The following is an 88,729-nucleotide window of genomic DNA, read 5'->3' as shown; positions in this document are numbered from 1 at the left end:
CACGGCGGCCACCTGACGCACGGCTCGCCCGTCAACATGTCGGGCAAGTGGTTCAACGTGGTCAGCTACGGCCTGAACGAAGCGGAAGACATCGACTACGACGCAGCTGAAAAGCTCGCGCAGCAGCACAAGCCGAAGCTCATCGTCGCAGGCGCATCGGCGTTCGCGCTGCGCATCGATTTCGAGCGTCTGTCGAAGATCGCGAAGTCGGTCGGCGCGTATCTGATGGTCGACATGGCGCACTACGCCGGCCTGATCGCTGCGGGCGTGTATCCGAACCCCGTGCCGTTCGCCGACTTCGTCACGACGACCACGCACAAGAGCCTGCGCGGTCCGCGCGGCGGCGTGATCCTGATGAAGGCCGAGTACGAGAAGCAGATCAACTCGGCGATCTTCCCCGGCATTCAGGGCGGTCCGCTGATGCACGTGATCGCCGGCAAGGCGGTCGCGTTCAAGGAAGCGCTGTCGCCGGAATTCAAGGAATACCAGCAGCGCGTGGTCGAGAACGCACGTGTGCTCGCTGAAACGCTCGTCAAGCGTGGTCTGCGCATCGTGTCGGGCCGCACGGAAAGCCATGTGATGCTCGTCGATCTGCGCGCAAAGAAGATCACGGGCAAGGCAGCGGAAGCGGCGCTCGGCGCGGCGCACATCACGGTCAACAAGAACGCGATTCCGAACGATCCGGAAAAGCCGTTCGTGACGAGCGGCATCCGTCTGGGCTCGCCCGCGATGACGACGCGCGGCTTCGGCACGAAGGAAGCCGAGCAGGTCGGCAACCTGATCGCCGACGTACTGGACAATCCGGAAGACACGGCCACGATCGAGCGCGTGCGCGCGCAGGTCGCCGAGCTGACGCAACGTTTCCCGGTCTACCGTTAAGCTGCCATGCGCTGCCCCTTCTGCCGGCATGACGATACGCAGGTCGTCGACTCGCGCGTATCGGAGGACGGCGCCGCGATCCGGCGCCGTCGTCGCTGTCCGGCCTGCGACAAGCGTTTCACGACATACGAGCGGGTCGAGCTGGCGTTGCCCGCCGTCGTGAAGAAGGATGGCAGCCGCACGGAATTCGATCGTCGCAAGTTGATTGCGAGCATGCAACTGGCGCTGCGCAAGCGCCCCGTTGCGGCCGACGCGGTGGACGCCGCCGCGTCGCGCATCGAGTATCAGCTGCTCGGCAGCGGCGAGCGCGAAGTGCGCAGCGAACGTCTGGGCGAGCTCGTAATGAACGAGTTGCGCGCGCTTGACACTATCGCGTACGTGCGCTTCGCTTCCGTCTACCGGCGCTTCGAAGACGTTTCCGAATTTGAAGACGTCATCGAGGAATTTCGCCGGATGAACGCACCGGCCACGCCCGCGAAGCCTCCTCGCAAGCGCTGATTGTTCGCGCATCTGCATTCTTCTTCCTCCCTGAAGTCCATCCGCGAATCCATCTGATGCACGTGCATTGTCGTGCAGGGATTCGCGCGTCCGCCACCTGGCCATCCGGCTAATTGTGGGCGTCGCTGCACGCCGTTAGAGTCGTCACGTTCCTGGCAAAAACTGAGGATTGCTGATGAAGCATGCTGCTCATACATGGCGTGTCCGTCGCGGGTTTACGCTGTTCGAGACGCTTGTCGTAATCGCGCTGTTCGCGATCGTCGCGACGATGAGCGTGCCTTCGTTCGTGGCCTGGCGCATGCGCGATCAGGTCGACGCACGTGCCCGCGCGCTGCTGTCCACGCTCAGTTACGCGCGCGGCGAAGCACTGCGGCGCGGTGTGCGCGTGACGGTGTGCCGGGTCGATTCGGCGCGTCATTGCCTTGCCATCGGACAGGCATGCAAGACGGGCGTCGTCGACTGGTCGTGCGGATGGGCCGTGATGATCGAGCGTGCGGGCGGCTTCTATCCATTGCGCGTGCAGCCCGATCTGGCGGATGTCAGCATTGCCGGCGCGCTTACGAACCTCACGTTTACGCCGCCTGCGGGACAGGCCAACGGCAGCTTCCGCAGCTTCGACGTCGGCCCGCGCGCGGCTTCGAAGGCGACACAGGGCAAGGACTGGCGGCGCTGCATTCGTATCGCCGCGGGCGGACGTGCGCGAATCGTCGATGGCGCATGCGGGGCCACCACATGAGGCGCACACGAGTGTTCTTTTCGCGCGCACAGTCGCTGATCGAAGTGCTGATCGCCGTTGCCGTTACGGCTGTTACCGTGCTCGGCCTGATCGCGGTGCAACTATCGATTGCGCGCGACGGCCGTGCGACGTCGTACCAGGCCGCGCTCATCGCCGATGCAATTGCCGAAGCGGCGCGTGCGCCTTTCGCGAGTGAGAGCGCTCCTGCGCTCGGTCAATGGAAGACGCGTGCGGCGAGCATATTGCCCAAGGGCGATGCGGCCGTCTCGGGCGCCGAACTGTCGTTCGCCCGCGCGACCTGGGCGGCGCAACTTTCTCCGGCGCGTAACGGCACAGGTTCGGGAGACGTGATCGATATGCCGGCGTCGTGCGGCGATGTCGATGTGCCTCAAGGGCGTGAATGCATCGTAGTGGCGTTTTCACGATGATGCCGCTCGTTTCTCGCGACCCGATTCGGACTCCGCCTCATACGCGCTTTGCACGCGCATGCGGCCACACGTTGCTCGAGATGACAATCGCGATGGCTTTAGGGGTGATCGTGACAGCGGGCGCCGTGTCGCTCTACCGCTCGCAACGAATTGCGTTCGCGCGGGCAGCCGATGCAGCGCAGATCCACGATGCGGGCATGACAGCGTTGTCGCTGATCGGCGAGCAGTTGCAGATGGCCGGGTTCGTTCCGGCCGACATGTCGCGCGCTTTCGTCGCGCGTCCTGGTCTGTTCGGCTGCTCAGGCGGGCGGCCTGTCGGCGCCGACGACAGCCTGTCCTGCGAATCGCTCGCAACGCATTCCGACGGCATCGCGATGCGCTACGTCGCGGACAACGTATCGACATGGCCATCTGCCGCGAACCTCACGACGGATTGTCTTGGCCAGGGCGTCACGAAAACTGACGCCGATGCGCCAGGCGTATCCATCGTCAATCGTTTTTACGCGAAGACGAGTGGCTCGACGGGCGAGCCCGAGCTGTACTGCGAGGGCACGGGGGCGAATTCGTCCCAACCGCTTGTCGAAGGCGTCGAGCGTCTGCGCTTACGGTACTGGTTGATAGGCGCATCGTCGGCGCTCGATGCTGCGTCGCTTGCGCCCGCGCAATGGAGCAGCGTCGTTGCCGTCGATGTGTGCGTGCTCGTTCGCGGAGCGCCGCAAATGGGGCAGACGCGCTATGTCGATTGCGACGGCGTCTCGGCAGTCGGTCCCGATACGCGCACGCGGCGCGCGTTCTGGCGGCGCGTCGCGCTTCGAAACAACGAAGGGAGCGCTGCGTGATGGACGGTCAGATGAAGCAATGGGGAACGGTGCGTCGTCGCGCGTATGGACGGGGGATCGCACTGCCCGTCGTGCTTCTGCTTGCATCGATGATGCTGGCGACATCGGCGGCGTGGTTCGAGCAATCGGTCGCGACTGCGCGCAACGCGACGGGCATGTATGACCATCTGCTCGCGTTCCATGCCGCGGATGCAGCGCTGAGGGCCTGCGCCCGAAACGTCATCAGCGGTTCCGTGCCGGCGATGCCGGGCGTCGCCGGTGAGCCGGCCGGCTGGAAATCGCAGACGATCTTCGAGTCCAACGCGCTCGCTCCATTCGCGTCGTGGCCAGCAACGTTGTCATTTCGAGTGCCGCGATGTCTCGTCGAAGGATGGCGGCTGACGAATCGCGCCGACGCGCATGCGTACCTCGTGACGGCGAGAGGCTACGGCCGCAACGTCGATTCGCAGATGTGGCTGCAATTGCAGATCGTCATCGACGGCAGCACGGTCGAGAAACATTGGCGCCGCGTCGCGGCACGTCCGTTTTGAGTTTTGAGTCTTGCGAGTCTTATGAGTCACCTGAGCGTACAACCAGCCATGGCCCTTGCGATGAAGCACAAGTCGCATGCCTTCTCGTTACTCGAACTCGTGGTCGCGATGGCGATCGCTGCGACGCTCGCCGTCTTCGCGGTCCCGTCCTATCGCGCGCATATCGCGAAGGCGCACAGGATGGATGCCGCGTCGGCGCTGTATCGTGCGGCCCAGTTCGTGGAGTCGTCCGCTTACGTGGATGGCGCGCCGTTGCCCTCGGGTCTCGCCCAGGCGCCGCAAGCTGGGAAGGCGGTCTATCACTTGCGTATTCTATCCGCCGACGATCTGAACGGCGGCTATGCGCTCGAAGCGCAGCCGATCGCGAACGGACCGATGGCCGACGACGCCTGCGGCACGTTCATTCTCGACGCGACGGGCACGAAGTCCAATCGGGGCTCGGCGGACGCAGTCGCCGACCAATGCTGGAGCACGCGATAGATGATGAAGCGATCGAAACGAGCCGCCTCACGGCGGGTTCATATCGGCGTCTCTCGCGCCGGCGGATGTTGCCGCTGGCTTCGCGGCCTCGCGCTTGACCTGCCTGTAGATGCGATACGCTTCCCACGCCGCCAACGCGAGGCTGCCCCACTTCAGCGCGGGCTTCGCGGTCGCCGTCACCTTGTTGCGAATCGGCTTCGCGAGCACGAGCGACACGATCGAACTGATCAGCGGGTACTCCCTGAGCAGAACGCCGATTCCACTAGCCGCGCCGCGACGGCGGCCCCACGGCATCGCGCCGAAGCCGGGCACGATGAACTTGAGCCAGCTGAAATGCGTGACGGCACTGCGCAGATCGAGCGTTGCCTGCGCGAGTTCCATGCGCTCGACGTCCGCGCGCACGATCAGCAGTTCCTTGCGCAGCGTGCGCAGATGCGGCGCGCTCAGGTTTTTGCCGGCATGGTGGTGGCTTCGAAATGCGTTATCGGAGTGGACCTGGCTCATGGTGGATTGCGGGTTGATCGAACGGTTGATCAAAGGCGTTGTCGACGGACAGCGAAGTACGGCGCACGGCATTCAGCGTTTGCGGAAGATCTCGCGGTCCTTCTGGAATTCATGGAGCGTGGCTTCGAAGATCATCGGCGCATTGCGCAAGCCGCTGCGAGCCTTCAGCGCAAAAGCGATCGCCGCGATTGCGTAGACGACCGTGATGCCGGCAAGCGCCTGCCATCGGTAGGTGTCCCAGAAGGCAATCGCGATGAGCGCGGTCAGCGCGATCAACGCCATCGTCGCGAGCATCATGGCGGCGAGTCCCATGAAGAGCACCAGCAGCAATCGGTCTTTTTCCTCGGCCAGTTCGATGCCGACCAGTTCGAGCCGCGTTTGCAGGATCGAGAAGAACGAACTGAGGATGCGCCGCAATGGCCCGCGGTCCCCGCTGTGCGAATGTGTGTCGATCATGGCTTGAGCGTGTTGCGCGCGAGGATGCGCGTAGATAGAGCCGGCCGGCTGCTCGCGCACCGGTCTGCAAGTCAGCAAAGCGCGCCGGCCGCTCGACCGCGTTGCCGGCGCGCGTCGTACGCGTTACTTGCGATTGATCAGCAGGCCCACCAGCACGCCAACGCCGGCTGCGATGCCAATCGATGCCCATGGATGTTCATGGACATAGTCGTCGGTGGCGCGCGCGGCCTTCTTGCCTTTCTCGACAACCACGACCTGCACGTCGGCAGCCTTTTCCTTCGCCTGCTTGAGACGCGAGAGCGCCGTCTCGCGAAGTTCAGAAGCGCGTTCGCCCGTGGCGCTCGCGGCCTGCTTCAGCAGATCTTCCGCGTCTGCGAGTACGGTTTTGATATCCGACATCAATCTCTCCTTGTTGACTTCCGACATTGACTGCTCCCCTTCGTGCACGCTACGCGTGAATCGTAACCAAAGAAACGGCCGCTGGCGAGCCAACGGGCCGCGCGCCATCCGGTTACGCGCATCGTCGCGCGCAAGTGCCGAACGCGCTTGCATGAAGCGTTCCTGGCCGCCGCGGACGTGTCACATTGCCGCTTCGAACCGTGACGCTCATGTGTCCGCAGAACAAGCCATCGTATGGATGGAGTTGATCTGTCCCGCTAAGTTTCGTACATCGGCGAGAAAATTACAAAAACAGATAAGCGTCGCAGTCGATGTTCGTTCGCGGTGCACGCCCTCGTCCCGTATGCTCTAATTCGTAACCCTCGGCCGGCCAGACCGAGCGGATCATTCGAACAACTTCAAGGAGCTGCACTATGAGTCTACGTCTTGGCGATGTCGCACCCGACTTCGAGCAGGAGTCGAGCATCGGCCGCATCAGGTTCCACGAATGGCTGGGTGACAGCTGGGGCGTCCTGTTTTCGCACCCGGCGGACTTCACGCCTGTCTGTACGACGGAACTCGGGCTGACCGCGAAGCTTGCAAGCGAGTTCGAGAAGCGCAACGTAAAGACGATCGCGTTGTCCGTCGACAGCAAGGAGTCGCACAACGAGTGGATCAAGGACATCAACGAGACGCAGGCGGCCAGCGTCGCGTTCCCGATTCTCGCCGACGGCGACCGCAAGGTCTCGCAGCTGTACGACATGATCCATCCGAACGCGAACGAAACGCTGACCGTGCGCTCGCTCTTCATCATCGACCCGAAGAAGAAGGTGCGGCTGATCATCACGTACCCGGCCAGCACGGGTCGCAATTTCGACGAAGTGCTGCGCGTGATCGACTCGCTGCAACTGACGGACAACTATCAGGTCGCGACGCCGGGCAACTGGAAGCATGGCGACGATGTCGTGATCGTGCCGTCGCTCAAGGATGAGGAAGAAATCAGACGCAAGTTTCCGAAGGGCTACAAGGCGCTGCGTCCTTATCTGCGGATGACGCCGCAGCCGAACAAGTAAGCGTCGGTTCTTACTTGGAGCAAGACAGAAAAGCCCGCGTTCGCAATGAACGCGGGCTTTTCGCTTACAGACTTCCTATGGATTCTTTGTGGATCGACGAGCGTCAGAAGAACGCCTGAATGCCCGTCTGCGCGCGTCCGAGAATCAGCGCGTGAATATCGTGCGTGCCTTCGTACGTGTTCACGACTTCGAGATTCACCAGGTGCCGCGCGACACCGAACTCATCCGAAATGCCGTTGCCGCCCAGCATGTCGCGCGCCATACGCGCGATATCGAGCGACTTGCCGCATGAATTGCGCTTCATGATCGACGTGATCTCGACGGCTGCCGTGCCTTCGTCCTTCATCCGGCCAAGACGCAGCACGCCTTGAAGGCCGAGAGTGATTTCGGTTTGCATGTCGGCGAGCTTCTTCTGGATCAGCTGGTTGGCGGCGAGTGGCCGGCCGAACTGCTTGCGATCGAGCGTGTACTGACGGGCCGTATGCCAGCACGCTTCGGCCGCGCCGAGCGCGCCCCACGCGATGCCATAACGCGCCGAGTTCAGACAGGTGAACGGTCCACGTAGACCCTTCACGCCCGGCATCAGATTTTCCTCAGGCACGAACACGTCGTCGAGCACGATCTCGCCGGTGATCGACGCGCGCAAGCCGACCTTGCCGTGAATCGCGGGCGCGCTCAAACCCTTCCAGCCTTTCTCAAGGATGAAGCCGCGAATCTCATCCTTGCCATCCGTTTGGAGTTGCGCCCAGACGACGAACACGTCCGCGATAGGCGAATTCGTGATCCACATCTTCGAACCCGACAGCGAGTAGCCGCCATCGACTTTCTTTGCGCGCGTCACCATGCTGCCCGGATCGGAACCATGATTCGGCTCCGTCAGGCCGAAGCAGCCGATCCATTCGCCCGTCGCGAGCTTCGGCAGATATTTGTCCTTCTGCGCGTCTGAGCCGAATTCGAAGATCGGCACCATCACCAGCGACGACTGCACCGACATCATCGACCGGTAGCCGGAATCGACGCGTTCCACCTCGCGCGCGATCAGCCCGTAGCTCACGTAGTTGAGGCCGGGGCCGCCGTACTGCTCGGGAATGGTCGGGCCCAAAAGGCCCAGTTCGCCCATCTCGCGGAAGATCGCGACGTCCGTTTTTTCGTGGCGGAACGCTTCGAGCACGCGCGGCGCGAGCTTGTCCTGCGCGTACGCCTGCGCGGCGTCACGCACCATGCGTTCTTCTTCCGTGAGCTGCTGGTTGAGGAGCAGCGGGTCTTCCCAGTGAAACTGCGCGGCGGCTGCCATGACGTATCTCCTTTTCGACGGGAGCTGGCGTTTTTGGCGCCTGCTACCGTCCCATGCTTGACTTGAGTTCCGCTGTGCGAAACAATGTTTTGCAAACGACGATTGAGTTTAGCATCCGATGTCGAAACCTGCATCCACCCCATCACTATCGGCGCGCGTTTCCGATTCGGTCGACGAACGCAAGTTCGTGGTCGCGCTGGCGCGCGGGCTCGATCTGCTGCGCGCGTTCCGCCCCGGCGAGACGCTGCTCGGCAACCGCGACTTCGTCGAGCGCACGGGCTTGCCGAAGGCGACCGTCAACCGGCTCGCGTACACGCTTACAGTGCTCGGCTATCTTCGCTTCGACGAGGCGCTCGGCAAATACGCGCTCGATGCAGGCGTGCTGTCGCTCGGCTTCGCGCTGCTGTCGGGCACCGACACGCTTGAACTCGCCCGCCCGCACATGCGCGACTTCGCGCGCGAGGTCGGCGCGGCGGTATCGCTCGGCTGCCGCGACGGGCTGGACATGATCTATCTGGAGACGATCCGCAGCGAAACGGCGTTGACGCTCGGCCTTGCATCAGGTTCGAAACTGTCGATGCTGACGAGTTCGATGGGCCGCGCGTATCTCGCCGTGCAGCCCGCCGACGCTCGTGCCGCGCTGTTCGCCGAATTGCAGCGAGCAGCCGGCGACGAAGGCGCGGAACAGGTCGCACAGGCGCAAAAGGAAATCGATGCGTTCGCGGACGAGGGCTGCTGCTATTCGTTTCGCGACTGGCACGACGACGTGAACGCCGTCGCCGTGCCGTTCAGAGACCCGCGCGACGGCCGGCTGCTGGTGCTGAGTTGCAGCGGACCGGCGTCGTCGATGGGGGAGAGCGTGTTTCGGGAAAGGGTTGCGCCGCGTCTGAAATCGCTTGCACGGCGACTGGGCGACAGTGCCTGAATACTGCAGACAACGTGCGAATCCGACAACTGCGAATCTGACAACCCTGAGCGACAGACAACCTCAAGCCGGCCGATTCTCATGCACGACGAATAGCGGTCCCTGCACGAACCGCACGTCGTATTGCTGCAAGAGATCGAACTGCGCTTCCGTCGTCACGCGATTGAAAATCAACGGAATTCTCAGCCGATTCGCATAGCCGACCAATGGCTTCACCATCGAATCGCGCAATGCCGAAGCCGCATCCATCTTGATGAAGTCCAGTCTCGCCATGTCCGACACGGACAGGATCTGCCCTGCGTTCGGCAGATTGCCGGCGACCTTGAATCCATAGTGCTGGTAGCTCTTGGTCAGATAGCCAAGAAATGTCCGATGCGCGACGGCCGCCGGCGGCAACTCAATCACGATGCGCGACGGATTCAACCCGAACGACATCAGCACGGTCGAGAAATGTCGGCCGTGATCGTAGCGCACGCTCTTTAGCAGCCGCTCGTGCACGCGCAGAAATAGCAGACCATGCCGCTGCGGCCCGAAGAAATTGATCGCGTGCATCGCGCGCGACATCCGGTCGAGCGCGACGAGTTGCTGATCGTCGACGACGTGCTCGAACGGATCGAACGTGTCGGACTCCGTGCCGTCCAGCTGCTGCGTGATTGCCTGAACGCCGAGCTCGTCGCCGAAACGGTCCGCGCTCTCGGGCGCCGACGCCAGCGACTGCGCGAGCGCATGCACCGAGATGTCGAAGATCGGTTCATAGCTGCTGCCGATTTCCACATTGCCGAATCTCGCGACCGCCTCGCCGGCGCGAATCCCTGTGCCCATTCTCAGATGCTCGCCGAGAAACGGGTGAGTGGAAGCGCGGTCGACGAGTTGGGGGATGGTCAGCGGGATCATGAATGCGTTCGGGGAGTGAATCTCGGGGCGGACGGTGCCGCATGATTCGATGGTAGCAGCGGCCGCCGCTCTTTCATGCACCAAATACTGATATGGATTTCGCCATCCGTGTAGTGATCGCGGCCGAAACTGAGGGTTTACGTTAATTTCACTAATCATAATCTGTTTTACTATTCGTAAAATGTAGGCGGCGTTGCAAGCGAGCGCGCGGCTGGGGCATTTACGGAGATCAATGCATGGAATCGACTACACGACGCGAAATCCAGCCGGGCTACCAGTCTGGCTTCGCTAACGAGTTCGCCACCGAGGCCTTGCCCGGCGCGCTGCCGCAAGGCCGCAACTCGCCGCAGCGCGCACCGTACGGCTTGTACGCGGAGCAGCTGTCGGGCACGGCCTTCACGGCGCCGCGCGGCCACAACCGCCGTTCGTGGCTGTACCGCATCCGGCCGGCGGCTGTGCATCAGCCGTTCACGGCGCTGCCGTCGCATCGGCTGGTGGCGAATTTCGCCGACGTCCCGCCCACGCCGCCCAACCAGCTGCGCTGGGACCCGCTGCCGATGCCGACGGAGCCGACCGACTTCATCGACGGTTGGGTGACGATGGCAGGCAACGGCTCGGCGGAAGCGATGAGCGGCTGTGCGATTCACGTGTACGCGGCGAACCAGTCGATGCAAGACCGCTTCTTCTACAACGCGGACGGCGAGCTGCTGATCGTGCCGCAAGCTGGGCGTCTGTCGATCTTCACAGAACTTGGCAAGCTCGACGTCGAGCCGTTCGAGATCGCGGTAATTCCGCGCGGCGTGCGTTTTTCGGTGGCGCTGCCGGACGGAAAGGCGAGCGGCTATATCTGCGAGAACTTCGGCGCGCAGCTGCGTCTGCCGGACCTCGGGCCGATCGGCTCGAACGGTCTCGCGAATCCGCGCGACTTCCTCACGCCGCACGCGGCCTACGAAGACCGCGAAGGCGACTTCGAACTCGTCGCAAAGATGAACGGTCATCTGTGGCGCGCGGACATCGGCCATTCGCCGCTCGACGTCGTCGCGTGGCATGGCAACTACGCGCCGTACAAATACGATCTGCGCCACTTCAACACGATCGGCTCGATCAGCTACGACCATCCGGACCCGTCGATCTTCCTTGTGCTGCAGTCGCAGAGCGACACGCCGGGCGTCGATAGCATCGACTTCGTGATCTTCCCGCCGCGCTGGCTCGCCGCCGAAGATACGTTCCGTCCGCCGTGGTTCCACCGCAATGTCGCGAGCGAGTTCATGGGCCTCGTGCACGGCGCGTATGACGCGAAGGCGGAAGGCTTCGTGCCGGGCGGCGCGAGCCTGCACAACTGCATGTCGGGCCACGGCCCGGACGCCGGAACGTTCGAGAAGGCATCGAATATCGATACGTCGAAGCCGAACAAGGTCGACAACACGATGGCCTTCATGTTCGAAACCCGCACGCTGATCAAGCCGACGCGATTCGCGCTCGAAACCGCGCAGCTTCAGGCGCATTACTTCGAGTGCTGGCAAGGTCTCAAGAAACACTTCAATCCGGAGCAACGATGAACGCATTGAGCGATCTTCAGGCGACGCTCGATGCGTCGCGCGAGAGTTGGGTCGAATCGGCGAACGAGCCGGCCTGCGACTTCCCGATTCAGAACCTGCCGTTCGGCATCTTCAGCGATGGGCTTAACTCGACACGCCGCGCGGGCGTGGCGATCGGCGATTGCATCGTCGATCTGGCCGCGCTCGAAAGCGCGGGCCTGCTGACGGCGCCTTCGTCGAGTGCCGGCGACAGCGTATTCGTGCGCGACGCGTTGAACGACTTCATCGCGCTTGGCCGCGATGCATGGCGCAGCGTGCGCATCCAGCTGAGCAAGCTGCTCTCGCACGATAACCCGGCGCTGCGCGACGACGCCGAACTGAAAAGACGCGCGCTGATTAGCCAGGCCCACGCGACGCTGCATCTGCCCGTGCAGATTCCGGGCTATACGGACTTCTATTCGTCGAAGGAGCACGCGACGAACGTCGGCTCGATGTTCCGCGATCCGAAGAACGCGCTGCTGCCGAACTGGTCGGAGATTCCGATCGGGTACAACGGACGCGCGTCGTCCGTGGTGGTGAGCGGCACGCCCGTGCGCCGTCCGAATGGCCAGCTGAAGCTGCCCGATCAGGAGCGACCCGTCTTCGGCGCGTGCCGCAAGCTCGATATCGAACTGGAGACGGGCTTCATCGTCGGACGCGGCAACGCACTGGGCGAGCCGATTCCATGCGCGCAAGCGGAAGAGCACATCTTCGGCATGGTGCTGCTCAACGACTGGAGCGCGCGCGACATCCAGCAATGGGAATACGTGCCGCTCGGCCCGTTCAACGCGAAGACGTTCGCCACCACGATCTCGCCGTGGATCGTCACGCTCGATGCGCTCGAACCGTTCCGCGTCGCGCAGCCTGTGCAAGACCCGCAGCCGCTCGACTATCTGCGCCACGGCGGCGAGCACGCGTTCGACATTTCGCTCGAAGTGCTGCTGAAGCCGCAAGGCGCAAACGAAGCGACGACGATCGCGCGCACGAACTTCCGTCATATGTACTGGACGATGGCGCAGCAGCTCGCGCATCACACGGTGTCGGGCTGCAATACGCGCGTCGGCGATCTGATGGGATCGGGCACGATCAGCGGTCCGACCGACGATTCGTTCGGCAGCCTGCTCGAACTCACGTGGAACGGCAAGAAGCCGCTGCAGCTGAAAGAAGGCGGCACGCGCGCATTCATCGAAGACGGCGACACGCTGACGCTCGCGGGATGGTGTCAGGGCGATGGGTATCGCGTGGGCTTCGGCACGTGTATCGGCGAGATTTTGCCGGCGCGTCAGTGAGGTCTGTCACATCTATCACACGCCTCAGGTCGGCGACTCGTTTGCTGATCTGAGCCTTGTCCAAAGAAGCCGCGCGCAGCATCGAATGCGCGCGGCTTCATCGTTTTCACGACGCCGCGCCCACCACGCCGCGCCGCTTCTCCCACACGGCCGCCGCCAGAAACGCCAACGCGCTCGCGAGCACCACGCCGATCAGCGCGTCGTTGCCGACGCTCTTCATCAACGCGCCCGCGATCAGCGGTCCGCCGAAACTCGCGATACTCCACGAAGCGCCGACGAGCGAACTCGCCGACACCAGCGCCACGCCGCGAAAGCGTTCGCCGCACGCGACGAGCGACAGCGTATAGATCGCGCCCGCCGCCGCGCCGAGCACATAGAGCAGCGGCCAGCACAGCCACGGCGACTGGACGGCCAACGGCAAGAGAGGCACCAGCACGACGACGAGCACCGCGCAGCCGATATGCACGCGCTCGCGTCCGAGATGATCGGCGAGCCAGCCGATCGGAAACTGCATCGTCGTGTCGCCGAGCAGCAGCGCCGACGCGAACAGCACGGCCACGTCGGTTGAGACGCCATGCACCATCGCGAAGAGCGGCATCAGCGAAAGCGCGATCGTGTCGAACAGCGCGAAGAAGCCCGTGCCCATCACGAGCGCGGGCATCTGCGGCAGCACGCGGCGCCAGCTGCCGTGCGGCTCATGTTCGTCGGACGCATGGGGCGTCGAGCGGATCATCGTCAGCACGGGCAGCGCGATCAGAAAGATCAGCCCGCAGATCGCAAAGCGCCAATGATCGAACTGCGCGATCTGGCTCACGAGCACCGGGCCCGCCATCTGGAACAGCGTGAAGTTCGTTGCATAGATCGCGACGACGCGCCCGCGCGATGCATCGTCGGCGAGCTGGTTCACCCATGCCTCGCCGATCGTGAAGAGCAACATCAGCGCAGCGCCGCACAGCACGCGCAGCAGACCCCAGACGAACGGATTCGGCGTTGCCTGCATCAGCGCCGTCGCGACGGCGACGATCAGCACCGAGCCGACGATCACCTCGCGGCCGCCGCAACGCGCGGCAATCCGGCCGGCGATCGGCACGACCAACAGGCCGCCGCCCGCCTGAGCGGCCGTCAGCAGGCCGACGACGTCGGTGCCGTAGCCGGCCTGCGTCAGCGCGAGAGCGGTGAGGGGAAGCGTCGCGCCGCTGCCGAGGCCGACCACGGCCACGCTCAGGATCAGCGCGAGGAAATCGCGGGAGAGGACGACTTTCATCCGGCGAGATGCTACTACGCCGTCATGCCACGCGCAGCGTCGGATGGCCGGATGGCAGGGTGAAGGCGTTCGAGATGTGTGGCCGCTCAGCTCGCCACAGGCAGCCGCCGGTCGAGCGACACCGACCACCACGTCAGCGCAACAGCCGCGGCCGCCGTCGCGACGCCGACCCACGGCAGCGACGTCAGCGGCGCGCCCGCGCCGATCGCCATGCCGCCGAGCCACGCGCCCGTCGCGTTGCCGAGGTTGAAGGCGCCTTGATTGAGCGTCGACGCGAGATTCGGCGCGCTGCTCGCGCGGTCGACGATCAGCATTTGCAGCGGCGGCACGATTGCGAAGGCGAGCACGCCCCACAGGAAGACCGTGATCATCGCCGGGATTTCGCTGTGCATCGTGATCGCGAAGATCGACAGGATCGCGACGATCGCGAGCAGGAACGACAGCAGCGACTGCACGGGGCGCCAGTCCGCGAGCTTGCCGCCCAGCGTGCTGCCGACCGTCAGCCCGAGACCGAACAGCAGCAGCACCATCGTCACGGCATGCGGTGTGAAGCCCGTCACGTCTTCGAGGATCGGCGTGATGTAGGTGAAGGTCGAGAAGAGGCTCGCCGATGCAAGCACGCTCGTGCCCAGCACCATCAGCACCTGCGGATTCTTCAGCACCGTGAACTCATGGACGAGGCTTGCCTTCTGCATCTCGATCTTCGAAGGCAGGCACAGCGCGAGCGCGATGGCCGCGATCACGCCGATGCCCGTCACGGCCCAGAACGTCGCGCGCCAGCCGACAGCCTGGCCGAGCGCCGTGCCGAGCGGCACGCCCAGCACGTTCGCGAGCGTGAGGCCCGTGAACATCAGCGCGATGGCTTGCGCGCGGCGGGTCGGCGCGACGAGCCCGGCAGCTACGACCGAGCCGATGCCGAAGAACGCGCCATGACAGAACGCCGTCACGATGCGCGCGGCCATCAGCACCGCATAACCCGGTGCGATCGCGCACAGCAGATTGCCGACGATGAAGATGCCGATCAGGCTCATCAGCGCTTTCTTGCGCGGCATGTTGGCCACCGCAATCGCGACGATCGGCGCACCGATCGTCACGCCCAGCGCATACGCGGACACCAGCATGCCCGCGGCCGGAATCGACACGCTCAGATCGCGCGCGACATCGGGCAGCAGCCCCATGATGACGAACTCGGTGGTACCGATACCAAACGCGGCGACGGCAAGTGCAAGCAGGGGCAAGGGCATGTCGGGGCTTTCACGGGAGGGTCGCGCCGGCGGGCGGGAACGCCGTTCGCGTTGCCGTCGCGCGCTTTCGGGACGAGTGCGCAGGCGTCGGCAAGGGAAAATCAGTAGGGGATTGTACCTAAGCCAATTCGACCGTGCTGACGGCCTGACGCGCTGTTGTATTTCGTCGATTGCGATGTGATTGCGCCGAGAAAATCCCTTATTTCAGGGGACTTTCTTGTCGGGCGCGGTGTCGGGTACATCGCGGGGCACATCGCCGGATACATCACCGGCCACATCACGGATCGCGCTTCCGTGACGACCCGCTCCCGCAGCGAACGCCGCCGCGCCCGCGACGCCCTCGGCGAACACAGCCTGATAGCCGCCCGCGCCTTCGCGGCGCAGCGCTTCGGGCAGATCTTCGAGCGGCGCGTTTTCGTAGACGGACCGGCGGTCGGCAAGCAGCGCTGCCGGCGGGAACGCGGCGAGCTCGGCGGCCAGCTGCTCGGCGGCGGCGCGCGCGGCGCCCTTCGGCACGACGCGATTCGCAAGACCGAACGCAAGCGCTTCATCGGCACCGATCGCGCGGCCCGTCAGGATCAGATCGAGCGCGCGCGACTGGCCGATCAGACGCGGCAGGCGAATTGTTCCGCCATCGATCAGCGGAATGCCGACGCGTCGGCAGAACACACCGAGCACGGCATCCGCTTCGACGACGCGCAGATCGCACATCGCCGCCAGTTCCAGACCGCCCGCCACCGCATGACCCGCGATCGCCGCGATGACAGGCTTCGTGAACATCATGCGCGTCGGTCCCATCGGACCGGGGCCGCTGCCGTCGGCGTGCAATTCGTTGCGTCGTGCATCGTCTTGTAGTGCAGTGAGGTCCGCTCCCGCGCAAAAAGTGCCGCCTGCCCCCGTCAACACGGCGACGCGCCATGCGTCGTTGGCTTCGAAGTGGCGCAACGCCGCGCAAAGCGCATCGGCCGTCGGACGGTCGACGGCATTGCGGCGGGCAGGGCGGTCGATGACGATCGTCGCGACGGCGTCTGGCGGGCCCGCGGATTGCTGATTCTGTGCAGTTGGGGTTTTTTGTGCAGTTTCAATTCGCACGTGCTCGCCGAACTGTTGGATAGCCATCATTCTCTCCGCTTCAGTGTTCGTTGAGGATCTACAGTGGAATGAAAAAGCGCGCGAATGCGCGGCGACACCCTAAAGAACCGCGCAAAACATCCGCTAAACCAGAAGCTCGAGCCTGCGCGACGAAGCGTGGCGAAGCAGCGGCGATACAGCGCGAATCGCTCGCAAGCCAGTCACGTGCTTTTAACAATCGACTCGTAGCTTAGGCGCTTTTTGAACTGCCAGGGCGCGCGCACGCACCGGCGCATGGAGTACGCCCTATGTCCTCACTGATGGAATCACCGACGACATCTTCGGCAGCATCATCGCCATCCGGCAGCGAGCCGGTATGGATCGTTCCGCTGCTCGATCATCCCCCGTACAACCATGTGCGGATGAAGCGCGTCTTCACGGCGGACGGCACGCGTCATCAGGTCGTGCTCGTCGATGCGCGCAAGCTGCTTGCATGCGCCGATCGCGACGACACCGATTACGTGCTGCGTCCCGTGAACGAATGGCATCAAGGCAAGGTGCGCGGCATCCGCGAGTTTCTCGATCCGTCCAATGCGCGCATTCCGCAGATGCCCTATGTGACGATCACGACACGCTGCGCGCCGGGGCTGCTCGGCTGGCTCAGGCTGGAACATGAAGGCGTGGTCGCGTTTCGCAACGGGCAGCATCGCGCGCGCTACATGCTGGCGGCGGGCGCGGTGTGGTTTCCCGTCGAAGTGCACGAGCGCGAAGCGGCGCTGCTTCGCCAGTACTGCGGCGCGCCCGACGACGCGCGCACCGCGCTGCGTCCCGGTTCTGCCGGCGCAGACGTGTTGCCGCGAACCTGAACGATGCACGTCCGGTACGTGCGATCGGACTCCGCGTAAGTGAGTAAAAAGGCCAGCGCGCCGATGCATCGTCGCGCTGGCCTTTATCGCTTCGTTGGCCGCTTCGGCGTATCGGGCCGGCCGTGCGCCGGTCATCCCTTCGCCGGCGCGTCGACGACATTGCGCGGCATCCCTTCGCGCCACGCTTTCACATTGCCGAGCGTCGTCTGCGCGATCTCGGTCAGCGCCTCGCGCGTGAAAAAGGCCTGATGCGCGGTCACGATCACGTTGGGGAACATCAGCAGACGCGCGAGCACATCGTCTTGCAGCGGCAGATTCGAGTGGTCCTCGAAGAAGATGCCGCCTTCCTCCTCATACACGTCGAGCCCGAGATGTCCGAGCTGGCCGCTCTTCAACGCGCCGACCAGCGCATTGCTTTCGACCAGCCCGCCGCGCCCCGTGTTGATCAGCATGGCGCCGCGCTTCATCTTCGCGAGCGCGCGGCTGTCGATCAGATGGTGCGTCGAGGGCAGCAGCGGGCAGTGCAGGCTCACGACGTCGGACTCCGCGAGCAGCGTATCGAGCGGCACGTAGCGCCCGCCGAGCGCGAGGACTTCGGCCGACTCAGGACCGGGATCGTTCGCGAGCACCTGCATGCCGAAGCCCGCCATCACGCGCGCAAAGCACCGGCCGATGATGCCCGTGCCGATCACGCCGACCGTCTTGCCGTGAAGGTCGAAACCGAGCAGCCCGTTCAGCGAGAAATCGCCTTCGCGTGTGCGGGCGAAGGCGCGCGGCAGCTTCCGGTTCAGCGCGAGCACCAGTCCCGCCGCATGCTCGGCGACCGCGTGCGGCGAATACGCGGGCACTCTGACGACGGGCATGCCCAGCCGCAGAGCCGCTGCCAGATCGACGTGATTGAAGCCCGCCGAGCGCAGCGCGATCAGCCGCGTGCCGCCCGTATGCAGGCGCTCGAGCGTCGCCGCATCGACGGTGTCGTTGACGAACGGGCACACGACGTCGTAACCGTCGGCGAGCACGGCTGTGTCCGCATCGAGATGCGACTCCTGAAAGTGCAGCTCGTAGTGAAATGCGGTGTTCGCCTCGGTGAACGTGTCGATGTCGTATTGCCGGCTGCTGAACAGGATCATGCGCATGGGTTCCGTACTCCTGTGGGCACGGCCGGCGTATTGGCGACGCCGCGCGGCCTATGACGCGTGCCGCACGACGTGCAGCTCGTGCGCCACTATCGCATGCGCGCTCGCGGGAACTTCCGGTTCCGCGCATCCCGCGTGCTCGACCGTGTAATCGACGAATGTACGCGTCTTCGTCGGCAAGTGGCGGCGGCGCGGATAGACGAGCGACACCTTCGCCTGCGACTCGTCGACCGAATGGTCCGGCATGATGCGCTTCAATGCACCCGTCGCGAAGTCGTCGGCGACGAGTGTTTCGGGCAGCACCGCGACGCCCATGCCGGCGATCGCCGCGAGCCGCACGAGCAGCGGGCTGTTCACCGTGTACGACGGCTCGAACGCGACGGGTTGCGGATCGCCTTCGCCATCGACGAAATGCCATGCCATCGGACCGCGCTGCTCCGCAGGCGTCGCGATGCACGAGTGCAGCACGAGTTGCCCGGGATCGCGCGGCTCGCCGCGCAGCGCGAGGTAGGAGGGCGCGGCGCACGGCACGAGCCGCTGCGTCGCGAACGACAGCTCGATGCTGTCGACCTCTGCGCTTTGCCCCGTCGATCCATGCCCCGCGATGAAGAGGCCGACGTCGTAGCCGTCTTCGAGCAGATGCGGTGTGCGTTCGGCGAGCGTAAGACGGATGCGTACTTTTGGATAATGCCGCCGGTAGCCGTCGAGCAACTGTGTGAGGGCCTGAGGCGACAGCGCGCCCGTCGCGACGACGCGCAACGTGCCGCTGGGCTCTCGCTCGGTGCCCGCCACCGAGCCTTCCAGAAGATCGAGTTCTTCGAGCAGGCCCCGGCAGCCCTCCAGATAATGCGTGCCCGCTTCCGTCAGCGAGAGATTGCGTGTCGTGCGATTGATAAGGCGCGCATGCAGATGCGCCTCCAGTGTTGCGATCGAACGTGTGACCAGTGCGTTCGACACTTTCAGCTGCTGGGCCGCGCGTCTAAAGCTTTGTGTCTCCGCAACCCGGACGAAGACCCGCATAGCGTAGATCTGATTCATGGTAGCGCCCTCGCAAAGCGCGGTTTAACCGCGCGTCGTTGATCCGGCGTGGCGTGCGGCAGCGTGCTGTCCGCATCGGCCTCGCTGGCGGTGTACCGGCCGATTACAAACGATTGCCGGTTCTGGAATTTTTACCAGGTCATCCAAAAAAATAGTATTGACAGCGACTGGGAATTTCAATATTTATCGAATGGACGATGTTATTTCGCAAATGTAAAAACCAGCGTGCTTTAATCTGGCGGAATCTGTCAAGGCGATTTCGCAAGCCTCAAATGCCGAAATATAAGGCAATCGGCTGAAAAAAATGGTCTTCGCCCCGTCCGACAACCTTGCGAGGGAACGACGTCTGTCAATGGATACGGCGCGGGACGATTTTTGATATCGGTCAAAAGCGCCAAAACCGTTGGCTGACACGAATACGTCGCGTTACCTTCCGTTTCGAATGACGCGGGTTAATCCCTATCGTTATTCGTACGCGCATGCAATTAATTCCGTTAAATCGATAGATGAATTAATTTGCGCATAATTTTAAAAAGATTCATACGAAAATCCGTAATGATGGGATTCGCAGCCGCAAATGCGCGCTGTACAAGGATCGGCATCGCGTCTCGACGACAAGACGCATTGGCGAGAAGAGAGGTCAAGCGAACAGATCGAGCGAAGACGGCTCTTCCGGATTCGTCATCGAATCTCTCCGAACGCTTGCGCAAGCGCGCATATCGGTGAATGATCGAAAGATGGCCCGCCGCGCGCAGGTGTTGTTGCGCGCGGCGGGCCATCTTTCCTGCAACGTTCATCTTTCGCGCGTCTCCGTCATGACCCCTACAACGTCCAACGTCGTTCCCTGTCCCGAAGTCGAATCGCTCGATGCAATTCTTCCCGAAGAACCACTCCTGATGATGGGCGCCGGCCCCGTGCCGATTCCCGCCGCCGTCGCGAAGGCGAATGCGATCGTCATCAACCATCTGGGCGGCACGATGGCCAAGGTGGTCGGACAGGTGAAGACGATGGCCCGCTACGTGTTCCAGACGAACTCGAAGTGGGTGCTGGGCGTCGCGGGTCCGGGCTCGGCGGCGATGGAAATGGCGATCTCCAATCTCGCGTGGTCCGGCACGCGCGTGCTCAGCATCAAGAACGGCTTCTTCAGCGCGCGGATGGCTGAAATGGGGCGGCGCGTCGGCGCGGATGTGTCGCTGCTCGAAGTCGCGGACCGCACGGTCGCGACGCTCGAACAGGTCGAGGAGGCGATTCGCCGCGTGCGTCCCGAGATCGTGACGATCGTGCAGGGCGAGACTTCGAACACCGTCTGGAACTATCACCTGAAGGACATTGCGGCGCTCGCGAAGAAGTCGGGTGCGCTCGTCGTCGTCGATGCCGTGTGCACGCTGTCGACGATGCCGCTCGAAATGGACGCGTGGGGCATCGATGCCGTCATCACGGGCGGGCAGAAGGGACTGTCGTCGATTCCGGGCGTATCGCTGATCGCGTTTTCGGATGCGGCCTGGGAGCGCGTGAAAGGACGCTCGCATGCAAGCGCGCACTGGTGCCTCGACGCATCGCTAGCCGAGAATTTCTGGCACAACGCGGGCTACCACTACACGGCGCCCGTGTCGGGCGTGCTCGCGCTGCACGAGGCGCTGCGGCTCGTGTGCGCGGAGACGCTGGAGAAGCGCTTCGCGCGGCATCTGAAGTGCTCCCTCGCGCTACAGGCGGGGATCAGCGCAATGGGCCTGCAACTGTACGCACCCGCCGAGTGCCGGCTGAACTCCGTGGTCGGCATCGAAGTGCCGACGAAAGACCGGCCCGATCTCACGCCCGGCGATATTTGCGGGCATATCTCGCGTCATCATCAGGTCGAGATATCCGGATCGTTCGGCTTGCCGATCGTGCGGATCGGCCAGATGGGCGAGCAGGCGCGCGAACACAATCTGTTTCGTACGCTGCACGCGTTCGGACGGACGATGATCGATCTCGGCGTAAACGTCGATCTGCCTGCGGGCGTCGCGGCGCTGGAGCGTTCGCTCGCGAGCAGCAGCGCGAAGGGCGAAGCGCTGAACGCCTGATCGGCGAAAGCCGGGCCGCCAATGAGCGGGCCGCCAATGAAAAAAGCGACGCACGCGGCGTCGCATTTTTTTTTCGATCCGGATTCAGGCGGCCGTCACGCCGCTGCCGGCGCGTTCGGCGTGCGCGCGTTGCGCAGGTAGAGCATCGTCGACAGCGCGACGGCGGCTGCGGCAGCCACGGCCGCGAACAGAAACACCGAGCCGTAGCCGAACTCACCGGCGATATAGCCCGCCAGCGGCCCCGTCACGCCGAGCGACAGATCGAGGAATACCGAATACGCGGACAGCGCCGCGCCACGGCTCGCGGGCGGCACGAGTCCCACCGCTTCGACGCCGAGCGCGGGGAACACGAGCGCGAAGCCGAAGCCCGTCAGCGCGGCGCCCGCCAGCGCGACGTGCGGCACGGGCGCGAGCCACAGCAGCAGCAAGCCGGCGCATTCGAACGAGAACGACGCAATCGCGACGCGAAAGCCGCCGTACGTCTTGATCGTGTTGGCGAACAAAAGCCGCGCGCCGATGAACAGCGTGCCGAACACCGTCAGCGACAGCGCCGCGTTCGGCCAGTGATTCGCCGCGTAAAAGAGCGTGATGAACGTCGCGATTGAGCCGAAGCCCGCCGAGCCGAGCGCGAGCCCGATGCCATGCGGCAGCACCCGCGTGAACACGCTGCGATACGACATGCGTTCGCCGTGCACGACGGGCACGGGCGCGATCAGACGCGCGAGATAGTAGCCGAGCGCCGCGAGCGCGACGACGACGACGCCGAGCGCAAAGAATCCGACGGCATGCGCAATCGCGACGCCGAGCGGCGCGCCGATCGCGAGCGCGCCGTAAGTGGCGATGCCGTTCCACGAAATCACGCGCGCATTGTTGGTCGTGCCGACGCGCCCGATGCCCCACAGGATCGCGCCCGTGCCGCACAGGCTTTCACCGAAGCCGAGCACGAGGCGGCTCAGCACCAGCAGACCGAGGCTCAGCGCGGGCCATTGGCCGAGCAGCACGGCCACGAGCAGCAGCACGCCGCTCGCGCCGCAACCGATCAGGCCGATCGTCACTGTCTTCTTCGGCCCGAGCGTGTCGGCGGAACGGCCAGCGAGCGGCCGCGATGCGAGCGTCGCGAAGTACTGGACGCTGATCGCGAGACCCGCGAGCACGGCGCTGTAACCGAGATCGCCGTGGACATAGCCCGGCAGCACCGCGAGCGGAATGCCGATCGTCAGGTAGCAAAGGAACGTGAAAAACACGACGGGAATGATCTGCAACGTGGTCGCAAATTCGCTGCGCGGCGTAGCGGAGTCGACGGACATGGGGGAAAACGAGACTTGAAATCGGCGGGAAGGCGTGATTTTCCCATGGAACCGATTCCCTTGCAGACCCTGCTCAATATTTTTCGCGTGGATGAAACGGGGCTGGATGGCGGCGCTGACGGATTCCCGTCAATTTTCCCGGCTTGTGAAGGACTTTGACCGCTAGCCGTCAGCGCATGCGTTGTCCTAGATAAGGGAATAACAACGAAAACAACTCGAACCGGACTCGGCAACATAAGCGCAGCGGCCCGCCGCCGTCCCAATTTATCTCTCCAGCTGTATGTCCCCCATGCGATCGAGCCTATGGGTTGTAATTATTGATGATGCTACTTTTCGAACCGTCAGCCGCACCGTCCGCATTCCCCATGCGGATGCGGATAACCGAAACGAGCACAAGACATGAGCCAGCCGATCCGCTTCTACCATCGCAACGCGATCCGTGAGATCACGGGCGCGCCCGTCACCCGCACCGTTCTCCAATACCTGCGCGAGGACGCGCGCTGCACGGGCACCAAGGAAGGCTGCGCGGAAGGCGATTGCGGCGCGTGCACGGTGGTGATCGGCGAGCGCGACAACGCGGGCGGCGTCAGCTTCAAGGCCGTCAACGCGTGCATCCAGTTTCTGCCGACGCTCGACGGCAAAGCGCTCTTTACCGTCGAAGACCTGCGCCAGCCGGACGGCGGCCTGCATCCGGTACAAGAGGCGATGGTCGAGTGCCACGGCTCGCAATGCGGCTTCTGCACGCCCGGCTTTGTGATGTCGATGTGGTCGATGTACGAGAAGCATGGCCATGAGCACGCGTGCGCGAACCGCACCGTGCCCGATCGCGCCGAGATCGCCAACGCGCTGACGGGCAACCTGTGCCGCTGCACGGGCTATCGTCCGATCGTCGATGCGGCCGAGCGCATGTTCCAGTTGCCCGCGCCGAAAGCGCCCGTCGACGTGAAGGCCTTGGCTGAAAAGCTCGCGACGCTCGAGCGCGGCGAAACCTTCCGCTACGAATTCAACGGCCAGACGTTCGATGCGCCGCGCACGATCGACGCGCTCGCGAAGATCAAGGCCGACGCGCCCGCGACGCGCATTCTCGCGGGCAGCACCGACATCGGCTTGTGGGTCACGAAGATGATGCGCGACCTGGGTCGCATCGTGTATGTCGGCCAGATCGCCGAACTGCAGAAAGTCGAGACAAACGACGACTGGATCGAAATCGGCGCGGGCGTGACGGTCGAGCGCGCGTATGCCGAGCTGGCGAAGCAGTATCCCGAACTCATTGAGATGTGGCTGCGATTTGCATCGCTGCCGATTCGCAACGCGGGCACGCTCGGCGGCAACGTGGCGAACGGTTCGCCCATCGGCGATTCGATGCCGGGCTTGATCGCGCTCGGGGCGCGTGTCGTGCTGCGCGGCGGCGACGTCGAACGCGAACTGCCGCTCGAAGACCTGTATCTCGCGTATCAGAAGAAGGACATGGCCGAGCATGAGTTCGTCGTGGGCCTGAAGGTACCCGCGCGCAACGAAGCGCGCAGGCACTTCACGTTCCGCACGTACAAGATTTCGAAGCGCTTCGACTCCGATATTTCCGCCGTGTGCGCCGCGTTCTCGTTCATCGCGGACGGCGACACGATCCGCGAGCCGCGCATCGCGTTCGGCGGCATGGCGGCAACGCCGAAGCGCGCGACGCATGCCGAAGCCGCGCTCGCCGATGCCAACTGGCACGAAGCCACCGCGCAGGCCGCGATGATCGCGCTCACGAAGGACTACGAGCCGCTCACCGATATGCGCGCGACGGGCGGCTATCGCCTCGAAACCGCAAAGAACACGCTGTACCGGTTCTGGCTCGAAACGCGCCCGAACGATCCGCTGCAAAAGAGCGCGCTCGATGTGCGTGCAGTCGTTGCGGCCGGTGTGGCCGTCTAAAAACAGGATCACGGAGAACCAGCAGAATGAACCAGCAAGCCGAACCGTTCCTGAAGGACGCCACGGAACTCGCCGACTTCACGCAAGTACACGTGTCGCGTCCGCATGAGTCCGCGCATCTGCACGTGAGCGGCCGCGCGACCTACACCGACGACATCCCCGAGCTTGCGGGCACGCTGCACGCGGCGCTCGGACTGTCGCCGAAAGCGCATGCGAAGATCCTGTCCATGAAGTTCGACAAGGTGCGCGCGACGCCCGGCGTCGTCGCCGTCTTCACTGCCGACGATATTCCCGGCCACAACGACTGCGCGCCGATCGTCAAAGGCGACGATCCGATTCTCGCGGACGGTGTCGTCCAATACGTCGGTCAGCCGATGTTCATCGTCGTCGCGACGTCGCACGATGCGGCGCGCCTGGGCGCGCGTCGCGCGGAATTCGAATTCGAGGAACTGCCCGCCGTGCTGACGGCACAGCAGGCGCGCGCCGCGAACCAGAGCGTGATTCCGCCGATGAAGCTCGCGCGCGGCGACGCCGTCTCGAAGCTCGCACGTGCGACGCATCGCGAAGCGGGCGAGATGCTGCTCGGCGGGCAGGAGCAGTTCTATCTGGAAGGCCAGATTTCATACGCGGTGCCGAAGGACGACGACGGCATGCACGTGTGGTGCTCGACGCAGCATCCGAGCGAAATGCAGTACCTCGTCTCGCACGTGCTGGGTGTCCACTCGCACAACGTGCTGGTCGAATGCCGCCGGATGGGCGGCGGCTTCGGCGGCAAGGAATCGCAGTCGGGGCTGTTCGCGTGCTGCGCGGCGCTCGCTGCGTGGAAGCTGCTGTGCCCCGTCAAGCTGCGCCCCGATCGCGACGACGACATGATGGTCACGGGCAAGCGCCACGATTTCCACTATACGTATGACGTCGGCTATGACGACGAAGGCGTGATCGAAGGCGTGTCCGTCGACATGACGTCGCGCTGCGGCTTTTCCGCCGACCTGTCCGGCCCCGTGATGACGCGCGCCGTCTGTCATTTCGACAACGCGTACTACCTGTCGGATGTCGCGATCGATGGCTTCTGCGGCAAGACGAACACGCAGTCGAATACGGCGTTTCGCGGCTTCGGCGGCCCGCAGGGCGCGTTCGCGATCGAATACATCATCGACGATATCGCGCGTTCGCTCGGCAAGGACTCGCTCGACGTGCGCCGCCGCAATCTGTATGGCAAGACCGAGCGCAACCAGACGCCGTATGGCCAGATCGTCGAAGACAACGTGATTCACGAACTGATCGACGAACTGGAAGCGACGAGCGACTATCGCAGGCGCCGCGCCGAAGTGCTCGAATTCAACCGCAACAACGAAGTGCTGAAAAAGGGCCTCGCGCTGACGCCCGTGAAGTTCGGCATCGCGTTCAACGTCACGCACTTCAATCAGGCGGGCGCGCTCGTTCACATCTACACCGACGGCTCCGTGCTCGTGAACCACGGCGGCACGGAAATGGGCCAGGGTCTCAACACGAAGGTCGCGCAGGTCGTCGCGCATGAACTGGGCGTGAGCTTCGATCGCGTGCGCGTGACGGCGACCGATACGTCGAAGGTCGCGAACACGTCGGCGACGGCGGCATCGACGGGTTCGGACCTGAACGGCAAGGCCGCGCAGGATGCCGCGCGCCAGTTGCGCGAACGTCTCGCCGCATTTGCCGCCGATAAGTTCGGCGCAGGTGAGGTGACGGCATCGCAGGTGCGATTCGCGGGCGATTGCGTGCTGATCGGCGATGCCGTCGTGCCGTTCGAAGAAGTGATCGCGAAAGCGTACGTCGCGCGCGTGCAGTTGTGGTCCGATGGCTTTTACGCGACGCCGAAGCTCTACTGGGATCAGGCGAAGCTGCAAGGGCGGCCGTTCTTCTACTACTCGTATGGCGCGGCCGTGTCTGAAGTCGTGATCGACACGCTGACGGGCGAAATGCGCGTGTTGCGCGCCGATGCGCTGCACGATGTGGGCGCGTCGCTGAACCCGGCCATCGATGTCGGCCAGGTCGAAGGCGGCTTCATCCAGGGCATGGGCTGGCTGACGACGGAAGAGTTGTGGTGGAACGCGGGCGGCAAGCTGATGACGCACGCGCCATCCACCTACAAGATTCCGACCGTCAACGATACGCCGCCCGACTTCCGCGTGCGTCTCTTCAAGAACCGCAACGCGGAGGACAGCATTCACCGCTCGAAGGCGACGGGCGAGCCGCCGCTGTTGCTGCCGTTCTCCGTGTTCTTCGCGATCCGCGATGCGGTGGCCGCAGTCGGCGATTACAAGGTGAATCCGCCGCTGAACGCGCCCGCGACGGGCGAAGAAATCCTGAAGGCGATCGGCGCGGTGCGTGCCGCCCGCCTGGACGGGCGCTCAACCCGAGTTGCGGAGTGTTCGCCATGATGCGCGTCCCGTCTTTCTCCAACATGCCTGTTCAGATCGGCCGACGCAGCGGCCACGCGACGAAGCTGCCGCCGCCGATGCATATCGTGTCGTTCGGCGCGGGCCACGTCGGTCATGCGCTGATCGCGCTGCTTGGCCGTTTGCCGTGCGTCGTGCAATGGGTCGACGAACGCGACGAACTGTTCCCCGACGAAGTGCCCGCGAACGTGCAGGTCGAAGCGACCGACACGCCCGCTGCCATCGTCGACGAAGCGCCGCCGGGCGCGTACTTCCTCGTGATGACGCACAATCACGCGCTCGATTTTTCGCTGACCGAGCGCATCATGCGGCGGCGCGACTTCGCGTACTTCGGACTGATCGGATCGAAGACGAAGCGCGTGAAGTTCGAGCGTCGTTTGATGGATCGAGGCGTCGATGCTGAGCGCCTCTTTGAAATGACCTGTCCGATCGGTGTGCCGGGAATCGTCGACAAGGCGCCGCCGTCGATTGCAGTGGCCGTGTGCGCTGAGCTGCTGCAAGTGCGCACGCAGCAGGTTTCGCTTGCGGACTTTGGCTCCGCTCTGAACGCGCCGTGTATCGGCGTTTGACGCGACCTTCGGTTCCTCCAGCGGGCGCGGCGGCAAAGGCTGCTGCGCCTGTTTTTTTGCGTGCGCTGCTTTCGTTTGCTTCGCTTTTGCCTCGCTTTGCGCGGGCGTCCGCGAATGAACGCACGGCGCTTTACTTCGTCCCCCGCCGCCCCTTCGTTGCCACCAGCATCTCCGACACTTGCGCCATCAGCCCGCGCAGCCACGCGATATCGCTTGGCCGGTCCGGCTGCGGATGCCACATCTGATAGCACTTGATGCGCGGAAACGGAATCGGCACGTCGACGACCGCGAGCGGCAGCATCTCCGCGTAATGCCGCGCGAAGCGGCGCGTCGTCGTGAAGATCAGGTCGGACTGCAGCAGCACCTGCGGCACGAGCCCGAAGTAGGGCAGCGTGGCGACGATGCGCCGCGACGCGTTCGCTCGCTTGAAGCCCGTGTCGATCGCGCCGCCGCGCGCGCCGCTGTAGTGGGCGGGCGCGAGATGCGGCGCGGCGAGATACGCGTCGCGCGTCAGCGGCGCTTTCGCGAGGGGATGGTCGGCGCGCATCATGCACACGACGGTATCGGAGAACAGGTCGCTGCGCTCGAAGCGCGTATCGGGCTTCGGCCAGTTGCCGATCACGAGGTCGAGCTCGCCTGCATCGAGCGCGGACGCATGATCGAGCAGCGGCCCGAGCGATTCGATTTCGAGCCGCGCATGCGGCGCCGCCTCGCGAAACTGCGCGATCACCGTCGGCATGAAGAAGTCGTTCAGATAATCGGGCGCGGCGACGCGGAACGTGCGGCGCGAGCGCGCCGGATCGAAGTCGCCATGAGGCGTTGCGACGAAATCGACGTCGCGCAGCACTTTCTGTGCGGAAGCAAGCAGCGATTCGCCGTATTCCGTCGGCACCATGCCCGACTTGCCGCGCACGAGGATGGGATCGTTCAGCGTTTCGCGCAGCTTGCGCAGCGCGGTGCTGATGGCGGGCTGCGTCTGGTTCAGCCGCAACGCGGTCTGCGTGACGCTGCGCTCGACGAGCAGCGTGCGCAGCACGCGCACGAGCCAGATATCGAGTGAAGCGGCGTTGTCGTCCATGAATCGGCGGGGCGGGGAAGGCCCGTTGAAGGCATTCGAATGCGGGTATCGAGCCGTGCATCGCGAGCGGGCAATGATCCCGTTGCCAGCATCGCGCCGCACGCGCGAAGCTATAACCTTAGGCCCGTTTGCCGCGCGTCGGCCATAGCGCAAGCGGTATGACGGGCATCACGGATCGTGAGCAGCGCGCTTTGTGGGCGTCGTGCAATGGCGCCGTGCAGCGGGCGCTGTGCAACGGATGTCGCGCTACGGGCGCCATGCGATGCACGACATGTGTTGCCAGCGTCGCGCGATGGCCCGTCGTGCAGCAGTCGCCCGACGACGGACGCCTCGCCGCCAGACGCCGCCCGCTCAGGCCTTCGTGAGCCCCGACGGCAGCGACGTGATGCGCTTCACTTCCTTCGATTCGAGCCAGTTCGGCGTGCGCGCGCAGTAGAGCACCATCTGCAGCGCGTCTTCGCCCCAGAACAACTGCTTGTTGAGCCAGAACGTCGGCACGCCGAATACGCCGATGGCGATCGCGTCGGTGCCGTTGCGAGTCAGTTGGGCGCGCGTCGCTTCGCGCGCGATCAGCGCCTCGCCGTCGGGCACGTTCAGGCGCTCGCACAACGCGGCGAAGCCATCCGCCGTCGACGGATCGCGGCCGTCGCGCCAGATGAAGCGGAAGATCTCGCGCACCGTATTCAAATCGGCGCCGAGCGCCGTTGCGAGCAGCATCGGCTTGGCCGAGTCGAACGGATGCGCGGGCGGCATCCTGAATGGGATGCCCAGTTGCTCGGCGCGAAAGAGCGCGTAGCGGTACGTGAAAATGCGTTTCGCGGGCACATCGTAGGCGATCCGCTGTCGCCAGTGGCGATACAGATCGTTCAGCTGAACGGGGGTGAACACGAACGGCAGCCCCGGCCATTTGTCATGCTGTTCAAGCAGCAGATACGAGAACGGTGAGACAAAGTCGTAAAACCACAGTGGCTGCGTGGCGTCGATGCCATCGGTCATGATGTCTCCCGGTTTCCTGAGTCGGCGGGCTGGCGCGGATGCCGTGCGTCAGCCCGTTCTGGTTGATTCGATCTTACGCAAAGCACGCCCCGTTCGCATCATTTGATGAAACGGCGCTGCTGCGTCCGGCTCTTCAGCGGGCGTTCACGGGAACGATTACTCTTCGCGGCCCGATCTTTCGCGGTCTGCGTGAGCTTCGTGACTGGCGGCGCGTGCTTCGGCGCGGCTGATCGCGCCACCGGAATGCACGTGTGCTTCGACCTGCGAGCCGGTCGAGCCAGTTGAGTCGGTCGAGCCAGTCGAATCGGTCGCGCCGGTCGAACTCGCCGATTGCGCTTCGCCCGCCACGTCGCGCGCGGCGGCCGCCGCGGCCGCTTCAGAATCGCGCATGAGACGCGCCCGCACGAAGCCGATATGCTCGCGCAGCACGTAGAACTGGTCCGCATAGGCAAGCGGCATTTTCAGTCCGTTGACCGACTCTTCGATCTTGTCGAGCCGCTCGACGAGCCCCTCGCGCTCGGCCGCCGACGTATCGTTGAGCGCCTCGCGCTCGATCGCGATCAGCGCGCCGTACCAGCGGTAGATACGCGACTTCACGCGCCACGCATACAGCGACGGCACGAGCCTGAGCCCCGGAATCAGCACGACGATGACGGGCACCAGCACGACCAGCAGCCGGTCCGCGAGGCTCGCGAGCCAGAATGGCAGGATGCGGTAGAGGAAGCTCTTGCCCGACTTGTAGTAGCGGGCAGCATCGTCGCTGATCGGGAAGTCGTGCGCGAGCGGCGCGGGGAACTCGCCCGCCTTCTGCATCACGCTCGCCTTGCTGTGCACCTCGCGCGCCGCTTCGATCAGCAGATCGGAAAGCGCCGGATGCAGCGAATCGCGCGCGACGAGTTCTTCCGTCGGCGCGATCATGTGCAGCGTCGTCGACGGCAGGTTCTTGCCGAGGTCGAACGAGCCCATCGGCATTTCGAGCTGCGTCAGATACGGAAAGCGCCGCGCATACGCGCCCGCCTGCGTGAAATCGTAGAACTGCACGCCCGCCGTCCGATACAGCTTGCCCATCACGGGAGGCTGCGCGTTGTCGCCCGTGAGGAAGGCCGCGTCGATCTTGCCCGCGATCAGCGCCTGGGCGGCGTCGTCGCCGGAGAGGGGCAGCAGCTTCGTCGGGCCGTCGGGCGTGATGCCGTTGGCCTTCAGCAGTTGCAGCGCCAGCTCGCGCGTGCCGCTGCCTTCGGCGCCGATCGCCATGCGCTTGCCCTTGAACTCGGACAGCAGCGTGACCATCGCGCCGCGATAGAAGATCGCGACGGGCACATACGCGACGCTGCCGAGCGACATCAGCCCATCCGTCATCTCCTTCGACGGCGCGATGCCGTCCTGCACGAAGCCGACGTCGACATTCGCATGCGGATCGGTCAGATGTGTGAGGTTGTCGGCGGAGCCTTCCGTCTCCAGCACGTTGAGCGTGATGCGGTTGCGCGCGAGGATCGCCTTGTACTTCTGCGCGGCCACCCAGAAGGTGCTGCCTTTCGGGCCCGCCGCCATCGTCAGCGTGTCGGGCGGCGCGGGCTGGATCAGGCGCACGGCGATGTAGATTGCGATTGCGCTGATCAGCAGGATCGGGCCGAACGACACGGCGAGATCGCGCCATGAGATCGCCACGAAGCGGGCGACGAGGTGAGGCGGCTTGCGGCGAGGCGTGCGTTCCGGTGGACGTCCGTCGGAAGGCTTCATGGGAATGCGTAGTGTCAGGAAGTGATCAGGTTGGTCCAATGATGTCGGTCGGGCTCTCCGCGCGCAACGGCTCGTGCCCGTCTGCTGCATCCGCTGCAGATGCTGCCCGCCCGTTTCGGCGTTCGCGCCGATGGTACATGAGATTGAAGGCGCGGCGGCGCGCGGCCGCGACGCGGTGCCATAAACGCGTAACAAAGCGTGAGCCGGCATTCGTTCGACATCGTCGGCGTGCAGGGGCAACGAAGCCCGAAGTTCCAACGCGAAGCGCGACGAAAGCGCGATATCCTTTGCAGAACTGTCGCGGCTAGATTACATTGGCATCGCTGCCGCGAAACAACGTTTGCATTGCGCGACCCGGCCGGACTTACGAGACCAGGGCGCGCTGCCGGCGCGCGGCGGACGGCCAGCGTAAATGAACCGCTGCGCATCGGTAGCGCCGGCCGTCGCACACCTTCCAATGCCTCTCTCGCAGACCGTGACAACGCTCCAGGCTCGCCATTGCCTCGTTGCGCCTTTGTGCGCCGCGTGCAATCGGGTCGCCCGCAGTCGTAACCAAGCCGCTAGCCAAACGCGGTCCAAACCAAAGCAAAAAGGAGAAGTCATGAAATCGGTCGATTTTCTGAAGGCACTGGGTGGTGTTGTCGCAATGGTCGTCGCATGCCACACGTATGCCCAGGCAAGCGACTCCACGTCCACCGGCACGACGGCGGCAGCGCCCGCCGCCAACTCGAAGGCTGCCAAGAAGGAGAACCGCGCGCTCGGCAAGAAGGTGCGCGCGGCGCTCGCGAAGACGCAAGGCCTCGACGTATCGGCGATCAACGTCCGCGCCAGTGGCGGCGCAGTCACGCTGACGGGCACGGCGCCCGACAACGACCAGATCCAGAAGGCTGGCGAGGTGGCGAAGGGCGTGGCGGGCGTGACTTCCGTGTCGAACAAGATCAACGTCCAGCAGCAGTAAGCGATGCCGCAGCGCTCGGGCCGGAGGGATCGCGGTCCGGATGGCGCGGGCCGCGGACGACGGGCAGCACGACGAGCGGCGCCGTGCATCTTGCGACATCCTTACCGGTCAGAATGACAAGCGGGCTTCCGTGCCGAACGGAAGCCCGTTTTTGTTTCGGTTCGGTTTTGTACGGGTTTGCGCGGCGTTGTGCTGCGCGCGGGTTCGCCAAGCCGGGGAGGTGTGCGGCAACCGACTGCGCCAGGACGCGCGTTTTCTCCACGAAACGGGACGGCGTGGCCGCCGTCTCTGCGCGTAGACAGAGAGCAGCTTGCCTCGAAAGCCGCATCCAGTCGACATTTCAGGCCAGGCGGATATGGCGCGGCGGTGTTGCCGCCACTGGACTGTCTCCGGAGCAAGACGGTCTGCGCGGTCCCTGCTCGCGGTGATGCCTCGCGCGAACCCGCCGTGAACCCGCTGTGAACCTGCACGTCAGCGCGCCCGGCGCGACATCCGTGCATTCGGCGCGAAACTTGCATTGAAGCAGCCGCCGTCGGCTCGCCCGCTGCGTGATTCGACTGACGGCAGCGGATGAGCCCCGGCGCCGACACAACAAGACAATGGAGACGACAATGACAGGGAAACTGCCGTTCAGACGTGCCGCCACTGCTCTTTGCACGACGATGTCCGCGATACTGCTCGCCGCGTGTGGCCACGGCGACGATCACCATAACAACCCGACCACCAACACGCTGCCTTCGTTCGTGGTGTCCAGCAGCGTCACGACGACCGCCTATGACGGCAACAGCGACGACCTGCTGACGGGCGGCCTCGGCAAGACGGGCCTTGGCTCGGCGACGCCGCCTTCGTTCTCGAATTCCGCCGTGCCGACGCCCGCCGAGTTGCGCCGCCTTGCGATCTGGTCGAACTACCGGGCGCTCGTCGACATGTCGGCGAACGGCGGCTATGGACGCTTCTGGGGGCCCAACATCGACCTGAACGGCAACGACACGCTCGGCGAGGGCAAGATCGCCGGCACCGAGTATCTCGCCTACGCGGACAACGGCACCGGCCAGCAGAACGTGACCTTGATGGTGCAGGTGCCGTCCACGTTCGACCCGAATAGTCCGTGCATCGTCACGGCGACGTCGTCGGGTTCGCGCGGCGTCTATGGCGCGATTTCGGCGGCGGGCGAGTGGGGCCTCAAGCGCGGCTGCGCGGTCGCCTACACCGACAAGGGCGGCGGCAACGGCGCGCACGAGCTGGCAACGAGCCTCGTCACGCTGATGAACGGCACGGTCGCGGCGGCAACGGCGGCGGGCACGAAGAGCCTCTTCACGGCGAACGTGTCGTCGGGCGCGCTGTCGTCGTTCAACACCGGCTTCCCGAACCGCTACGCGTTCAAGCACGCGCACTCGCAGCAGAACCCCGAGCAGGACTGGGGCAAGAACACGCTCGAAGCCGTGCAGTTCGCCTACTGGGCGCTCAACCAGCAGTTCGCGCCGACCGTCGATAGCAACGGCCAGCAGCACGGCGTGCGCTACAGCCCCGGGAGCATCACGACGATCGCGGCTTCCGTCAGCAACGGCGGCGGCGCGTCCCTCGCAGCGGCCGAGCAGGACACGCAAGGATGGATTACAGCTGTCGTCGTCGGCGAGCCGCAGATCAATCTGCGCATGGTGTCGTCGGCGAAGGTGCTGGAGGGCGCCGTCCCGATTCCCGCAGCGGGCGCGCCACTGGCCGACTACATGACCTACGCGAACATGTTGCAGCCTTGCGCGGCAGTCGCGACGGCGGCGGCAGGCTCGCCGTATCTGACGGCGTTGCCACTCGCGACGACCCAGGCGATCCGCGCGGCGCGCTGCGCGTCGCTGGCAGCGGGCGGCTTCGTGAGCGGCGCCGACGAAACGAGCCAGGCCAACGATGCGCTCAACCGTCTGCACGCGGCCGGCTACGAAACCGACTCCGATGTGCTGCACGCGCCGATGTGGGACTCGCAGGCCGTGCCCGCTGTCGCCGTCACGTATGCGAACGCGTACACGAAGTCCAGCGTGATCGACAATCTGTGCGGCTTCAGCTTCGGCACGACGAATGCGGCTGGCGCGGCGGGCGTTGCGCCGACGCTGTCGCCGATGCTCTCCATCTTCGGGCTGGGCAACGGCGTGCCGCCGACCAGCGGCATCAACCTCGTCTACAACAACGCGTCGGCGCCGGGCGGGGCGGACCACCGGCTCGCGACGGCCGACGCCAGCTTCACGGGCGCCGCGTGTCTGCGCGCGTTGTGGACGACGGGCGACCAGCGCATGCAGGACAACGTCAATGCGATCCGCGTGACCGCGAATCTGCACGGCAAGCCTGCAATCATCGTGCAGGGCCGCAGCGATGCGCTCGTGCCCGTGAATCACGCATCGCGCGCGTATCTGGCGATGAACAACATCACGGAGGGATCGAAGAGTCAGCTGTCGTTCTATGAAGTGATGAACGGCCAGCACTTCGACGCGTTCCTGAGCGTGGCCGGCTTCGATACGCGCTTCATCCCGGTTCACTACTACGACATCCAGGCGCTGAACCTGATGTGGAATCACCTGAAGAGCGGCGCGCCGCTGCCGCCGTCGCAGGTGATTCGCGCGGTGCCGCGCGGTGGCACGCCGGGTGCTGCACCTGCATTGACGACGGCGAACCTGCCGGCGATCTCGATGAGCCCGGGTGCAAATGCAATTCAGGTCGGAGCGGGCGCGGTGAACGTGCCGAAGTGAAGGGCCTGAAGGGCATGAAGGGACCGATTGTCGTACCAACGATCGCGCCGCTCGCGTCAGTGCAGGAATAACGCGAGCGGTGCGACGCGCGCATGAAATGCCGTCGCAACGATGCACACGAACGGAGCCGAACATACGGCGCCTTGCGGGCACCCTGTCGGACGCATCGCGCACGCATCGTTCAAACGCGACGGACCATCGTGCTTGTACGCCGTGACACACTGTTTACCCGTCGCGTGAAGTACTGTGAAGTATCGACGCTTCCGGAGCGACGGCCATGGACAGACACCGCTTCAATTACATCGATCTCCCGATCGGCGAACGCGCCGCGTTCGAACTCGTGTGCGCGCGGCATGGTTTTGCGCCCGTGCATTTCGACATCACCGCCACCGACGATCCCGACGACGCTTCACATCATGCGCGCCTGTTGACCATACGGCGCGGCGGCTGGGCGCAGTCGTATCACGAGGACCAGGCAGGCCACTGGATCCGGCAGTTCGAAACCGACCTCAACTGCCGCTTCTTCAAATGATCGCCGCGTCGCTGCGCGCGATGTCTCTAACGCACATCGCGCGCGCCGACGCGACGCGTCACGGCATCACGCCATCACGAGCTTCACGCCGACGAGCGTCAGCGTTGCCGCGAGCAGGTTGCGCAGCAGCTTGTCGGGCGCCTTCGACGCCAGATAGCTGCCGATCATGATGCCCGGAATCGAGCCGACCAGCAGAGACGCGAGCAGCGACCAGTTGACCGATCCGAGCAGCCAGTGGCCCGCGCCCGCGAGCAGGGTGAGCGGCACGGCATGCGCGATGTCCGAGCCGACGATGCGCGTGATCGGCAGCATCGGGTAGAGCAGTAGCAGCACCGTGACGCCGATCGCGCCCGCACCCACCGACGTCAGCGATACCAGCACGCCGAGAACCGCCCCCGTCAGCATCGTCAGCGCGAGCGTGCTGCCTTGGCCCGTCGCGCGCTTGCGCGAGGCCGCGAACGCGGTGAGCTGCGGCCGGAACACCAGCGCGATAGCGGTAATCAGCAGCGCGACGCCGAGCACGACGGAAATCAGGTGCCCGCCGCGCTGCGACTCCATCCCGTAGCGATGCAGCAGGATCAGCGTGACGGTCGCGGCGGGTACGCTGCCCGCCGCCAGCCGCAGCGTCACCTGCCAGTCGATCGTGCCCTTCACTCCGTGCACGAGCGTGCCCGTCGCCTTGGTCGCGGCCGCGTACAGCAGGTCCGTGCCGACGGCCGTGGCCGGATGAATGTTGAAAAGCAGCACGAGGATCGGCGTCATCAGCGAGCCGCCGCCGACGCCCGTCAGCCCGACCAGAAAGCCGACGAAAAGACCCGACGCGGAATACAGGAGATCGATGTGGGGAAGTGCCATTGCTCGGACCGCGGACGGTCTCTTAAAGAATTCGGTTGCGGGCAGGCTTGCCGGTACTGTCGCCAGAAGCCGCGCGCGGGCTGTGCCTGAAGGCGGTTCCTCAGGCGGAGGCCCGGGCAGTCCGTCAGGCGGTTCCATCGGGCTGCGGCGCGGCGAAAGACCGCTATTGTCGCAAAACCGGCGGCGCGGCGTCCTGATGTTCGCCGATGCCCCGCCGATGTCCGCAATGATGCCGGCTCCGGCGGCCCGCTTACAATAGCGCTTCGGGCGCCGCGGGCGCGTCGGACGGCGCTTGCAGGGAGCGTCGACGATGCGTGCCGTGTGCGATGCGTTGCCCGTGCCTCTCCATCCGCAGACCGATAAAAATGAACTACGGCGTCGCCTACGCAGTCCTCGCATTCACCCTCTGGGGACTCTTTCCCGTCTACTTCAAGACGCTGCACCAGATATCCCCCATCGAGATGCTCGCGCACCGGATGGTGTGGTCGATGCTGTTCCTCTTCATCGTGCTGGCCGTGCGGCAGCAATGGCGCTGGCTCGGGCCCGTGCTGCGCGACCGGAAGCTGCTCGGACGCTTCGCCGCGAGCGCGCTGTTGCTGTCGACGAACTGGGGCATCTATATCTGGGCCGTCAACGCGGGACATATCGTCGAGGCGAGCCTTGGGTACTTCATCAATCCGCTGATCAACGTGCTGTTCGGCTTCGTGTTTCTCGGCGAGCGGCTGCGGCGCGTGCAGTGGCTCTCGGTGGCCGTTGCCGCGTGCGGCGTGCTGTGGCTCACGTGGGAAAACGGCCATCCGCCGTGGATCAGCCTCGCGCTCGCGTTCAGCTTCGCGGGCTATGGGCTGCTGCGCAAGACGGCGCAGCTCGGCGCGCTCGAAGGGCTGACGCTCGAAACGGTGCTGCTCTTTCCCGTTGCCGCGCTGTACCTGTTCGTCTCGTCGTCACATGGGGCGAGCGGTTTCGGTGCCGCGTCGCTCGGCGTGAAGGTGCTGCTCGCGCTCGCCGGACCGATCACGGCTGTGCCGCTGCTGCTGTTCGCAGCGGGCGCGCGGCGCATTCCGCTGTCGATGCTAGGGCTCATCCAGTACGTGACGCCGTCGCTGCAATTGCTGATCGGCGTGCTGATCTATCAGGAGCCGTTCGGACACGTGCAACTGATCGGCTATGGCGCGATCTGGATCGCGCTCGCCCTTTATTCGCTCGACGGCTTGTGGCGCGCGCGCTTCGCGCGGGCGTGACGGCGATGCGATAAAGAAGGCCGCCCGCAGGCGGCCTGGGTTGCAGCAAAGGACTGTGCTGCAAGGATACGGAAGGAAGCGTTCGCGTCAGATCGCGCGGCGCACTTCGGCGACGCCGAACGCGGCCAGTGCAAACCCCGCAATGCGGTCGATGACGACGCGCAGCTTGTGCCCGATCGCATGACGCGCGAGCGACACGGCCGTCACGAGGAAGCACCACCAGGCAATCGATCCGCAAAACACGCCCAATACCGTCGTGAGCGCGACGCTCGACGAAAACGGTCCGCGCGGCGCGAGCGTCGTGAAGAGGGCGGCGAACATGATGATCGTCTGCGGGTTGGTCAGCGTGAGGAGCAGCGCGCTCGCGAAGGCTTTCACCGCGCCGGCATGCCCGATGCCCGCGAGTTTCCCTTCGCCGTTGCTGCCGTTGTTGCCATTGCCGCCGTTGTTCCCGTTATCGGCGGGCACTTTCTGCAACATCGTGCGAATGCCGAGATACAGCAGAAAAAGTCCCGCGACGATATGCAGCGGCTTGTCATACGCCAGCATGAACTGCGACACGCTCACGAGACCAAGCGCGGCGATCAGGCCGTAGAACGCATCGCCGCCCGCGATGCCGAAGCCGATCGCAAGACCGGCGCGCGGGCCGTCGGTGAGCGTGCGGCGAATGCACAGCATGCCCATCGGACCGACAGGCGCCGCGACCGCGAGACCCACGCCCGCTGCCGTGAAGAAAAGACCGGGACTGAACATCGATGCTCCTGTGTATTTGACGTGATATGAGGGCCACGGCGGATGACCATCCGCAAGCATAGCCGTGCGGCGTACACGCCGGCAATGCGGACAAAAACGCCGCGCGCTTTTAGCGAAATCGTTCAGGCCTCCACCGGATGCTCCCTGTCCCGATGATGGTCGGCGGCGAGGAACATATACATCGCGGGCACGACGAAGAGCGTAAACAGCGTGCCGATCGACAGCCCCGTGAAGATCACGAGCCCCATCGCATTGCGGCCCGCCGCACCCGCGCCTGACGCGATCACGAGCGGCAGCACGCCCAGCACCATTGCCGCCGTCGTCATCAGGATCGGCCGCAAGCGCACGCCGGCCGCTTCTTCGAGCGCTTCGCGCTTGCCGCGTCCCGCGCGTTGCAGTTCGTTTGCGAACTGCACGATCAGAATGCCGTGCTTGCTGACGAGGCCCATCAGCGTGACAAGGCCGACCTGCGTGTAGATATTGAGCGTCGAGAGTCCCACGTTGATGAAGATGAGCGCGCCGAACAGCGCCATCGGCACCGACACGAGAATCACGACAGGATCGCGGAAGCTCTCGAACTGCGCAGCAAGCGCGAGAAACACGATGATCGTCGCGAACAGCAGCGTGATCACGAAGCCGCCGGACTCCTGCACGAACTGCCGCGACAGGCCCGAGTAGTCGGCCGTATAGCCCGTCGGCGCGACGTCGATGGTCGCCTTGCGCAGGAAGTCGAGCACTTCGCCCTGCGAGATGCCCGGTGCGAGCACGCCGGAAATCGTCGCCGAATTGAGCTGCTGGAAGTGATTGATCGACTCGGGCACGATGGTCTGTTTCAGATGCGTGACCGTCGATGCGGGAATCACGCTGCCATCGGGCGTGCGCAAATAGTAGTCGAGCACTTGCGACGGGTTCAGCCGGTCCGTTTGCAGCACTTGCGGAATCACCTTGTACGAGCGGCCCGCGATCGAAAAGTAATTGACGTAGTTGCCGCCGAGCGCCGCGCCCAGCGTCTGCCCGACATCGCTTTGCGACAGGCCGAGCGAAGCGACCTTGTCGCGGTCCACGAGCAGCACGCTTTCGGGCTTGTCGATTTTCAGGTCGCTGTCGACGAAGAAGAACATGCCGCTTTCGCGCGCTTTTTGCAGCACGGCTTGCGACACTTCGTTGAGGTTCTCGAACGGCTCCGTCGTGCTGATCACGAACTGCACGGGCAACCCCTGCGCGCCCGGCAGCGGCGGAAACTGGAACGCAGCGACGCGCGCGCCCGCAATGCCGTTCCACTGCTGCTGCAATTCCTGCTGCAATTGCGTCGCGCCTTTCTTGCGCTTGTCCCACGTCTTGAAGAGCACGCCGCCGATGCCCTGGTTCAGCGTCGGCGCGCCCGTCAGCTGGAACATCTGCGAGTACTCGGGCAACTGCTTCGAGATGTCGAACACCTGGTCCGCGTAAGTCTGCATCTGCTGGATCGTCGCGTTCGGCGGCCCCTGGATCTGCGACAGCACGATGCCCTGGTCCTCCTGCGGCGCAAGCTCCGATTGCGACGTCATGAAGAGATACACGGTGCCGCACAACAGCAGCGCGCCCATCACGATGAACACGGGCCACGTGTCGAGCATCGCATGCAGAAGACGCCCATAGCCGCGATGCACGCGCTCGAACTGCCGGTCGACGAAGCGCGCGAAGCGGCCCGACTCCTGGTCCGTGCGGAAAAAACGCGAGCACATCATCGGCGATAGAGACAGCGCAATCACGCCTGATACCGTCACGGCGCCCGCCAGCGAGAACGCGAACTCGGTGAAGAGCGCGCCCGTCAGCCCACCCTGAAAACCGATCGGCAAGTACACGGCAACGAGCACGACCGTCATCGCGAGAATCGGTCCGCCGAGTTCGCGCGCGGCGATCAGCGCCGCTTCGAAAGGCTGCTTGCCTTCCTCCTTCATATGCCGGTCGACGTTCTCCACCACGATGATCGCATCGTCGACGACGAGCCCGATCGCGAGCACGAGAGCAAGCAGTGTCAGCAGATTGATCGAATAGCCGAGCAGTTGCATCACGAAGAACGTGCCGATCAGCGACAGCGGCATCGCGATCACGGGCACGATCACCGCGCGGAAACTGCCGAGGAACAGGAAGATCACGACTGTCACGATCAGCAGCGCTTCGACGAGCGTCTTCACCACTTCATCGATGGCCGTGTTGATGAAGTCGGTTGCGTCGTAGACGATGTCGCCCGTCATGCCTGTCGGGAACTGCTTTTGTAGATCGGGGAAGATCGTCTTCACGCGCTTCGCGACGTCGAGCACGTTTGCATCGGGCGCCACCTTGATGCCGATGAACACCGAACGCTTGCCGCTAAACGCGACGTTGAAGTCGTAGTTGTCCGCGCCGAGCACGACGTTCGCGACATCTTCGAGGCGCACGATCGCGCCGTTCTTCTGCTTGACGACGAGCTTCTTGAAGTCGTCGACGGAATGCAGGTCCGTGCCCGCATTCAGGTCGACGCTGATCATCTGGCCTTTGGTCGTGCCGAGCGTCGCCAGATAGTTGTTGTTGCCAAGCGCCGTGACGACATCGGCGGCCGTGACGTTGTGCGCGGCGAGCCGGTTCGAATCGAGCCAGGCGCGCAGTGCGAACTGACGGCCGCCGAGAATCTCCGCTGTCTGCACGCCCTGGATCGAATCGAGCTTCGGCTTCACGACACGCAGCAGATAGTCGGTGACGTTATTGCTCGGCAGCACGTCGCTGTAGAAGCCCATGTACATGGCGTCGGTGGTCTGGCCCACCTGCACGGTCAGGACCGGCTGCTGCGCCTGCGGCGGCAACTGGTTGCGCACTGACGCGATCTGCGTGTTGATCTCCGTCAGCGCGCGATTCGAGTCGTAGTTCAGGCGCAGCGTCGCGGTGATCGTCGAGACGCCCGTGCTGCTCGTCGACGACATGTAGTCGATACCCTGGGCCTGCGCGATCGCGGATTCGAGCGGCTGCGTGATGAAGCCGGCCATCGTGTCGGCGCTCGCGCCGTAGTACGACGTCGTGATCGTCACCACGCCGTTTTCGGTCTGCGGATATTCGCTGACCTTCAGCACGGATAGCGAACGCAAGCCGAGCACGAGGATCAGCAGACTCACCACCGATGCGAGCACCGGGCGTTCAATGAAGATGTCGGTGAATTTCATCGCGCGGCCTCTTATTGTTCCTGAGGCGTCGGATTCGGGTTGTCCGCGGGCAGCACGCGGTTGTCGATCACGAGCGGCGTGCCGTTCTTCAGTTTCAACTGGCCGCTCGTCACGACTTGCGCGCCTTCGCCGATGCCCTTGAGAATCGCGACCTGATCGCCGCGCGTCGGCCCCGGCGTGACGAACACCTGCTGCGCGACGGGCATGATCTTGTTTTGCGCATTCTTTTGCGCGCCGGGCTTCACGACGAACACGGTCGCGCCGTACGGGTTATAGGTGATCGCCGTTTGTGGCAAGGTCAGATAGCGCTGCACGGTGCCCGCGTCGATCTTCACGTTCGCGTACATGCCGGGCAGCAGCTTGCGCTCGCGGTTGTCGACGGTCGCTTCGATCTGCACGTTGCGCGTTGTGCTGTCCACGCGCGGATTGATCGAGCGGATCTTGCCGTCGAACGTGCGGTTGCTGAACGCATTCGTATCGACGACGATCGCCTGGCCGACCTGCAATTGTCCGAGTTGCTGTTGCGGCAGATAGAAGTCGGCGTAGATCGGATCGATGGCTTGCAGCGTGACGATCGCATCGCCCGGATTGATGTACTGGCCCGGGTTGACCGTCGTGATGCCGACGCGTCCCGCGAAGGGCGCGCGTATCGTTTTCTTTTCGACGAGCGCGGCCTGCTGGTCGACCTGGGCTTTCTTGCTCTTCAGGTCGGCGGCATCGGCGTCGAGCTGGGCCTTTGCAATCGCCTGAATGTCGAATTGCGCCTTGTCGCGCTTGTAGACGGTCTGCGCGAGTTCCGCAGCGGCCTGCAGCGACGCAAGCTGCGCGCGGTCCGAATCGTCGTTCAGGCGTACGAGCACCTGGCCTGCCTTCACTTCCTGGCCCGAACTGAACGCGATTTCGCGCACGAGGCCGGCCACTTCCGTCGTCACGTCGACGCCGCGCACCGCGCGCAGGCTGCCCACGGCGGCAAGCTGCGGCTGCCACGTCTGATAGCCCGCGACAGCGGCCGTGACGGTTGCGGGCGGCACGGCATTGCTCGCCATGAACTTCTTGAGCATGTGCGCCCTGAACAGATTGAAGCCGACCAGCGCGCCGAGCAATACGCCCACGCAGATCAGCATGATGATCATCCGCCTGGTCATCGGTCTTTTCGTTGTCATCGTCTCGTCCTTGCACGGCAAACTGATGAGGCACTGATGAGGCACAAGCAAACTCGTCCGGCGGCGCTGCCGTCTGATCGCATGCGACGCGCGGCTACTGCGAAAGGATTCACTGCGGCCTGGCAGATGCCGGAGCGGCCGCCGGCGTGGCCTGCGCTGCCTGGCTCGTCGCCGCGTCGTTCCACCAGCCGCCGCCGAGCGCCTGGAACAGCGCGGCCGTGTCCGCATAGCGCGCGGCCTGCGCCTGCGCGAGGTTCACGACGGTCTGCTGGTACTGACGCTGTGTATCCAGCAACGCCAGATAGCTGACGCCGCCGATGCGAAACTGGCCGCGCGTCAGATCGAGCGAATCGCGGGCCGCGCGCCATGCTTCCGTCTGCGCGCGCAGGCCGGTGGCATCGTGTTCGAGCGCGCGCAACGTATCGGCGACGTTCTGGAACGCGAGCAGCACCGTCTGCCGGTATTGCGCATTGGCCTGGTCGAAGGCGGCTTCGGCGGCGCGCTTTTGCGCACTCAACTGACCGCCGTGAAAGATCGGCTGCGTGACGCCCGCGCCGATGCTCCAGATCATGTCGGCGTACTTGAGCAGACCTGCGGGCGTGAGCGCCTGCGGGCCGTAGCTCGCCGACAGCGTGAGCTGCGGATACATGTTCGCCGTCGCGACGCCGACCTGCGCGCTCGCCTGATGCAGCGTGGCGTCGGCGGCGAGGATGTCGGGCCGCTGCCGCACGAGCGACGACGGCACGCTGACGGGCAAGCTCTGCGGCAGCGTGAACATCGACAGCTTGAACTCGGGCACGCCCGTGTCGCTTGGCGGCTTGCCCGCGAGCACGGCGAGCTGATGACGCGTCTGATCGAGCGACTGACGCAACGGCGGCAACGTCGCGCGCGTCTGCGCGACGAGCGTTTCCTGCGAGAGCACGGCGGTGCGGTTCACGCCGCCAAGCTCGAACTGCTTGCGCAACACGCCGAGCTGCGCGTCCTCGTCGGTGGCGATGCGCTCGGTCGCTTCGATCTGCTCGCGCAGCGACGCTTCCTTGACGGCCGCCGTCACGATGTTCGCCGACAACGCGAGATACGCAGCCTGCAACTGAAAGCCCTCGTAATCGACCTGCGAGCGCAGCGATTCGAGCTCGCGCCTTGCGCCGCCGAACACATCGAGGTTGTACGACACGCTCACCGATGCGTTATAGAGGTTCAGCACTTCCGTGAGTCCCGGCTGGCCGAACGTGACGCCGTTGAATTTTTCGCGCGTCGCATTGGCCTTCGCATCGACGGACGGATACAGCGTGGTGCTCATTTGCGCGCGCAGATTCTCGCCGGCTTGCCTGAGCGCCGCTTGCGCCGCAGCGACATTGGGACTGTTGGCGAGCGCTTCGCGGATCAGCGCATCGACCGGCTCGCAGTGAAAGAGCGTCCACCATTGCGCGGGAATGTCCTGGCCGGCGACGAACTGTTGCGGGACGCCCGATGCGCCCGGCGACGACGCCGTTCGGTCGGGCAACGGCGTGGGCGTGTAGGTATCGGTGGCGGGCGGGGCGGGCGTGCGGTAATCGGGGCCGACCATGCAACCGGGCAACGCGATCAGGACAGCGATCGATGCAGCGCGCGCCAAGGTCTCATATGTTGGGCGGTGACAAATCACACCGCGCGAATGCCGGTGCCATCGATTGCGACTGCGACTGAAACTGCGGTTGACGTCTTCGATCATCTATCCACCTGGTTTCACTGCGCGGACTACGAACGAAATAGCGAATGCAGAATTCAACAGCCTGATGCCGCGCATAGCCTAGCATGGGTCGTTGCAAACTCCGCCATGCATGCAGAAGATTTAGGGGATTAGACGCGCGTTAATGTCGGCAAACGTTAAATGCATCGCGCGCGCATGCAATAAGAGAAAGGGCACGGCATGCATCGTGTGTCGATGCATGCCGTGCCCTTGATGTGCAGGTAGAAGAATTATTCGGTGAGCGATCGAGAGTCGGCGTGTGCAGCGAATTGAAAGTCCGGCAACGCATGCGCGAATGCCAGCGTCGAAGCTAATGCGTATCGGCGCCGCGCTCGCCCGATGTCGCGACCGTGCCCGGCCTGCGCAGCATCTTGTCGACTTCGCCCGCATGCATCTCTTCGACCGAGATCATTTGCCGCGCATATTCTTCGAGCGCAACGGAGCGGTCTTTCACGAGCGCAAGCAGATCGCGATACAGGCCAAGCGCGACGTCTTCGGCTGCAAGCGACTCGCGCAGAATGGACGCGATATCGGTCGTATGCGAATCGAGCAATTGACCGATGCCAAGCGACGGATACTCGCCGAGCGTCGTGATCCATTCGCCCGCCAGATGCGCATGCGCGAGCGATTCGTCGGCCTGCTGACGCAGCCACGACACGATCGGGATGCGGCCAAAGCCGAACACCAGAAAAGAGTAGTGCGTGTAACGGACCACGCCAGCCAGCTCGGATTCGAGAATCTGGTTGAGCACGGCAATGACCTTGTCCTTTTCGATCTCTGACATAGCGCCCTCCACGAAGCTCGCCGAATGCCGGTTAATGGCGGTTAGTACCGGTTAGACAAAGGCTTTCATTGTTGGCCTCGGCTTTCCAAAGATCAAGTGAATCGGCGCAGCGATGCAATCAGCGTGTGACGACGACGCCGGGCACAACGGCGACCGGCTGCGCATAGACGATGCTTCTTGCGGGCGCAACCGCGTAAGCAGGCGGTGCGACGATGGGCACGGCCACCGTCGCATAGGGCAAGGGCTTCGCGGGCGCGGGTGGCGGCACGACGGCGACATAGGGCACGACAGGTACCACGGGGGCCACGGGCACGCGAGTGACGACGGGCACGACGGGCACGACATAAGGCGGTTGCGGCGGCACGTAATAGAGCGTGCGCGGCGGCGCATAGACGACAGCGGGCACATAGGCCGCATGGACGAACACGGTGCCGGCGAAGGCGCTGGTCGAGCAGGCGATACCCATCGCGGCAATCGCGGACGTATAAGCAGAGCGAATGTTCACATCAAACTCCTCGGCGGACGAGCGGACAGTCGGCGGACGCGATGCGAAGTCCTCACATCGCCGCCGACGTGCAGACGATACGCAACACATCCCCGAATGGGCAGCGATTACTTGTTTCATTCGATGTCGCCGGAAAAGCACGCTCATGCTTGAAGTGTTCGCTACGTAATCACGTAGCGCGCGATGCAGCGGCGAATCTGAAACAAGCGTGAATGCATGGCCCAGACGATGAATCGCATGAAATGCGGCGACATAACTTTGAAATTGCCTTCCGCTTTCCAGACAGCAAGAATTCGCTTCGCCAACGACGAATCGCAACACCACGTGAGCGAAGAAGTTGAATGAACCGATTGGAGAGTGAAATGAAGAAGTGGATCGCCATGCTGGCTTTGTGCATTGCATCGACGGGCGTGATGGCGCAGACGGCGCCGCAACCGATGGCCGCATCGCCGCGCATGGAGCGGATGATGCAGGAGTTGCAGCAGCGCTTTGCCGCCGCCAACACGACGCATGACGGCAAGCTGACGCTTGCCCAGGCCCAGACGGGCATGCCGCGCGTCGCGCAGCATTTCAACGAGATCGATACGCAGAGACAGGGCTATGTGACGCTCGGACAGATCGAGCAATTCATGGCGCAGCGCGCGGGATCGCACTGACGGAAAAACGGGTCGGCCCGAAGCTAAACTGTTGCAAGTAGCGAAAGGAGCCATCGCATGGACCGACCCGCCCGCATCATCGTGCTCGACGACGAAGCGGAACTGCGCAACATGCTGCAGCGCTTCCTGAGCGGACATGGCTTCGAAGTCCGCGCCGTCGAGAACAGCAAGCGGCTCGAACGCTATCTGCAGCGCGAGCCCTACGACCTGCTGGTGCTCGACCTGATGATCGGCGAAGAGGACGGCCTGCAGATCTGCGCGCGCCTGCGCGCGGAGGGCCATACGATGCCGATCCTGATGCTCACTGCAAAGGGCGATCCGCTCGACCGCGTGATCGGTCTCGAAACGGGCGCCGACGATTACCTCGCGAAACCCTTCCTGCCGCGCGAGCTGGTGGCGCGCATCAACGCGCTGTTGCGCCGCCAGAAGATCGCAGCGGGCGACCCGACCGTTACCACGCAAACGCTGCGCTTCGGCGACTTCCGGCTCGATGTCGGCAAGCAGTGTCTCTACCGGCTCGATGCACCCGTCGAACTGCATTCCGCGCAGATGCTGCTGTTGACGGCGCTCGCGGCGTCGCCGAACCGCGCAGTGAGCCGCGACAATCTGATCGCGCGCGCGAGAGGGCGCGACCACGATGCACTCGACCGCAGTATCGACGTGCAGATTCTGCGCTTGCGGCAGACGATCGAAAGCGATCCGTCGAAGCCGCGTTTCATCAAGACCGTATGGGGCGTCGGCTATATGCTCGTCGCCGACGTCGAAGCATGAACGCGCGCATCCTGTCGCGCGTGCTGCCGCGCAGCGTTCTCGCGCGCAACATCATGCTGCTGATCGTGCTGATGGCGGTCAGCCAGGTCTGCGCGCTGAGCGTGCTGATCCACTATGTGCAAAGCCCGCGCACCGAGCGCGCCGCTGCCGTGTTCGGCACGTACATCAAGACATTGGATAACGCGCTCACCGCGTCGCCCGAGATTGCGCGCGACACGCTCGTCGCGCGGCTCGACGCACGCGACGAACCGCCCGCCGATGCGGTGACGGAGCCGCGCGTCAGACTGCTCGCGTTCTACCGGCTTCATCAGTTGCAGTTGTTTCTGGAAAGTCTGGGCCGCTATCTGCCGTCGGGCACGGAAGTGCGTTGGCAACAGGCCGGCCCGCGCATGTGGATACGCATGCACGTCGCGGGCAAGCCGTACTGGGTTGGCCTGCAAGTGCCGGAAGAAGCGCAGGGCGGCGGCATGCTGACGGCCGTGTTGCTGTCGCTGGGGCTCGGCATGCTGGCCGCTTTGACGGGCTTCGCGCTGCAACGCTATCTGAACCGTCCGTTGCAGGAACTCGCGCATGCGGCGCGCCGCGTGAGCGCGGGCGAAACGCCGCCGCCTTTGCCCGTCGACGGGCCGACCGAGATCGCGCAGGTGAGCGGCGCGTTCAATCAGATGATGCAGGCGTTGCAGCAGGCGGAGGCGACGCGCGCGCTGATGCTCGCGGGCGTTTCGCACGATATCCGCACGCCGCTCACGAAGCTGCGTCTCGCAATGGCGATGGCGAACGAGACGGGCGGCGACGAAGCATTCTCCGGCGCGGCGGAATCGTATCTGGACCAGATCGACACGATCCTTCAGCAGTTCATGGACTACGCGGGAAGCGGCGAGCGCGAGACGCCGCAGCCCGGCGATCTGAACGCGCTGATCAGCCAGCTAGCCGCGGACTTCGCGGGACTCGGGCACGAATTCGAGCTGTCGCTCGGCAAGCTTCCCGAACATGCATTCCGGCCCATCACGATGATGCGGCTCGTGATGAACCTGATGCAGAACGCCGTCGTCTACGGGCAGACGGGCCTTGCCGTCAGGACATGGGCCGATGCCGATGCGATCCGTGTGGCTGTCGGGGACCGTGGCAAGGGATTGAGCGCCGAAGAACTCGAACGCCTGAAGGCGCCGTTCCAGCGCGGCAAGAATGCGCACGGCAAGACGGGCGGCACGGGGCTGGGGCTTGCGATCGTCGAGCGCATCGCGCGCTTGCATGGCGGCGCGCTGGAGTTTCATCCGCGCGAAGGCGGCGGGCTCGAAGTGTGGGCCGTGCTGCCGATTCTGCATCGCGTGGCGGCGCAAACGGCTATGTGATCTTCACGCGGTTGGCATCATAGGTGAGACGGCACTGCGCAAGACTTTTCCCGCGTGAGCCGCTAATCTGTCGGCAGTCTTGACCGGCCACGCCAGCGAAAAGCGGATCTGCGATGACACGCGTCGAACGCCCCTTCGATATCGGACGTCTGGAAGACGAATGGCTCGAGGCCGATGGCTTCGGCGGCTTCGCGTCGGGCACGGTGGGCACGTTGCGCACGCGCCGCTACCACGCGCTGCTGCTGACGGCGACGCGCGCGCCTGCGGGGCGCGTGGTGCTCGCCAATGGCATCGAAGCGTGGATCGAAGCGAACGGAGCGCGCTATCCGCTCACGATGCAGCGCTACGCGCCCGACATCCTGTATCCCGACATCGCGGCGAGTCTGATCGCGTTCGATACGATGCCCTGGCCGACATGGCGCTTCCGGATCGACGCGTGGACTTCTGTGGTCGCTGAAGCATTCGTTGCGAAAGCGACGTGCGAGACGGTGCTGCGCTGGCGGGCGGAGTTCGAACACGATGTGCCGCGCGATCGCACGATTACGCTGCATGTGCGTCCGTTGCTGTCGGGCCGCGACTATCACGCGCTGCATCACGAGAACGGCGCGTTCGATTTCACCGCTTGCGTCGATGGCGAGCGCGTGCAGTGGCAGCCCTATCGCGATCTGCCCGCGATTCGCGCCTTGACGAACGGCGCCTATGGACATGCGCCCGACTGGTATCGCAACTTCTGTTATGTGCGCGAACGCGAGCGCGGCCTCGACTTCACGGAAGATCTCGCGACGCCCGGCGTCTTCAGCTTCGAACTTCTGAGCGATGCAGCCGTCATGGTGCTGAGCGCGGCCACGGGTCACGCGCCGCCCGACATGCAAGCGGCGAGCGCACACGCCGATGCGCTTGCGAATACGGAAGCATCGCGTCGCGCGGCATTCTCATCGCGCCTGCAGCGTTCCGCCGATGCCTATGTCGTCGCGCGTTCGACGGGCCACACGATCGTCGCGGGCTTTCCGTGGTTCACCGATTGGGGCCGCGATACGTTCATCGCAATGCGCGGGCTGCTCATCGCCACGGGGCGCCATGCGGAAGCCGAGTCGATCCTGCTTGCGTGGGCGGGCACGATTTCCGAAGGCATGTGTCCGAACCGCTTTCCCGACTATGGCGACGAGCCGGAGTACAACTCGGTGGATGCGTCGCTCTGGTTCGCGATTGCCGTGCACGACTATCTGTCGACGGGGCATGCGTCGAACGACACGCGAGACCGCTTGCACGAGGCCGTTGATACGATTCTGTCCGGCTACACGCAAGGCACCCGCTACGGCATACGTGCCGACGACGACGGCCTGTTGCGCGCCGGCGTGCCCGGCGTGCAGCTTACGTGGATGGACGCGAAGGTCGGCGACTGGGTCGTGACGCCGCGCATCGGCAAGCCCGTCGAAGTGCAGGCGCTATGGTTCAACGCGTTGCAGATTGCTTCGCGGTGGAATGCGCACTGGCGCGAGCCGGCAATGCGTGCGGCGCAGTCGTTTGCCGGGCGCTTCGTCGATCCGCAAACGGGTGCGCTGTTCGACAACGTCGATGTCGATCACGTGCGCGGCGCTGTCGATCGTTCCGTGCGGCCCAATCAGATCTTCGCCGCCGGCGGGCTGCCGTTCGCGCTCGTCGAAGGCGAGACGGCGCGTGCCGTTGTCGCGCAGGTGGAAGCGCATCTGCTGACGCCGCTCGGATTGCGCACGCTCTCGCCCGAAGATCCCGCATATCGCGGGCGCTACGTGGGGACGCCGTTCGATCGCGACGGCGCCTATCATCAAGGGACCGTGTGGCCCTGGCTGCTCGGTCCGTTCGTCGAGGCATGGCTGCGCGTGCAACGTCTCGATGCCGCCGCACGCGACGCGGCGCGCACACGCTTTCTCGTGCCGCTCGATGCGCATCTGGACCGCGCGGGCCTCGATCACATTTCGGAAGTCGCGGACGGCGACGCGCCGCATGCGCCGGGCGGCACGCCGTTTCAGGCGTGGTCGCTTGGGGAACGGTTGCGTGTGGGGGTGTTGCTTGGGGAACGCATCAGCGCCGATCCGTCTGCTGCGCAACGCGAACACCCCAACCGCGCTACGATGTAACTCCTGCCGTCACCACGAGAGGAAGGACGCTGCCATGCCTGCGCTGCGCGCTGCGAATCTGCTTTCCACGGTCGAGGGGATACGTCTGCATTCCGCCGAGTGCGCGCGGTGGCAGCGCTGGGGTCCGTACCTCAGCGAGCGTCAATGGGGCACGGTGCGCGAAGACTACAGCCCGAACGGCACGGCATGGGACTACTTCCCGCACGATCATGCGCGCAGCCGCGCGTATCGATGGGGCGAAGACGGCATCGCAGGATTCGGCGACGAAACGTTGAACTGGTGCGTGTCGATTGCAATGTGGAATCGCGCCGATCCCATTCTGAAGGAGCGTCTGTTCGGCCTCACGAATCAGGAAGGCAATCACGGCGAGGACGTGAAGGAGCTGTACTTCTATCTCGACGGCACGCCGACGCATTCCTATATGCGCATGCTGTACAAGTACCCGCATGCCGCGTTTCCGTATCAGGATCTCGTCGAGGAAAACGCGCGGCGCGGCGGCGATATGCCCGAGTATGAAGTGCTCGATACAGGCGTGTTCGACGATCTGCGCTATTTCGATGTGACCGTCGAATACGCAAAGAACACGCCTGAAGACATCGTGATGCGTGTCACCGTCGAGAATCGTGCGGACGAGTCGGCAGCGCTCGATCTTCTGCCGCAGTTCTGGGCGCGCAACAAGTGGTCGTGGAAGGACATCGACGAGCGGCCGAAGCTCGTCAAGGAAACGGTGCACGGCGTTACGCGTTTGCTCGGCACGCATCCGGGCCACGAGCCGATCGTCGTGACGGCATGGTCGCCCGACACGACCGTGCTCGAATGGATGTTCTGCGAGAACGATACGAACGTCCGGCGTCATTTCGACATGGAAGCGACAGGTCCGTTCAAGGACGGCTTCAACGAATACCTCGTACATGGCGACGCCGACGCGATTCGCCGCGACGCGGGCACAAAGGCGGCCGCGCATGTGCCGTTGAATTTGCCGCCGCACGGCACGGCCATCGTTTATCTGCGCTGGCGGCCCGAGTTCGCCGTCGACGACGAGCCGCTCGACGTCGACGAGCTGTTCTCGCAGCGCATCGCGGAAGCCGACGCGTTCTACGCAGCGTTGCAGCATGACATCGACGGCGCGGACGAGCGGCTCGTTCAGCGTCAGGCATTGGCGGGCATGCTGTGGTCGAAGCAGTACTACCAGTTCGACGTGCAGCGCTGGATGGACGGCGATCCCGCACAGCCGGCGCCGCCTGCGTCGCGCAAGCAGGGCCGCAATCGCGACTGGCGCCATCTGTGCAACGCCGACATCGTGTCGATGCCGGACAAGTGGGAGTACCCGTGGTACGCATCATGGGACCTCGCGTTTCATGCGGCGGCGTTCGCATTGATCGATCCCGCGTTCGCGAAGCGTCAATTGCTGCTGCTCGTGAAGGACCGCTACATGCATCCGAACGGGCAAATCCCAGCGTATGAATGGGCATTCAGCGATGCGAATCCGCCCGTGCATGCGTGGGCCGCGTGGCGTGTCTATGAAATCGATCGCGCGCTGACGGGCAAGGGCGATCGCGATTTTCTGGAGCTGGTCTTTCACAAGCTGCTGCTCAACTTCTCGTGGTGGGTGAACCGCAAGGACGCCGATGGCCGCAATATTTTCCAGGGCGGCTTTCTCGGGCTCGATAACGTGGGCATCTTCGATCGCTCGTCGCCGCTGCCGACGGGCGGCCGTATCGATCAGGCGGACGGCACGGCATGGATGGCCGCGTACGCACTGGACCTGATGCGCATCGCGCTCGAGCTCGCGTTTGCAAACCATGTGTTCGTCGATATCGGCGTGAAGTTCTTCGAGCACTTTCTGTATATCGCGCAGGCCGTCAGTTGCGAAGACAATTGCGAAACGGGCCTGTGGGACAGCGAGGACGAGTTCTTCTATGACAAGCTGCGCTTGCCCGATGGCTCCAGCACGCCGATGCGCGTGCGCTCGATCGTCGGCCTGATTCCGCTGATCGCGGTGCATGTGCTCGAAGAACGCCTGCATGGCTCGCTGCCGGGCTTGCGCGATCGCCTCGTATGGTTCTTGCGCTTTCGCCCCGATCTCGCGCGGCTGGTATCGCGCTGGAACGAGCCGGGACGCGGCAACAGCCTGCTGCTCTCGCTGTTGCGCGGGCACCGGATGAAAGCGCTGCTCAGGCGCGCGCTCGATGAAACGGAGTTCCTGTCCGATCACGGCGTACGCGCGCTGTCGCGTGTGCATCGCGACAATCCGTTCGTCTACCGGCACAACGGCCAGAGCTTTTGTGTGAAGTACCTGCCCGCCGAATCGGATTCGCGCGTGTTCGGCGGCAATTCGAACTGGCGCGGACCGGTATGGATGCCCGTCAACTATCTGCTGATCGAATCGCTCTACGAATTCCACCGCTATTACGGCGACGATTTTCGCGTCGAGTATCCGACGGGCTCGGGCAACAAGCTGTCGCTCGCCGAAATCGGCGATGCGCTCGCGCGTCGCACGACCACGCTCTTTCTGAAGGACAAGAACGGCGAGCGTCCCGTGATGGCCGCGTATCCGCTGTTGCAGGCCGACCCGCGCTCGCAGGACCTCGTGCTCTTTCACGAGTACTTCCACGGCGACAACGGACGCGGCGTGGGCGCATCGCATCAGACGGGCTGGACAGGGCTCGTCGCGTTGCTGTTGCAGCCGCGCGAACTCGTCAGCTCGGGGAACGTCCCTGTGACGAAAGGCGTCGCGGAACCGGCGGCCGTTGCATCAGCGGTGAAGTAGCGTAATGGCAAGCACCTCGCACTGACTCGACAAGAACAGACCAAAGGACAACGACCTCGCCATGAGCAAAGCAAAGACAGCAAGCGGTGACGAACGGATACTCGCGATCGACGTCGGCGGCTCGGGACTGAAGGCCGCCGTGCTCGATTCGTCCGGCAGCATGAAAAGCGAGCGCGTGCGCGTGCCCACGCCGCATCCGTGCACGCCGGAGCACCTCGTCGATACGCTCGCAAAACTCGTGCAGCCGCTCGCCGACGAACATCGTCCCGCCTCGATGTCGATCGGCTTTCCCGGCGTCGTGCGCGACAACCGCATTCTGACCGCGCCGAATATCGGCGACGAGAGCTGGCGCGGCTTTCCGCTCGCGGGCGAGCTTGCTGCGCGTGTCGGCGGCATGCCCGTGCGGATGATCAACGATGCCGAAATGCAGGGCTTGGCTGCGATCGAAGGGCGCGGCATCGAGTTCGTGCTGACGCTCGGCACGGGCGCGGGCACCGCGCTCTTTCGCGACGGCGAGCTGATGCCGCATCTCGAACTCGCGCATCATCCCGTCAGCAAGGGCCGCACCTATGACCAGTACATCGGCAATGCCGCGCGCGAGCAGGCGGGCAACAAGCGCTGGAACCGGCGCGTCGAGAAAGTGCTCGGCATCCTGGCTTCGCTCGTCAATTACGACAAGCTGTGGATTGGTGGCGGCAACGCGTCGAGGCTCACGTTCGAGTTGCCGCCGAATGTCGCGATCGTGTCGAATGATGCAGGCATCGAAGGCGGTGCGAGGCTCTGGCATGCGAAGTCCGTGCGTGAGTCGCGCCAGTTGCCCGAAGCGAACCGGAAGACAGGCGCGTTCAAATAGCGAGCCGCATGGATGGCCTGAAGCGCCCTGAAATCCCATGAACGTCACGCCGCGGAATAATGGGGCAGGGTAACCCGTTTGTGCTTTGGCGGCCGCAAATGCGTGGCCACAGCATGTTCGTCCGAAGTCAGCGGAGCCTTTCGATGAAAACATTCCCTTATGCCCGGCCGGCGCGCGCGGCGCTATGTGTCGCGTTGTCGGCGGGCGCGATGCAGGTCTTCGCGGCGGACGCTTTCGAAGTCACGTCGCCGGGCACGCCTGACGGCGGCACAGTCGATTCGAGCCATGCGGCAAGCGCGAACAATTGCGGCGGCGGCAACCAGTCGCCCGCCGTGCAGTGGCACCACGTCCCTGCCGGCACGCGCAGTTTCGCGGTGACGCTGTTCGATCCCGACGGCGCGAAAGGCCTGGGCGTGATCCATTGGGTGCTGTACGGGATACCCGCATCGATGACGTCGATGGCACATGGCGCGTCTGCGCCGGAGGGCAGCGTGAGCGGCATCAATCGCACGGGGAAGCCCGGCTATTACGGGCCGTGTCCGCCCGTCGGCGATGTGCCGCATCACTACGTGCTACAGGTCTATGCGCTCGATCTCTCGCAGGACGCGCTACAGCCTGGTCTCAATCACGATCAGTTCCTCGCGGCCATCAACAATCATGTGCTGGCCGCGAGCAGCACCGTGCTGCGCTACGGGCGCTGACGCACGACGTACACCTCTTGCTGCCTAGCGCGGCGCATCGCCCCAACGGTATTCGACCGTCGCCTGATCGAGTTGCGTCTTGAGTTCAGGGTCGAGCGTGTAGTCGGCAGCGGCGAGCGAATCGTTCAATTGATCGACGCGGCTCGCGCCGATGATCGCCGATGTGATGACGGGGTTCGCGAGCACCCACGCGATCGCTGTCTTCGTCATCGGCTCGCCCGTTTTCGCGTTGATCTCGCGCAGCGCGTCGATCGTCTTGAACTCGCGCTCGTGCCAGTAGCGCTCCGAGTACATCGCGCCCGCTTTGCCGACCGTTTCGGTGAAACGTCCGTCGGCTGGCTTCGCGTCGTGACGATGCTTGCCCGTCAGCAGTCCGCCTGCGAGCGGGTTATACGGCATCACGGCGAGACCTTCTTCGTCGGCAAGCGGCAACAGTTCGCGCTCGATCTGCCGGAACAGCAGGTTGTAGCGCGGCTGCACCGACACGAAGCGCGCTGTGCGCAGCACGTCCGCGCGGCCGAGCATGCGTGCGAGCCGGTACGCGAGGTAGTTCGATACGCCGATATAGCGCGCCTTGCCCGAACGCACGATCGCGTCGAGCGCTTCGAGCGTTTCGTCGAGTGGCGTGTCGCGGTCATCGGAGTGCAGTTGATACAGATCGACGTAATCGGTGCCGAGACGGCGCAGCGATGCATCGATGGCATCGAGCAGATGCTTGCGCGACGCACCCTGGTCCCACGGCGACGGGCCAACCTTGCCGACGGCTTTCGTCGCGAGAATGAAGCGCTCGCGCTTGCCCTTCAGCCAGCGCCCGATGATCTCCTCGGTGCGGCCTACGACACTCTCGGTGCCTCCGAGCGGATAGACGTCAGCCGTATCGATGAAATTTACGCCGGCGTCCGTTGCCTTGTCGAGAATGCCGCGCGATACATCTTCTTCGGTTTGCAAGCCGAAGGTCATCGTACCGAGACACAAACGCGAGACAGTAAGGCCAGTGTTGCCGAATTTGCGGTATTGCATGATCGACTCCGCGAGAAGGGAACTATGACTGATGTGAAGGAGTGGTGTGCAGCAGCACGGGAACAAAGCGCAATAAAGGAGCAAGCATAGCGGCTATTGCGGATTCGCGTCGCTGGCCTGTCATGGGGATTCGTGCGCGGTCGTATCGCCGATACCGCTTTGTCCTTTCTTCGTCCCGTAATGGCGAAAACTTTTCATTCAAGTAAGGTCTAAACGGCTTTGACATCGTGTCGAGGTTCATGTCCGATGAGTGTCGAACGAAGCGTCAACGACAATATCGAGCAAAGCAATTTCCCTAAGCGCAGTGCAATCGTTGCCGCTGCAGTCGTGGCAGTCGTGACGTTAGGGATTGCCGTCACGTACGCCATCCGGTTGAAAAGCAGGAAGGGCAATGCGCGCGTGCCCGAGCCTGTGAAGAGCGTCGATCTGGACCGCTACACGGGGCACTGGTACGAGTTTGCGCGCTACGACAATCACTTCGAACGAGGCCGCGATTTCGTCACGGCCAACTATGCGAAGCGCGATGACGGCTCGCTCAGCGTCATCAACACGGGCCGCGATGGCGCAAACGGCGTGCGGCGCATTGCGAGAGGCAAGGCGCGTGTGATGCCCGGCTCGGACAACGCCAAACTGAAAGTGTCTTTCTTCGGACCGTTCTACGTCGGCGATTACTGGGTGCTCGATCACGCCGACGACTATCGATGGTCGATCGTCGGCGAGCCGAGCGGCGCGTATCTATGGATACTCACGCGTGACGAGAAGCCAGCGGGGGAACTGCAACACGCGCTGCTCGAACGCGTGCGCGCCCTCGGCTATGACCTTTCGATGCTGCGCCGTACGCAGCACTGAAAGCACGGCTGAAACTTTTTCTGCTTTTGCGAAGCGGTTGCCAGCTTATTGCTTGCGTGGCGATATCGAATGCCGCTTTGAACGCAGCTTCGCGGTAGGTTTTGCGCTTGCCTCGCGCGTCATGCGCGGTCGAAATCAACGCTTTTGCGTCGATCCGCGCACGATGAGTCGCGGCCCCGATGTCACGCACATGCGCGGCACTTTCTGCTGCGCACCGTGCTTGCGCGTCGGCCGCTCGATCAGATCGCGCAGCAGCGTCACGGCGAGTTCAGCGGCCTCGACGGTCGGCACGGCGACGGTCGTCAGCGGCGGGCGCGATTGCTGCGCAAGCTGGATGTCGGTGATGCCGACTACGGAAAGATCGCGCGGCACGTTGCGCCCGAGATCGGCGGCGGCATGAATGGTGCCGAGCGCGGGCAGGTCGTTCGTCGCGAAGATCGCTGTCACGTTCGCGTCGCGTTCCAGCAGATCGCGCGCGGCCGTGTAGCCGCCTTGAATCGTGTCGGGCGCGTAACGCACGTTTTTGGCGGGCACCTTCAGGCCCGCTTCGCGCATCGCATCGACGAAGCCTTCGTAACGCGACGCGTGAATGCCAGAAGGTTTGCTGCCGACAATCGCGCCGATGCACCGATGGCCCAGTTCGATCAGATGCTTCGCGGCCAGCCGGCCCGCAAGACGAAAGTCCACGGCGATGCACGGCAAACCCGGCGAATCTTCGGGACGTTCCCACATGCATAGCACGACGGGCGTGCCGCGCGCTTGCGTCTTGTGCAGATCGTCGAAGTCGAGATTGGCGTTCATCACGAGCACACCTTCGGAGAGTGTGCCTGCAATCTGGTCGAGGTACGCGCGGCCCGCATGCGGGTCCTCATTCGTGTTGCAGATGATGACGAAGTGGCCGCTCTTGCGCGCCTCGCGTTCGACGGCGAGCGCGAACTCGGGATAGAACGGATTCGCGATGCTCGACACCATCAGCGCGATCGTGGGCGCGCGGCCTTCGGCGAGCGCGCGTGCGGCAAGATGCGGACGATAGTTGAGCGCTTCAACGGCTTCGAGCACGCGCTGACGTGTCTGCTCGCCGACGCGTCCGCGATTGCGCAGCACGTTAGAGACCGTGGCGGATGTAACGCCGGCGCGCCGCGCGACTTCGCTGAGTGTGGACATGGTTTGCGTCTTCAATATATGGGACAGGCGTTCATCATTTGCATTGGCTACGAAGGCGGGGCACCATGCGCAAAACACCAGAACGATGATCGGAGACAGCGTTGACCGGCCCCCGGCAGGGTCAACAGAAAAGCCAGAGAGCCCGCGATCGTAATGCGATCGCGTTTTTTCGGCCATTCAGATTAAGCGCTTAATCTCCGCTCGCGCTGATTAAATCACGGAGTCGAAGCGATGGCGAGCATTTCCTTGAAGGGTGTGCAGAAGGCGTATGGAGACAACGCGCCCGTGGTCCGCAACGTCGATCTGGAGATCGGCGAGAACGAGTTTTGCGTGTTCCTTGGTCCGTCGGGCTGCGGCAAGTCCACGCTGCTGCGCATGATCGCAGGGCTCGAAGATGTGACGGACGGCGACCTGTCGATAGGCGGGCGCATCGTCAACGACGTGCCCGCTGCCGAGCGCGGCGTCGCGATGGTGTTTCAGAGCTATGCGCTGTTTCCGCACATGAGCGTGTACGAGAACATGGCCTTCGGTCTGAAGCTCGCGAAAAAGCCGAAAGACGAAATCGACCGCAAGGTTCGCGAAGCCGCGCGCATCCTGCAACTGGAAGCGCTGCTCGATCGCAAGCCGCGTGCGTTGTCAGGCGGACAGCGGCAACGCGTTGCGATTGGCCGCGCGATCGTGCGCGAGCCCGGCGTGTTTCTGTTCGACGAGCCGCTTTCGAATCTCGACGCGACACTGCGCGGCCAGACGCGCATCGAAATCGCGCGGCTGCACAAGCAGTTCGCATCGGCGAGCGTGGTCTACGTGACGCACGATCAGACGGAAGCGATGACGCTCGCCGACAAGATCGTATTGCTGCATACGGGCAAGGACACGGAGCGCTACGGCAGCATCGCGCAGATCGGCGCGCCGCTCGAGCTGTATCACCGGCCCAGCAGCCGTTTCGTCGCGGGCTTCATCGGCTCGCCGCGCATGAACTTTCTGCCTGCACGCGTCACGGCGATCGACGCGCAAGGCGTCGACGTCGCGCTGGATCATACGAATGAAGCCGTGCGCGTTCTCGTCGACGGCAGCACGCTGCAAGGCGCTCAGCCGGTGACGCTCGGCGTGCGCCCCGAACATCTCCGGCTCATCGCAGCCGATGTATCACGACGTGAGGCAACGCTCACGCGCACCGTTTCGCTCGTCGAGCATCTGGGCGAGCACAGCTACGCGCATCTTGAACAAGCGGGCGGCGATGTGCTGATCGCGAAAGTACCCGGCAATGCCCGCATCGAGCAGGGCGAGCGCGCAGTGTTCGAGGCGCCCGCCAACGCCTGCCATCTTTTCACCGACGACGGATTCGCCGTGAAGGCGCTCAACACCGTCGAACACTACGCATAAGGGACATGCGCATGCGCCTTGGAGTCTGCTACTACCCGGAGCACTGGCCGGAATCGATGTGGGAAGACGACGCGCGCCGTATGAAGGCGCTCGGCATCGAACAGGTGCGAATCGCGGAGTTCGCGTGGAGCCGTATCGAGCCCACGCCCGGCGAATACGATTGGGGCTGGCTCGACCGTGCCGTCGACGTGCTCGGCAATGCGGGCTTGCAGGTGGTCATGTGCACGCCGACGGCCACGCCGCCGAAGTGGCTGATCGACCGTCATCCCGACATTCTTCCTGTTGGCGCCGATGGCCGTCCGCGTGCATTCGGCTCACGACGTCATTACGATTTTTCGTCGCCGTCGTATTACGAGGCGTCGCGCAAAATCTGCACGGCCGTCGCGGAGCGTTATGGCAAGCATCCTGCCGTCGTTTACTGGCAGACGGATAACGAGTTCGGCTGCCACAACACGGTGGTGAGCTACTCGCCTGCTGCCGTCGCGCGTTTTCGCGAGTGGCTCACGGAGCGCTATCAAACCATCGACGTGTTGAATCGTGCGTGGGGCACCGTGTTCTGGAGCATGGAGTACCGCAGTTTCGACGAAATCGACGCGCCTGTTGCGACGGTGACGGAAGCGCATCCGTCGCATCGTCTCGACTATCGGCGTTTCGCTTCCGACGAAGTGGCGCGTTACAACCGCATGCAGGTCGAGATCATTCGCGCACATTCGCCTGGACGGCCCGTCGCGCACAACTTCATGCAGCTCTTCACCGAGTTCGATCACTACAAGGTCGCGCGCGATCTCGACGTGGCGACGTGGGACAGCTATCCGCTCGGCGCGCTCGAAGAGCAGTGGTACGCGCCTGAGATCAAGGCGAAGTTTCTGCGCACCGGGCATCCCGACTTCGCTTCGTTCAATCACGATGTGTATCGCGGCATGTCGAAGCTGCCGTTCTGGGTGATGGAGCAGCAGCCCGGTCCCGTCAACTGGGCACACTGGAATCCCGCGCCGCTGCCGGGCATGGTGCGTCTGTGGAGCTGGGAAGCGTTCGCGCACGGCGCGGGCTGCGTGTCGTACTTCAGATGGCGTCAGGCGCCGTTCGCGCAGGAGCAGATGCACGCGGGCCTGAACACGCCCGACAACCGCCTCGATATCGGCGGCAGCGAAGCGGCGACGGTCGCGCAAGAGATCGCACATGTGCTGTCGGCCGATGCGGATGCGAACGCCGAGGTGCGCAGCAAGATCGCACTGATCTACGACTACGAAGCGAAGTGGCTCTTCGAGATTCATCCGCAGGGCGCGGATTTCCACTATCCGCGTTTTGCGTTCGAGTACTACTCGGCGCTGCGCTCGTTGGGTTTCGATGTCGACGTGATTCCCGCCGATGCGCCGCTCGATGGCTACGCGATGATCGTCGTGCCGCCGCTGCCCGTCGTGCCCGCCGATTTTGCGGCGCGGCTCGCGGCATCGGGCGCGCAGATCGTGCTTGGTCCGCGCACGGGCTCGAAGACATCCGATCTGCAGATTCCCGCCAACCTGCCGCCGGGCACGCTGGCATCGTTGCTGCCGATCCGCGTGTGGCGCGTCGAATCGATGCGGCCCAACGTGACGGAACCCGTGCGGCTCGACGGCGTGGGCGATGCGCAGCGCGAAGGCTACGCGCGTCACTGGCGCGATCTGATCGATGCCGTCGACGAGCACACGTTCGGCGTGCATGCACGTTTCGCCGACGGCCATCCCGCGTATGTGCAGCATGGTCGCGATCATTACTTCGCGAGCCTGTTCGACGACTGTCTCACCGAGTCGCTGTTCGCGCGCATCGCAACGCAAGCCGGTCTCACGCCGATGCCATGTGGAGACAATGTGCGTATCAGCCGGCGCGGCAAGCTCACGTATGTCTTCAACTATGCAAACGAGAGACACGTGATCGAAGGCGTCGATGCATCGCGCTTCGTGATCGGCACGCGTGAAGTCGGGCCGCAAGGTGTAGCGGTTTATCGGACCGAGTAGGCCAGTGATCCAGCACGTAAAAACCAGACGCAAATGACAGGAGACGAAAGGATGACAGCAAGCCAGTTCAACCCACGCAGGGCGTTCGCGACGATGGCCATCGCCGTCGCGGCAGCCGTATCGTCGTTCGCCGCGACGACCACGGTCGCACAGGCGGGCACGATGACGATGAACATCGCGTTCAAGGGCGCGAGCCAGCGCGCGGTGTGGCAATCGGTGATCGACGACTTCAAGAAGGCGCACCCGGACATCGACGTGAAGGTGTCGTTCGTCGATGAAGAGGCGTACAAGGTGCAATTGCCGGGCTGGCTGTCGACGGTCGCGCCCGATGTCGTCAACTGGCACAACGGCGAGCGCATGGCCTATTACGCGCGGCGCGGCCTGTTCGAAGACCTGAGCGGCGACTGGAAGAAGAACGGCTGGGACAGCATGTATGCATCGACGAAGGAATCGTCGACGTACAACGGCAAGCAGTACGCGGCGCCGACCGTGTATTACTCGTGGGGCCTGTTCTATCGCAAGGACCTGTTCGAGAAGGCCGGCATCGCGTCCGAGCCGAAGACGTGGGACCAGTTGATGGACGCGTGCAAGAAGCTTAAAGCCGCAGGCATCACGCCGTTCGCAGTGGCTGGCCGCGATGCATGGACGCTCGCGGGCTGGTTCGATTATCTGGACCTGCGCCTGAACGGCAACGCGTTCCACCAGAAGCTGATGGCGGGCGAAGTGCCTTATACCGATCCGCGTGTGAAGAAGGTCTACACGACGTGGAAGCAGATGCTCGACGATCACGATTTCATCGACAACTCGCTGTCGTACGATCTGGATGCGGCGCAGCCGTTCCTGTTCCAGGGCAAGGCCGCGATGATGCTGATGGGCACGTTCATCACGGGCGGCTTCCCGGCGAGCGTGAAGCCGAACATGAGCTACTTCCAGTTCCCGATCATCGATTCGAACGTGCCGACTGCCGAAGACGGCCCCGTCGAGTCGCTGCACATTCCGGCGAAGGCCAAGAACAAGGCCGATGCGCACACGTTCCTTGCGTTCGTCGAATCGCCCGAGCAGGGCGCGAAGCTCGCGGCGGGTCTCGGCTCGCTGTCGGCGAACAGCAAGTCGCCGGAACCCGAAGATCCCATTTCGAAGATCGGCTTCCAGATTCTGTCGAACACGAAGGGCGGCATCGCGCAGTTCTACGATCGCGACATGACGAAGGAAATGGCCGACGAAGGGATGAAGGGCATGCAGCAGTTCGTCTCCGATCCGTCGAAGCTCGACGCGATTCTCGCGCAACTCGAACAGACGCGTAAGCGCATCTACAAGAAGTAACGGCGGGAGCGCCGGGCGACGTTCGCATGCGCATGTCGCCCGGCGCGCGCAACAAGTCAGCAGCCCGCTTGCATGAAGAGGAGCATTGTCGTGTCGCACTCCGTCACACGTCAGGACATCAACGCCACGCCGCCTTCGCCGCAGGCCGCGCCTGCGCCCAGAGCGGCGGGCACGCGGCGCGGTCCGTCGCCCTCCGCGCGTCGGCAGCGCAAGGCCGCGTTTCTGTTTCTCGCGCCCGCCTGCCTGATGGTCGCGGTGTACGTCGTCTGGCCGATCCTGTCGTCGATCTGGCTCAGCTTCTACAACTGGGACGGCATGACCGACAAGGTCTTCGTCGGTCTCGCGAACTACATCGAGCTGTTTCAGGCGCCGACGTTCTACACCGCGTTGAAGAACAACCTGATCTGGCTCGTGCTGTTCCTGCTCGCGCCGCCGATGGGACTCGCCGTCGCGCTCTATCTGAACCAGGCGGTGGCGGGCATACGCGTCGTGAAGTCGCTGTTCTTTGCGCCGTTCGTGCTGTCGGGCGTGGTCGTCGGGCTGATCTTTTCGTGGTTCTACGATCCGACATTCGGTCTGCTCGCGATGATCCTCGGACACGGCGTGCCCGTGCTCGGCGATGCGCACTATGCGACCTTCGGCATCATCTTCGCCGCGCTGTGGCCGCAGACGGCGTACTGCATGATTCTCTATCTGACGGGTCTCACCACACTCAACAGCGAGCAACTCGAAGCGGCGCGCATGGAAGGCGCGAAGGGCTGGTCGATGCTATGGCACGTGGTGCTGCCGCAATTGCGGCCCGTCACGTTCATGGCGATCGTCGTGACGGTGATCGGCGCGTTGCGCAGTTTCGATCTGATCTCGGTGATGACGGGCGGCGGCCCATTCGAAAGCTCGACGGTCCTCGCGTATTACATGTACGACCAGGCGATCAAGTACTACCGCATTGGTTATTCGGCGTCGATTGCCGTCGTACTGTTCGCGATCATGCTTGTGTACATCGTCTATCACCTGCGCCGCATGCTGCGCCACGAACAGTAAGGAGCGGACCATGTATCCGATGCCCGTTGCGAAATGGAAGCCGTTCAACCGGCGCCTGTACAAACTTTCGTTGCCCATTGCGCTTTTGATCTGGCTGTTGCCGATGATCGCGGTGCTCATCACGTCGGTGCGCTCGACGGAGGAACTGAGCGAAGGCAATTACTGGGGCTGGCCGAAGCACATCGCCTTCATCGACAACTACCGCGAAGCGCTCACCACATCGCCGATGCTGCATTACTTCTGGAATAGCGTGCTGATCACGGTGCCCTCCGTGATCGGTTCGATTGCGCTCGCGGCGATGGCGGGCTTCGCGTTGGCCGTCTACCGGTTTCGCGGCAACACCACGCTCTTCGCGACGTTCGTCGCGGGCAACTTCGTGCCGATCCAGATTCTGATGATTCCCGTGCGCGACCTGTCGCTGAGCTTAGGGCTCTTCAACACGCTGTATGCGCTCATTCTCTTTCACGTGTCGTTTCAGACGGGCTTTTGCGCGCTTTTTCTGCGTAACTTCATCAAGCAGTTGCCATATGAACTGGTCGAGGCGGCGCGCATCGAAGGCGCGGGCGAATGGACGGTGTTCTTTCGCATCGTGTTGCCGTTGATTCGTCCCGCACTCGCCGCGCTCTCGATTCTCGTCTTCACGTTCGTCTGGAACGACTACTTCTGGGCGCTGTGCCTGACGCAAGGCGACGAGGCCGCGCCGATCACAGTGGGCGTCGCTGCGCTCAAAGGGCAATGGACGACGGCGTGGAATCTCGTGTCGGCGGGTTCGATTCTCGCTGCGCTGCCTTCCGTCGCGATGTTCTTCGCGATGCAGAAGCACTTCGTTGCGGGCCTCACGTTCGGCGCGACCAAGGGATAATGCTGCGATTGCGATACGTCACTGCCCCGGTTGTGCAACCGTATGCACTCCGGCAAGCGGCGATCCATAACCGCCCGAGTTCGCATTGTTCGGCAGACCGTTCACCAGTTGCGCGCGCGGGTCGATCGGATTCAGATTGAGTTCGCCCGCCTGCTGGTTGCCATGCGTCGGGTATTCGCTGCCGAGCGGCGCTGTGGGCATCAGGCGCGTGTTGTTCATCGGCGCGTTCATGTCGTCATAAACAGAGAGTCCCTGCGCCTGTGATAGACCCGCGCTTAGCGCTAGCGCGAGAGCTGTGGTGACATGAAGAGAAACGGTGATTTTATGCACGATGCACTCCTTGCTCGATGATGCCGCGCTCATGCAAAGAGAAGTGCCTCGCAAACTTCACACGACGCGGTTCGCTTTAAACTATTGACCATCGCATGCAGGAGTTCAAGGCCGCGAGCACGCGGTAGTGCAGGGCGCGTCGCTGTTTTGTTTCAGTTCGTCGCAAACACTGCTTTCAGACCTTTTCTCCCACAATCTCGCCGACCGTGCGCCGCACCGCGCGCAGAATCTCATTCGCCAGTTCCGGTCGCGCCTTCAGCACCGCACGCGAAGCCGCGATGCCGCCGATCAGCGCCGTCGCGATCGCAATCGCCTTCTCTCGCGCGTTGCCCTTTGCCTTGCGCGCGTGCAGATGTTTCTCGAACACGTCGACCATGTTCTCGAATCCTTCGCTATAGCGCGCGCTAATCGTCTCGTCCTGCCGTCCGATCTCGCTCGCTGACGCCGCCATCGCGCAGCCATTGGCGATGTCGTCGCGTCTTTCCTCCGACAAATAACTGTCGAGCAGCTCGCCGAGGCTTGGCATATGGCCATCGCGCGGCGTCGTCATCCGCTCGTGGCTGACTTGCAGCCCGTACGCAAGCGCTTCTGCCGCGAGCGCCTCCTTCGATTTGAAGTGCGCGTACAGCGCGCCGTGCGTGAGCCCCGCCGCCTTGCCGATCTCGGCCACGCCGACGCCGTCGATGCCCCGCTCGCGGATCAGCCGCGCGGCCGTCTCGACAAGGGCCGCGCGGTTCTGCGCCGCCTTTTCCTTGCTTACTTTCATCACTCTTCCGTCCCACCGAACAATAGCGACGCGAACGCCGATGCAAAAAGCGCTTGACACGCATTCATTGCGGTCACTATCATTAAATTAAGATTGCAGTTGCAATTATAAAGCAGCTGCGGGCGGATGTCCGCCTCATCTATCAACTCTGGAGAAGTGCAATGTCATTCGAAAACAGGACGGCGCTCGTCACGGGCGGCAACAGCGGCATCGGTTTTGCGACGGCGCGGTTGCTGATCGCGCAGGGCGCGCGCGTCGCGATCACGGGCCGCGACCAGGCCAAGCTCGACGAAGCCGTCGCCGAACTCGGCCCGAACGCGCTGCCGATCCGCGCGGACGTGAACGATCCGAAGGCCATCGATGAAGTCATGAAGGTGATCGGCGACAAGTTCGGCAAGCTGGACATCGTGTTCGCGAATGCGGGCGTGAGCGGCGCGACGCCCGTCGGCGATACGACGGCGGAAAAGTTCGAATCGATCATGCGCACCAACGTCACGGCCGTATTCCTGACGGTGCAGGCCGCCGTGCCGCTGATGGGCGAGGGCGGCGCGATCGTGCTGAACGGCTCGGTGATGCGCGAGCTGGGGCGTCCCGGCTCGGCGGCTTATTCGGCGTCGAAGGCCGCAATCTCCGGCATGGCCCGCGTGCTCGCGGCGGAACTGGTAACACGCGGGATTCGCGTGAACACGGTCATTCCGGGCGCGACGCGCACGCCGATCTGGACGCGCGGCGACCGTGAAGGCGTGACGCTCGACGCCACCGAAGCGGCAATGAAACCGATGATCCCGATGAACCGGCTCGCCGATGCCGAAGAAGTCGCGCAGGCGGCCGTGTTCCTCGCGTCGAATGCGTCGTCAGGGATCACGGCAGCGGAGATCGTCGTCGACGGCGGCAACACGGGCGCGCCGATGGGTGCGCCGATGTTCCGCGGATAAGCGTGCGAAGTACTGACCCTGTACTTCGAAACGCGAAGTCCCGATGAGAAAAAGGGCGATGCGCAGTCATGTGGCTGCGCATTGCCCTCGTCTGTTCGAACGTGCGTCGTCGTGCGAATGGAGCGCGAATGCAGCGTGAACGCAGTGTGAACGCAGCGTTAAGCGAGCCCCGTCACGACTGCCGCGACGATCGATCCGAGCACCAGCACGGCGCCGATCGTTCTTCGTTTGTTCAACTGCGTCCATAGCAGCACGCCAGTCAGCGACAGCAGGATCACGCCGCCCGCGAAGGTGTCGATCAGCAGCACCCAGCCGACGCTCAGGCCGACGCCCTTGTGCAGATTCGTGAGCGTCGCGAGGAACGTATTGGCGCTGCGCTTGACACTCACGTAGTCGTTACCGACCCAGTACTCCGCTGACGTGTTCTCGTTCGGCGTCGCGAACGAGAGCTGCCAGCGCTCGGGCTGAATGGTCTCGCGATCGCCCCACGCGACGGGATGCGCCGGCTCCTTCTGCATGCGCCCGGGCTTGCCTTGCACCTTCAGTTCCTGCTTGAGCCATTTGGCGAGATCGCGCGGCGATTCGGGCGCGGGCTGCGGCACTCGAACCTGTAGCGACTCGACTTGCGGCTCGCCCGTCGATACACGCAGCGGCCCCGCACGATGGTTCAGCAGAAAGCCGCTCGTGCCCATCAGCAGGCCGAGCGCGGCGCCCCACAAACCGACCCAGCTGTGCACCTTGCGCAACCATTTGATGAACGTGATGCGGCGCGAGCTGGCGGGCGGCATGCCGTTGCTCTGGCGCTTGTTCTGGCCGTTGCCGCGTGTGGCGGGATCGATGACGACGGTTTCGGGTGTATTCACAGGTTGCTCCAAGGGGCAAGACAGCGTGCGGCCGCAACGGATCTCAACCGCTGCGCAAGCGAAGCCGCGCCGCAGTCTGAGACGATGCGGCGGGCTTGGCGCTTCGACACGGATGGGCCATCGGCGCAAGGACGCGATGGCATGGCTGGCTGGCCGCGTTGCCCATGAATGGGGCGCTGCAGTGGGCTGGCTCGGCGATCAGATTCGACGGATTCGACGATCAGATATGCGATCGGATTTTCAATCGAATCAGCGACCGTCTAAGGGTGCTTATGATTTCACGGCGTAGTGAATGCCGCAATCGCCGAGCGCGATTTACAACACCGTCAATGTTTCGACGGATTACGGCAAGCCGCGTGCGATGGCTTCAGCTCTCAACGGACGCCGAGCCGGTAGACGGTGGTGTGCTGGTAGTGTGCGCCGGGCCGCAGCACGACGGCTTGCGCGTCCGGCATGTTGATCTGGTTCGGAAACGCGCCCGTTTCGAGGCACAACGCGGCGTGCTTGCAATACGTCCTGCCGTTGCGGCCCTTCACGCCGGCGAGAAAGTTGCCCGTGTAGAACTGCATGCCCTGTGCGTTCGTCGATACGGTGAGATCGCGGCCGCTCACGGGATCGTAGAGCACGGCGGCCGTGCGCAATGCGTTGGGAGCATCGCGCAGCACGTAGCAGTGATCGAAGCCGCTCGCGCGCGCAAGTTGCGCATCGGGCCAGTCGAGCCGCGCGCCGATGGGTGCGCCCGTGCGAAAGTCGAACACGCTGCCCGCGACGTCCTTCCGTTCGATCGGGATCATCGCGTCGTCGATGGCGAAGAATGCGTCCGCATCGATCGAGATGACGTGGCCGCGAATGTCGGAAGCATCGGCAAGCGCGTCGCCGGACAGATTGAAGTACGCGTGATTCGTGAGGCTGATGGGCGTGGGCGCATCGGCTGTCGCATCGTAGTCGATCGTCAGCGCGCCGTCGTCGTCGAGCGCGTAGCGCACGGTGGCCGTCACGGCGCCCGGAAAGCCCGCATCGCCTTCCGGCGATTCATGCGAGAACACGAGCGCGCCATCCACTTCGCGCGCCGTCCATAGCGCCTTGTGAAAGCCGCTTGCGCCGCCGTGCAGCAGATTGTCCCCTTCGTTGCGATCGAGCTGGTACGTGACGCCGTCGAGCGTAAAGCGCGCATGCGCGATGCGGTTCGCCCAGCGGCCGATCGTCGAGCCGAAGAACCAGCGGCTCGCCAGATAGTCGGCGGGCGTGTCGTGACCGAGCAGCACATCGGCGACGCGGCCCGCGCGGTCGGGCGCATGCCAGGAGACGAGCGTCGCGCCGAAATCGCTGATCGTCGCGCGCATCCCGTGCGCGTTGCGCAGCGTGAACAGACGAATGTCGCCGAGACCGGGCAACGTGCCCCAGCGCTCGATCTGCACGCTGGAAGAAGTGGAGGTGTCGGTGCTTTGCATGTCGGCGAAATTCATGTCGGTCGTTTGTTGAGACCCGAGTGTGAGGCGAAGGTAGAACCAGAATGTGAGACCAGATTAAGGCATTTGCGACGATGACGCTGAGCGCGACTGCTGCGCGGCCTCCATGCGCTCCTGATACTCGCGCGGCGTGCAGTCGAGTTCGCGGCGAAACACGGCGTACATGTACTGCAACGAAGTGAAGCCACAGCGTATCGCGACTTCGGCGCTCGACATGTCCTGCTGCGCAAGCAACTGTTTCGCCACATCGAGCTTGTGCTTGAGGATCTCCTGATGCACGGTGCAACCGAGTTCGCGCCGGAAGTAATCTTCGAGCGACGAGCGCGACACACCCACATAGTCGGCCACCTGTTCCGTCTTGATGCCCTGGCACGCGTACTGGCGGATATAGTGGCGCGCGCGCATCACGTAGGGGCTTGCGAGCGGCTCATGCTTCGTCGATTCGCACACGTTGATGCCGACGGGCGGCACGAGAATGCGGCGTCCCGCGAAACGCGCGCCGCCGAGCATCTGATGCAGCAGATGCGCGGCCGTGCGGCCCATTTCCTCCGTGCCCTGGATCACCGACGACAACGGAATGCGCGTGAGCGAGCGCGTCAGCGGATCGTTGTCGATGCCGATGATCGCCACCTGCTCGGGCACGGGTATGCCGCTGATCAGACAAGCCTGCAACACCTGACGCGCGCGCGCATCCGTCACCGCTATGATGCCGACGGGCTTCGGCAGGCTTTGCAGCCACTCCGTCAGTTGCACGCTGGCCTGGTGCCAGACGGGCGCGCTCGTCGGCAGTCCGCGATGCACGTCGCCTTCGAGTCCATCCGCTTTCAACAGCGCATCGAAAGCGAGTTCGCGCTCCTGGGCCCAGCGGTTCGTCGGCGATTCGGGCAGGCTGTAGAGCGCGAAGCGTTGCAGCCCCGCGCCGATCAGATGCTTGTACGCGAGCGACATCAGTTGCATGTTGTCGGTCGCGATATACGGCAGATTCGGCGGATACTTCGACGCGTCCTCATACGATCCGCCGACGGCAACGACAGGCAAATGCGAATTCGACAATGCCTCACAGACGGCGGGATCGTCGAAGTCCGCGATAAAGCCATCGCCTTCGAAGCACTCGATGCCATTCAGCCGCGCGCGGAAATCTTCTTCGAGGAACAGGTCCCACGCGACGCGCGTCGACAGCAGGTAATTGCCGATCCCCGTGATGATCTCGCGGTCGTACACCTTGTTCGCATTGAAGAGCAATGCGATCCGGTGCGTGCGTTGTGCGGCGTGCTGTCGTGTCATCGAAGTTCCTGACGCATGGTGCAATGCGGCGCGCTCATTACGTTGAATGTCACGTTGATCGTCACGTCGTCTCCGGATTTGCGTTTTTATGTTTGCGGCCGCTTCAGCGGGGGGGTGCTCGCCAAAGACATTTAAGTGTTCTGCTTATTCTAGGCGTCACTTCCCCTTGCCTGCTAATGGATTTTAAGCGCCAGCAAGAATCACCAAGCGCGCTGGCGAATTTCGCAATTGCCGCGCAAAGCGGCAAGGGTCAGCATGGCGTCACATCATGCATGGCCCGATGCAACGTCGGGCCGATACCCAAGGAGACGCGCATGTCTTACTTCGAACATTTGCCCGCTGTGCGCTACGAAGGCCCGCAGACGGACAACCCGTTCGCATACCGCCATTACGACAAGAACAAGCTGGTGCTGGGCAAGCGCATCGAAGATCATCTGCGCCTTGCCGTCTGTTACTGGCATACGTTCGTGTGGCCGGGCACGGATATCTTCGGAGCGGGGACGTTCCAGCGTCCGTGGCATCGTTCGGGTGACGCGCTCGAAAAGGCGCATATGAAAGCCGATCACGCGTTCGAGCTGTTTGCGAAGCTGGGGACGCCCTTCTATACGTTTCATGACACGGACGTCGCGCCCGAAGGCGACAGCATCGCCACGTATGTGAACAACTTCAAGGCGATGACGGACGTGCTCGCGCGCAAGCAGCAGGAGACGGGCGTCAGGCTGTTGTGGGGCACGGCGAATCTCTTTTCGAATCCGCGCTATGCAGCCGGCGCGGCGACGAATCCGAATCCCGATGTGTTCGCGTTTGCCGCCACGCAGGTCTTTCACGCGCTCGAAGCGACGCATCGGCTCGGCGGCGCGAATTATGTGCTGTGGGGCGGCCGCGAAGGCTACGACACGCTGCTCAATACCGACCTCAAGCGCGAGCGCGAGCAGTTGGGCCGCTTCATGAGCATGGTCGTCGAGCACAAGCACAAGCTCGGCTTCAAGGGCGCGCTGCTGATCGAGCCGAAACCGCAAGAGCCGACCAAGCATCAATACGACTATGACGTCGCCACCGTTCACGGCTTTCTGAGGCAATTCGGTTTGCAGAATGAAATCCGCGTGAACATCGAAGCGAATCATGCGACGCTTGCGGGCCATTCGTTCCACCATGAAATCGCCAATGCATTTGCGCTGGGCATCTTCGGTAGTGTCGATGCGAATCGCGGCGATCCGCAAAACGGTTGGGATACGGACCAGTTCCCAAATAGTGTCGAAGAACTCACGCTCGCGTTCTACGAGATCCTGCGTAACGGCGGCTTTACCACGGGCGGCATGAACTTCGACGCGAAAGTGCGCCGTCAGAGCATCGATCCCGAAGATCTGCTGCATGGCCATATCGGCGCAATCGATGTGATCGCCATCGCGCTGGAGCGCGCCGCGCATCTCGTCGAAAACGACCGCCTCGACGCATTCAGGAAGCAGCGCTACGCGGGCTGGGACAGCGAGTTCGGACGCAAGGTGCTCACAGGCGGCTATACGCTCGAGTCGCTTGCAAGCGATGCCGTGCAGCGGAACATCGCGCCGCACCATGTCAGCGGACAGCAGGAGCATCTGGAGAACATCGTCAATCAGGCGATCTACTCGCACGCCAAATAAGCACTTCGAACAGGCCTTCAAGCCAGGCTTTCAATCTCGCACGAAAAATCGTTAGCAGCGCCGGCAGATTTCGCAATTGCTCCGCCGGCGCGCACGGCACACGCTGTCGTGCGAATAAAAATGGGGCACGGCTTTCGACAACAACAGACGCTCGTGAACAGGTATTCGCGGCGCGCCCTTGAGGTTAAGACGGCGTTTTCGAGTTCTCGCATTCGATACCGCACGCAACCCTAAATGGAGTGAGACATGAAATCTGCAATGCGTCGTTCCGTATTGAGTTCTCTCGTTTGCGCGGCGATGGCCGCGGGCCTGACGATGGTGGCGCCGCTCGCGCACGCGAGCAAGGACAAGCCCGAGATCGGCTTCTGCATCGACGATCTGCGTGTCGAGCGCTGGTCGCGCGATCGCGACTATTTCGTCGCCGCTGCAACGAAGCTCGGCGCGAAAGTATCCGTGCAATCCGCCGACGCGAGCGAAGCGCGACAGATTTCGCAGATCGAGAACCTGATTTCGCGCGGCGTCGACGTGATCGTGATCGTGCCGTTCAACTCGAAGACGCTCGGCAATGTCGTTGCGGAAGCGCACAAGGCAGGCATCAAGGTCGTCTCGTATGACCGCCTGATTCTCGATGCCGACGTCGACGCCTATATCTCGTTCGACAACGAGAAGGTGGGCGAACTGCAGGCGCAGGGCGTCTTTAGCGCGCAGCCGAAGGGGAACTACTTCCTGCTCGGCGGCGCGCCGACCGACAATAACGCGAAGATGCTGCGCGAAGGGCAAATGAAGGTGCTCAAGCCCGCGATCGATCGCGGCGACGTGAAGATCGTCGGCCAGCAGTGGGTGCCTGAATGGAGCGCGGCAACGGCACTGCGCATCACGGAAGATGCGCTGACCGCGAACAACAACAAGATCGATGCGATCGTCGCGTCGAACGACGGCACGGCAGGCGGCGCGATCCAGGCGCTCGCCGCGCAGAAGATGGCGGGTAAGGTGCCCGTGTCCGGCCAGGATGCCGACCTTGCAGCCGTCAAGCGCATGATCGCCGGCACGCAGACGATGACCGTCTACAAGCCGCTGAAACTGATCGCAGGCGAAGCCGCCAAGCTCGCCGTCGATCTCGCGAAGGGCGAGAAGCCCGCGTACAACGCGAAGTACGACAACGGCAAGAAGCAGGTCGACACCGTTTTGCTGCAACCGACGCTGCTCACGAAGAGCAATGTCGATGTCGTGATCAAGGACGGCTTCTATACGCAAGCGCAACTGGCTGGCAACTGATCGCGGGCGCGGCGCTTTCCTGTTTTCAAAAACGGGAAGGCGCTCGCGCATCTTTCATCCATCCAGGACATTACGCATGGCACAAGCGCTACTGGAAATGCGCGGCATCGCCAAGTCGTTTGCCGGAGTGAAGGCGCTCGACGGCATCGATCTCGTCGTCGCGCCGGGCGAATGCGTCGGACTGTGCGGCGAAAACGGCGCAGGCAAGTCGACGCTGATGAAGATTCTGTCCGGCGTCTATCCGCACGGCGAATGGTCGGGCGAAATCGTCTGGGACGGCAAGCCGCTCGTCGCGCAGAACATCCGCGATACCGAACGCGCGGGCATCGTCATCATTCACCAGGAACTGATGCTGGTGCCGCAGTTGTCGGTGGCCGAGAACATTTTTCTCGGCAACGAAATCACGCTGCCCGGCGGCCGCATGAATTACGCGGCGATGTATCAGCGTGCCGATTCGCTGTTGCGCGAACTGGACATCACGGGCATCAACGTCGCGCAGCCGGTGATGAACTACGGCGGCGGACATCAGCAACTGATCGAAATCGCCAAGGCGCTCAACAAGCAGGCGAGGCTGCTGATTCTCGACGAACCCTCTTCTTCGCTGACGGCAGCCGAAACGAAGATTCTGCTCGACATCGTGCGCGACCTGAAGAAGCGCGGCGTCGCATGCGTGTACATCTCGCACAAGCTCGACGAGGTGGAAGCCGTGTGCGACACGATCACCGTGATACGCGACGGCAAGCACGTCGGCACGCAGCCGATGAAGCAGCTCGACACCGACCGCATCATCGCGATGATGGTGGGGCGCGAGATCACGAATCTGTTTCCACGCGAGCCGCACGATATCGGCGACGTGATATTCGAAGCGCGCAACGTCACGTGCTACGACGTGACGAACACGAACCGCAAGCGCGTCGACAACGTGTCGTTTGCGTTGCGCAAAGGGGAAATACTCGGCGTCGCGGGACTGGTCGGTGCGGGCCGCACGGAATTGATGCAGGCGATTTTCGGCGCGTATGCGGGCATCAGCGAAGCCGAAGTGTGGATGAACGGCAGGCACCTCAAGATTCGCACGCCCGCCGATGCGATCGCCGCAGGCATTGCGATGGTGCCCGAGGACCGCAAGCGTCATGGCATCGTGCCGCAACTGGGCGTGGGCCACAACATTACGCTCGCGGTGCTGCAACGCTTCGCGAAGGGCGGACGCATCGACACGGCATCGGAGCTCGACACGATCAACACGGAAATGAAGCGGCTTTCCGTGCGCGCCGCGCATCCGATGCTGTCGATCGCAAGTCTTTCGGGCGGCAACCAGCAGAAAGCGGTGCTCACGCGCATGCTGCTCACCGATCCGTCCGTGCTGATTCTCGACGAGCCGACACGCGGCGTCGATGTCGGCGCGAAGTACGAAATCTACAAGCTGATGTTCGCGCTGGCGAAGCGCGGCGTGTCGATCATCATGGTGTCGTCGGAGTTGCCGGAAGTACTCGGTGTCAGCGATCGTGTGCTCGTGATCGGTGAGGGCGAGTTGCGCGGCGATTTCGCCAACGACGGCCTCACGCAGGAACACATACTCACGGCCGCGATCGGCGCCGGAAACAACGACACTCAACGCAATGCCCCCCAACGCAACGACCCCACTCAACTGGCGAGCGTCGCATGACTCCTGATCTCACTTCCATCGATAGCCACGCAAAACACGGCGCGTCGCTCGCGTCGGGGCAGCGCATCAAGCTGCTGTTCGCGCGTTACAAGCTGCTCGCGCTGCTGCTGGCCGTCGCCGTCATCTGGATTTTCTTTTCGTTTCTCACCGACGGCGCATTCGTCACGCCGCGCAATCTGTCGAATCTGCTCCGGCAGATGTCGATTACGGGGATGCTCGCGTGCGGAATGGTGTTCGTCATCATCTCGGGCGAGATCGATCTGTCCGTCGGCTCGCTGCTCGGCCTGCTGGGCGGCGTCGCGGCGATTCTCGACGTCACGTATCACTGGCCGCTCGCGGCGACGCTGCCCGTCGTGATGGTGCTCGGCATCGCCGTCGGATTGTTCAACGGATGGTGGTCGACGTATCTGCGCGTGCCATCGTTCATCGTCGGACTGGGCGGCATGCTCGCGTATCGCGGCGTGCTGCTCGGCATCACGGGCGGCTCGACGATCGCGCCCGTCTCCGACAACTTCGTGTTCATCGGACAAGGCTATTTGCCGCGTATCGCCGGCGACACGCTTGCCGTCGTGCTGTTCGTGCTGCTCGCGGCATTGACGGTGCGGCAGCGGCAGAAACGCCAGCACTACAACCTGAGCGTTGCGCCGCTGTGGCAGGACGGCGTGAAGATCGTCGCGGCGGGGCTCATCCTGGCCGCGTTCGTCGCGACGCTCAACCGTTACGGCGGTATTCCCGTGCCCGTGCTGCTGCTGCTCGCGCTGCTTGGCATCTTCACGTACATCGCGACGCAAACGGTGTTCGGCCGGCGCATCTATGCCGTCGGCTCGAATCTCGAAGCGACGCGCCTGTCGGGCGTCAAGACGAACCGCGTGAAGCTCGCGATCTTCGCGCTGATGGGCCTGATGTGCGCGTTCGGCGGGCTCATCAACACCGCGCGTCTTGCGGCGGGGTCGCCTTCTGCGGGATCGATGGGCGAACTCGATGCGATCGCCGCATGCTTCATCGGCGGCACGTCGATGCGCGGCGGCTCCGGCACCGTGTATGGCGCGCTGATCGGCGCGCTCGTGATGGCGAGCCTCGACAACGGCATGTCGATGCTCGACGTCGACTCGTACTGGCAGATGATCGTGAAGGGCGGCATTCTCGTGCTGGCCGTATGGATCGACGTGATCTCGGGGTCCGAACGGCGATAGCGCATCGCGCACGGCTGTGGTGCGCTGCACCACAGCACAGCATTCGCGCGCTTCGTCGAGGCGCGTGCAGGCGCCCTGCATAGGGCGCTTTTCTTTTGTCGTACATGGATGGAAGCGGGCCGGACATGCGGCGCGTCAAAAAAATAAAAGAAGGCGCGCAAGCCTTGCCCTGCAAGCGATTGGGCGATGCTCCCACGCTTCGCCAGCGCTTTTTGAAGCCCGTTTTCACATCGAGGCGACGGCCTGAAAGAGGCCGATGGCATACCTATTGCGTTATCCGCCGCGGGGCCAACGGCGGCTTCAAGGATTTCTGACTATTCGCGGACGCTCGCATGGCGGGCGGACCACAGGGGCAACGGCGTCCCGAAACGCAACGCGAGGATCGTTCGATCGCATCGGTCGACGGCACATGCGTGCGGTTCGGGACGCTTTTTTCTTGGCGCAAACGGAACGCGCTCCGAACGCGCTCCCAAACGCGCGCTCTTTTGACACGCGCCTCCGGCGCGCTCATTTGAAACAATCGGCACGATGAACGAGCACACCAGCACGCAACGCATCGAGGTATCGGCGCAGACGATCGGTGAACTGATCAATCTGTCGGGCCGTCAGCGGATGCTTTCGCAACGCATCGTGCTGCATGTGTTGCTCGCGTCGCATGGCGACATGGCCGCGCTCGTCGTCGCGCGCGAATGCCTCGCGACGTTCGCAACGACACACGCGGTGCTCGTGAACGGCAACGATCATCTGCCCGGCGTGTTCTCGGATGCGTTGCGTCAGCTTTACTTCGGCACGCGCAAGGCGGACGAGCGCGTGGGACGCTTCATCGCGCTGACGGAGCAAACGGCCGCGCACGTGGAGGCGCGCGACGATGCGGCGCAAGCGCATGTCGAAGCGCTCGTCGCGCAGGCGACGCCGCTGCTCGAACTGCTGCAGGACATCACGCTCGCATACCAGCACGAGATGCGCGGCATCGAAGCCGCGGCGCAGCGTCGTCAGGCGGCCATCGCGGAGCAGCTGTCGAGCATTTCGATGCAGGCAAACATCGTCGCGTTGAATGCGCGCATTTCGGCGGCACGCGCGGGCTCGTACGGCCGCGAGTTCGCCGTCATCACGACGGTGCTCGCCGACATCATCAAGGAGATGGACGCGCTGATCTACAGCGTCGTCGACAGCGATGGCGACGACGCCCCGCCGCGACGCGACGTGTCGCGCGATGCGCCGCGCAGCGTTTCGCCTATTGCAGTTCCACAAGTTTCCGCGCGCAGCCGGATCGCCGAACGCGCGTGACCTTTTGTTCTTTGCACGACCACGCAACTGCCCCGCTTTCGTTCAATGAGAGAGACCCATGAAAAACCTGCTGAATTCGCTTGCAAGCGGTAACTGGCGCGCGCTGCTCGCGTGCTTCCTGTACTTCGATACCGGCTTCACCGTGTGGGTCATGTTCGGACCGCTCGCGCCGTTCATTCACAAGGACATCGCGATGTCGCCCGCCGAACTGGGCTTTCTCGTCGCGGTGCCCGTGCTCGGCGCGGCGATCCTGCGCGTGACGCTCGGCAATCTCTATCAGGCTTGCGACGGCAGACGCGTCGCGCTGATGGGCGTCGCACTGTCGGCGCTTCCTTCGATCGTGCTGCTGCTGATGCCCGGCGTGCCGTCGTACACGCTGCTGCTGATTCTCGGCGTGTTTCTCGGCGTCGGCGGCGCGAGCTTCGCGGTCGCATTGCCGATGGCGGGCAGCAACTATCCGCCGAAGGTGCAGGGCCTTGTGCTGGGCCTCGCGGCGGCGGGCAACATCGGCGCAGTGCTCGACGGCTTCATGTTCCCGTCACTCGCCGATCACTTCGGCTGGGCGAAGGCCGCAGGCGCCGCGCTGCCGCTGCTGGGTCTTGCCGCTGTCGCGCTGTTCTTCTGGGCCAAGGACCTCGGGCCGAAGACGGGCAGCGGCTCGCAGGCGCTGCGCAGCTTCATCGTGACGCTCGCGGGTCTCGTCGCGCTCGTCGTCGCCGTGCACTCGGGCGTGTTCGGCGCGGGCAAGACGGGCGTGCTGCTGTTGCCCGTGCTCGGCGCGCTGCTCGCGATCGCCGTTTTGCCGAAGCATTATCGGAGCGTGCTCGTCGAGGGCGATACGTGGATCGTGATGCTCGTCTATAGCATTACGTTCGGCGGCTTTGTCGGCATGTCGTCGTATGTGACGACACTGCTCATTTCGCTCTATCAGATGCCGCGTCTCGAAGCAGGTCTCTTCATGTCGCTGCTTGCGTGTATCGGCGCGCTCGTGCGGCCTGTCGGCGGGCTCGTCGCGGATCGCATCTCCGGCGTGCGCGCGCTCGTGATCCTGCTTGCGGCGATCTCGCTGTGCGACTTCCTGTTCGCCGCGTGGATGCCGCCGCTGTCGGCGGGTATCGTGCTGCTGATCGCGACGTATGTGTGCTTCGGTCTCGGCAACGGCGCGACGTTCCAGCTCGTGCCGCAGCGCTGGAAGGGCAAGACGGGTTTGATGTCGGGCATCATCGGCGCGGCGGGCGGCATCGGTGGCTTCTATCTGCCCGTCATCATGGGCATTGCGAAGGAAAGCACGGGCAGCTATCAGATGGGCTTTGCGACGTTCGGCGTGCTCGCGGCGATTGCGTTCGGCCTCGTGGTGCTGCATCGCGTGCGCTGGCTCGAATGGGCGCTGCCGAAAGAGAGCCATGCTGTCGTCGAGCCGATTCGCGCGGGCGTGAGCGCGGATAGCGGAGCTTGATGAACGTGGTGGTTTGAGTTGTGGATGATCGCCAGCGTGTCGTGCGCTGGCGATTTTGTTTTGCGATCTGGAAGCTTAGGCGCCGCCGCTTCGTCAGCGGCATGGTCTCGCTTCGTACATCGATTGCTGCAGCGCCAGGGTTGCGACTCCGTCATCGCGCTACGGCGCAATGATCTGATCGAGCGGGGCCCGGCACGGGCGAAGCGGGGTTGAGCGGCGCCTCGCCCGAAGTTGAAGCGTCTTTCGTCGAATCGCGTTGCTGCACGGCATGAAACGACCATACCGCGGCCGGCAGCGTCGGAAAGCACGACCTTGCGGCCGTCACGTCGTCCATCCCGTGCCTGTTAAGCCATCGAGCCATTGCGTACGGCGTCCCGTGAGCACGAGCGACACGCTGCGCTGCCCGAACTCTTCACGCAACTCTTCGATCGCGTGCCGCCCGGTGACGTCGACGCCCGTCACGGCCAGTGCGTCGAGCGCGAATCATTGTGGCTTCGGCACTGTTCCGGCGACCACGTCGAGCGCCGTTCGCTCGAAGTATCGAGCGTTGAAAAACAGGATCGGCGAATTGAAACGAAAGAGGGAAAGTCCTGGCGTGCAGCGCGCGTCGGGATGACGTGCGCTGCTGTGAAAGCTTTTCATCCCGTCCACGCGGCCGCGCGCTTCGCAGGAAGGGCGGCTAACGAGGCGGATGAAGCGGAACAGCGCAAGCGCGACGGCGAGGATGATTCCTTTAAGCGAGCCGAGCGCAACGACGCAAGGTGCCGAAGAGCGCGTACGCGACGAGCGGCGCCATGCGCGATCGCTGGCGTCCTGAGTCAAATTTCAACGCGTTTAACCGCGTATTTGAAAACGCTTCGCAAGCGCGTTCGAGGCGCGGAAAAGAAAGTGCGAAAACGTACAGACTCCTACTCCCGCGTCCAAAGAATATTAGCGTGCCTGCGTTGATTGAGTCTTTCAATCATGAATATTTCATTTAGAAAAATGCAAGCATGTGGTGTGAAGGAAAAATAATCCCGATCAAAAGAAATATATTGACCCGAAAGGGGAGAGTAAATTGAACAGGACGTTTCCCGGGCTGGACGCATTACGCGCTCTACTCGCATTCTATCTGGTTCTGTTTCATACATTGCCGTCGTATAAGGAATACGATTCGTTGCGTTTGCATGACGTTTTCGGATTCGGCGGCTATGCGACGAGCACTTTTTTTGTTTTGTCCGGATTTATTCTTTCGCACATTTATATCGGCGAAGATTCGCGAAGGAGGTTTAAGGTTTCGGCATCCAGATTTTTCATCAAGCGGTTCAGCAGTCTCTATCCAATACATGTTTTCACATTGCTATTGACAGTTGCACTGGCGCTTTTGAGTTCTCATCCCATCGCCACGCTTTTGCAAACGACAGCGCCGCAGACAAGGGGCACGGATGAAGCCCTTCTGAACCTGATCATGCAGATCCTCCTGCTGCAGGCATGGAATCCGTTCTATCTGTCGTACAACATACCCGCGTGGTCGATTTCAACCCTGATGTTCTTTTATCTGGTTTTCCCCATATTCGCGCCGCGACTGATGAGGATGTCAAATAAAGCTGCGATGCTGCTCGCGGTGTGCGTGGTCTATCTTGTTGTTGCGCTGGTCGCGGTTCTGGAGAAGTGGTATGGCTTCGGTGCAATCGGAATGTTTCATACCAATCCGTTACTCCGTCTTCCGGAATTTGTGGCGGGGATACTCGCGTATGGCGTTTTCGTCGAGCGTCGAGATGCGGTCGCAGGCGCTGTCGCACGCCTTTTAGGCTATTTGCTTTCTATTCTGGCAGTCCTTTTCTGCATTGCGAGTTACCTGTTTGCGAATGGATCGAATTCGATACGGATTCTCCTCCATAATGGCGCAATGCTGCCCACTCAGATAACTGTCGTGATTGTATTTGCATGCTTGCTGCACGATGCTTCCGTGCAATCGCGCCGGTTTCTACGACGGCTCGGAAATGCGTCCCTGTCGACCTTTGCTTTGCAAAACCCGCTATTCGACCTGTACTCGAAGATGGAGAAAGTCGTGGACCTGCCATTCCCGATTCTTTCCTGTCTTGATCGCTTACATCTTTGCACCCATATCGCGGGTGCAGTGCCGTTGCGGTTTTCCTTTTATCCCGTTTTTCTGGTGTTGATCGCCTGTGTGGCGATTGCTTTCGAGGAGAAGGTTGTCGCCCCGATGCGAACGTATTTGCGTCGCGTCCTGACGCGCGAAAAGATTGCCGCCATGCCAGTGCATCCAGTTGTATCCCCGGATTAGGATTCGTCGCGACGGGCTTTTCCTTGCGTAGCCACTTCGCGCGGGAAAGAACGCATTGAACTGGGTACAGTGCCCTCAGCCGTCCACGGCGACTTGCGTCGGGATATTGATGCGCGGCGTGCGAAAGCGTCCATAAAGTGAGGCGTCGATTCACGCAAAATGGGCAACGTAAGCATCGCGAGCGGGTGGTTTCCGACGGCTTGCGCGCGGATTCTACGAAGTCAATTTTTGCCGTCGCAACGGCCATGGAGGACACACATGCGGGCACAGTGCGGCGATGAAGACGCGCTTCGTCTGCGCTATCTGGATGGCCTGCGCGGCTGGGCCGCCGTGATCGTGTTGTTCTGTCATGTATTTCCGTTCTATCTGCTGCGCTCGACGGGGCCATCGGCCGATAGTGCGCGGCGCCTGCTAGAAAAAGGGGCACTCGCGGGCTATGCGGAGTACGCGCTCGCGTCGCTCGGCATCGTCTTCTATCGGTTCTTTACGGACGGACTGATTCCCGTCTACGTCTTCTTCGTCCTGTCGGGCTACGTGCTGTCGGTCGGGTACGTACATAGGCGGCGAGGCGAGATGATTGCCGATCAGGCGTTGCGCCGCTATATACGTCTCACGTTGCCGATTGCGAGCGCCTGCCTGATCGCCTATTGCCTGATGAAGCTCGGCTGGATGTACAACCAACGCGTGTCGGGCCCGTCTGGCAGCGACTGGATGAAAGAGTTCTATGGCTGGCCCGCTACTCTTGTCAGTTTGATCCGGTTTTCGCTATTCGATGTCTACTTCGACTACTCGCACGTCCACTCGTACATTTTCGTACTCTGGACGATGCAGATCGAGTTTTTCGGCTCGTTTCTGGTTTTCTGCACGCTCGCCTTATTCGGCGAGTTGGGGAAAAGATGGCTGCCATACGGCATCGTGTTTGTCGTCGTTTGCCTGATCGATCGGACTCTGATTCCTTTCCTGTTTGGCCTCTTCATTGCCGAACTCCATCGCCGTGACGACGTGCGGCGCATGCTGGCCAGGCCGGCCTCGAAGATTGTCGCGTCGATCCTTCTTGTCGCGGCGCTGTTCGTGCCCGTCCTCGCCTTCCATTTCGTGCCGCGCAGCGCGTGGAGCAGCGTCGGATCGGTGACGGCTGTCGCAATCGTCGTGTCGGTGATGATGTTCGCGCCGTTGCAGCAAGTGTTGTCCTGCCGCGCGTCGAAGTTTGTCGGGAAAATTTCGTTTTCGCTCTACCTTATCCATCCACTGGTGATATGTTCTTTCGGTTCCTGGTACTTCCTTGCGTTGTACGAACGGCTGGATCGTCCCATCCTGATCGCTTCCTGTGCGATCCTGACCATCGCGCTCAGTGTGCTCTGCGCGCTCTTGTTCGAAGTGGTGGACACATGGGGCGTGAAGGCCGCGCGGCGCTTTTCGGGCTGGGTTCTGCACAAGCCGCTGCGGGGGCCCGCGATGGATCGCAAACCTGCCCATGTCGATGCGACACCCGCCGGCGAGTCGATTGGCCTTTCGGAGTGAGCCGGTGATGGCAGGCTGCCGCGGCATCGAATTCATTGCCTCGCTTACTTGCGAACTCTGCACTCCAGGTTAATACGCAACGCGACTACCGTAGCGCGAGCAACAAGCTGGATGTGTTCTCGCCAAAATGACAGCGGATCTACACCTAACGGCATGCCGGAGCTTGCACGGAAAAAGCTCGGGCAGTTACGGCAGTCGTGTGGGGTTCGGTTCAGGTATCCGTAAGCCATTTCATTGAGCAACATGCGTCTTTAGGATGTGACGGTGGTGCTTTGAAATACCGACAACAGAACAATGAGTCTAATTGGAGGTGGCACGCGGTGGGTTTTATACTTCTCTTCGCGCGCCGACGCGAAGCCGCATCATGTATAGGACTTTGCGTTCGGGGTTGTGTGTCTTCGGACAAACGTCGTTGCGGTGGCCGCAACCCGGACCGGTTGCACGTCGGCTTTCAGCGCTTGATGGCGAGGTAAGCTCGGCTGACTGCGGGACGGCTATGGACCCAGAGACGACTGGCAAGCCAGTTAGCCGGCCTGTCCCGCACTTCGAGTCGCCTGATCGATTGCCCGACTTCCGTTGGAACGGGTTGCCGCTGGACCGGATTGGTGCCTCTGTCGCACGTATAGAAGTGCCTGAATCCCGCGGCGAGCGCGATCTCGCGGTAGTCGTCGTCGTAATAGCCTTGCGGCCAGCAAAGATGGTCCGACACGTCGCCAAGCCGCTGACGAAGCGTCGCACGCGCTTTCGCGAGATCGTCGCGCAGGCGCTCCCGTTTTTCGTCACGATCTTGTGTCAGCCGATCCCAGCGAGCATGCGTGTGCGTATGACTGTGAAACTCGAATGTACCGGCGGTCCGCATCGCCTCGATTTCGGACCAGCGCAGGATCACATCGTCGGCCCGGCCTTGCTCGATGGCTGATTCACCCTCCTCGTGACCAAGCAGGCGCGGCAGCGCGGTGATGTCGCCACCTGCCGCGTTAGGCCGCGGCGCGCCCTCGCCCGGCCACGCGCTTACAAGGAAGCACATTGCGCTGAAGCCATGCCGCTGCAAAACTGGATGCGCATGCACCCAGTTGTCGAGATACCCGTCGTCGAACGTGATGACGACCGACTTGGGTGGGACGGGTGCTCCCGCCAGATAGTCCGCGAACTGACGTGCGCTCAGCGTCCGGTAACCCAGCTGCGCAATGCATGCAATCTGTTCGGCGAAATGTTCGGGCGTAACCGTGATCATGCCGGGCGACGTACTGACGTGGTGATACATCAGCACGGGAACCGCGCGCGCAACGCGCTTCATGACACCGGCTCCAGTTCGGCCAGTTTCCGATGGTAGTTTCGTTCGGTGAGGCACCGGCCGTAAAACGCGATCGTCTGATCTGCCATCTGTTCGATCGTAAAGCGCGCGATGATACTGCGCGCCTGGTCCCCAAGCCGTGTGCGCAGCGCGCGATCGTCGAGCAGCCGCACGATCGCCGCCCTTAGCGAGACAGGATCTTTCGAAGGAACCAGTAACCCGTTGACGTTATCGTCGATCAGTTCCGGCACGCCGTCGACGCGCGTGCCGATCACCGGCAAGCCGCGCGACATGGCCTCGATGAAAGACTGCCCGAGCGCTTCCTGATGAGTCGGCAGCACGAAAAAATCGCTGCCGCGCAGTACGTTCGGAACGTCCGAACGCAAACCGAGCAAATGGACCCGGCTACTCAGCCCCAACGCTTCGATTCGGCTTCGAATTCGCGCAAAGCTCGGTCCGTCGCCAGCCATGACCAGATGCAGCTCGGGCCGGCTTGTCAACAGCGGTCGCGCCGCTTCAATCAGATCGTCGTGGCCTTTCTGGTCTCGCATCATCGCGACCATGCAGCCGATCACCGCGTCGGCGCCAAGCCCGAGTTCGCTGCGCAACGTCGATTCGATTTCCTGCTCGGGCTCGGGAACGCCGTCATAAATGGTTGCGATCCGGTCATGATCGACACCGGCGGAGACCAGATACCGATGCACGTACGAACTGACGGCGATCACGCGATGCGGGATCCACCGATACGTCGCCAGCGACGTGACCGGCAACGCCAGATGCCGCGTCCTGACCACAAGCGGGGTACCGGCGGACCGGGCGGCGAGCCCGGCAACGAGGGTGTCGTGACCGCTGTGCGTGTTGACCACATCGAACGCACGGCGGCGCACAAGCGACCGTATCGTCATTATTGACGCGACGTCACCGCCAGTTCTCATGGGGGTGTGATGCACGGAAAAGCCGTCCACCGCCGCGCGCCGGCCGATTTCCGCTTTTGCCGGGCAGACCAGTTCGACGGTATGTCCCCGCTCGCGCAATGCGACCATCTCTTTTAGTGTGCGAATCTCCTGGCCGCCCCATCCCGTTGAGGATTCGCTATGCAAAACGTTCATGCCTGACCCGCCCTGAAATCTACTTGTAAGTAACTGAATTTGCAGGTAAAGGTTCGTAATATACAGTAATCATTGTCGGGTTCTGCCAGTTTTTTTGGCCTTCAGGGAAGCCAGGTAGGTCACGGCGAAATCCACTGAGAACGATGCGCGCAATACGCCGCCGGGCTGGGCCAGCATTTCGCCAGTTGCTCGTGTGCCAGCCGGGCTTGATCGACGATGCGCTTGAAGCGCTCGAATTAAATCTGACCAGCCTCGGTCAGCTCAATTCTGCGTGTCGTGCGATGCAGCAGGCGCAGCCCGATCGCCTTCTCCAATCCGCTGATCCGGCGCGACAGCGTCGAGTTCGGCACGTCCATCGCCTCCGCGGCAATGCGAAAGCCCTGGGCTTTGACGACGTCAACGAATAAGGACATGTCGTTTATATGGTGAGCACGATGGGTTGCCGGTGTCTGCTGTATCGTCACGGCTTGTTACGGACGGTGCGCCAGGGGCCGTGCCAAGCTTTTCGGGGCGATCATCCAGGGGCTTGGCTGCTGGCTGCTGCCCGGCAGCGCACGGCCGCTTCTGCTGGGTCACGCGGTGTCTTGCCTGGGACATGGCATCCACCAGGCCAGCGGGCAGGCGGGCATCAGTGGGTGACCTGCCGCAGCTCGCGAGACGTGCGGTGTCCCTGGTCCGGCTTCATCATGATGTGCGCCGCTTTTCGCTCGGGACAGACCGCGTCGGCCTTTGTCGATCCGCACTACCGGCTTCGCGCATGGCCTATGGTCGTGCCGATGTTTGTCGCCGGATCGGCGCTGATGGCCATCGCGTTCGACTGGTTGCCGAGGTGCCGAGCCTCGAGCATCCTGGCAGGTTGAGTTCGCGGTCTGCGGCTGTTCCAGTCGGGTCGGAGTAGGCGCAAGCCGACATGTATCTTGTGCTTCGTGATGCTAGTTGCGTCGAACCGAGGGATCGGGCGTGAGCAACGAAGAATCAATATGCCGCCCGCAAACCATCGCTAGGGCGCACATACTGACGAGCACATCAAATAGTACGTAGTTGATCACGTGGCATACCGAACGCGTTGTTCCTTGACAAGGCCGCGGATCACGTGGGGCTCCTTTTGCCCGCGATGCAGATGACGGCGAACACCCGGATCATCTCCAGCCTTGCTGGCTGGTCAATTCTTGCCGAGAGCATTGCTCTTCACATCCATCTGATTTCCTGATCTTCAGTGCGAATCACGGCACCCTCGAACGGTCGTCTCTTTTGACCACGACAGCTGCCGTACAGGTGATGACGGAATCTATTCCGAGGCGTGTCGCGTGCCGCCGGTCCAGGCAGTGACCGGCCCTCAACGGCCCCACACTGCCGGCGGCGATCGGCGCCCGCGTCAAACCGTGTCAGGACGCGCCTAGGGTCGGCCAGTCACGCGCTGCACCATCGCATAGAGCACCGACATCTGCAAGCCGCTCTTGAGTGCGTAGTTCGCGTCGTATTGATTGGAGTAGCCCCACCAGTCGAAGCATGCATTCGGGTTGGTCGGCCCCGGCGCGGACGACGCGATTGTGTCGGGATACACGACCACCAGTTTGTTCGTGTCGGCCCATTCGTTGATACCGGCCTCGACGACCCAGCGGTTTCCAATTAGCGATGCCTCCTGCAGACAGCCGTGGAGCGCGAGCACGAATCCGCATCTGTTCCCTTGCGCGCAGGCTTTGGGAACGAAAATGCTGCCTGTCGAGCTCATCGAAAGGTTGGAAGACGCCCCAAACTCCGTCTGATCGAATGAGGACAACGTACCCGAGAGCTTTCCATTGTTGCGCGGTTTCAACGGGCCGAGGAACATTGTCAGCCACGTCTCTACTGAATCGTAGACTGCGCCATTTTCCGAGCAGCGCACCATGTACGGACTCCCGAGCGTGCCGCATGCGAGTTCGCCGTCAGGCGATTCCCAGCCGTGCTCGGCGGGAAACGTATTATCGAAATGAACATTGGCCCCATAGTGTCGGTATTCCGAGTTGAGGTCGGCCACTTCAAGCGGATTGACGACCTCGTCTTGCGTGCCGGACCAGAGGTAGACCGGCTGTCCACGCAGGTTCGTCGCCGGGTCGATGGTGCCGAGTGACGATTGCGCGTCCAGGTACGCCTCGGAGGCCGTCAGCGTGCTGTTATACGATGCCTGATTCGACGGAAGCGTCAAGCCGCCGCAGTTTGCTAAAGCTGTCGCGGCTCCCCCCGCGCCGGCACACCAGTACACGCCGCCAGCGTAAATAGCGGCCCCCTTGAAGGTCGAAGAGTGGGCAACATGCATCTGCACTGCCGCGAAGCCGCCAGACGAGATACCGGCGACGAAAACCTCCGTTGGGTCTATCTCGTAGCGCTGAAGTTTTACGATTCTGGAAGAGTTCGCGGCGGCGCTCGCGGGGGCGGCTAACGCGTTTGTTCTCAAAGCACCGGTACCGGCCGAATCGCCGCCACCCCCGCATCCCGCAAGAACGATCGCTAACACAACTGCCGGCGCGAACCGCAGGCCCAAAGCCGTCGCCTTCATTGCCGTCTCCTCGTCGGAGCAAAATAATCAGCATCATCGCTCCGTCAGTGGAACTGTCCGCCGTTTCGCCTTCCGCCATAACTTCGCTATCAGAAGTCATCGACAAAGCGCGAATTGATATTTACGGCGTAAGTCGCGCCCGATGATATTCTGGCATTGCAAAAATCGCTCCCGCAGCAACAGCAATCCTATGCCTCATGCGCGGAGGTAAAAATCGTCCAGTCAAAGATCTACGAATCACCGACTTGGTCCCGGTAGCACGCGCTAAGAGACGGTTTCATAAAGACTGTTGAGCTCGCTGAAAAGTGTTCCAGCAGATCAAGCAACAGCCGAGCTTGAGGAACGCTTCGTGGATGTCAGCGCGACGTTCGAAACGAATACGTAGACGACGGAAATGATGCAGCCAGGCATGTGTACGTTCGACAACCCAACGGACTTTTCCAAGGCCGCTACCGTGCGGATGGCCGCGCCGCGCAATGCTGGTGGGGATGTTGCGCTCGTGCAGGATGCGTCGGTATTTATCGTGGTCGTAACCTCGATCAGCATAGACGCGTCCAGGGCGGCTCAGAGGCCGCCCACGCATTCCGCCAACTGGCGCGATGGCCTCAATCAGCGGAACGAGTTGCGTGACGTCGTTACGATTTGCGCCAGTCAGGATCGCTGCGATTGGCGTTCCGTGGGCGTCGGTGGCGAGGTGGTGCTTGGATCCGGGTCGCGCTCGATCGGTGGGGTTCGGGCCAGTTTTTCGCCCGCCCCAACCGCGCGGATCGACGACGAGTCGACGACCACGCGCGAAAAGTCGATCCTGTGCACCGCTCGCAACCTCGCCAGCAGCACTGCGTGCAATCGATCCCATACGCCGGCTTGCTGCCAATCGCGCAGCCTGCGCCAGCAACTGACACCAGAGCCGCATCCCATCTCTGCCGGTAAATCGCGCCAGCGGATACCGGTCTTCAGCACGAACAGGATGCCTGTCAGCGCAGCCCGATCCGCTACCGGCTTGCGGCCCGGATACCTGAAACGGCGTGGC

At 63.2% G+C, this 88,729-nt stretch carries 76 protein-coding genes and 2 pseudogenes; 43 read left to right on the top strand and 35 right to left on the bottom strand.

What is annotated here, in order from left to right:
- From glyA to BMW76_RS30420, 7 genes are all read left to right on the top strand, one after another.
- A partial coding sequence (gene glyA / locus BMW76_RS30450) for a serine hydroxymethyltransferase (protein WP_090871981.1) occupies nt 1–879 on the top strand: 879 nt, incomplete at its 5' end.
- Nucleotides 880–885: 6 nt separating this feature from the next.
- A complete protein-coding gene (gene nrdR / locus BMW76_RS30445; RefSeq protein ID WP_090871979.1) occupies nt 886–1,377 on the top strand; it encodes a transcriptional regulator NrdR in 492 nt (163 codons plus the stop codon).
- Between the two features lie 175 nt (nt 1,378–1,552).
- Nucleotides 1,553–2,113, top strand: a complete 561-nt coding sequence (locus BMW76_RS30440) for a GspH/FimT family pseudopilin (protein ID WP_090871977.1) — start codon at nt 1,553–1,555, stop codon at nt 2,111–2,113.
- Nucleotides 2,110–2,541, top strand: coding sequence for a type IV pilus modification PilV family protein (locus BMW76_RS30435; RefSeq protein WP_090871975.1), 432 nt, complete (start codon nt 2,110–2,112; stop codon nt 2,539–2,541). The genes BMW76_RS30440 and BMW76_RS30435 overlap by 4 nt, the downstream gene beginning before the upstream one ends.
- A gap of 92 nt (nt 2,542–2,633) precedes the next feature.
- Nucleotides 2,634–3,380, top strand: a complete 747-nt coding sequence (locus tag BMW76_RS30430; protein ID WP_407669042.1) for a PilW family protein — start codon at nt 2,634–2,636, stop codon at nt 3,378–3,380.
- Nucleotides 3,380–3,910 (top strand): pilus assembly PilX family protein, encoded by a 531-nt coding sequence (locus tag BMW76_RS30425; protein WP_245763432.1) that lies wholly within the window; start codon nt 3,380–3,382, stop codon nt 3,908–3,910. The genes BMW76_RS30430 and BMW76_RS30425 overlap by 1 nt, the downstream gene beginning before the upstream one ends.
- A gap of 60 nt (nt 3,911–3,970) precedes the next feature.
- On the top strand, nt 3,971–4,390 hold the full coding sequence (locus BMW76_RS30420) for a type IV pilin protein (RefSeq protein ID WP_090871995.1): 420 nt from the start codon (nt 3,971–3,973) through the stop codon (nt 4,388–4,390).
- A gap of 27 nt (nt 4,391–4,417) precedes the next feature.
- Here the strand turns inward: BMW76_RS30420 and BMW76_RS30415 are convergent, their stop codons facing one another.
- From BMW76_RS30415 to BMW76_RS30405, 3 genes are all read right to left on the bottom strand, one after another.
- Nucleotides 4,418–4,894 carry a DUF3318 domain-containing protein gene (locus BMW76_RS30415; protein WP_090871993.1) on the bottom strand — a complete coding sequence of 159 codons (477 nt, stop codon included), beginning with the start codon at nt 4,892–4,894 and terminating at the stop codon, nt 4,418–4,420.
- A gap of 72 nt (nt 4,895–4,966) precedes the next feature.
- Nucleotides 4,967–5,350 (bottom strand): phage holin family protein, encoded by a 384-nt coding sequence (locus tag BMW76_RS30410; RefSeq protein ID WP_090871972.1) that lies wholly within the window; start codon nt 5,348–5,350, stop codon nt 4,967–4,969.
- 123 nt (nt 5,351–5,473) lie between these two features.
- The gene (locus BMW76_RS30405; protein WP_007584918.1) at nt 5,474–5,776 is read right to left on the bottom strand and encodes a DUF883 family protein; all 303 of its coding nucleotides are present in this window, start codon (nt 5,774–5,776) and stop codon (nt 5,474–5,476) included.
- A gap of 386 nt (nt 5,777–6,162) precedes the next feature.
- Here BMW76_RS30405 and BMW76_RS30400 point away from each other — a divergent pair, with 386 nt between their 5' ends.
- A complete protein-coding gene (locus tag BMW76_RS30400) occupies nt 6,163–6,801 on the top strand; it encodes a peroxiredoxin (RefSeq protein WP_090871971.1) in 639 nt (212 codons plus the stop codon).
- A gap of 103 nt (nt 6,802–6,904) precedes the next feature.
- Here the strand turns inward: BMW76_RS30400 and BMW76_RS30395 are convergent, their stop codons facing one another.
- On the bottom strand, nt 6,905–8,095 hold the full coding sequence (locus BMW76_RS30395) for an acyl-CoA dehydrogenase (RefSeq protein WP_090871969.1): 1,191 nt from the start codon (nt 8,093–8,095) through the stop codon (nt 6,905–6,907).
- Between the two features lie 118 nt (nt 8,096–8,213).
- Here BMW76_RS30395 and BMW76_RS30390 point away from each other — a divergent pair, with 118 nt between their 5' ends.
- Entirely contained in the window at nt 8,214–9,020 is an 807-nt protein-coding gene (locus tag BMW76_RS30390; protein WP_090871968.1) for an IclR family transcriptional regulator, read from the top strand.
- 63 nt (nt 9,021–9,083) lie between these two features.
- On the opposite strand, the gene BMW76_RS30385 is transcribed toward BMW76_RS30390, so the two are convergent.
- On the bottom strand, nt 9,084–9,914 hold the full coding sequence (locus BMW76_RS30385; protein WP_090871966.1) for an EAL domain-containing protein: 831 nt from the start codon (nt 9,912–9,914) through the stop codon (nt 9,084–9,086).
- A gap of 236 nt (nt 9,915–10,150) precedes the next feature.
- On the opposite strand from BMW76_RS30385, the gene hmgA reads away from it, so the two are divergent.
- Nucleotides 10,151–11,473, top strand: a complete 1,323-nt coding sequence (gene hmgA / locus BMW76_RS30380; protein WP_090871964.1) for a homogentisate 1,2-dioxygenase — start codon at nt 10,151–10,153, stop codon at nt 11,471–11,473.
- The gene (gene fahA / locus BMW76_RS30375) at nt 11,470–12,780 is read left to right on the top strand and encodes a fumarylacetoacetase (protein WP_090871962.1); all 1,311 of its coding nucleotides are present in this window, start codon (nt 11,470–11,472) and stop codon (nt 12,778–12,780) included. Before hmgA ends, fahA begins: the two co-directional genes overlap by 4 nt.
- Nucleotides 12,781–12,886: 106 nt before the next feature.
- Here the strand turns inward: fahA and BMW76_RS30370 are convergent, their stop codons facing one another.
- From BMW76_RS30370 to BMW76_RS30360, 3 genes are all read right to left on the bottom strand, one after another.
- Entirely contained in the window at nt 12,887–14,089 is a 1,203-nt protein-coding gene (locus BMW76_RS30370) for an MFS transporter (RefSeq protein WP_407669045.1), read from the bottom strand.
- A gap of 41 nt (nt 14,090–14,130) precedes the next feature.
- Nucleotides 14,131–15,288 (bottom strand): MFS transporter, encoded by a 1,158-nt coding sequence (locus BMW76_RS30365; RefSeq protein WP_090871958.1) that lies wholly within the window; start codon nt 15,286–15,288, stop codon nt 14,131–14,133.
- 204 nt (nt 15,289–15,492) lie between these two features.
- Complete coding sequence (locus tag BMW76_RS30360) at nt 15,493–16,410, bottom strand: crotonase/enoyl-CoA hydratase family protein (RefSeq protein WP_090871956.1); 918 nt, start codon at nt 16,408–16,410, stop codon at nt 15,493–15,495.
- Between the two features lie 257 nt (nt 16,411–16,667).
- Between BMW76_RS30360 and BMW76_RS30355 the strand changes: the two genes are divergently transcribed.
- The gene (locus BMW76_RS30355) at nt 16,668–17,225 is read left to right on the top strand and encodes a plasmid fertility inhibition factor family protein (RefSeq protein ID WP_090871954.1); all 558 of its coding nucleotides are present in this window, start codon (nt 16,668–16,670) and stop codon (nt 17,223–17,225) included.
- 131 nt (nt 17,226–17,356) lie between these two features.
- On the opposite strand, the gene BMW76_RS30350 is transcribed toward BMW76_RS30355, so the two are convergent.
- The 3 genes from BMW76_RS30350 to BMW76_RS40590 form a co-directional block, all read right to left on the bottom strand.
- Complete coding sequence (locus BMW76_RS30350) at nt 17,357–18,361, bottom strand: 2-hydroxyacid dehydrogenase (protein ID WP_090871952.1); 1,005 nt, start codon at nt 18,359–18,361, stop codon at nt 17,357–17,359.
- Nucleotides 18,362–18,412: 51 nt separating this feature from the next.
- Nucleotides 18,413–19,399: a LysR family transcriptional regulator gene (locus BMW76_RS30345; RefSeq protein WP_090871950.1), complete on the bottom strand. Its 987-nt coding sequence runs from the start codon at nt 19,397–19,399 to the stop codon at nt 18,413–18,415.
- Nucleotides 19,400–19,893: 494 nt separating this feature from the next.
- A complete protein-coding gene (locus BMW76_RS40590) occupies nt 19,894–20,196 on the bottom strand; it encodes a hypothetical protein (protein WP_143062354.1) in 303 nt (100 codons plus the stop codon).
- 18 nt (nt 20,197–20,214) lie between these two features.
- Between BMW76_RS40590 and BMW76_RS30340 the strand changes: the two genes are divergently transcribed.
- Nucleotides 20,215–21,462: a pyridoxal-phosphate-dependent aminotransferase family protein gene (locus BMW76_RS30340; protein ID WP_090871991.1), complete on the top strand. Its 1,248-nt coding sequence runs from the start codon at nt 20,215–20,217 to the stop codon at nt 21,460–21,462.
- A 95-nt stretch (nt 21,463–21,557) separates the two neighbouring features.
- On the opposite strand, the gene BMW76_RS30335 is transcribed toward BMW76_RS30340, so the two are convergent.
- Nucleotides 21,558–22,769, bottom strand: a complete 1,212-nt coding sequence (locus BMW76_RS30335; RefSeq protein WP_090871948.1) for an MFS transporter — start codon at nt 22,767–22,769, stop codon at nt 21,558–21,560.
- Between the two features lie 399 nt (nt 22,770–23,168).
- Here BMW76_RS30335 and xdhA point away from each other — a divergent pair, with 399 nt between their 5' ends.
- From xdhA to xdhC, 3 genes are read left to right on the top strand one after another with little or no spacing between them, the layout of a single operon-like run.
- A complete protein-coding gene (gene xdhA / locus BMW76_RS30330; protein ID WP_090871946.1) occupies nt 23,169–24,686 on the top strand; it encodes a xanthine dehydrogenase small subunit in 1,518 nt (505 codons plus the stop codon).
- Nucleotides 24,687–24,712: 26 nt separating this feature from the next.
- Entirely contained in the window at nt 24,713–27,103 is a 2,391-nt protein-coding gene (gene xdhB, locus BMW76_RS30325) for a xanthine dehydrogenase molybdopterin binding subunit (RefSeq protein WP_090871944.1), read from the top strand.
- The gene (xdhC, locus tag BMW76_RS30320; RefSeq protein WP_090871942.1) at nt 27,100–27,690 is read left to right on the top strand and encodes a xanthine dehydrogenase accessory protein XdhC; all 591 of its coding nucleotides are present in this window, start codon (nt 27,100–27,102) and stop codon (nt 27,688–27,690) included. Before xdhB ends, xdhC begins: the two co-directional genes overlap by 4 nt.
- A gap of 130 nt (nt 27,691–27,820) precedes the next feature.
- Here the strand turns inward: xdhC and BMW76_RS30315 are convergent, their stop codons facing one another.
- The 3 genes from BMW76_RS30315 to BMW76_RS30305 all read right to left on the bottom strand — a co-directional run bounded on the left by BMW76_RS30315 (nt 27,821) and on the right by BMW76_RS30305 (nt 31,504).
- A complete protein-coding gene (locus BMW76_RS30315) occupies nt 27,821–28,768 on the bottom strand; it encodes a LysR substrate-binding domain-containing protein (RefSeq protein WP_090871939.1) in 948 nt (315 codons plus the stop codon).
- A 351-nt stretch (nt 28,769–29,119) separates the two neighbouring features.
- Nucleotides 29,120–29,764, bottom strand: coding sequence for a 2-hydroxychromene-2-carboxylate isomerase (locus tag BMW76_RS30310; protein WP_090871937.1), 645 nt, complete (start codon nt 29,762–29,764; stop codon nt 29,120–29,122).
- Nucleotides 29,765–29,920: 156 nt separating this feature from the next.
- Nucleotides 29,921–31,504, bottom strand: a complete 1,584-nt coding sequence (locus BMW76_RS30305) for a TAXI family TRAP transporter solute-binding subunit (RefSeq protein ID WP_090871935.1) — start codon at nt 31,502–31,504, stop codon at nt 29,921–29,923.
- A 601-nt stretch (nt 31,505–32,105) separates the two neighbouring features.
- On the opposite strand from BMW76_RS30305, the gene BMW76_RS30300 reads away from it, so the two are divergent.
- The 3 genes from BMW76_RS30300 to BMW76_RS30290 all read left to right on the top strand — a co-directional run bounded on the left by BMW76_RS30300 (nt 32,106) and on the right by BMW76_RS30290 (nt 35,729).
- Nucleotides 32,106–32,462, top strand: coding sequence for a BON domain-containing protein (locus tag BMW76_RS30300; protein WP_090871933.1), 357 nt, complete (start codon nt 32,106–32,108; stop codon nt 32,460–32,462).
- Nucleotides 32,463–33,124: 662 nt separating this feature from the next.
- Complete coding sequence (locus BMW76_RS30295) at nt 33,125–35,197, top strand: D-(-)-3-hydroxybutyrate oligomer hydrolase (protein WP_407669044.1); 2,073 nt, start codon at nt 33,125–33,127, stop codon at nt 35,195–35,197.
- A gap of 277 nt (nt 35,198–35,474) precedes the next feature.
- Entirely contained in the window at nt 35,475–35,729 is a 255-nt protein-coding gene (locus tag BMW76_RS30290) for a hypothetical protein (protein WP_090871929.1), read from the top strand.
- Nucleotides 35,730–35,795: 66 nt separating this feature from the next.
- On the opposite strand, the gene BMW76_RS30285 is transcribed toward BMW76_RS30290, so the two are convergent.
- A complete protein-coding gene (locus BMW76_RS30285; protein WP_090871927.1) occupies nt 35,796–36,584 on the bottom strand; it encodes a sulfite exporter TauE/SafE family protein in 789 nt (262 codons plus the stop codon).
- A 365-nt stretch (nt 36,585–36,949) separates the two neighbouring features.
- Here BMW76_RS30285 and rarD point away from each other — a divergent pair, with 365 nt between their 5' ends.
- On the top strand, nt 36,950–37,825 hold the full coding sequence (gene rarD, locus BMW76_RS30280) for an EamA family transporter RarD (RefSeq protein ID WP_090871925.1): 876 nt from the start codon (nt 36,950–36,952) through the stop codon (nt 37,823–37,825).
- An 87-nt stretch (nt 37,826–37,912) separates the two neighbouring features.
- On the opposite strand, the gene BMW76_RS30275 is transcribed toward rarD, so the two are convergent.
- From BMW76_RS30275 to BMW76_RS30250, 6 genes are all read right to left on the bottom strand, one after another.
- Nucleotides 37,913–38,578, bottom strand: coding sequence for a LysE family translocator (locus BMW76_RS30275; protein ID WP_090871923.1), 666 nt, complete (start codon nt 38,576–38,578; stop codon nt 37,913–37,915).
- Nucleotides 38,579–38,700: 122 nt separating this feature from the next.
- A complete protein-coding gene (locus BMW76_RS30270) occupies nt 38,701–41,754 on the bottom strand; it encodes an efflux RND transporter permease subunit (RefSeq protein ID WP_090871921.1) in 3,054 nt (1,017 codons plus the stop codon).
- An 11-nt stretch (nt 41,755–41,765) separates the two neighbouring features.
- Entirely contained in the window at nt 41,766–42,917 is a 1,152-nt protein-coding gene (locus tag BMW76_RS30265; protein WP_090871919.1) for an efflux RND transporter periplasmic adaptor subunit, read from the bottom strand.
- 109 nt (nt 42,918–43,026) lie between these two features.
- Nucleotides 43,027–44,484 carry an efflux transporter outer membrane subunit gene (locus BMW76_RS30260; RefSeq protein WP_407669043.1) on the bottom strand — a complete coding sequence of 486 codons (1,458 nt, stop codon included), beginning with the start codon at nt 44,482–44,484 and terminating at the stop codon, nt 43,027–43,029.
- A gap of 472 nt (nt 44,485–44,956) precedes the next feature.
- Nucleotides 44,957–45,430, bottom strand: coding sequence for a ferritin-like domain-containing protein (locus BMW76_RS30255; RefSeq protein WP_090871915.1), 474 nt, complete (start codon nt 45,428–45,430; stop codon nt 44,957–44,959).
- Nucleotides 45,431–45,548: 118 nt separating this feature from the next.
- Nucleotides 45,549–45,935 carry a hypothetical protein gene (locus BMW76_RS30250; protein ID WP_090871913.1) on the bottom strand — a complete coding sequence of 129 codons (387 nt, stop codon included), beginning with the start codon at nt 45,933–45,935 and terminating at the stop codon, nt 45,549–45,551.
- Nucleotides 45,936–46,297: 362 nt separating this feature from the next.
- On the opposite strand from BMW76_RS30250, the gene BMW76_RS30245 reads away from it, so the two are divergent.
- From BMW76_RS30245 to BMW76_RS30215, 7 genes are all read left to right on the top strand, one after another.
- Nucleotides 46,298–46,591: an EF-hand domain-containing protein gene (locus BMW76_RS30245; protein ID WP_090871912.1), complete on the top strand. Its 294-nt coding sequence runs from the start codon at nt 46,298–46,300 to the stop codon at nt 46,589–46,591.
- A gap of 57 nt (nt 46,592–46,648) precedes the next feature.
- A complete protein-coding gene (locus BMW76_RS30240; RefSeq protein WP_090871910.1) occupies nt 46,649–47,362 on the top strand; it encodes a response regulator in 714 nt (237 codons plus the stop codon).
- Nucleotides 47,359–48,714: an ATP-binding protein gene (locus BMW76_RS30235; RefSeq protein ID WP_090871908.1), complete on the top strand. Its 1,356-nt coding sequence runs from the start codon at nt 47,359–47,361 to the stop codon at nt 48,712–48,714. Before BMW76_RS30240 ends, BMW76_RS30235 begins: the two co-directional genes overlap by 4 nt.
- Nucleotides 48,715–48,827: 113 nt before the next feature.
- Complete coding sequence (locus BMW76_RS30230) at nt 48,828–50,831, top strand: amylo-alpha-1,6-glucosidase (RefSeq protein ID WP_090871905.1); 2,004 nt, start codon at nt 48,828–48,830, stop codon at nt 50,829–50,831.
- A 34-nt stretch (nt 50,832–50,865) separates the two neighbouring features.
- Nucleotides 50,866–53,601: an MGH1-like glycoside hydrolase domain-containing protein gene (locus tag BMW76_RS30225; RefSeq protein ID WP_090871903.1), complete on the top strand. Its 2,736-nt coding sequence runs from the start codon at nt 50,866–50,868 to the stop codon at nt 53,599–53,601.
- A 61-nt stretch (nt 53,602–53,662) separates the two neighbouring features.
- Complete coding sequence (locus tag BMW76_RS30220) at nt 53,663–54,454, top strand: ROK family protein (protein ID WP_090871902.1); 792 nt, start codon at nt 53,663–53,665, stop codon at nt 54,452–54,454.
- Nucleotides 54,455–54,663: 209 nt separating this feature from the next.
- Nucleotides 54,664–55,155, top strand: a complete 492-nt coding sequence (locus tag BMW76_RS30215; RefSeq protein ID WP_245763434.1) for a YbhB/YbcL family Raf kinase inhibitor-like protein — start codon at nt 54,664–54,666, stop codon at nt 55,153–55,155.
- A 24-nt stretch (nt 55,156–55,179) separates the two neighbouring features.
- Here the strand turns inward: BMW76_RS30215 and BMW76_RS30210 are convergent, their stop codons facing one another.
- A complete protein-coding gene (locus BMW76_RS30210; protein WP_090871898.1) occupies nt 55,180–56,175 on the bottom strand; it encodes an aldo/keto reductase in 996 nt (331 codons plus the stop codon).
- A gap of 246 nt (nt 56,176–56,421) precedes the next feature.
- Between BMW76_RS30210 and BMW76_RS30205 the strand changes: the two genes are divergently transcribed.
- Nucleotides 56,422–57,024: a lipocalin family protein gene (locus BMW76_RS30205; RefSeq protein ID WP_090871896.1), complete on the top strand. Its 603-nt coding sequence runs from the start codon at nt 56,422–56,424 to the stop codon at nt 57,022–57,024.
- A gap of 135 nt (nt 57,025–57,159) precedes the next feature.
- Here the strand turns inward: BMW76_RS30205 and BMW76_RS30200 are convergent, their stop codons facing one another.
- Nucleotides 57,160–58,188 (bottom strand): LacI family DNA-binding transcriptional regulator, encoded by a 1,029-nt coding sequence (locus tag BMW76_RS30200; RefSeq protein ID WP_090871894.1) that lies wholly within the window; start codon nt 58,186–58,188, stop codon nt 57,160–57,162.
- Nucleotides 58,189–58,419: 231 nt separating this feature from the next.
- On the opposite strand from BMW76_RS30200, the gene BMW76_RS30195 reads away from it, so the two are divergent.
- The 5 genes from BMW76_RS30195 to BMW76_RS30175 all read left to right on the top strand — a co-directional run bounded on the left by BMW76_RS30195 (nt 58,420) and on the right by BMW76_RS30175 (nt 64,791).
- A complete protein-coding gene (locus BMW76_RS30195) occupies nt 58,420–59,571 on the top strand; it encodes an ABC transporter ATP-binding protein (protein ID WP_090871892.1) in 1,152 nt (383 codons plus the stop codon).
- Between the two features lie 11 nt (nt 59,572–59,582).
- On the top strand, nt 59,583–61,565 hold the full coding sequence (locus tag BMW76_RS30190) for a beta-galactosidase (RefSeq protein ID WP_090871989.1): 1,983 nt from the start codon (nt 59,583–59,585) through the stop codon (nt 61,563–61,565).
- A gap of 51 nt (nt 61,566–61,616) precedes the next feature.
- Nucleotides 61,617–62,888: an ABC transporter substrate-binding protein gene (locus BMW76_RS30185; RefSeq protein WP_090871890.1), complete on the top strand. Its 1,272-nt coding sequence runs from the start codon at nt 61,617–61,619 to the stop codon at nt 62,886–62,888.
- A gap of 90 nt (nt 62,889–62,978) precedes the next feature.
- Nucleotides 62,979–63,929, top strand: coding sequence for a carbohydrate ABC transporter permease (locus BMW76_RS30180; protein WP_090871987.1), 951 nt, complete (start codon nt 62,979–62,981; stop codon nt 63,927–63,929).
- Nucleotides 63,930–63,939: 10 nt separating this feature from the next.
- Nucleotides 63,940–64,791, top strand: a complete 852-nt coding sequence (locus BMW76_RS30175; RefSeq protein ID WP_090871888.1) for a carbohydrate ABC transporter permease — start codon at nt 63,940–63,942, stop codon at nt 64,789–64,791.
- Between the two features lie 18 nt (nt 64,792–64,809).
- On the opposite strand, the gene BMW76_RS30170 is transcribed toward BMW76_RS30175, so the two are convergent.
- A complete protein-coding gene (locus tag BMW76_RS30170) occupies nt 64,810–65,121 on the bottom strand; it encodes a hypothetical protein (RefSeq protein ID WP_090871985.1) in 312 nt (103 codons plus the stop codon).
- Nucleotides 65,122–65,296: 175 nt separating this feature from the next.
- Nucleotides 65,297–65,887, bottom strand: coding sequence for a TetR/AcrR family transcriptional regulator (locus BMW76_RS30165; RefSeq protein WP_090871886.1), 591 nt, complete (start codon nt 65,885–65,887; stop codon nt 65,297–65,299).
- A 161-nt stretch (nt 65,888–66,048) separates the two neighbouring features.
- Here BMW76_RS30165 and BMW76_RS30160 point away from each other — a divergent pair, with 161 nt between their 5' ends.
- Nucleotides 66,049–66,822 carry an SDR family NAD(P)-dependent oxidoreductase gene (locus BMW76_RS30160; protein ID WP_090871884.1) on the top strand — a complete coding sequence of 258 codons (774 nt, stop codon included), beginning with the start codon at nt 66,049–66,051 and terminating at the stop codon, nt 66,820–66,822.
- A gap of 158 nt (nt 66,823–66,980) precedes the next feature.
- Here BMW76_RS30160 and BMW76_RS30155 read toward each other — a convergent pair whose 3' ends face one another.
- The 3 genes from BMW76_RS30155 to BMW76_RS30145 form a co-directional block, all read right to left on the bottom strand.
- Complete coding sequence (locus BMW76_RS30155) at nt 66,981–67,685, bottom strand: PepSY-associated TM helix domain-containing protein (RefSeq protein ID WP_090871882.1); 705 nt, start codon at nt 67,683–67,685, stop codon at nt 66,981–66,983.
- 374 nt (nt 67,686–68,059) lie between these two features.
- Nucleotides 68,060–69,151: an aldose epimerase family protein gene (locus BMW76_RS30150; RefSeq protein ID WP_090871880.1), complete on the bottom strand. Its 1,092-nt coding sequence runs from the start codon at nt 69,149–69,151 to the stop codon at nt 68,060–68,062.
- A 60-nt stretch (nt 69,152–69,211) separates the two neighbouring features.
- Nucleotides 69,212–70,438, bottom strand: coding sequence for a XylR family transcriptional regulator (locus BMW76_RS30145; RefSeq protein ID WP_090871878.1), 1,227 nt, complete (start codon nt 70,436–70,438; stop codon nt 69,212–69,214).
- A gap of 314 nt (nt 70,439–70,752) precedes the next feature.
- Between BMW76_RS30145 and xylA the strand changes: the two genes are divergently transcribed.
- The 6 genes from xylA (at nt 70,753) to BMW76_RS30115 (ending at nt 78,952) form a co-directional block, all read left to right on the top strand.
- Nucleotides 70,753–72,078 (top strand): xylose isomerase, encoded by a 1,326-nt coding sequence (xylA, locus tag BMW76_RS30140; RefSeq protein ID WP_090871983.1) that lies wholly within the window; start codon nt 70,753–70,755, stop codon nt 72,076–72,078.
- Nucleotides 72,079–72,324: 246 nt separating this feature from the next.
- Nucleotides 72,325–73,353, top strand: a complete 1,029-nt coding sequence (xylF, locus tag BMW76_RS30135; RefSeq protein WP_090871876.1) for a D-xylose ABC transporter substrate-binding protein — start codon at nt 72,325–72,327, stop codon at nt 73,351–73,353.
- 76 nt (nt 73,354–73,429) lie between these two features.
- Nucleotides 73,430–75,016 carry a D-xylose ABC transporter ATP-binding protein gene (gene xylG / locus BMW76_RS30130; RefSeq protein WP_090871874.1) on the top strand — a complete coding sequence of 529 codons (1,587 nt, stop codon included), beginning with the start codon at nt 73,430–73,432 and terminating at the stop codon, nt 75,014–75,016.
- Nucleotides 75,013–76,209, top strand: a complete 1,197-nt coding sequence (locus BMW76_RS30125) for a sugar ABC transporter permease (protein ID WP_090871872.1) — start codon at nt 75,013–75,015, stop codon at nt 76,207–76,209. The genes xylG and BMW76_RS30125 overlap by 4 nt, the downstream gene beginning before the upstream one ends.
- Nucleotides 76,210–76,737: 528 nt before the next feature.
- Nucleotides 76,738–77,496, top strand: coding sequence for a methyl-accepting chemotaxis protein (locus BMW76_RS30120; RefSeq protein ID WP_090871870.1), 759 nt, complete (start codon nt 76,738–76,740; stop codon nt 77,494–77,496).
- A gap of 58 nt (nt 77,497–77,554) precedes the next feature.
- A complete protein-coding gene (locus BMW76_RS30115; protein ID WP_090871868.1) occupies nt 77,555–78,952 on the top strand; it encodes an MFS transporter in 1,398 nt (465 codons plus the stop codon).
- A gap of 321 nt (nt 78,953–79,273) precedes the next feature.
- Here the strand turns inward: BMW76_RS30115 and BMW76_RS41370 are convergent, their stop codons facing one another.
- Entirely contained in the window at nt 79,274–79,414 is a 141-nt protein-coding gene (locus tag BMW76_RS41370) for an STAS domain-containing protein (RefSeq protein ID WP_177200537.1), read from the bottom strand.
- Between the two features lie 595 nt (nt 79,415–80,009).
- Here BMW76_RS41370 and BMW76_RS30100 point away from each other — a divergent pair.
- Both BMW76_RS30100 and BMW76_RS30095 read left to right on the top strand, forming a co-directional pair.
- A complete protein-coding gene (locus tag BMW76_RS30100) occupies nt 80,010–81,239 on the top strand; it encodes an acyltransferase family protein (RefSeq protein WP_177200536.1) in 1,230 nt (409 codons plus the stop codon).
- A 258-nt stretch (nt 81,240–81,497) separates the two neighbouring features.
- Nucleotides 81,498–82,760: an acyltransferase family protein gene (locus tag BMW76_RS30095; protein WP_177200535.1), complete on the top strand. Its 1,263-nt coding sequence runs from the start codon at nt 81,498–81,500 to the stop codon at nt 82,758–82,760.
- A gap of 451 nt (nt 82,761–83,211) precedes the next feature.
- Here BMW76_RS30095 and BMW76_RS30090 read toward each other — a convergent pair whose 3' ends face one another.
- From BMW76_RS30090 to BMW76_RS30080, 3 genes and pseudogenes are all read right to left on the bottom strand, one after another.
- Nucleotides 83,212–84,057: a polysaccharide deacetylase family protein gene (locus tag BMW76_RS30090; RefSeq protein WP_090871859.1), complete on the bottom strand. Its 846-nt coding sequence runs from the start codon at nt 84,055–84,057 to the stop codon at nt 83,212–83,214.
- Nucleotides 84,054–85,163, bottom strand: a complete 1,110-nt coding sequence (locus tag BMW76_RS30085) for a glycosyltransferase family 4 protein (protein WP_090871856.1) — start codon at nt 85,161–85,163, stop codon at nt 84,054–84,056. Before BMW76_RS30085 ends, BMW76_RS30090 begins: the two co-directional genes overlap by 4 nt.
- Nucleotides 85,164–85,247: 84 nt before the next feature.
- A pseudogene (locus tag BMW76_RS30080) lies at nt 85,248–85,576 on the bottom strand (LysR family transcriptional regulator); the annotation flags it as partial.
- Between BMW76_RS30080 and BMW76_RS42070 the strand changes: the two are divergent.
- Nucleotides 85,571–86,023: pseudogene (locus BMW76_RS42070) on the top strand (MFS transporter); the annotation flags it as partial. The pseudogenes BMW76_RS30080 and BMW76_RS42070 overlap by 6 nt on opposite strands.
- 536 nt (nt 86,024–86,559) lie before the next feature.
- Here the strand turns inward: BMW76_RS42070 and BMW76_RS30065 are convergent.
- On the bottom strand, nt 86,560–87,699 hold the full coding sequence (locus BMW76_RS30065; RefSeq protein ID WP_090871855.1) for an extracellular catalytic domain type 2 short-chain-length polyhydroxyalkanoate depolymerase: 1,140 nt from the start codon (nt 87,697–87,699) through the stop codon (nt 86,560–86,562).
- 277 nt (nt 87,700–87,976) lie between these two features.
- A protein-coding gene (locus BMW76_RS30060) for an IS5 family transposase (protein WP_090871853.1) occupies nt 87,977–88,729 on the bottom strand; the annotation gives its coding sequence in 2 pieces (ribosomal slippage) (nt 87,977–88,446 and nt 88,446–88,729; 754 coding nt annotated over the 2 pieces). This gene is flagged as partial in the annotation.

Origin of the sequence: Paraburkholderia diazotrophica (assembly GCF_900108945.1) — a bacterium.
GTDB lineage: Bacteria > Pseudomonadota > Gammaproteobacteria > Burkholderiales > Burkholderiaceae > Paraburkholderia > Paraburkholderia diazotrophica.
This window is presented reverse-complemented; position numbering and strand designations above follow the sequence as displayed.

What these genes read in the sequence shown, in the direction of transcription:
- nrdR (WP_090871979.1), top strand. Translation starts at nt 886, where the DNA reads ATGCGCTGCCCCTTCTGCCGGCATGACGATACGCAGGTCGTCGACTCG.
- BMW76_RS30440 (WP_090871977.1), top strand. Translation starts at nt 1,553, where the DNA reads ATGAAGCATGCTGCTCATACATGGCGTGTCCGTCGCGGGTTTACGCTG.
- BMW76_RS30435 (WP_090871975.1), top strand. Translation starts at nt 2,110, where the DNA reads ATGAGGCGCACACGAGTGTTCTTTTCGCGCGCACAGTCGCTGATCGAA.
- BMW76_RS30430 (WP_407669042.1), top strand. Translation starts at nt 2,634, where the DNA reads ATGGCTTTAGGGGTGATCGTGACAGCGGGCGCCGTGTCGCTCTACCGC.
- BMW76_RS30425 (WP_245763432.1), top strand. Translation starts at nt 3,380, where the DNA reads ATGGACGGTCAGATGAAGCAATGGGGAACGGTGCGTCGTCGCGCGTAT.
- BMW76_RS30420 (WP_090871995.1), top strand. Translation starts at nt 3,971, where the DNA reads ATGAAGCACAAGTCGCATGCCTTCTCGTTACTCGAACTCGTGGTCGCG.
- BMW76_RS30415 (WP_090871993.1), bottom strand. Translation starts at nt 4,894, where the DNA reads ATGAGCCAGGTCCACTCCGATAACGCATTTCGAAGCCACCACCATGCC.
- BMW76_RS30410 (WP_090871972.1), bottom strand. Translation starts at nt 5,350, where the DNA reads ATGATCGACACACATTCGCACAGCGGGGACCGCGGGCCATTGCGGCGC.
- BMW76_RS30405 (WP_007584918.1), bottom strand. Translation starts at nt 5,776, where the DNA reads ATGTCGGAAGTCAACAAGGAGAGATTGATGTCGGATATCAAAACCGTA.
- BMW76_RS30400 (WP_090871971.1), top strand. Translation starts at nt 6,163, where the DNA reads ATGAGTCTACGTCTTGGCGATGTCGCACCCGACTTCGAGCAGGAGTCG.
- BMW76_RS30395 (WP_090871969.1), bottom strand. Translation starts at nt 8,095, where the DNA reads ATGGCAGCCGCCGCGCAGTTTCACTGGGAAGACCCGCTGCTCCTCAAC.
- BMW76_RS30390 (WP_090871968.1), top strand. Translation starts at nt 8,214, where the DNA reads ATGTCGAAACCTGCATCCACCCCATCACTATCGGCGCGCGTTTCCGAT.
- BMW76_RS30385 (WP_090871966.1), bottom strand. Translation starts at nt 9,914, where the DNA reads ATGATCCCGCTGACCATCCCCCAACTCGTCGACCGCGCTTCCACTCAC.
- hmgA (WP_090871964.1), top strand. Translation starts at nt 10,151, where the DNA reads ATGGAATCGACTACACGACGCGAAATCCAGCCGGGCTACCAGTCTGGC.
- fahA (WP_090871962.1), top strand. Translation starts at nt 11,470, where the DNA reads ATGAACGCATTGAGCGATCTTCAGGCGACGCTCGATGCGTCGCGCGAG.
- BMW76_RS30365 (WP_090871958.1), bottom strand. Translation starts at nt 15,288, where the DNA reads ATGCCCTTGCCCCTGCTTGCACTTGCCGTCGCCGCGTTTGGTATCGGT.
- BMW76_RS30360 (WP_090871956.1), bottom strand. Translation starts at nt 16,410, where the DNA reads ATGATGGCTATCCAACAGTTCGGCGAGCACGTGCGAATTGAAACTGCA.
- BMW76_RS30355 (WP_090871954.1), top strand. Translation starts at nt 16,668, where the DNA reads ATGTCCTCACTGATGGAATCACCGACGACATCTTCGGCAGCATCATCG.
- BMW76_RS30350 (WP_090871952.1), bottom strand. Translation starts at nt 18,361, where the DNA reads ATGCGCATGATCCTGTTCAGCAGCCGGCAATACGACATCGACACGTTC.
- BMW76_RS30345 (WP_090871950.1), bottom strand. Translation starts at nt 19,399, where the DNA reads ATGAATCAGATCTACGCTATGCGGGTCTTCGTCCGGGTTGCGGAGACA.
- BMW76_RS40590 (WP_143062354.1), bottom strand. Translation starts at nt 20,196, where the DNA reads ATGAACGTTGCAGGAAAGATGGCCCGCCGCGCGCAACAACACCTGCGC.
- BMW76_RS30340 (WP_090871991.1), top strand. Translation starts at nt 20,215, where the DNA reads ATGACCCCTACAACGTCCAACGTCGTTCCCTGTCCCGAAGTCGAATCG.
- BMW76_RS30335 (WP_090871948.1), bottom strand. Translation starts at nt 22,769, where the DNA reads ATGTCCGTCGACTCCGCTACGCCGCGCAGCGAATTTGCGACCACGTTG.
- xdhA (WP_090871946.1), top strand. Translation starts at nt 23,169, where the DNA reads ATGAGCCAGCCGATCCGCTTCTACCATCGCAACGCGATCCGTGAGATC.
- xdhB (WP_090871944.1), top strand. Translation starts at nt 24,713, where the DNA reads ATGAACCAGCAAGCCGAACCGTTCCTGAAGGACGCCACGGAACTCGCC.
- xdhC (WP_090871942.1), top strand. Translation starts at nt 27,100, where the DNA reads ATGATGCGCGTCCCGTCTTTCTCCAACATGCCTGTTCAGATCGGCCGA.
- BMW76_RS30315 (WP_090871939.1), bottom strand. Translation starts at nt 28,768, where the DNA reads ATGGACGACAACGCCGCTTCACTCGATATCTGGCTCGTGCGCGTGCTG.
- BMW76_RS30310 (WP_090871937.1), bottom strand. Translation starts at nt 29,764, where the DNA reads ATGACCGATGGCATCGACGCCACGCAGCCACTGTGGTTTTACGACTTT.
- BMW76_RS30305 (WP_090871935.1), bottom strand. Translation starts at nt 31,504, where the DNA reads ATGAAGCCTTCCGACGGACGTCCACCGGAACGCACGCCTCGCCGCAAG.
- BMW76_RS30300 (WP_090871933.1), top strand. Translation starts at nt 32,106, where the DNA reads ATGAAATCGGTCGATTTTCTGAAGGCACTGGGTGGTGTTGTCGCAATG.
- BMW76_RS30295 (WP_407669044.1), top strand. Translation starts at nt 33,125, where the DNA reads ATGTCCGCGATACTGCTCGCCGCGTGTGGCCACGGCGACGATCACCAT.
- BMW76_RS30290 (WP_090871929.1), top strand. Translation starts at nt 35,475, where the DNA reads ATGGACAGACACCGCTTCAATTACATCGATCTCCCGATCGGCGAACGC.
- BMW76_RS30285 (WP_090871927.1), bottom strand. Translation starts at nt 36,584, where the DNA reads ATGGCACTTCCCCACATCGATCTCCTGTATTCCGCGTCGGGTCTTTTC.
- rarD (WP_090871925.1), top strand. Translation starts at nt 36,950, where the DNA reads ATGAACTACGGCGTCGCCTACGCAGTCCTCGCATTCACCCTCTGGGGA.
- BMW76_RS30275 (WP_090871923.1), bottom strand. Translation starts at nt 38,578, where the DNA reads ATGTTCAGTCCCGGTCTTTTCTTCACGGCAGCGGGCGTGGGTCTCGCG.
- BMW76_RS30270 (WP_090871921.1), bottom strand. Translation starts at nt 41,754, where the DNA reads ATGAAATTCACCGACATCTTCATTGAACGCCCGGTGCTCGCATCGGTG.
- BMW76_RS30265 (WP_090871919.1), bottom strand. Translation starts at nt 42,917, where the DNA reads ATGACAACGAAAAGACCGATGACCAGGCGGATGATCATCATGCTGATC.
- BMW76_RS30260 (WP_407669043.1), bottom strand. Translation starts at nt 44,484, where the DNA reads ATGGTCGGCCCCGATTACCGCACGCCCGCCCCGCCCGCCACCGATACC.
- BMW76_RS30255 (WP_090871915.1), bottom strand. Translation starts at nt 45,430, where the DNA reads ATGTCAGAGATCGAAAAGGACAAGGTCATTGCCGTGCTCAACCAGATT.
- BMW76_RS30245 (WP_090871912.1), top strand. Translation starts at nt 46,298, where the DNA reads ATGAAGAAGTGGATCGCCATGCTGGCTTTGTGCATTGCATCGACGGGC.
- BMW76_RS30240 (WP_090871910.1), top strand. Translation starts at nt 46,649, where the DNA reads ATGGACCGACCCGCCCGCATCATCGTGCTCGACGACGAAGCGGAACTG.
- BMW76_RS30235 (WP_090871908.1), top strand. Translation starts at nt 47,359, where the DNA reads ATGAACGCGCGCATCCTGTCGCGCGTGCTGCCGCGCAGCGTTCTCGCG.
- BMW76_RS30230 (WP_090871905.1), top strand. Translation starts at nt 48,828, where the DNA reads ATGACACGCGTCGAACGCCCCTTCGATATCGGACGTCTGGAAGACGAA.
- BMW76_RS30225 (WP_090871903.1), top strand. Translation starts at nt 50,866, where the DNA reads ATGCCTGCGCTGCGCGCTGCGAATCTGCTTTCCACGGTCGAGGGGATA.
- BMW76_RS30220 (WP_090871902.1), top strand. Translation starts at nt 53,663, where the DNA reads ATGAGCAAAGCAAAGACAGCAAGCGGTGACGAACGGATACTCGCGATC.
- BMW76_RS30215 (WP_245763434.1), top strand. Translation starts at nt 54,664, where the DNA reads ATGCAGGTCTTCGCGGCGGACGCTTTCGAAGTCACGTCGCCGGGCACG.
- BMW76_RS30210 (WP_090871898.1), bottom strand. Translation starts at nt 56,175, where the DNA reads ATGCAATACCGCAAATTCGGCAACACTGGCCTTACTGTCTCGCGTTTG.
- BMW76_RS30205 (WP_090871896.1), top strand. Translation starts at nt 56,422, where the DNA reads ATGAGTGTCGAACGAAGCGTCAACGACAATATCGAGCAAAGCAATTTC.
- BMW76_RS30200 (WP_090871894.1), bottom strand. Translation starts at nt 58,188, where the DNA reads ATGTCCACACTCAGCGAAGTCGCGCGGCGCGCCGGCGTTACATCCGCC.
- BMW76_RS30195 (WP_090871892.1), top strand. Translation starts at nt 58,420, where the DNA reads ATGGCGAGCATTTCCTTGAAGGGTGTGCAGAAGGCGTATGGAGACAAC.
- BMW76_RS30190 (WP_090871989.1), top strand. Translation starts at nt 59,583, where the DNA reads ATGCGCCTTGGAGTCTGCTACTACCCGGAGCACTGGCCGGAATCGATG.
- BMW76_RS30185 (WP_090871890.1), top strand. Translation starts at nt 61,617, where the DNA reads ATGACAGCAAGCCAGTTCAACCCACGCAGGGCGTTCGCGACGATGGCC.
- BMW76_RS30175 (WP_090871888.1), top strand. Translation starts at nt 63,940, where the DNA reads ATGTATCCGATGCCCGTTGCGAAATGGAAGCCGTTCAACCGGCGCCTG.
- BMW76_RS30165 (WP_090871886.1), bottom strand. Translation starts at nt 65,887, where the DNA reads ATGAAAGTAAGCAAGGAAAAGGCGGCGCAGAACCGCGCGGCCCTTGTC.
- BMW76_RS30160 (WP_090871884.1), top strand. Translation starts at nt 66,049, where the DNA reads ATGTCATTCGAAAACAGGACGGCGCTCGTCACGGGCGGCAACAGCGGC.
- BMW76_RS30150 (WP_090871880.1), bottom strand. Translation starts at nt 69,151, where the DNA reads ATGAATTTCGCCGACATGCAAAGCACCGACACCTCCACTTCTTCCAGC.
- BMW76_RS30145 (WP_090871878.1), bottom strand. Translation starts at nt 70,438, where the DNA reads ATGACACGACAGCACGCCGCACAACGCACGCACCGGATCGCATTGCTC.
- xylA (WP_090871983.1), top strand. Translation starts at nt 70,753, where the DNA reads ATGTCTTACTTCGAACATTTGCCCGCTGTGCGCTACGAAGGCCCGCAG.
- xylF (WP_090871876.1), top strand. Translation starts at nt 72,325, where the DNA reads ATGAAATCTGCAATGCGTCGTTCCGTATTGAGTTCTCTCGTTTGCGCG.
- xylG (WP_090871874.1), top strand. Translation starts at nt 73,430, where the DNA reads ATGGCACAAGCGCTACTGGAAATGCGCGGCATCGCCAAGTCGTTTGCC.
- BMW76_RS30125 (WP_090871872.1), top strand. Translation starts at nt 75,013, where the DNA reads ATGACTCCTGATCTCACTTCCATCGATAGCCACGCAAAACACGGCGCG.
- BMW76_RS30120 (WP_090871870.1), top strand. Translation starts at nt 76,738, where the DNA reads ATGAACGAGCACACCAGCACGCAACGCATCGAGGTATCGGCGCAGACG.
- BMW76_RS30115 (WP_090871868.1), top strand. Translation starts at nt 77,555, where the DNA reads ATGAAAAACCTGCTGAATTCGCTTGCAAGCGGTAACTGGCGCGCGCTG.
- BMW76_RS30095 (WP_177200535.1), top strand. Translation starts at nt 81,498, where the DNA reads ATGCGGGCACAGTGCGGCGATGAAGACGCGCTTCGTCTGCGCTATCTG.
- BMW76_RS30090 (WP_090871859.1), bottom strand. Translation starts at nt 84,057, where the DNA reads ATGAAGCGCGTTGCGCGCGCGGTTCCCGTGCTGATGTATCACCACGTC.
- BMW76_RS30085 (WP_090871856.1), bottom strand. Translation starts at nt 85,163, where the DNA reads ATGAACGTTTTGCATAGCGAATCCTCAACGGGATGGGGCGGCCAGGAG.
- BMW76_RS30065 (WP_090871855.1), bottom strand. Translation starts at nt 87,699, where the DNA reads ATGAAGGCGACGGCTTTGGGCCTGCGGTTCGCGCCGGCAGTTGTGTTA.